This is a genomic window from Arthrobacter sp. AK01, from assembly GCF_021109375.1.
Lineage (GTDB): Bacteria > Actinomycetota > Actinomycetes > Actinomycetales > Micrococcaceae > Arthrobacter.
In genome coordinates this window covers 1-113,335 of record NZ_JAJOHP010000003.1, presented here as the reverse complement: position 1 = coordinate 113,335, position 113,335 = coordinate 1, and the positions used below count along the sequence as shown (strand labels likewise).

Below are 113,335 nucleotides of genomic sequence, written 5' to 3'. Positions count from 1 at the left end.
TGCGGTTCGTCCAGCGCCAGTCCTTCCATCAGTCCGCGCAATTGCTCCCCCGCCTTGCGTCCCAGCGGGGTTGCGGGCAGGTGCACGGTGGTGAGGCTGGGGTTGCTCGTGGCCGAATAGGGCAGGTCATCGAAGCCCGCCACGGCAAGCTCTTCAGGGATCCGGACACCCTCAACGCGGGCCTCCTGCAACACGCCGTAAGCGTGCGTGTCAGTGCCGCAGACGACGGCGGTCACCCCCTCACGCTGCCAGCCCGGCCAGGCGTCGGCGAACGCGGAAGCGGCAGCACCGACGTCGATCGGGGTGCTGATGACGTGCCCATCGGCCACCAAAAGACCGCATGCTGCCGCCTCCTCCAGGAATGCTTCCCTGCGCAATTGGAAGGTCGCGGTTCCGGTAACGCCGTCCACGTAGGCAGCCCGCGTATGACCGGACGACGCCAAATGACGGGCCAGCTCACGGGCTCCTTGGGCAACATCAAGGTTCACGGACGGCGCGTAGGACTCAAGCCCTGGCGCATCCAGCAGCACCAGCGGTCCGGCCGCGGACAAATCTTCCAGGAACTCTGCACTGGGGGCACCCACCAGCAGACCAGCGGGCCGGAGGGCAAGCAGTTTGCGGACGTCGTCAGCCTGCGGTGACTCACCGGCGTCGGTGACGGAGAGCAGCAGCTGGTACTGGGAGCCCAGCGACTCCCGCACGCCTGCAATGACGTTGGCAAAGAACGGGTTGGACACATCCGGCGTCACCAGAATGACGATGGAACTGACTCCGCGAGCCAACGAACTCCCGATGCTGTCCACGACGTACCCCAGCTCGGAGATGGCGGAACGGACGCGGGAGATGTTGTCGTCGGACACCCGACCCTGCGTCTTGTCGTTGGCCACCAAGGAAACCGTGGCCGTGGAAACGCCGGCGCGCGCCGCCACCATCGCAGCAGTGACGCGGGGCGCACGGGTGTTCCGCCGATCCAGGGATTCCATGCATCGATCGTAGCGTTGTTACACCGCCCTGAGCTGCGACAAAGCATCAAGCGCTTGACGCGATCCACGTTAAGCGTTTGACGTAACCGAAAACCGATGCCAGAATTCCCTTGAATGCTTAGCGCCCTGCCCCGGGCAAGTACCAGGCAGGCCCCAATGACGTGGAGAGAAACGTGGACCCCAAACCCATGACAGCACGCAAGAAGATCATTCTTGACTGCGACCCTGGCCATGACGACGCAGTAGCCCTGCTGCTGGCACACGGCAACCCGGACATCGAACTGCTGGCCGTGACCACCGTGGTGGGAAACCAGACCCTCGAGAAGGTCACCCGCAACGCCCTCTCGGTCGCCACGATCGCCGGCATCACCGGCGTCCCGTTTGCAGCCGGTTGCGACCGCCCCTTGGTCCGCACCATCGAAACGGCCCCCAGCATTCATGGCGATTCCGGCATGGACGGCCCGGAGCAGCCCGAGTCCGCCATCGAGCTGGACCCGCGCCACGCCGTCGACCTCATCATTGAAACCGTCATGGCACACGAGCCGGGCACCGTCACCCTGGTGCCCACCGCCGGCCTCACCAATATCGCCATGGCCGCCCGCAAGGAGCCCCGCATAGTGGAGCGGGTCAAGGAAGTTGTGCTCATGGGCGGCGGCTACCACGTGGGTAACTGGAGCGCCGTGGCGGAGTTCAACATCATCATCGATCCCGAAGCCGCGCACATCGTCTTCAACGAGAAGTGGCCCGTGGTGATGGTCGGCCTGGACCTCACGCACCAGGCGCTGGCCACGGACGAGGTGGTGAACCGCATAGCAAAAATCGGCACCAAGCCTGCCAGGTTCGTCATGGAACTCATGGACTTCTTCCAGAAGACCTACAAGGACGCGCAGGGCTTCGACTTCCCGCCGGTCCACGATCCGTGCGCCGTCGCCTACGTCATCGACCCCACCGTGATGACCACCCGCAAGGTCCCCGTGGACATCGAACTCCAGGGCAAACTCACCCTCGGCATGACCGTTGCCGACTTCCGTGCCCCTGCCCCCGAGGACTGCCACACGTCCGTCGCCGTGGACCTGGACCACCAGAAGTTCTGGGACCTGGTCACCGACGCGATCGAACGGATCGGCGAACCAACGCTCGACGGCGGCGCTGTCGCCACCGCTGAAGTCAACGCCACCGCAGAGGCCATCCTGGCGGGAGAAGCCAAGTAATGTCGGCCCTCGCAGAAACCAAGTCGTCCCGAGGCAACGTCACTGCCCTCATGGTCGCCCTGTTGGCCGCCTGTGTGGCCTTCCAGCTCAATGCCTCCATGCTCAGCCCCGCGCTGGTCACCATGGGCAACGAGCTCAACACGGACCAAGCAACCATCGGCCTGTCCCAGACCTGGTTCTTCACAGCCGCGGCCCTCTTCTCGCTCTTCCTCCCCCGGCTCAGCGACATCGTGGGCCGCAAGAAGATCCTTGTGGGCATGATGCTCCTGATGGCTGTCGGCTCGGTCATCGCCGCACTGGCTCCGGACGTCACGTGGCTCTTCGTAGGCCGCATCATCCAGGGCGTCAGCGGCCCAACGGTTCCGCTCTGCCTGATCATGCTTCGCTCCGCCGTCAGCAACCCCCGCAAGTACGGCACTCTCATGGGCCTCATCACGGCGGTCAACGGTGGCGTGGCCGGCGTCGACTCGTTCGTTGGCGGCTACTTCGCTGAGAACTTCGGCTTCCGCAGCATCTTCTGGCTCATGGTGGCACTGGCCCTGGTTGCCACCGTGTTGATCGCCGTCCTGGCCGGGGAGAGCAAGCCTGCCGCCGGCACCACCATGGACTGGCTGGGCGTATTCTTCATCGTGATCGCCGTGGGCGCACTCCTGACGGCACTGAACGAGGGCGCCAAGCTGGCCACGGCTTTCGACGCCGGCACCCTGACGCTCGCGATCGTGCTCACGGTGATTGCCGTCGTCGCGTTCTTTGCCTTCTGGACTGTTGAGAAGCGTGCCAAGCAGCCCATGGTGGAAACAGTGCACCTGCGCCAACGCTCCACCTGGGCACCGCTGCTGACCACCACCCTGACCATGACGGGCATCTTCGCTGTCATCAACGGCATCGTCCCGGCCTATGTGCAGGCAGCGGATCCGGGCTTCGGCGTTGGTCCCACGGAGATGTCGCTCATCATCCTGACTCCTTACGCACTGCTCGGTTGGCTGTTCGGCCCGATCAGTGGCCGCCTTGCACCGGTTCTTGGCTACACAAAAGTCCTGCGCATCGGCTTGGTCGGCAGCCTTGTTGCACTGGCCATCATCGCGTTCTTCGGGCTCAACAGCCTGCCCATGATGATCGTGGGCACGGCATTGCTGGGCATCATGTACGCCGGTACCGTCAACATCATGCTGAACGGACTGGGCGTTGTCCTCTCGCCGCAGGGCAACCCGGGCTTCCTCCCCGGGATGAACGCGGGCGCCTTCAACCTTGGCGCCGGGTTGAGCTTCCTGGTTCTTCCTGCCGTCCTCGTCGCGACAGCATCATTGAATGACGCCAAGGCCTCCTACCTGACCGTTGTAGTAGTGGGTCTCGCCATCACGTTGGCTGCCTTCGCAGCATCGCTCCTGATTCCGAAGCCTGTCGACGCAGAAGTGACCGACGCTGAAAAGGTGACCGCATGACCAGCACACCCAAGGCGGGAATCGTCGTCGTCGGCTCCCTCAACGCCGACCTCACCATCTACTGCGACCGACTCCCCCAGCCCGGGGAGACGGTTCACGGCAATGGATTTGCCGTGAACCCCGGCGGAAAGAGCGCCAACCAGGCCGTTGCCGCGAGCAAGCTCGGCGGCCAGGTCAGCCTGATCGGCGCCGTGGGAGATGACCCCAACGGCACCATGCTCTTGGACTCGACCGCCAGCGCCGGCGTGGACGTATCCCGCGTCCGACGCTCCGATAAGGCCACAGGTGTCGCGGTGATTTCCGTGGATGCGAGTGGCGAGAACAGCATCATCATTTCAGCCGGCGCCAATGGCACGCTCAGGCCCGCGGACGTTACGCCCGACGCCTTCCGGGATGCGGCCGTGGTGTGCCTCTGCCTGGAGGTGGGGATCGATACCGTGATTGCCGCCGCCCAAGCAGGGCACGACGCCGGAGCGACGGTTCTTCTGAACCTCTCGCCGTACGCTGAGGTGCCGGAGCTTTTGGCCGGGTTGAGCGACGTACTGCTGGTGAACGTGCACGAAGCTTCGCTGTTCCTTGGCACCGAAGCTGACATTCCCGACGTCGAGGCAGAAGCCGAAGCCTGGGAGCCGGTCCGGAGCCAGTTCGCCGACCGTGGATTGCAGCGTGTGCTGGTCACCCTCGGCGCGCGGGGATCTGTGGTTTTGGATTCGCTTGCCCGCGGCGCGGAGGATCACATCACCCGCATCGCCCCGACGCGCGTCAACGCCGTGGACACCACGGGCGCCGGCGACGCGTTCACGGGGGCAGTTGCAGCACGTCTTGCTGCCGGGGAATCCCTGGCCGATGCCGCAGCGTTTGCCTCGGTAGCCGCAGCATTGGCGGCCACGAAGAAGGGGACGCAAGCCGCGTACCCAAGCACTGCCGACGTCGAGCAGCTGCGGGACGCTTAGTCCCAGCCTCCCACCCAACTGGGTCGCAGTTACGGGCGTTCTGAGCTCTCGGAACGCCCGCAACTGCGACCTACTTGGGTTAAGCGGACTTCCGGGCGGCGCGTCGGGCGGCGCGCTCCACGGCCTTGCGGGATAGAGCGCCGTGGCCGGCCATGAGCCGCGGGACCACGACGTAGACCGCAGCCGGAACCACCACCGCGGTCAGCAGGAGTGCCCGCAGGACGGGGTGCCACGGCTCCATGATCGGGCCGAGCAGCAGCATGCCCAGGGACACAAGCGGGAAGATCGCCAACCAGGTGATGAGCGCCCGGGTGTGCACGGATGGCATGTGCGGGCGGGCTGCGGACGTCGTTGCTTCGGGGGCGGCTTGGGCAGTCATGGCATTCTCCAACCAGATAGTTGCAATTGGCTTGGAAACACCATAACCAAGCCCGCCAACAATTACAACTACTTAGTTGGAAACTGGTAATATGACCCTATGGCGTGGGACACAGAGCGAACAAAGGGACTGCTGCTCGAGGCAGCGACGTCGGAGTTTTGCGCGCGTGGACTGGCCGGTGCCCGCATCGACCGCATCGCGGCTGAGGCAGGCGTTAACAAGGAGCGGATCTACCAGTACTTCGGCAATAAGAACGCACTCTTCGACGCCGTGATCGTTGCCGCACTGAGCACCCTCATGGACGAAGTTCCCATCGAGGGCAGTGGGCCCGAGGCCATGGCGGACTACGCCGGACGCCTCTTCGACCACCACCAAACCGATGCCACGGCACCCCGCCTCCTCTTCTGGGAGGGCCTGGAACGGGGCACGGACGTTGTGGGCCTGCCCAAGCGGATGGCCAACTGTGCGTCAAAGGTCAACAGCACCATCGCCGCCCTGCCCGGCATCTCCAGGGAAGACGCCGGAGACCTGCTCATCACCATCGTGAGCCTCTGCGACGCCGCACCCGTACTGCCCGCGCTCGACGGACTGATGGCCGGCGACAGGCCAGGCCGGACCGAAAGGCGACGTGCCGCCGTCGTACGCACCGTTCACCTGGCCGCCGCAGCGCTGGCCGCCGAAGCCAACGCTCCAGCGACCACCGCTTAAGCTCTACTGAGCACCGGCCTCCTCAAACTGCGAGCGCGCGGCGAGGGATTTTTGCGACTGGATCTGCTTCGCCAGCATGAGCTGCGCTTCGTCGCGGATCAGCGTGGGATCGCTCGACGGCGGCACTAGCCCTGCCGCTGCGATCTGGGCACGCGCGTCGTCGTCCACGGTGAAGCCCCATTTGAGGAAGAAGTCGCTCAAGTCAGTGTTCGCGGCCTTGCTGGCCCACACCACAAAGTTGCGCAGACGGTAAACCTCATCCCAGTAGTCACCCTTGGGAGGTCGCTGCTCCCTGATGATCTTGTGCAGCGTCGGCCAGAAGTTCTTGAAGCCCAGGCGGAGCTGTTCGAACATGACCAAACGTTCCATGCCGTCGAACGTGGTCCCGTACACCACCCCATCGCTGCCGATCATGGGCACGGCCGATTCCCACGGCGTCAGGCCGGTGGTCCCATCGGGGACGTGAAGCCGAGGCTGCTGGCCGTACTTCCTGGCGAAGCTGGCATTCACGGCGAGGGAGTAGATGTTCACCGTGACCTCTGTCAGTGACGTTGGCTTGTAGGTCACCTGCTGGTGTTGATGACCCAGCTCGTGATAGATCCCCCAACCCCGCATGCGCAGGCCCTCCACCGTCAGGAGGCGGTCCTGAATGGGCGGCGGAAAGGACGTATGCCCATGCGTGGCGTAGGCGCCAACGTTGGCAATCGCCGAGGGATACCCCACCAGGTGATACGGGTGGGGTTGGCGGGCATGGACTGGACTTGAGCCGTCGTACCCGCTGGTCACGTCCTCGATGGAGATCAGGTCCTCGAACGTGAACATCAAGTCTGAATGGTTCTCTGAGCGATACCGCAGTGCCGACGCGCGCTCTACGGTGACTGTTGCATGCGCACTGACCAGTTCCACGAACGGGGTTGGACGCTCATCGAGCTGCCGCTGGAACTCAAGTTCACTGGTGCGGCCATACACGAAGTAGGGCATAGGCTGCGCGGCGGCGTCGAGCGTGGCGTTGACGTATCCGCCGTCGCCGATCACCTTGTAGTAGATCACTCCGCCGCCGGCATCAGTAATCACGTTCTTTCCCCGCTTAAGTGGGTACTCACGGGACTTCTTGAACTCAGGGCGGGCATCGGCGTCGGGGGCCCCAATCACCAGAACGGCATCCGCGGTCATCGCCTTCACAGAAACGATCAAGGACGCGTTTGCCGGGAGGTGGAACCCGGTGGATTGAAGGTTGGTGGTGCACAGGGAGATCTGCAGCCTATCCTCCTCCGAGCCATGTGAATCCGGCATTGCTGTGACGATTTGGCTGCGCGACTGGCTGGTTCGGGTATCAGCCGCAGCCGGACCGGCAGCCCACGGCACCATCAGGCCACCGGCAACCACCGCCATGGCGCCCAAGGCACCACGCCTGCTGATGGCGTGACGCCCCAGGGCCGCTGTTCCGGCATTATCGGCTTTATGGGAAACGGGGACGGGGCTATGGCTTTCAGTCATGGATCATCCTTTTGTCCGTGCCGATCACTATGACCGGCCTCACGGGTTAAAATGAAAGCGCTTACTATCGATTAAGGCAATAGTCTCAGCGAAATAGCAGAAAAGAATCGCTCACGCCACAAGAAATAGAAAGCGTTTACTAACCTCTTCCACCACTATGTGACAGATTCGACACATAAAATGACTTTCCTGTGGAGTGGCCCCCTAGCCAAGAAGGGGTGCCATGAATCATGCTTGCTGCATGTACTCAACGACGAGCCCATACCGCATCATCACGGTCTGCACTGGAAACATCTGCCGCTCACCCATGGCAGCGCTCATGCTCACCGAAGCCTTCGAAGCGGAAGGGCTCGGCCAGCTCGTTGCAGTGGACTCTGCGGGCACCACCGGGTACGAGGTCGGGCATCCCATCGATCCCCGCGCAGCCCGGGTCCTCACAGCCCAGCACATCGCGTCAGAGGATCATGTAGCCAGGGAATGGCGGCATGACTGGTTCGCCGAACGGGAGCTGATCCTCGCACTCGACGTGGACCACTTCGGCTGGCTGCAGCAAGGCGCCCCGGACCGCCCGTCACTGGAGAAGGTTCGAATGCTGCGCAGCTTCGATCCCCACATGGCAGGGCGCAGCTCCCTGGACCTGGGCATCGAGGACCCTTGGTACGGCGGCCACACTGACTTCGACAACACCTGGACGCTCGTCAAGGCGTCCATCCCCGGAATCGTGCAGTACGTCAAGACAGCGATCGCTGCGGTTGACGACGCCCAAGCCCACGAGCACCAGCAGGTAACCTCTATGTCATGACCCCTGCACCCGTGATCATCGCTGTTGACGGCAGGTCCGGCGCAGGAAAAACCACACTGGCCGTTGAACTGGCGGCCCGCCTTCGGCAGCACCACAAGGTTTCGCTTTTCCATCTGGAGGACATCTACCCCGGCTGGAACGGCCTCCGGACAGGCATTGAACGTTACATCGCCACAGTCCTGACGCCGCTGAGCTCCGGCCAGGCCGCCGAATGGACCAGCTGGGACTGGGAACGGCACTACGACGGCGGACTGAACGTCACACTGCCCGCCGAGATCGTGATTGTTGAAGGCGTTGGCGCTGCGGCAGCTGCTGCCCGTTCCATGCTGGACGCCGTGGTGTGGGTCGAATCCCCCGGTGATGACCGCCGTCGTCGTGCCTTGGCGCGGGACGGAAGCACCTACGAACCGTACTGGGACGCCTGGGCTGCCCAGGAGGATGAGTGGCTTGAAACGGATGCCGTGGCAGGCGCCGCCGACATCCGCGTGCAAAACCCTGCGGACGGAAGCGCTCCTGACAACGTATTGCAGGCCCTTATGTACTTGGCGCCGCTCGCGGCGATCCTCTCGCCCGAACTCAGTGGCCGCCGCGGACTGCAGCTGCGCTCCGAACGGCTGGACATGATGCCCGATGCGGCGCAGCTCTTCCAGTCGCTTTATGGCCGCTCCACGAACGCAGTATGGCTGGATTCCTCAAACGCCTCGGCGGTGGCCGGCAGGTCCCAGGCTGCTGCCCGCAGCCGCTTCAGCATCCTTGCCGACGACGGCGGCACCTACGGTCAGTCGGTCCTTCACCGGGCCGGGGCTACCGAAGTGACCGCCGGGTCCGCCACAGTGACCACGTCGGGACCGTTCTTCCGCTGGCTCGACTCCGTGTGGGGTCGGCGGGCTGTCCGTGCACCCCGCGGCTACGACGGCCAGTTCACGCTGGGCTGGCTGGGATACCTGGGCTACGAACTCAAACGGGAAACCGGCGGCAACGACGTCACCTCGCCCACTCCGGACGCAGCCTTGCTTTTCGCCGGCCGAGCCGTGGTGCTGGACCATCGGGAACAGACTGCCTGGCTGCTCGCCCTGGAAGCGCCCGACGCCGATGCGTGGTTGCGCGAGGCCCGCACCGCCGTCGGGGCTGCTGTGGTCCCGGCTGCCGCGGTCCCTGACTCCGGGACCGCTCCCTCTGGACTCGAGTTCCTCAGCCGCGACTCCGCCACGGACTACAAACGCAAGATCGCAGACTCCCAGCACGAAATCAGTGAAGGCAATTCCTACGAGATTTGCCTGACCACCACCCTTGAAGCCCCAGCCGGGAACCTGGATCCGTGGCGCAGTTACCTGAACCTTCGACGCCGGAACCCGGCACCGTTCGCCAGTTACCTGCGGTTCGGCGAACTGGTGGTCGCGAGTACGTCGCCCGAGCGGTTCCTTCGCATCCTGTCCGATGGGGGCATGCGCGCCGAGCCGATCAAGGGCACCCGACGCCGTTCCCCGGACGCAGCCGAAGACTCGGCGCTGCGGCACGAGCTGGAGACGTCGCCGAAGGACCGCGCCGAGAACATCATGATCGTGGACTTGCTGCGCAACGACCTGAGCCACTTCGCCATCCCCGGTTCGGTGACAGTGAGCCGACTGTGCGCCATTGAAAGCTACGCCACGGTCCACCAAATGGTCAGTACCATCGACGCCCACCTGAAGCCGGGCGCACCACGTGCCGAAGCCCTGGCCGCTGCCTTCCCGGCCGGCTCCATGACGGGTGCGCCGAAGATCAGCACCATGGACATCCTGGACCAGCTGGAGGCTGGGCCACGGGGCATCTACTCGGGCGCCATTGGGTACTTCTCGCTGAACGCTGCCACGGACCTCGCTGTCGTCATCCGCACGTTGGTGGTGAACCCCGACGGCGACGGCGGGCGCACGCTGTCCCTCGGGGTGGGCGGGGCCATCACCGCGGATTCCGTGGCCGATGACGAGTACGAAGAGATCCGCACCAAGGCGTTCGGTGTCCTGTCGACGTTGGGCGCCGAATTCCCGGGCTGAGTTTTTGTACAGCTAATGCCCCTAAGAGCACCCCTAAAGGGCATTAGCTGCACTAAAACTACTGGAGCGTCGCCGTCAATCGGGCCACGTTATCCACATACTTGGCCAACGGGGGTCTGTGCATCCAGTCATCCAACATAAGCTCACGGGACACCTCGCGATATGTGGATTCCACGGCCCGCATGAGGTCCACGGTTTCGGCGCCGAGGAGCATCACCGAGACCTCCATGTTCAGGGAGAAGGAGCGCATGTCCATGTTGCTGGAACCGAGAACGGCCACTTCGTCGTCGATGGTGAAGTGCTTGGCGTGGAGGACGTACGGCGCCCGGTACAGGTAGATACGGACACCGGCACCCAGCAGGGCTTCATAGTAGGAGCGTTGGGCATGGTGGACCAGGAACTGGTCGCCCTTTTCGGAGACGAAGAGCTCAACGTCCACTCCACGCTGCGCTGCGGTAGTGATGGCGTAGAGCAGGGAATCGTCCGGGACGAAGTAGGGGCTGCAGATGGAGATCCGGTGCTGCGCCGAGTAGATCAGGGTGTTGAACAAGCGCAGGTTGTTTTCGGTGGCGAATCCTGGACCGCTCGGCACTACCTGGGCAGTGACTCGGCCCGGAGGCGGCTGGGTTGGCAGGCGCAGCTGGTCCTCCAGTGATTCGTCCGTTTCGCTGAGCCAGTCCGTTGCGAACACCACGTTGAGCGTGGCCACGATCGGGCCCTCGAGCCGGGACATGAGCTCAACCCATTTGCGGCCCACTTTGTGGTGCTTGGGGTTGTTGTAGGAGGGTTCGATCAAATTCTGTGAGCCGGTGAACGCAACTTCGCCGTCGATGACCATGATCTTGCGGTGGTTCCTGAGGTCGGGCCGGCGCCATTGACCGTGGATGGGCAGCAGCGGCAGCATTCGCTTCCACTGGATCTTTCCTGCCTTGAGCCGCCTGATCAGGCGGCGGTACCCTTTGACGCGCAATGTTCCGATGTGGTCGAAGAGCAGCCTGACGGTGACACCGCGGTCAGCCGCGTTTTCCAGCTCGGTGAGCAGTTCGTCCGTCACGGAGTCGCTGCTCATGATGTAGAACTCGGCGTTGACGTAGCTCTTGGCGCCCTTGACTGCCTGGGCCATGGCTTTGATGGACTCTTCGTAGCCGGGAATCAACTCAACTTTGTTGCCGTCGACCATGGGCAATGAGCCGAGCCGGTGGTTCAGCTCTCCGGCCGACTTCACCCATTCCGGCCCGGAGTACACGCTCACGGGATCGGACAGATCGGAGGTCACCGCACGAACACGGCGATTGACCTCTTCCTGCTGCTCACGCCTGCGCCGGGACAACTTGAAGTTGCCGAAAAGCAGGAACAGGACGAACCCCACAGATGGGATGAGAAACACAGCCAAAAGCCAAGCCATGGCGGTGGTGGGACGGCGGTTGCCGGGGATGATGCCCAGCAACACGATGCGCATGACGACTTCCGCAATGGCCCACGCTCCAAGCAACCAGGTCCACTCCTGGCCAAACGGAAAAGGAAAGAGCACCCGACAAACCCCCACAGTTCATGAACAACAGTGAGCACAGCCTATCCGGCAAAGTCCCCTCCACCGGGTCCGCACTAAGCTGGGAGCATGACTTCACCTGCCCCGACGGTCCTTGTTTTCCTGGACCCGGCCTTCGAAAACGGACGCATCGCCGATTCCAGCCAGCCTCAGCTCATGGCAACGGACCTGGGTGCCACCCGCGGCGACGGCGTGTTCGAATCGCTCCTCGCTGTCCAAGGACGTGCCCGCAAAGTCCAGGCCCACCTGAACCGGCTGGGCAGTTCCGCGGCGGCCTTGGACTTGGCGGTCCCCGAGCAGGATGTGTGGCGCAAGGCGATCGAGACCGCCATCAACGAATTCCGCGACATCCACCCCGCACCCACGCCCGAAGAGGACGAAGTCGTCGTCAAGCTGATCGTGACACGCGGTGTTGAAGGTGCCGCCAGCCCCACATGCTGGGTACAGGCTTCGCCCTCGCCCGCGGGCAGTCGCCGGCAGCGCGAGACGGGCATCGACGTCGTACTTTTGGACCGTGGCTTCGATACCGAAGCCGGCGAACGCGCGCCATGGCTGCTCCTTGGCGCCAAGACGCTCTCCTACGCGGTCAATATGGCGGCGCTGCGCTACGCGCACAAACAGGGCGCTGACGATGCGATCTTCACATCCACTGATGGGCGTGTCCTGGAAGGCCCGACGTCCACTGTGCTGCTGGCGCATCTGGAAACGGTCGACGACGGCGAAGGTTCCGTCAGGACTGTTCGCCGCCTCATCACGCCCCAACATGACAGCGGCATTCTCCCGGGCACGTCGCAGGGTGCGCTGTTTGCCGCCGCGAAGGCTGCCGGCTGGGAGCTTGGCTACGGGCCGCTGGTACCCCAGGACCTGTTCGATGCTGATGCTGTGTGGCTCATCTCCAGCATCCGCCTGATCGCACCCGTGAACCACATCAACGGCAAGGAAATCGGCACCCCCTCCGTGCGGAAGCAGCTCACCGCCGAACTGAACGAATTGTTCGCGGGGATCGAATAGGCGCTCCGATCCACAGGCATTCGCCGACGGAGCTCCGCATGGAACCTAGCAGATAACAAGTAGAGTAATTGCTCGCGTGACTCAATGATTAGGAATTCTTGGTCTCAGCCAAGAGCAATTTGTGCGTCCAATCGCATTCCTTATCCTCCTTGAAATGGTCATTACGCATGTGATGAATCTTGTTGTCGTGTTAGTTGGATCACGTCCGGCTGGTACTACTTCAGACTTTGACGGCTAACTTCCCGGAGGGAATATGGGACTCAGCTCCCCCACAAAAGCCGAAGCATCGGCAACCGAGGCGCAGTCCCGGACTGATGCCTCAAACACAGGACTGCGCCGGTCCATGGAGGCCCGGCACCTGGTGATGATCGCCATGGGCGGCGTCATCGGCTCAGGCCTGTTCGTTAGTTCCGGATACACCATCGCCACGGCAGGGCCCCTTGGTGCGGTGCTGGCATTCCTCATCGGCGCCGTGGTGGTCTACCTGGTGATGGCCTGCCTCGGGGAGCTCGCTGTTGCGTTCCCCGTCTCAGGCGCCTTCCACATCTACGCAGCCCGGACGATCGGCCCGGCCACTGGATTCGCCACCGCCTGGCTCTATTGGCTCTGCTGGGCCGTCGCGCTAGGGTCTGAATTCACCGCAGCGGGGTTACTCATGCAGCGTTGGTTCCCTGGCGTCGACGTCTGGATCTGGTGTTTCGTGTTCGCCACCGTACTGTTTACGCTGAACGCCATTTCATCGCGTGTCTTTGGTGAATCGGAGTTCTGGTTCGCGCTCATCAAGGTCGCCGCCGTCGTCGGCCTGATCATCCTGGGTGGCGCCGCGTTGGCAGGCTTCCACCCCCTCGCTGCGGGCGACTACCCCTCCTTTGGCGAGAACTTCACCACGCCGGACGGGCTGTTCCCGAACGGCTTCACGGGAGTCTTTGTCACCTGCCTGGCAGTGTTCTATGCGTTCTCCGGCTCCGAACTGATCGGTGTCGCCGCAGGCGAAACGGCCAACCCCGGCGCGAACATCCCCAAAGCCATGCGGACCACGGTCATCCGGCTCATGATCTTCTTTGTTGGCGCGATCGTGGTTATCGCAGCCACCATTCCCTACGAGCAAGTCAGCGTGGACGAAAGCCCGTTCGTCACCGTCTTTTCCATGCTGGGTATCCCGTACGCCGCCGACATCATGAACTTCGTGATCATCACGGCTCTTCTCTCCGCGGGCAACTGCGGGCTCTTCTCGTGTGCCCGGATGCTGTTCTCGTTGGCCGACGAAGGCCACGCGCCCAAGGCGTTCCGCAAGTTGACCAAGCGCGGCATCCCGATGGTGGCCCTTTGCGTGAGCATGCTCGGCGGCCTGGCATCCCTGATCAGCAGCGTGGTCGCCCCGGCAACGGTCTACCTGGTTCTTGTCTCGGTGGCCGGTTTCGCGACGGTTGGTGTCTGGATGTCCATCGTCGCTTCACACTTCATCTACCGCCGGACCTTCGTCAAAAACGGTGGCGACCTCAGCACCCTCCCCTACAAGGCGCCGTTGTTCCCCCTGGTTCCGATCCTCGCGTTCGCACTGTGCGTGGTGTCGCTGATCGGTATCGCGTTCGATCCCAACCAAGTGGCGGCACTCTTGTTCGGTGTTCCCTTCGTGGGGGCCTGCTACGCCGTCTTCTACTTCAAATACGGGCGACGGCGGTCGCTCAAGAAAGCGGTGGACGCTTAGGGCTGCGGTGGCGCCTGCTTCTTGGCCGCCCGCACCGGGTGCTCGCTCAGAATGGACAGGCGGTTGAAGGCGTTGATTCCGATGGCAGCCATGCAGAGAACACTGATCTGCTCGTCGCTGTAGTGCTGTCGTGCCTGGTCGAATAGCTCGGGGCTGGGCCGCGAGGAGCTCATCCGGGTGATCTGCTCGGCGATTTCCATGGCCACCACTTCGGCGGGCTCGAAGAGCTGGACTTCCTTGTAGACAGCCACCAGGGACAGCCGCTGTTCAGTCTCGCCGTACTTCAGGGCCCGGCGATGGTGAAGGTCCAGGCAGAATGCGCAGCCGTTGATCTGTGAGCAGCGATAGTTGATGAGTTCAAGGGTCCGGCGCGAAATACCGAGCCGGTCGGCCTCTTCAACAAGTTGCTGTGAATAGTGGCTCAGGGTGGCGTAGAGATCCGGCTGCTGCTTGTCCAAATAGCCGGCAAGGCGCGGCTGTGTTTCCTGTTCGGGCATGTTTGGAGCCTAACGCAAAGGGGCCGAGCACCCTCAAGTGAGCGAGCGTCGGCCAAAACCCGACAGGAAGTGAGCGAGCGTCGGCCAAAACCCGACGGGAGGTGAGAGAGGATCCTACTCGCGGGCGGAGGGGGTGTCGGCGGCGAGGCGGATGCCGTGCTCCGCCAGCCACACCGGGTTGAAGGCTTTGCTCAGGTAGTTCGTACCGGCGTCGGGGGCTATGGCCACCACCACCGAGCCGTGGGGTGCGGCGCGCGCCACCCGCAGGGCCGCAGCCACTGCGAGCCCCGACGACGGACCCAGCGCAAGCCCTTCCTCATCGAGGAGCCGGTGCACGGTGGTGTAGACCTCATCGTTGGGGATCCGGAGGAACCGGTCCACAATGGCGCGGTCGAAGGCCTTGGGCCACTCCGGTTCCGGCCAGGAGTTGCCCACGCCGTCCACCAGGATTTCGCCGGGATGCCCGCCACTGTAGGCAGAGCCATAGGGATCAGCCCCGACGACTTCCAGATGTCCGCCAGGCCGCAGGGCAGCCACACGTTCCTTCAAGAACCGGCCATTCCCGCTGATGGTCCCACAAGTCCCGATGCCCGCAACGAAATGCGTCACCAAGCCGCCGGTCTGCTCCCAGATCTCCGGGCCAGTGGCTTCGTAGTGTGCAAGAGGATTGGCGGGGTTGTCGAACTGCATGGGCCGCCACGCACCGGGCGTCTCGGCCGTAATCCGCGCAGCCACTGCCCGGGCGTTCTCCGGCGACTCGGACGGCGCATTCCAGTCGGTCAGGATCACGCGGGCGCCGTAGTTGTGCAGCGCGGCGAGCTTCTCCTCGGAGATCGTGTCGCCCGTGACCACCACCACCGGATGCCCCGTCAGGTGGCCAATGAGCGCCAGGCCAATCCCGGTATTGCCGGACGTGCTCTCCACGATGGTGGCCCCGGGTTTCAGCTCGCCCGACCTTTCAGCCGCCCGCACCATGCTCAGCGCGGTCCGGTCCTTGATGGAGCCGCCGGGGTTTTCGGACTCGAGCTTGACGCGGATGGCGCTGCCCAGTCCGCGGCTGAGCGCCTCCAACGTCACCAGCGGAGTGTTTCCCACCTTGTCCAGAACCGAAGCATCCAGCCCGTCCGGAACAGTGGAAGCCGCATGTACACCATGTTTGCGAAACGCCGTGCTCACTGCGCATCCTCCCCGTCCGCTGCTGGGAAAACCTGGTCAATGACGTCGTGCAATTCAACCCGCGCCCGCTCCACGAGGTCCGGTGCCGACGGCCTGTCGGCCAGCACGTCCGCGAGCCGACCCACGACGGCGCCCGTCCCCTTCCCGAGAGGTTGCGCGGCTCCGGCTTCAAGCAGCAAATAGGACGCTGTCAGGGCCTCGATCGTCAGGAGCTTTTCCAGAACACCCAACGACTTTTCGAGTTGCTGCAAGGCGAGCGGGGCAAGGGTTGAATGGTCCTCGACGTCGGCGGACAGGGTTGGTGCGCCGAGGGTTGCCGGGGCGGCCAGGAACTTGAGTTCGGCCAGCAGTCCGGCTGCGGAGTACCACAGCAGCCCGGGCAGTTCCTCCTGGGCAAGGCCCGGCGCACCCGCCTCAGAGGACGCAGCCTCCAGATGCCTTGCCCGGATGGCCCGTTGGGGTGGATACAACTTGGCGATGCGCCGTTCACTGGAAATTCCCACATGCGCCAAGGCCAGCCGCAGGCTTTCGAACGCAAGAGCCAGTTGCATCGGTTGGAAGTTTCCGCCGGAGACCATGTAACCGGATTCAACGTCCACCAAGGGATTGTCGCCGCGGCCGTTGAGCTCGACTTCCAACGCAACACCGAGCTGTGTCACCAAGGACCGGAATGCCCCGTGCGTTTGCGGCGCAGCCCGGAAAGACAGCGCGTCCTGCACTGAGACCTCGGGACGGACGTCCTCCAGCCATCCACCCCTCAACAGGTGACGCACAGCAGCAGCCGAGTCCCGCTGCCCGTCCACCGCCTTGGCCCCCTGGATAGCCGGCGAAAACGGGCTGAGGTTCCCGCCGCCGTCGTACCTTGCGATGGTCTCCAGCGAGAGGGAAAGCGCGACGTCGGCCAGTTCGGCTATGCGTTGCAAACGCACCAGGGCGAGGGTTCCTACGCCCACGGAATACGCGTTGGCGCTAACCAGCGCGAGCGCTTCGCCCGGCGCGAGGACCAATGGTTGGAGGCCGGCGCCTGCGAGCGCTTTGGCCCCCGGCACCAAGGTTCCATCGGCATCGAAGGCTTCACCCTCACCTATTGCGACGGCAGCGACGGCGGCGAGCTGGGTCAGGTCGGACGAGCCCACCGAGCCTTCACGTGGGATGGCGGGAAGGACTCCGCGGTTGATCATCTCGACGTAGAAACCAGCTGTTTCCGGACGGACACCGGAGCCGCCCCGGCTGAAACCTATGAGCCGGGCAAGGATCACTGCCCGGGCAGAAGCACGGTCCAGATACGAGCCCACACCGCTGTTGTGATACCTGACGACTTGGATTTGGTACGCCAGGAGGGACTTCTCCTCCACAGCGGTGTCGCGGCCGGATCCGAGTAAGGTGTTGAGCCCGTAGACACGCTGCCCCGACGTGGCGGCACGTTCAAGCACATCCCGGGATCGGGCCAGCAAAGACAACGTATCTTGGTTGAGTTTCACGTGAAACGTCGGGTCTGCAGCAGCCACGGCCACACTCCACGCAGATACCGGCGCCGTTCCCAAGAGTAGGGTCCGCGGCTCAGCTGACGCCATCAGAAGTCCAGGAGATTCTGCCGGAAACCACCGTTGCCGTAAGTCTTCCTCAACAACCCGCGACGCCTCAGTTCGGGAGTGAGCTTGTCCAGCACACCATGCACCGTTACGGGATCAACGAAGCCCGAGAAGAGGAACCCGTCGCCACCCACCTCAGACCCTGTCGACTCGAGGTAGTCGGCAATTTCGCCGACCGTGCCGATGATCGAGTCTCCCGCTCCGCCACTGCGCGCCTGCAGGATCTGGCGCAGCGTGGACCCCGGAGGCGCCGCTTTGGCGAAGTGTTCCAGTGTCCCTTGGTTGCTGTTGGTGCTCAGTTCCGGAAGGGGTGCGTCGAGGTCGAACTGTTTGAAGTCGATCACGGACAGGTAGGAGATGGAGTTGAGCTGGCTGTCGATGTCGCGCTGGGTAAGCTCACGACGCCGGGCCCGCAATTCCCCGGCCTCGGCCGCAGAACCAACCACGGTGGGCTTCAGGACGAAAAGCACCTTGACGTCGTCGGGGTTCCTGCCGGCTTTGGCAGCCTCCGCACGGATCGAGTCACGGTAGGACTTCATCCCGTCAACGCCACGGGCCAGGGCAATGGCCACATCAGCGTGTCCGCCCGCGAACGCCTTGCCCCGGGGAGAGGCACCGGCCTGCACCAGCACGGGTTCCTCCGGCAGCGGCGCCGTGTTCAGCGGACCGCGGACTTTGAAGAAGTCGCCCTGGTGGTTGATCGGGTGAACTTTGCTGTGGTCCGCGAATACTCCGGCGTCCACATCCTCAAGAACAGCGCCAGGCTCCCAGCTCCGCCAAAGCCGCCTGACGACGTCAACGAACTCCTCCGCCTTTTCGTAGCGAAGATCGTGCTCGATCTGCTGGTCCAGCCCGTAATTCTGCGCGGCGAGGTCACTGCCCGAGGTAACGACGTTCCACCCCAGCTGCCCCTCGGAAAAATGCTGCAACGTCGCGAGGAGACGGGCGGCCGTGAAGGGCGGGTAGAAGGAAGCGCTGACCGTCGGCACGATGCCCAGGTGTTCGGTGGCGGCGAGAAGGTACGGGACCAATGCCAGCGGATCATGTTTGGGCGCGAAGGACGCGTGGGCCAAGGACACCTCGGCCGAACCGCCATACGTATCAGGAACCGTGAGCGAGTCCTCGATGATGAACAGGTCCAGGCCGGATCGTTCAAACGCCCGGACGGCCTCCTGGTACAGGGCGGGTTTTTCCAGTCGTAGCCCAGGCCGTAGCCGGGCGTACCCCAGCCCTGGACACCGAATCCGTGGCCCACAAACCATCCAAAGTGCAGCATGGGCTTGAGTGTAGAACTGCTCTGTCCGTTCACCACGACCTGATTTCATGCGAAGTTACAGGGGGTCGTACTGGGTCAATTATGCTCCCGGGACGTCACAATTGGACGTGCCCCGGCCCCTCCCGGTTTCCACATACAGCGGTCACCTTGTTCCGCAGACAGGAGGCGTCGGGAATGATCGCTGTATGAGTGCATCAACCGCCCGCCCTTCGGCCAAAGACAGGCTGTCCAGCGTCTGGGCCCTCAAGGGTTACAAGCGTGAATGGCTGCGGCATGACATCATCGCGGGCGCCGCGCTGTTTGCCCTGCTGGTGCCCGCCGGGATGGCTTATGCGCAGGCAGCCGGGCTTCCACCTGTTACCGGACTCTACGCGACCGTTGTGCCGTTGCTCGCCTACGCCGTCGTTGGGCCTTCCCGCATCCTTGTCCTGGGACCCGACTCGGCCCTGGCCCCGCTGATCGCCGCGGCGATTGTGCCGCTGGCGGCGGGAAGCAGCGGGAAGTCGGTGGCATTGGCAGGACTCTTGGCCGTCCTGGTGGGTGCCTTCATGCTCGCGGGCTCAGCCTTGAAGCTCGGGGCAGTCACGGGCCTGCTGTCCAAACCGATCCGGCTTGGGTACCTCAACGGGATCGCCCTTTTGGTAGCGCTCTCGCAGCTGCCGGCGTTCCTGGGGATTGAGGCCGACGGCGACATCTGGCACAAGCTCGCGAAGGTCACCACTGGGGTGCTGGGCGGCGAGGTCAACATCACCGCGCTGCTGCTGGGCGTGGCCTCGCTGGCATTGATCTGGGTCCCAAGGGTCCTGAAATGGAAGGTTCCGGGCGTCCTGCTGGCGGTGGTTGGCTCCTGCGTTGCGACGGCGGTCTGGGGCCTCAACGACGACGTCAAGGTCACCGGGGAATTGCCCCAGGGCCTGCCGATGCCCGCGCTTGGCGGCATTGGCTGGGCAGACGCGTTAACGTTGCTGCCCGCCGCTGCCGGCATTGCGCTCATGGTCTTCGCGGATACGGGAGTGCTGTCCCAAACCCTGGCCGCGAAGGAAGGCAAGCGGGTGTCCGGCAACCGGGAGATGGCAGCGCTCGGGGCGGCCAATGCTGCCACCGGCTTGCTGGGGGGATTCCCGATCTCCGGCAGCGCCTCCCGAACCCCTGTCGCCGTGGACGCTGGTGCCAAGTCCCAGATGACCGGCGTTGTGGGAGCGGTGCTGGTGCTGGCCTTCATGCTGTTGGCTCCGGGCGTGACCGCGTATCTGCCTTCGGCAACTCTGGCCGCCGTCGTGATTGCGGCGGCGATTGCCTTGGCCGATCCAGCAGGCGTCCGGCGGCTCCTGAGCATGAGCCGGAGTGAATCCGTAGTAATGCTCGCCGCGTTCCTGGGAGTTCTCACAGTGGGCGTTCTCCAGGGCATCGTCGTAGCCGTAGCCTTGGCGCTCCTGGATTTCGTACGCAGGGCGTGGGACCCGTATCGAACAGAGCTCGGCTCCGAGGAGGGCCTGCCCGGCTACCACGACCTCGAGAGGCACCCTGGTGCCGAACGCATCCCCGGCCTCCTGATTTTGCGCTTCGATGCGCCCCTGTTCTTCGGGAACGGACAGGTCCTGGCAACCTTCGTTCGCGAGCAACTGGACGAATCCCTTGACGAGGGCGAACATCCCATTACCCACGTCGTCCTCGCCGCTGAGCCCATCACCGGGATCGACACCACAGCCCTGGACGATCTGGTCACGCTGGACGAATGGCTCGCAAGCAAAGGCGTGGACTTGGTGTTCGCCGAGCTCAAAGGACCGGTGAAGGACAAGTTGATCCGCTTGGGCACAGCGGCCCGTTTCACACCCGCCCATTTCTTCCCCACTGTCGGGGCTGCGGTGCGCGCGCTCAGGCGCGAATAGCTCCAGCCTCTCCGATTACGCAACATGACGAGGGTGCAGGTACGTGCAAGTGCAGCCCGACGCCCGCGGATGTTACGTTTTTCTTGAGTAATGAGTACCAGCGCAAAGCCCTGACTTGCTGGTCGGCAACCCTCTCTCCGGCGGGGTGCCTCAGGTGACTACTCGGCGTATCGACAACTCGAACTGCAAGCGTGACTGAGGAGCACCAGCAATGCCTGAACCCACTGAAGAAAAACTCTCTTACCGCCTGATTACAGGCCCGGATACCCGTGATTTCTGCGAGCGTATCCACAACTCGCTGGCAGAAGGCTACGTACTCCACGGCAGCCCGGCCGCCACATTCAATGGCACCGACGTCATCGTTGCCCAGGCCGTCGTCCTTCCGGCCGCGATTGCCACTGCGGATGCCGCCGTCGCCAACGCCGTTGACCAGTTGGAGAACTACGACGACGAAGAAGCATTCGAGGGCCACGCATGAGCTACGCAGGTGACCTGACCCCGCAGGACGCGTGGGCCAAGCTTGAAGAAGGCGCCATCCTGGTGGATGTACGCACCGAGGGCGAGTGGGCCCACATCGGTATCCCGGACACCAAGGCAACCGAGAACGATCCCCTGTTCATCCAGTGGAACCTCGCTGGCGGCATCCCCAATTCCCGTTTCATCGAGGACCTGCAGCAGCAGGCGCCCGAGGACGACACCGTGGAGCTCGTCTTCATTTGCCGCTCGGGCCAGCGCTCAATCTCCGCCGCCATCGCTGCAACGCAGGCCGGTTTCACTGCCTATAACGTCCTTGAGGGCTTCGAAGGCGAACCGGACCGCTACGGGGAGCGCACGGTCAATGGTTGGAAGAACCGTGGCCTGCCGACGAATCTGGGGACCGAGTAAGTGACGTTCAATCCCGACGCCGCCGGCTGGAGCCCTGACACCCAGGCCGTCCGCGGCGGCCTTGACCGCACAAATTTCCAGGAAACGGCCGAACCCGTGTTCCTGAACTCCGGCTTCGTTTACGAATCCGCCGCAGCTGCCGAACGGGCCTTCACCGGTGAGGACGAACGTTTCGTCTACTCCCGCTATGGCAACCCTTCCGTGGCCACGTTCCAGGAGCGCTTGCGCCTGCTCGAAGGAACCGAGGCATGCTTCGCCACCGCGTCCGGTATGTCCGCAGTCTTCACCGCCTTGGGTGCGCTGTTGGCTGCCGGTGACCGCGTTGTTGCTGCCCGTTCCTTGTTCGGCTCCTGCTTCGTGATCCTGAACGAGATCCTCCCGCGGTGGGGCGTCGAGACCGTTTTTGTGGACGGCCCGGACCTGGACCAGTGGCGTGAGGCCCTCTCGGAACCGACCACCGCGGTCTTCTTCGAATCGCCGTCCAACCCCATGCAGGAGATCGTCGACATCGCTGCCGTCAGCGAACTGGCGCATGCCGCAGGGGCGACGGTCGTCGTCGACAATGTCTTTGCCACTCCCCTGCTGCAGCGCTGCGGTGAGCTGGGCGCGGACGTGATCGTCTATTCCGGCACCAAGCACATCGATGGCCAGGGACGTGTCCTCGGCGGCGCGATCCTGGGCACCAAGGAATTCATCGATGGCCCGGTCAAGCAGCTCATGCGACACACCGGTCCTTCGCTTTCCGCCTTCAACGCCTGGGTCCTCACCAAAGGCCTGGAGACCATCGGGCTGCGCGTAAACCACAGCTCGGCGTCCGCTTTGAAGATCGCGGAGTGGCTTGAGCAGCAGCCCGCCATCAGCTGGGTCAAGTACCCCCTGTTGAAGTCACACCCGCAATACGAGCTGGCCGCGAAGCAGATGAAGGCCGGCGGTACGGTGCTGACGTTCGAGCTGCTCCCTTCCGCGGGACGTTCTGCCAAGGATTCCGCGTTCGCGCTGCTCGATGGCCTCCGCGTCATCGACATCTCCAACAACCTTGGCGACTCCAAGTCCCTCATCACCCACCCGGCCACCACCACCCACCGGGCCATGGGTCCGGAGGGCCGCGCGGCCATCGGACTCAGCGACGGCGTTGTCCGTTTGTCTGTGGGCCTGGAGGACGTGGACGACCTCATCCTGGATCTGGAGAAGGCCCTCAAACAGGTCTAACCTTGCTGCCATGAGCGGGAACCATCCCTATCGCCGTGCCGGAGCGGTCATCGTTGCCGGCACGGTGGTGTGGTTCGTTGGAATCTCGCCGGTCTCCCGCGTCTACATCACCCCGGACAACGCCGCACGCCTGCGCATGCTGACAGCCAGCCAGCGCAGCTGGATTGCGGGGCAGCATCTGACCGCTGTGGGAACCGTCGCAGTCCCGGTGGGATTCGCCTACCGCCGGGGATCCAACACGCCGTTCCTCACGTACTCCGCGCTGCACGTTGTGGCGTTGGCAGCCCTCGGCGGGAGCCTTCTCTCCCTGCCCGTCCAACGGTGGATCGGTGTCACGGCCGCGGCCAGCGCACCTGTCTATGGCGCCATCTTGGTAGCTAAGAAGGACATCCCGCCGTTCTTCTTCTACTTGGTGGAGGGACTGACCGGCGCCTACCTGATGACATGGGAGGAATCCGAAGCCGACAAGCCTAGGGCCGCCTGACCCGGGTCAGCATGGGCGCCGGCTCCCTACGCGCGTCAGCGGCGCAGCCGCGCACCGTCACCTTCGCAGCATGCCCGACGACGGCGGCCAAGGCTTGGTTGGTGGGCGGACTGCCCGGCTGGCTTTGCCGATCCCGCTGCCTTTTGTTGTAACGCACCGCGGCTTCGCGTTGTTCATGGGCCCCGTTGCCTCGTTCAAGCAAGGCCGAGATCCCCGCTTTGACCAGCTCCAATTCGCTGTGGTCATCCAGGACCGGGCTCACGTAGTCCACCAGCGCCCACACAACCTCCGACGCCGGCCGGGGACGGAAATCACCGAAGTCCAGGAGATCTCCGCGCAGCCCTGAATTACTGGCTTGCCAGCTCGCCATCCGCAGGAGTGCCGTGGGCACCGCTGTGGGCTCAACGCCGTCGAGCATTTCCAAAGAATCCGTCTCCACCAAAGCCCGCACCAGCACGGCAATCAAGGCCGCGTCCTCGGCGCGGAGGCAGACATCGGCCACGCGGACCTCCACGGTGGGGTGGTTCATGGAAATGCGGGCGTCAAAGTAGATCATGCCCTCATCCAGGATGACGCCTGTTTCCAGGAGTCGTTTCACGATGCGTCGATAGGCGGTGAGCGAACCGAAAATGGCCGACGGTCCGGAAGTGGGCCACCGGTTCCATGCCTGCGTGCGGTAGCTGTCGAAACCCGTAGGAAGTCCGCGCCAGTACGGCGAGTTGGCGGTGAGGGCCGTGAGCACAGCGAGTTTGTCGCGGATGTGGTCCAGCACCACCACACCTTCCTCGGGTGACTCCACTGACGTGTGAACATGGAATCCGCACGTCAGTTGTTCCGTGGCAACGATCCCGAAGCGATCCAGCATCGCGGCATAGCGGGGATGAGGAGTGGTGTGCGTGTTCGAGGCCAAGGGAGACGTGGCGATCGCGGCCACCCGGGCTCCGTGCTGGCGGGCGGTCTCGTTGGCCATTGCCCTGCCACGGTGGATCTGCTGCAGGAGCTCGGTGTAGCTGTGGCAGGGACGGGTCTGGGTTTCGATTTGCTCCAGCTTGAGTTCGTGGCTGAGGCCCGTGGCGGTTGTGGGCTCTTCGTGGCCTGCCAGCAGCGCATCCGCGAGGGCCAAGGGCTCGCCCGTCACAGGATCGACGATGAGCAGCTCTTCCTCAACCCCGAAAGTCCGCATGCTCCATTCTGCGCCCGGCGGCCGGTGGAGGACAGGGCTTGCATGCCTCCACCGGGTGGAGCCTAGTCCTGGAAGTACTCGATCTTCGCGCCGATGGTGTTCAGTCGCTCGGCCAGGTCCTCATAGCCGCGCTCGATCACGTAGATGTTGCGAAGTTCGGAGGTTCCCCTGGCTGCCAGCATCGCCAAGAGCAAGCAGGCGGCAGGGCGCAGGGCCGGCGGGCAGCCGATTTCCGCGGCACGCCACTTGGTGGGCCCGTTGACGTAGATCCGGTGCGGATCGAGCAACTGAACCTGGGCGCCCAGCTTGTTGAGCTCCGTCAAATAAATGGCACGGTTCTCATAGACCCAGTCGTGGATCATGGTCTGGCCCTCGGCATTGCCCGCAATCACGGCGAAGAACGGCAGGTTGTCGATGTTCAGGCCCGGGAATGGCATGGGGTGGATCTTGTCCTGCGGTGCGCGGAGCTCGGAGGGCTTGGTTGTGACGTCCACCAAGCGTGTCCGGCCGTTGCGGGCCATGTACTCACCGGAGATTTCGAGGTTCTGGCCCATCTGCTCCAAAGTGGCGAGCTCGATTTCCATGAACTCGATGGGAACCCGGCGGATGGTGACCTCGGAGTTGGTGACGATGCCTGCGGTAATCAGGCTCATGGCCTCGATGGGGTCCTCGGACGGGAAGTACTCAATATCGACGTCAATGGCGGAGCGTCCGGTGATCTTCAGCGTCGTGGTTCCGACGCCGTCAATCGCCACTCCAAGCCCCTGCAGGTAGAAGCAGAGGTCCTGGACCATGTAGTTGGGGCTGGCGTTGCGGATCACGGTGGTACCTTCGCGGTGCGCGGCGGCCATGATGGCGTTCTCGGTAACGGTGTCACCGCGCTCGGTCAGGACGAAGGAACGGTCATGGGCGTCAGCCGGAGGCGCAGAAACAGAGTAGAAGCCGGACTTCGCTTCAACCTCAAGTCCGAACTGGCGAAGCGCCTGCATGTGGGGCTCCACGGTCCGCGTGCCGAGGTCGCAGCCACCGGCGTAGGGCAGCAGGTATTCGCTGGTCTCGTCCAGCAGCGGACCGAGCAGCATGATGACGCTGCGGGTGCGTCGGGCGGCATCGACGTCCATTGATCCAAGATCCAGGACCTCGGGGCGGCGGATACGGAGATCGCTGCCGTTGAGCCATGTACATTCCATGCCGATGGACGTCAGTACCTCGACGATCCTGTTGACTTCCTCGATGCGTGCCAAGCGGCGCAGCGTGGTGGTGCCACGGTTGATCAGGCTCGCGCACAACAGTGCGACGCCTGCATTCTTACTGCTGTTGACGTCCACTTCGCCCGAAAGGGTTCGGCCACCCTCGACGCGGAGGTGGGTCATCTGCGGCTTGCCTACTTTGACGATGGAACGCCCGAAAATGGCCTCGAGCCGTTCGATCATCCGGAGGCTCAGATTCTGTTTACCTTGCTCCATCCGGGCGATTGCGCTCTGGCTGGTTCCCAGCTCGGTAGCCAGCTGCCCCTGCGTCCACCCTTTTTCGCCACGGGCGTTGCGGAGCAGAAGGCCTACGTGTTCAGCGGTAGGTTGAGTCATATCCAAGAAATATCACAGGTGAGCTAGAACTCTCGAACAAAACGCCGTTTGAGCGGCTAACGTCACACCATACCCGTGCCGTGAGATATAGGGCTCGACGGCGGCCACTCATCGCAGGCGAACGCTTTCCCTCAGTCGCCATCGGGCAGTAGTACCCATTGCGGTCCGCGGAGCAATACCAAACCATGGAGGGAAAGCTCAGGGGGAAACATGCCTTTCTACGGCGCCGACGTCGACCAACTCAAAGCACTTTCGAAGGCTTTGGCCAACGGTGCGTCACTGCTGACCAGCCGGGCCCGGGAGCTCGACTCGTTGATCGCCCAAGGCATGACCGGCCAAGGCGGCGGTTGGCAGGGCCAGGATGCCAAGCGTTTTGCCGCAGATTGGCAGGGCCGCCTGAGGCCGTTGCTGCAGACAACCACGCGGGGCCTGGAAGAGGCGTCACAGTCCGTGCTCACCAACGCCGACCAGCAGTCCTCCGCATCCACGGAAGGTGCGGGCAGCGAGGCCACCACCAAGACCACCGCGGCCAATCCGAACCCTGGCCAGCCCACACCGCAGGAAATCCTGGACGAATACCAGGTCAGCGACGCGGAGACCACCAAGTGGCCCGGAGACTGGGATCCCCTGCGCTTCGTCGTTGACCAACGGGAGGTCACCGAGAAGGAAGCGGAACTCCTCAACGGCTTGGGTCCTTTCGAGATGAACGCCTTCAAAGACATTCATGATGACGCTTTCAGCACTGCCGATGACCGCTTCCCCAGCGCCGATCGCAACGATGACCAGAACGACGCCTTCCGCCACGCGTACTGGAACGCGCTCATGGTCAAGGAGTTCGGCGCGGACTGGGCGGAGGACTACGCCACGGCGCACGAGCAGCTCCCCGGCAATCCTGCGCCCCGCGAAGCCATGGATCTGTACAACAATGAGGTGGGCCGCAATGTGGCCATAGCCAACCCGGATGCCAGCGCTGAGGAGCTTGCGGATTTGATCGAGGAAGCCGTGAACAACGGCGACACCGTGGTGGTGGGACAGGACCTGCTGCCCCACCCGTCCAATGAGGTCCCCATGGACCAGACCGGCGACGCCAACAATGCCGAGCCCGCCCCGGGCGAGGATCCGGAGTTTAACGACGAGTCGAGGACCACCTCATGAGGTTCCCCCACCAAACACAGGCACGACGACGGCCGAGGGCTTCCGCCGGCCGCGCCACCCTGGCCGGCCTGCTCACCGTTATTCTGGCCTGCGCCCTGGCCGCCTGTTCACTGGCCGCCTGTTCACTAGGAGGATCCGTCATGCCCGAATCGAACGAGAAGCTTAACAGCCAGGTGCTTGAGTCCGCGAGGAACGGCACGGCCTTGAAACTGGCTGACGCCACGGACTTCGAGTGGGACCAGGCGGGTTTCGTGACGGAGGGAACGCCGGCCAAGGACATCGAAGCAGCCTTCGGCGAGCCGCTGACCAAGGAGAACCGCTACACGGCCTCGCCCACGTTGTTCGTCTTCCTGAAGGACGGGAAGGTGGCCAAGGCAATCCGCATCGTCCCGGATGCCTTTTTCGGCGCTGACGCACAGAAGAAGTACGGCCGGGACGTGGTCCTCACCCCACCGGAGGGGAAAAAGGGCTTCCTCAACTGGCGCGAGTAACGCCTGAAGGCCGCAGAAACGCTGCGATTCCTAGACGCGCCAGTACCCCAGGGCATCGATCCGGTGTTTGTCCACGCCCAGCGTCTTCCGCAGGTGTTTCACGATTGCCCGGGTGCTGGAGGCTTCGCAGGCAATCCAGAAGAAGTCGCTATCCACGGAAACAGTCTCCGCAGTGAGCGCACCACAGACCTCCTCCACCAAAGCGGCACCGTCGCGTTTGCGCGGAATCCAGGTGACGACGTCGGAATCCGACGTCCGCACTTCAAGCGAGGGGTCGGCGTCGTGCTGGTATTCAAGCCAGGCACTCACCGGAGCCCCGCCCGCCGCAGAAAGCTGCCGCTCGTCCAGCAACGAATTGATGGCCGGGATGGAGGCGGGGTCGCCCACCACCCAGATCCGGCGCGGAGACGGTTGCGGGAAGGTGAAGGAACTCCCCTGGACGGTGGCATCGATGGTGTCGCCGGCACTGGCGGAACGGGCCCAATCCGCCGCAACACCGTTATGCATCGCGAAGTCCATGCTGAACGTGCCTGCCGCCGGGGAGGCATTGACCAAGGTGTAAGCGCGCTGGTGTGCCTTGCCGGAATCGTCGAACCACAGCCGGATCCACATGGTGGGATGCAGGCCGCTGCGCTCCAGGAGGCCGCCGTCGCGGACGTGGACGCGGAGGAAATCCGGGGTGATCTCTTCCTTCCCTGTGACTTCCAAGGTGAAGTCCTTGGCGCCCATGACTTTGAGGACGACGCCTTCCCAATTGCGCTTCAAGCAACACTCCTTCACGAACGGCCACGATTTGTGAACGGGGCCAAAGCCATTTATCTTGAGCTTAAGTAAGCCTAACCTAAGCTCGAAAGCGGCCAGAGATTATGACGCCTGCCCCGACGCACAATTCCGCCCCGGCAGGCGGCCCCGGAATCTACCGAGACTCGTGGGGAATCCCGCACTTGTGGGCCGATTCCGCCGACGACCTTGCTTTCCTCCAGGGCATGAATGCGGCCACTGACCGCTCCTGGCAGATCGAACTGGAACGGTGGCGCTCCGAGGGACGCACCGCCGAGGTGCTGGGCCCGGATGCGGTGGTCTGGGACAGGTTCGCCCGCCAAGCCCGGCTTGACGACACCGCGCGGCGCTGCTTTGAAAACCTCGATGCCGCCACCCAGCGTTGGTGCGGACAGTATGTGGCCGGCGTCAACCAGGCCCTGGTGGACGGGCTCCGCGGCGGCCCCGAGTTCGACGAGTCCGCCAGTACCCCGGAGCCATGGAATCCGTGGACGCCGATGGGTGTCTTCCTGGTGCATCACATCCTCTTCTCAACGTTCCCCAACAAGCTCTTCAGGGCCCACGTCGCGCGAACACTTGGCGATGAAGCCGTGAGCCTGTTCAGCATCGAAGCCCCGGTCTGGTCCGGCAGCAACGCATGGGCCGCGCACGGCTCGACCACGGCCAGCGGCCTCCCCCTGATCGCAGGCGACCCCCACCGCCTCATGGAACTCCCCGGCGTGTACCAGCAAGTTCGGCTGGCCTGCCCGGAGTTCGACGCGATCGGCTTCGCATTCCCCGGCGTTCCCGGCCTCCCGCACTTCGCGCAGACCGGCCATACTGCTTGGGCAATCACCAATGCCATGGCCGACTACCAGGACCTCTTCGAGGAAGAACTGCGCCGGGTCACCGATGCGGGCGGCGAGCGCGTTGAGGCGCGTGGAGCGGAAGGCTGGGAAACCGCCGTCGTCAGCACCGAAACCATGAGCGTCCGCGATGGTGAGGCGGTGACCGTCGAGGTCATCGGGACGGGGCGCGGTTCGGTGATCTCTGAAGCGTCCGACGGCGACGCCCTGAGCCTGCGTTTCCCGGCCCGGGTTGAAGGGCGGCTGGGTTTCGAGGCCCTCCTGCCGCTTCTGCGGAGCCGGAGCGTCTCCGAAGTCGAGGTCGCCTTCGATGCCTGGGTGGAGCCGGTCAACAGCGTGGTGGCCGCGGACGATTCCGGGGCCGTACGGCATTTCGTTGCCGGGCTCGTTCCGCAACGGAATCCCGCAAACCGTCGCCTCCCGGCTCCGGCGTTCTCCGCACGCAATGAGTGGGACGGCCAGTATGTGATCCTGCCCCGCACCGAGGTCCAGCAGTTTGCGGTGAGCGCGAACGACCGCGCGGCGGGAGGCGGCGACGCCGTAGCCATGGAGTTCGCGCCGGCGCACCGGGCCTTGCGGATCCGCGATTTGCTGGAGGCCGCCCCGTCCGGGACCTTGACCGTGGATGACATGCAGGCTATCCACACGGACACCTTGCTGGGTCCGTGGCCATTCTTCCGGTCACTGCTTGAGGGGATCGATGCCGACGATTTGTCCCGTGAGGCCAAGGTGTTGCGTTCGCTGCTGTTCGAGTGGGATGGCCGCATGGATGCCGGGAGCCACCGCGCTGCCGTTTTCGCAGCGTGGCGGGGCGCGTTGGTACAGCGCCTCGCGCGGCACTCCGCCCTTGCTCCGCTGAACGAGCCCACCGGCTACTCCCCTTTGTTCGGGCCGTGGTTGTCCGTGGTATCCCGCGTTGGTTTTGCCCTGGAGACCCTCCTGCTCCGCGGCTCCGAGCTTGGCATCAACGTTGGCGTGGAAGCTGCGGCCGGGCTTGAAGACGTTGCGTTGGAGGAAGCCATGCTCAATGGCTCTACCTGGGGCGACCGGCACAAGCTCCTGCCCGTTCACGTCCTCCCCGGCGCCCTCGCGTCACCGGCACCAACGGCCGACCTGAGCGGAGACACCGGGTGCGTCCTCTGCACCGAAAGCCTCCCCGGAGTAGACGACCGAAGTTTCCGTGGGCCCGTGGCCCGTTACGTTTGGGACCTGTCCGATCGGCGAAACAGCCGATGGATTGTCCCCTTCGGCGCCTCGGGTACGCCGGACCACCAGCATTTTGCCGACCAACTCCCCCTGTGGACCGCCGGGCAACTCGCCCCTGTGGTCACTGACTGGTCGGCCCTGGCCACAGACATTCCCTAACCAACCCCGTTCACCGCATCAGCCCCCGAAGGAAATCATGACCACCACCACCGAGGACTACTCCGTCCGTACCACCGTCTACTCAGAAGACCTCGAAGGATGGGGTGAGCTGCGCCTGGTTCCGCTGGTTCCCGGCGAGGACATCGACCTCATCTTCGAGTGGGTTACCCAGCCCCGCGCCAAGTTCTGGGGAATGACCGAAAACTCCCGTGAGGAAGTCCTGGGGATCTACGAGTTCCTTGACTCGTTGGAGACCCACCACGCGTTCCTTGCCGTCCTTGACGGAGAGCCGTTGGCACTCTTCCAAACGTACGAGCCCCTGCACGATCCCGTCGGCGAGGCCTATCCCGCCCGGGAGGCCGACATCGGCATGCACTTGCTGCTCGCTCCGGCCACGCGGCCCATTCCGCACTTCACGCCAAAGCTCGGCACTGCCCTCATCCAGTACATGTTCACCTTGCCGGGCAAGGACCGGATCGTGGTGGAGCCGGACTCCCGCAACGCCAAAGCCCTGCGCCGTCTGGAAGCCACCTGCTTTGAGCTGGGACCTATCATCCAGCTTGCGGAGAAGGAGGCCCAGTTGGGGTTCCTGACACGGGCAGGCTTTGACGAGATCCAGGAACAGAAGGCTCCCTAGTCCCCCATCACACAAGGCGAAGTGCCGCCGGCGCCCCCAACAGGCCGGGGCCACGCTTGTGCCCAGCTCGTTAGCGCGTGAAAGCGCTAGCGCCAGACAAAACTCCAGGTTCCAGCGCCTACAGCCGTGAGCACTGCACCCGCTGCGATGATCACACCGCCAAGGACCACCCAGGCATCCAGCATCGAATACGTGGATTCGCGCGCCCACGTTCGCTGACCTCCGCCGAAGCCGCGCGCTTCCATGGTTACTGCCAGCCGCGAAGCCCTCCTTACGGCCTGGACCAAGAGCCCGAAGCTCTGGCCCAGCGTGGCCTTCAGCCGCTGGAGGGGGCTGCCCTGCGAACCCACGCCGCGGGCACGGCGGGCCATGCCGATGGTCTGCCACTCCTCCGCCATCAGGCCCACCAGCCGCATTGCTGCCAGGGAGCCCAGGACAAAGCGGTGCGGCAGCTTTGCTTTCTGCGCCAGCGCATCGGCCAGGTCAGTCGGATCCGTGCAGGTCATCAGCAGGATCGCCGGGAGGGCAATCGCCAAACCGCGCAGCATGAAACCCAGCCCCAGCTCCAGCGAACCTTCGCTGATGGACCAGAGTCCGACGTCGAGCAGTACAGCGCCGCTGTCCGCCGCCACAATCGCCGTGCTCCAGCCGCCGATCGCCGCCGCGATGATCAGGGGCCAAGCGCGCTGCCACAAGAGCCGCAGGGTAAGCCCGGCCAGCGGGAACAATGCCAGTTCCGCAACCAGCGCCGTGGACGCCGACACCCAGTCGATGGACAGGGCCAGTACCAGGGAAATCAGGAAAACCGATACGAACTTCGCCAAGGGGTTTGCACGCGTCAGCAGGGCATGATTTCCGCGGATGTTCAGTGCGTCCCTCATGCCGCACCCGCTTCCTGATGTGCAACATTGCCCTGTGCCACCGGTCCGAGCTGCAGCTCGGTTCCCCCGAGTACTGCGCTGAATTCCTGGTCGTGGGTCACCGAGACCACTGCCGTTCCGGCGTCCAACAACTCCGAAAGGAATGACGCCAGCTCAGCCCAGGTGTTGGCATCCTGGCCGAATGTGGGCTCATCCAGCACCAGGACCTTCGGATGCGCCGCCAGAACCGTGGCCACCGAAAGCCGCCGCTTTTCCCCACCGGACAACGTGTAGGGATTGGCGTCCACAAGGTGCGTCAGCCTCAGCCGCTCCAGCAGTTCATCCACGCGTTCCTCGCCATGGCCCAGATGCTTGGGGCCAAACATGAGCTCGTCCAGGACCTTGCCCGTGACAAACTGGTGCTCCGGTTCCTGGAACACCGTCCCGATGCGGGAAATCAACTGGTCAGCTTTCCACATGAACGGGTCAATACCCGCCCCCTCGGAAAGCTCGACGGCGGCACTCACCGCACCGTCCACCGGCGCCAAAAGGCCGGCCAACGTGAGAGCGAAAGTGGATTTGCCGGCACCGTTCGGTCCCGTGATGGTCAGGGCCTGGCCAGCCCTGACCTGTGCGCTGATGCCCGTTTGCACGGGAACAGGCGGGATGGTCTTGAAGCCTTTGCGCCGCGGTTTTTCCCGGGATACTGCGAGGTCCTGGGCTGCCAGGAGAAGCGTGGAAGTCTGGGGCCGGTTCTGCCGCGTCCGGGTTGCCGGAACGTATCCCGGCACCCACACGCCAGCCGCCATCAGCATGGTGCGTGCCTCGGACAGGACCTGCTCCGGAGGGCCGTCCAAGAGGACTCCGCCCGCGGCCTGCCCGGCGCCCGCAGCCGCGCTCGACCCCGCCACCCACCCTGGCTGCAGGACCACGATCCTGTCCACCAGGTCTTTCCACACAGAAACGCGGTGTTCCACCACAACCAGGGTGGCACCGGTCTTATCGAGGCAGCGCTTCACCGCATCACGGACCTCCAGCACACCCGCCGGATCCAAGTTGGCCGTCGGCTCGTCCAACAGGATCAGCCCGGGTCGCATCGCCAAAATGCCCGCAAGCGCAAGCCGTTGCTTCTGCCCTCCGGAGAGTGCCGCCGTTGGGTGATCCAGGGCCAAACCGCCGCCGGCAGCGGTGCGCAGCCCGACGTCGTCGAGCGCTTCATGGACGCGGGACCAGATCTCGTCCCGCGGCACGGCCAGGTTCTCGGCGCCGAAGGCGACGTCGTCACCCACGCGGGAGAGGACCACCTGGGTTTCGGGGTCTTGCTGCATCAGGCCGGCGCGGCCACGCTGTTCGCGGGGAGCAACGCCGTCGATCAGCAGGGAGCCGGTCTCGTCCGAGTCGTCTTCCTCATCACCCAGCACGCCGGCCAAGGCATGCAGGAGGGTCGACTTACCGGCGCCCGAAGGACCCAGCAGCAACACCCGTTCGCCGGGTTCGATCCGAAGGTCCAGACCCTCAATGGCAGGCTGGGCCCGGCCGGCATGCCGCCACCCCCAGCCCTCGGCTGAGATGGCGGCAGGCCTGACCGTGCCGCTTTGAGTCGCGGACATCAGCTGAAGACTGGCTCCGAAGCGGCCTTGCGCGACGCGAAGGAGCTCAGGACGCCGGTCTTCGCCAGGCCGCGGGTGGCGACCCAGGACAGTGCGCCTGCGATGATCGCGCCGGAAATGGTGGTGAAGGTGATGTAGGCAAGCTTGTCGATTGCCTCGTACGCGATGTTCCAGCCCCACGGAAGGAAGGAGTCGTTCAGGCCGCAGAAGAGGCCTGCGCCCGCGCCGGCGAGGAGGGCCGTGGGCAGGTTGAACTTCTTGTAGCGGAAAGCGGCGAAGATGAGCTCGGCGCCGAGTCCCTGCAGGACTCCGGAGATCAGCACTGTGGTGCCGTACTGCGAGCCCATGATGAGCTCACCGGTGGCAGCGACGGCTTCGCAGAACAACGCTGCGCCCGGCTTGCGGATAATGAGCATGCCCAGGACCGCGGGGATCATCCAGCCACCGGCGATCAGGCCTGTGAGGGGAGGGTACGTCGCGTTCAGGGGAATGGATACCAACGCAGCGCCCTGGGACCAGGCCCAGAAGATCACGCCGCCGGCGATGGCGATCAGAGCCGCCACAACGATGTCTACAACACGCCAGTTATAACTGGTCTTCTTCACGTTTACCGTGGTCATTTTCTGCCTCCTGAGGTACAGGAGGGGAAAGTGCTACCCGGATTCTCCAGCCGGCCTGCGCCGCCCGGATCCGGACACTCTGAGAAGCTCGACTCCCTTGCGCCGGTACTAACCGGATCAGGTTCGAGGGTCTGCGGCTGTCCGCACTCTCAGCGCCCTCGCGTCTCCTGCATCTCTGCAGGGTCCGACGGCGGCGCTCCCCTGTCGTTATCAAATCTGCCCTGATGGGCGGGTTCAGTTTACACCTGCGTCCATGGCGGGCGCTGGCCTGTTGCCCGCCTATGGTCACAATCGGATCAGCGCGCCCCGGGCCGGACGCGTTCCAGGCGTGCGTTGCGAGGCCCGCCCTACACCCCTCCCGCCGGTTTTGGCCTGCACACCAGGCCCCACAACGAGACCTGAGAGAATGATCCAGCAGACTCGACCGCGGCAAAGGGGCATATCTCATGACGGACCTACCCAAGCAGGATCACGCTGCAAGCGACACCACGGCGCCGGAACCTCGCCTTGCCGCCAGCGTCATCCTGCTCCGCAACGCCCCCGGCGGTCTCGAAGCCTTCGTCCAGCACAGGGTCAGCACCATGGACTTCGCTGCCGGAATGGTGGTGTTCCCGGGAGGCCGGGTGGATGCTGCGGACACGTCCGGCTGGGACTACCCCGCGGAGCTGCTTCAACACCACGCGGCCCAGTGGCGCCAAAGCTCCATCGGCGCTAATCCTGCGCAGGCGACCACGAGCGCGGGTACGGTCCTCACAGCCGCACTCCGGGAAGTCCAGGAGGAGGCGGGCCTGAGCATCCACTCCGCCGACCTCCGTCCATGGGCCAACTGGATCACCCCGACGGACATGCCCAAGCGCTTCGACACCTACTTCTACATCGCCAAGCCTGCGCCAGGGGCTGAGCCCCAGCACCAAACCACTGAGGCCTGGCAGTCTCTGTGGATGCCAGTGGACGGAATTCTGGCGGCAGAGGCGGCCGGAACACTGAAACTGATGCCGCCCACCTATTACCTGCTGAAGGAAATCGCAGGGTTCGGCTCAGTGGAAGCGGTGTGGTCCGCGGAGCACACCGTCGTTCCGGTGCTCGCCCCGGTGGGTTCCATGGCCGCGTTCCTCAAGGAACGGGAAAACCGCCGGTAACAGCGTCCGCCCGGCCTTTACGGCTAGGCTGGGGACATGAACCTCTTCTTCAAGCTGCTGGGTACCGGAGTGAGCCTCGGAGCAGGCTTCGTCGGAACCAAACTCGTCAATAAAGGGTGGGAAAAGGCCACTGGCAACAAGCCACCCACAGGCAACGATGACTTGGAGACGAGCCTGCGCTCGGCCCTGACATTCGCCTTGATCTCTGCGTTCGTGAGCACCCTCATCCAGGTACTCGCCAGCCGCGGGACGCAGCGTGCCATCGCCCGCTTCGCCAAATCCAAGGACATCGTCTAGGCACCACCCGGACAACATGCAAGCGGGGGGGGGGGGCCCCCGGGGCGGCCGCCGGGGGGGTGTGATAGTGGGTTTTTTGTCCCCGCCGACGACCGGGGGGGGCGGGGGTGGGGCCCGCCCGCCCGCGCCCCCCCCCCCCACCCCCAAAACCCCCCCCCCCTCCCCCCCCCCCCCCCCACCAACCCCCCCGGGGCCCCCCCCCCCCCCCCCCCCCCCGCGCTTTTTGCCTATCAGTCGTTCAGATGAGCAGCCGTTCAGCGGTCGTTGCCAGGCTCTTGCCCGGCGGCCGCCCGTTGAACCACTGCCTCGAGTTCATCTTTGGTGAGCATCTCGCGGTGACCGTGCTTGGTGCGGTAGGCGGAGCGACCCACCATGTGGGCAGAAACGGGCGCCGTCAGAAGCTGGAAGATCCATGCCACCAGCAGGACCGGCCACACCCACCAGGTGCGCATCTGCAGGCCGATGGCGGCAAGCATGAGGAACAAACCCAGTACCTGCGGCTTGGTGGCAGCGTGCATGCGGCTCATAAGGTCCGGAAAACGGAGCAAGCCGATAGCAGCACCCAGGGACATCAGGGCGCCCACCACCAGGAACACGGCGGTCACACCATCGATCACGACATCGACGCCGGTGGGATCAGGACTCATTGTTCTGTTCCCTCCGCTCCGCCACAAACCGGGCAACTGTCACCGATCCGATAAAACCAATCACGGCCAGGGCTACCAGCAGCATCAGGTTGTTGAGGTGCCTGTTCATCGCCATGTCGATCGCGAGTGCAGCACCCAGGATTGCGAGCAGGACGTCTGACGCCAGCACTCGGTCCAGCAAGGACGGGCCGATGGCTATGCGGACGATCGCACCTGCGGCAGCCAGGCTGAGGATTACAGCCGTGACCACGAGAATGGTTTCCTTCATCGCGTTGCCCCTTCCATTCCCGGACGTATTTCGGCCTTCAATGCTTCGACTTCTTCGCGCGTGCCCATGATCCTGATGAGCCGCGCTTCGATGGTTTGGACTTCGTCGCGAATTTTGTCGATGTCCGCTTCTTCATAGATGTTGAGCGCGTGCAGGTAGAGCGTGGATGTCGACCGGTCCACCTCCACCACAAGGGAGCCCGGTATCAGCGAGATGACGTGCCCGGTGGCCGTCACCATCAGGTCCGAATGGCTCCGCAACGGGACAGCGACGACGGCGCTGCGCACCTTGGGACCTTTTGCCACAGCCAGGAACAGGACCAGGAAGCTCGCTGCCACCACTTTGGCGAGGAACATCAGCGCGAAGGGAATGGCGCGCAGTATGTTGAACCGGCCGCTCAACTCCACGGGCGGGAGGTAGAACAGCTTGGCTACCAACACGGCGATCAGGGCACCGAACAGGAGGTTGCCAGGGCTGAAGTCCCGCCACAGCGCACCCCAGACGATGACCAACCAAATGAGCAGCGGCAGCTCGGTGCGGAACGAAATCGGTTTGCGGCTCATTTGGAACCACCCGTCTGCACTTCATCCGGTTGCGCAAGGGGCGGCACCTCAACGGAATCGCCCAGGACGGAGTGGATATAGGCCGAGCGGTCCAGCATGATTCCCGCGGAACCGTCCGCCACCCGGAAAAGCGGGCCGGCGAAGACCGTCAGGGCGACGCCGAACACCACAAGGCCTGCCGTCGAGCCGACCATGGTCCGCGGCAGAACCCCTACGTTGCCCGGGGTCTGAAGCACGGGATCCGGGTACTCAGCGTCCTCGGGCTTGCGCCAGAAGGCCCTGTTCCAGACACGGGCGATGGCCAGCAGCGTCAGAAGGCTGGTGACCACGCCACCCACCACCAGGGTGATGGCCAGGGGTGTTCCCAGCTCCACGCCGGCCTGCAGGAGGCCCAGCTTTCCCAGGAAGCCCGAGAACGGTGGAATGCCCGCGAGGTTCATCGCCGGAACAAAGAACAGCAGGGCAAGCAGCGGTGAGAGTTTGGCCAGTCCACCCAGGCGGTCAATGGAGGAGCTTCCGCCCCTGCGTTCTATGAGACCTGTGACCAGGAACAGGCTGGTCTGCACGGTGATGTGGTGGGCAACGTAGAAGACTGCAGCGCCCAACCCGGCAACCGAACTCATCGCCAGGCCAAACACCATGTATCCGATGTGGCTCACGAGGGTGAAGGACAGGAGACGTTTGATGTCGCTCTGGGCCAAGGCACCCAATATGCCCACCACCATGGTCAGTAATGCCACCACCATGAGCGGAACATTCAGGGTGTCCCCCGGGAACAAGAGTGTCTCCGTGCGGACCATGGCGTAGACACCTACTTTGGTCAGCAACCCGGCGAACACGGCAGTGACAGGAGCCGGCGCGGTGGGATAGGAGTCAGGGAGCCAGAAGGACAACGGGAACACAGCGGCCTTGATGCCGAAGGCCACCAGCAGCATCACGTGCAGGAGGTTTTGGGTGCCTTGGTCCAGTTCGGCCAGTTTGATGGCAAGGTCGGCCATGGTGATGGTCCCGGTGGCCCCGTAGATCATGGCGATGGCAATGAGGAACAGCACGGACGACACCACGGAAACCACAACGTAGGTGACCCCGGCGCGGATGCGTGGTCCTGTCCCACCCAAGGTCATCAGGACGTAGCTTGCCGTCAGCAGGATCTCGAAGCCTACGTAAAGGTTGAAGAGGTCGCCTGTAAGGAAGGCATTGGACACGCCGGCCACCAGGATCAGGTAGGTCGGGTGGAAGATCGAGACAGGTGCTTCCTGGTCGCCGTCGGCCATGCCCTGGCCGGTCGCATAGATCAACACCGCAAGGCTTACCACGGTGGAGACAACCAGCATGAGCGAGGAGAACTGGTCCACCACCAAGACCACACCCCACGGCGGCAGCCAGCCGCCAAGCGTGACTGACGTTGTGCCGCCATCCCACACTGACATCAGGAGCAGGCATTCGAGCAGAAGTGTTGCACTCAGGATCCCGATGCTCACCACGCGCTGCGCGGTGTGGTGCCGGATCAGCAGGAACGCCAGCGCGGCACCCAGAATCGGTAGGAGGACAGCTAGCGGCGACAGGTTTGCGAGATTCACGCGCTGCCTCCTTCCTGGCTTGGTGCCTTGCTGGGGGTCTCGGTGGCTTCGGGGTGAGTGTGGTCCGAGGTATTGGCAGGGGTGACGGCGAACTCCGAGGTTTCCAACGGCACAATGGCGTCGTCCTCGGCGTCGAAGCTCGGCGTCTCGGCAACGCGGCGGTCCTCAAGGTCGTCCTGGATCTCGTCTTGCCTTGCCAGGACCCAGGTCCGGTAGATGATGCCCAGCATGAAGGCCGTGACTGCGAAGGAAATGACGATCGAGGTAAGGATCAGCGCTTGGGGCAGAGGATCGCTATAGGCGTCCGGGCTGGTTTCCTTGGTGAACAAGGGCGCCAACCCGGCGTATCCGCCGGTGGTCAGGATCAGGATGTTGGTGGCGTTGGCCAACAGCATCAAACCCAACAGCACCCGGGTCAGGCTACGCTCCAGGATCAAGTAGATGCCGCAGGCGTAGAGGACGCCCATGACGATCAGCAGGGTCAGGTTGATGCTCATGCGGTACCTTTCCCGGACGCAGCGGATTCAGCGGCTTCTTCGGCAAGATCGGCGTGCCCGGCGGCATCTTCCTCTGCGAGGGGCGCCCCTTGGCCTTCAAAATGCTCATCGATTTCGGCACCGAGGCTGCGGAGGACGTCGAGCGCCAGGCCCACCACCACGATGTATACGCCGATGTCGAAGATGGTGGAGGTGACAAATTTGACGTCCCCGAAGACCGGCAGCCAGAACTCGATGATCGCGCTCTGGAACACCTGTCCGCCGAGGAAGAGCGGCACCAGGCCCGAGGCGGCCGCCGTCGCAAGTCCCGTCCCCAAGAGGGTTCCGGCACTGACTGTCGCTGCTTCGCTCAACTCGAACCGACCGCCCGCGAGGTAGCGGATTGTCAGGGCGAGGCCCGCGGTCAGGCCGCCTGCGAAGCCACCGCCTGGGAGGTTATGGCCAGCGAGGAGCAGGTAGATGGAGAAGACGATCATCGAGTGGAAGATCAGCCTTGTCACCACTTCGAAGATGATGGAGCGTCGTTCGGGCGCCAGCGTGCGACCTGCCACCAGCCACGCGTCGCGGCTGACGTCAGTGAACTTTTTGGCCACGGCCAGCGTGGCACCGTCCCGGGAGTCACGGTCGACGCCGGTGCGGCGCCCCACGCTGCCTTCCGGCACTGCCTCTGAGGTCTTGATGCGGTCGCCACGGCTGCGGACGAAAATCAAGCTGGCGACACCGGTGGCGGCGATCGCGAGGACTGAAATCTCCCCGAAGGTATCCCAGGCGCGGATGTCCACGAGGGTCACGTTGACCACGTTCAGGCCACCGCCGCCTTCGTAGGCCAGACGCGGGAAGTCCAGTGAGATCGGCGTGGCTACGCGGGCACCCATGGCGTAAATCGCCACGAAAATCATGGTGATGCCGAAGGCCGCGCCGATGATCACCCGGATGACCCGGAGCCTGCCGCCTGTCCTGTCCCTCAGCTCAGCGGGGAGGCTGCGCATGGCGAGGACGAACGCCACCAGCACGATGGTTTCCACCAGCATCTGGGTCAGCGCAAGGTCCGGAGCGCCCTGCAAAGCGAACATGAGGGCAATGCCGTAGCCGGTCACGGACACCATGAGCACAGCGAGGAAACGCTTGTTGGCTCGTACGGCGGCCAAGGCGCCCACCACAATTCCCGCCCCGGCAACCATCTGCAAAGGGGAGTTCGGGTCGATGAAGTAGATGCCTTCCGGCAGTGGCTTGTTGGCCGCGATCAATGCCGCCAGCGGCACCGCGAAGGCAACGGTCAGGATCACCGTGAGGTAGAAGTACAGCGAACCACGCTGCGTACGGCCCGTGACCCAGACCGCGATGTCGTCCAAGGCGCCGATGGTGTGTTGGTAGGCGCGGTCCCCATCCACCCAATCGGGTACCAGGCTCTGCGCCCGCGAAACCAGGTTCCGCCCGTAGAACATCGCAGCACCGGCCGCGAACGTCACCGCAGTCAGGCCCAACGCCGGGGTGATGCCGTGCCACAAAGCCAGGTGTCCGGCGTCGACGGCGTCCGGACGATCGGCGAACAACGCCGCGTAAGGCTGGATCCAGGTGTCCACCGGCGCGGGCCACACACCGTAAGCGATGGTGAGGACGCTCAAAACGGCCGGCGCGGCAAGGAAAGCGGGCTTAATGGGTTTGAACGGCGTGGGCTCCACGCCGGGTTTGGTGGCGAACGCGCCCCACATGAAGCGGGCGCTATAGGCGAAGGTCAGGATGGATCCGATCACCAGGCCTACCAGGATCCAGATGCCCCAGGCAGGTGCGTCATGGCCAGTGCCGTAGTGGACGAACGCTTCGAAGACTGATTCCTTGGCGACAAAGCCAGCCAAGGGAGGCACCCCGGCCATGGACGCTGCGGCGATCGCTGCAACTACTCCAAGGGCGCGAGATGAGCGGAAGACGCCGGAGAGCTTGCGGATATCGCGCGTTCCGGACTGGTGGTCAATGATGCCCACTACGAGGAACAGCGCGGCCTTGAACAAGCCGTGGGCAAGCAGCAGCCCCAGCCCGGCAAGGGCGGCATCCGGTCGGCCGAGGCCCACCACCATGGTGAGGAAACCGAGCTGGCTGACCGTTCCATAGGCAAGGATGAGCTTGATGTCAGTCTGTCGAAGAGCGCGGTAACCGCCCACGAGCATGGTGGCCAACCCGAGTCCCAGGACCACCGGCAACCAGAAGTCCGACTCGGAAAAGCCCGGCGCAAGGCGCGCGACGATGTAGATGCCGGCCTTCACCATGGCCGCAGCATGCAGGTAGGCGCTCACCGGCGTGGGAGCGGCCATCGCTCCGGGCAGCCAGAAATGGAACGGGACAAGCGCCGATTTGGTCACCGCACCTGCCAGGACAAGCACGACGGCGGCAGTCACCGCTCCCTGCATGGGTCCTGCCATGAGTGTCCCGGCTTGGTCCAGGATGGCCGAAATGCGGTAGGTCCCGGCTGCCTGGCCAAGGATGATGAGGCCAACAAGCATCGCGAGGCCACCGGCGGTGGTGACCATCAGCGCCTGCAGCGCCGAGCGGCGTGCGGCCAAACGGGTGCGGGCATAGCCGATCAGCAGGTAGGACAGGATAGTGGTGAGTTCCCAGAAGATGAACAGCATCATGAGGTCATCGGAAGTCACCAGGCCGAACATGGCTCCGGCAAAGGCGAGGAGTTGGGCACCGAAGCCGCCAAGGTCCGCGTCTGTGTTCTTGAAGTACCGGGCACAATAGACCAGCACCAGTGAGCCCACTCCGAGGATCAGGAGGGACATGACCCACGCCAACGGATCCATGCGGAAGGCCAGCTCCAGCTTCAGGCTGGGGATCCACGGCAGGACTTCTTCTATGCCGCCACCGGAATATACGGGTCCGTACTGGAAGAGGAGCCAAATGAATGCGCCCGCCGGGACTGCTGCCAGTGCGTAGAACGCGTTCCTGCCCAGTTTGCTGAAGATCAAGGGCGCCACAGTTGCCGCAACAAAGGTGATGGCGAGAACTGTGATCACTGTTATCTCCGCAAAGTCAGGAACGAATTGTCAAAAGTTGGAGCAGGCGGTCATACGTTGGGTTCGGTTTAGCTAGTTTATCAAGGGGGACGGACAGTTTTTGGCCAAAAGAAGCGGGCTGGAGGTTACGTTTCAATCCCTCTTCTACACAACGCGCTCCGTCATCTGCACGCCGTTCTCCCCGCCGCTATAGCATTCAAGCTATGAACGCGGCCGCAGTTCCCGAAGCCTCCCACCCGACGTCCGAGCTCGCCTCAGGACCTGTTGCCTCCAAGAAGGGCCAGATCCTTGCGTGGGCCTCCTGGGACTGGGGCTCGGCTGCGTTCAATGCGGTCATGACCACCTTCGTGTTCACGGTCTACCTCACCTCCAACGCATTTGGCGGAGAAGATGCCGCCTCGGCCGCACTCGGCGCCGCCCTGGCCATCGCAGGCCTGGCCATTGCGCTGCTTGCTCCGGTCACCGGGCAGCGTTCGGACGCCGGAGGCCGGCGCAAATTGTGGCTCGGGGTCAATACAGCCGCTACGGCCGTGCTCACGGCGCTCTGCTTCTTTGTCTTTCCCCAGCCCGAGTTCCTGTTGCTGGGTGTTTGCCTCATAGCGCTCGGCAATGTCTTCTTTGAGTTCGCCGGCGTCAACTACAACGCCATGCTGGCGCAGATCTCCACACCGAAGAACATCGGCAAGGTCAGCGGCTTTGGCTGGGCCATGGGATACCTGGGCGGAATAGTTGCCCTTCTGCTGGTTCTGCAACTGTTCGTCCAGCCTTCCTTCGACTGGTTTGGCGCCTCGACACAGGATTCCCTCAACATCAGGCTCGTGGCAGTCTTCTCTGCACTGTGGTTCTTCATTTTTGCCCTGCCAGTAATGTTCGCTGTCCCTGAGGTTCCGGCGAAGAAGGCCACCGCTTCCTTGGGGTTCCTGGCCTCCTACAAGTTACTGATCCGGCGTATCGGCGCCATCTACCGGACCAGCCCACACACCATCTACTTCCTGCTCTCCAGCGCCATCTTCCGTGACGGCCTCGCGGCTGTTTTCACTTTCGGCGGTGTCATCGCCGCAGGTACGTTCGGATTCGAGCTCAAGGAAGTCATCTTCTTCGCCATCTTCGGCAACGTGGTCGCTGCTGTCGGCGCAATCATCGGCGGATTCCTGGACGACAGGATCGGACCCAAGTCCGTCATCGTCCTCTCGCTGGTGGGCCTCCTCATCGCAGGCACCTTCATTCTGGTGCTGGGCAACGGTGACTATGTCTTCCTCGGTAATGAGTGGCCCGCGAGCAACACGTTCTGGATCTTCGGCCTGCTGCTCTGCTTGTTCGTAGGCCCTGCGCAATCGTCCTCGCGGGCCTACCTCGCCAGGCTCGCACCGGAAGGCGAGGCTGGCGAACTCTTCGGCTTGTACGCCACAACCGGTCGGGCCGTCAGTTTCCTTGCTCCCACCCTCTTCACCCTGTGCATCGCCATCGCCTCTCCCCTGGTTGCCGAGGGCGAAGCCCAGCGGTGGGGCATCCTCGGAATCATGGTGGTTCTCCTTGCAGGCCTCTTGGTGATCCTGCCCGTCAAGCCGCCGGCGAAAGTGGAAATAGCTGTGGTCCCCGAGCGTTAACTACTAAGGACCGGTTGAAGTGCGAGGGTCGTACCGGACCGGTTCAGGACAGTTTAGGGTGGAGCTATGAACGTGGATGAGACCGAACTCCCGGGCCTTGGGGTCCGCAAGGACTTCGTCACGGCCTCGGGCCGTCGCATCGGTGTAGTGGAGCTGCGGGAAGGCGAAACAGAGCTTTTCGTCTCAACGTGGGACGACCCCGATACCTGTCAGGCGTCCATTCCCTTGACTGCCGACGAAGCCTCGACGCTGGGCAACCTGCTGGGCGGGCAGCACATTGCCATGCGCCTGGCAGAAGAGCATCGCGAGATACCAGGCATTGTCACCCGCCAGTTCTCCATCACTCCTGATTCGCCCTTCGTCAACCAGCCCATGGGCAAGGCGCAGATCCGCACGCGAAGTGGCGTCTCCATCGTGGCCATCATGCGCGAAGGCGAGGTAGTCCCCTCGCCCGCACCCGACGTCGTACTTCACACCGGTGACTTGCTCGTAGCGGTCGGCACCCAGGAAGGTCTTGACTCGGCAGCCGACATCCTTCGCAACGGCTGAGCGGGATGGACCCGCTCGCTCTAGCCCTCGTTGAACTGGGGGCCGTCGTCTTCTGCCTCGGCCTCCTGGCTCGATTGGCGGGTCGAATTGGCATGTCCCCCATCCCTCTTTACCTGGTGGGTGGCTTGGCGTTCGGTGCCGGCGGCTTCGTCAAGTTGGACGGGATGCACGAGTTCGCCCATCTCTCCGGCGAAATCGGCGTCATTCTTCTGCTGCTTATGCTCGGATTGGAATATACGGCGTCGGAGCTGGTCACTGGCCTGCGGCGATCATGGCAGGCAGGTGTCATGGATTTCGTCCTCAACTTCCTCCCGGGCGCAGGGTTGGCAGTCCTTCTCGGTTGGGGACTTGTGGGGGCCATCGTCATGGGTGGCGTTACTTATATCTCGTCGTCAGGCATCGCAGCGAAAGTCATTACCGACCTCGGGCGTATCGGTAACCGCGAAACGCCTGTGGTGCTGTCCATCCTTGTTTTCGAAGATCTGGCCATGGCCATTTACCTGCCGATCCTCACGGCCATCCTGGCGGGCGTTGGCTTCCTTGGCGGTTTGCAGACGGTAGGAATTGCCCTTGCGGTGGTCACCGTGGTGCTGGTCATCGCCCTCAAGCACGGCCACCGGGTTTCGCAGGCTGTTCATAGCGAGAACTCCGAGGTCTTCCTGCTGAACGTGCTCGGGCTCGCCCTGCTGGTGGCCGGTATCGCTTCTGCCCTTCAGGTTTCCGCTGCCGTCGGTGCCTTCATGCTGGGCATCGCCATCTCCGGCGCGACGGCCCACAACGCGACGCGGATCCTTGAGCCATTGCGGGATCTCTTCGCCGCGATCTTCTTTGTGGCCTTCGGTCTCAACACCGACCCCACGTCCATCCCGCCCGTCCTGGGCTGGGCCCTTGTGCTGGCCGTCCTCACATCAGCTACCAAGATGATCACGGGGTTCTGGGCTGCAAAGCGGGCAGGCATCGCCGTGCCCGGACGCTTCCGCGCAGGAGCTGCACTTATTGCCCGCGGTGAATTTTCCATCGTCATCGCCGGCCTTGCTGTTGCTTCGGGCGCTGTTCCGGACGAGCTCGCCGCGCTTGCCACGGCCTACGTCCTCATCATGGCCATCCTTGGTCCCCTGGCCGCCCGGTTTGTGGAACCCGTGGTCAAGGCCCTCCGGAAGACCCCCGGCGCCCCACCGCGGACATCTGAGCGGGCCCCAGCCTAACCCTCGCCGAGGGGCGACATCCCAACCCAAAAGGGCCCACCGAAAAGGGTGAGACCTACCCCCTCGGCGAACAGAAGAAGCGCTAGATGGACGTCCGGTGGAAATTCTGGTGGCTACGGCTGGCCGTCGGACCGCGCTGGCCTTGGTAACGGTTGCCGTATTCACCGGAACCATAGGGGTGCTCGGCCGAGGACGTCAGCCGGAAGAAGCACAATTGGCCGATCTTCATGCCAGGCCACAGCTTGATGGGCAGGGTAGCTACGTTCGAGAGCTCCAACGTCACGTGGCCGGAGAACCCGGGGTCGATGAAACCCGCCGTGGAGTGGGTCAGCAAACCGAGACGTCCCAAGGACGATTTTCCTTCAAGACGCGCGGCAATATCGTCGGCAAGGCTGACAGTCTCGTACGTGGAGCCCAGGACGAACTCGCCCGGGTGCAGGATGAAGGGCTCGTCGCCTTCCACTTCCACCAACCGGGTCAGCTCAGGCTGTTCCTCGGCGGGGTCGATGTGGGCGTATTTGTGGTTGTCGAACAGCCGGAAGAACCGGTCGATCCGGACGTCCACGGAGGACGGCTGCACCATCGCGGGGTCGTACGGCTCAAGAACAATCCGTTGGGAGTCTATTTCGGCACGTATGTCGCGGTCAGAGATCAGCACAGCATCAAAAATACCCCATGCGTCCAACACCCCATGCATTGTCCGGGCCGCCCCGTGGGACTATAGTTCCCGGACATGTAGAACCGCGCCCGTACCTGGGGGCAACGAGCATTCGCGGGGTAATTGTGAAAAAACTGGCAGTGCCGGCCTCTATTGTGCTGGCCGGAGCGCTGGCCCTCTGTGTGGCCGCCTCCAGCCAGATCCTGCCGGCAAAGGAGGCAGGTCCGGGTGGCAACACCACTCCATCCGCCAGCGTCGAGTCTGGCCTGACCGCGCCTGAGTCAAGTACGACGCCGGACCCCTCACCTTCCGCGGGCGCCCCCGCGGCCGGCCAAGCGTCCGACCCCACCTCAGTGCCGGCCCTGGAACCGGGGACGGAAAGCGAAGCGCCGAGCAGACCCATCGCCGTGGACCCGGTCATCGAGACGCCGCCGCCCGTGCCGAATATCGGGCCGTCGTGGGGGCCTGACGATCCTTCCTCGGAAGACCCGGGCACCAGCAACCCGGCTGTTCCCGATCCCGTGGCCCCGGCGCCCTCGCAGACTGCGTCACCGTCCGCTATCCCGACGCCGTCAGCACCCGCCGTGGGACCACGCCCGTCAGGCACGTCGTCAGGCACACCCTCGGAGTCGCCGACCATCACGCCGACACCGTCGCCCACGGCGTCACCGACCCTCACGCCGTCAGCGGAGCCGGCCCTCACGCCCACGCCGTCGGCAACACCAACCGTCACCCCGAGCACAGCCCCCAGCCCGACAGCGAGCTCAACCCCCTTCCCCGGCAAAGCCCCGAGCGGCGACACCAACCCGGATAACGGCGCCCTCGCGCTCCTCCCGGACAGCAACACAGCGGCAATCCTGACGGTATTCAACGCGATCAACAGCTACCGTGCGTCCCTCGGCCTGGCACCGGTGAAGTACCACGCAACAGTCGCGGGCCTGGCCCAGGAGTGGTCCAACAACATAGCGACGCGCGAGGTGATCCAGCACCGCGCGAATTTCTGGACAGATCCGCGCGCGCTCAATCCGAACAACGGCGCGGGCGAAGTCATTGCCGTCCGCTGGGACCGTGACGCTGCCCAGCTCGTTGAGTGGTGGAAGGGGTCCCCGGGGCACGATGCCCTGCTGCGTGATCCCCGCTTCAACGTCATGGGCATCGGCATCACGTACACGGACGGTAACTGGCAGACCACGCCCAACCGGTACACGCTGTGGGGTGTGGTGAACTTCTTTGGCTACACCACCCTGCCGGCCGGAACCACCACGGCGCCGGGCGGAACGGTCACTCCTCCCACGGATCCTGTGGGAGCCTGCCAACCAGGCGATAAATTCCAACCGCCCACCGTCAACCTCAGCAGCGCCTCGATCAGGAGCGCGGCTGACCTCGTCTCCATCGGGGCGGATGGAACGGTGTATTCCTACCCATCACTGGGGAACGCGAAGTACGGCGCAGCGCGCAAGATCGGCATCGGTTTCACCGGGCTCAAGGAGCTGTTCGTTTCCGATTGGGATCGCGACGGCGTCTTCGATCTCATCGCCCAACGCACCGACGGGGCACTTCTGGTGTACCCGGGCAGGCAATCAGGCGGCTTCGGTTCACCTGGGGTGTTGGGCCACGGCTGGCAGTCCTTGAACATCGCCGTCGGCAACTGGTGTGCCAACAACCGCCTACCGCAGATTGTCGCGATGGATGCATCCGGCGGTCTTTGGTTATACAAGAACGCAGGGATGACGTACATCCGCTCGCAGGCCGCGATTGGTACCGGCAACAGGGCAGCCAGGCTCAGCATGGTGGACTACAACGCGGATGGTTTCCAGGATCTCCTGACCGTGGAGCCCAACGGATCCCTGCGGTTGTACCGTGGCAGCGGGCTGGCGACGCCGAAGCAGGAAGCCAGGCCGGTAGTGGGTGCGGCGTGGACGGACTATTCCGGGCTACGTTCCCTCCAGGGCGTGACGGGCGCGAGCACCACCGGCATCGCCGGCCTGGGCACCAATGGCGTACTGGAGTACTGGGACCTTACCTCTGGAAGGCTGACGACGCCTGTCGCTGTCGGCGGCGGGTGGAGCGGCTTCAAGCTCGCCCAATAACGGCTCACACCACCGAGCGCGACTCCATTACGGTCTTCAGCTGCTCCAGCTGTGCCACTTCGCTTTCCATGGTCTTCTGGATCATGCTGTTCATCAGCTTCTGCAGGCCCTTGGGATGGTATTCGAGGGCGAACCGGAGGCGGGTGGTTTGGCCTTCGGTGCTGAGGTAGTAACCACCGGTGGGCCGGGCCGGTCCTGCGACGACGGCGAAGCGTACTTCCGCGCCTGGCCGAGCTTCGGTGATCTGGAAATCGGCGGCGATGGGGCGGCCGCCAGGGCCGTTGATGGTCTGCTGGTACAGCGCGCCCTTATGCCCACGGATCCCGGACCGCAATGAGATGCTGCGGATTCCGGAGCGCCAGAGGGAGTTGTTCATGCCGTCCATGAGGAATCCGTAGACGGTCATGGCGTCCCTGCCTATCACCACTTCGTAGTCTGCAAATGCCACGGAAACCTCTTTCGGCGTACGGTTCGAATGTCGTAGCCCGGTTCCCCATACGCTGCAGCTAACACCTTCAGAATAGTCAGCGGGGGCGTTCGGGAACACATCGCGCACGAGCCTTGACCGAATGGTTATCTGGCTCTTCATAAAGTTACGGCTGACACAGTTCTGCCCGCGGGGTAGAGTTCCCGAGGCTGGCAAAAACCGAGTTGGGGGCGTTATGCGGGTTCTGGAACACCAAACTTTTGCAGGGAAAGCACGACGGCGGATGGCGGCGCGCGCTCTTTTCCTCGCCATGGCGGTGGCTGGCGGCGTCGTCGCTGCGGTGCCCGCTGCAGCTGCAGCGCCCATGGCGAATGCAGCTGCCACCCCGAAGGCAGCTATCCCGGCAACGGTGAATCCGCTGCCGGGCGTGGACCCGATCGGGGACCCGGCCAGCTTCTCCGTCCTGGTCAACAAGTCGCGACCGCTGAACCCGGCGGGCTACGCGCCGTCGGACCTTATCAATGCGCGCGGCTCGGGCCAGTACATGCGGGCTGAAGCCGCCGCATGGCTCAATGGACTGTTCCAGGGCGCGGCTGACGCCGGCACGGGCGGCCTGTCGATCGTGAGTGGCTACCGTTCCTATGACACCCAAAGCCAGGTCTATTGGGGCTACGTCAATGCCTACGGCCAGGCCTATGCCGACACCATCTCGGCCCGTCCCGGTTACAGCGAGCACCAGACCGGCCTCGCCATGGACATTGGCAACGCCGCGGGCTCGTGCGGACTCAGCACCTGCTTCGGCGACACCGTAGCGGGCAAGTGGGTGGCCGCGAATGCCCACAAATACGGTTTCATTGTCCGTTACCCCAACGGCTATACGGGCACCACGGGCTACAGCTACGAGCCATGGCACTTGCGCTATGTGGGCGTTGCCTTGGCCACCGATATGAACAGGCGCGGCTTCCCAACCCTGGAGCATTACTTCGCGGGCAACACGGCGGCCGCGGCCAGCATCAAGTCCGGCGCGGACCTGGTGGCTGCCGACGCCTCGGGCCGCCTGCTGCGCTACCCTGCGACGGCGGCCGGCGGCTATGCGGGTGCTGTCCAGATTGGTTCGGGCTGGTCCGGCTTGAAGCAGGGTTTCGTGGTGGACTGGGACATTGATGGGGTGTACGACATCCTTGCGCAGTGGAACAACGGCGTCCTCGGCGTGTACCGGGGCCTCCCGGGCGGCGGTTTCGCCAACCAGGTTGTGGTGGGCAACGGCGGCTGGGATCGCATGACCATCACCGTGGGTAAGTGGACGCACGCGCACGGCCGTCCCGGCGTCGTCGGATACTTCCCGGACGGTGTCCTGCGCTACTACCCCAACACCTTTGGTGGTGCGCTCAGTGCACCCCAGATTATTGGCAAGGGCTGGAACGGCATGGAGCTCACCATCGCCGACTGGGAAGGCGACGGCGCCAACGACATCCTTGCGAGGACGGGCTCCGGCTCGCTCATCAACTACCGCGGCGACGGTTGGGCCGGCTTCTACGGACCGGCCACCACCGTTGGCACTGGCTGGCAGTACATGCGTGTCCTGGCCCCGAGCTTTGGTCTGATGGGGGCCGGTACCTGCGGCATCACGGCACAGACAGCCGATGGCAACCTCTATAACTACGGCCTGGGCCGCGGTCAGTGGACAACGTACCGTCAGGTGGGCTCCGGCTGGAACAGCCTGCAACTGTTCAAGTAAGTGGCCGACGCGCCTGTCATGAGCACCCCCGCAACTGCGCTAAGCTAGGACTCGCTCGGGGCGAATTTTCCCGGGCAGCGCGGGCGTAGCTCAATGGTAGAGCGCTAGCTTCCCAAGCTCGATACGCGGGTTCGATTCCCGTCGCCCGCTCAAGGAAAACCCCGGATCCAAGGATCCGGGGTTTCTTTGCGTCCAAGGCATGAAACGTCCGACGGCGGTACTCGCCAAACAGGGCCGCGCACCCGTCGACCGGGAGGCTTCCCGAGCCTACACTCGTACGTACATCCACCTATCCGGGAGGTCCTCCAATGACTCTCACCGACGATGGTGAGGCGGGTCCACTCGCCGTCATCAACCGCCTGCTGGAAGCCACGAACAAACACGATCTGGAAAGCCTGGCGGCGTGCTTCGCGCCCGGCTACGTCAATGAAACACCGGCGCACCCCACCCGGGGATTCACTGGCCGGGACACCATCCGCAGCAACTGGGAACAACTGTTCACAGGCGTTCCGGACATCAAAGCGCATCTTCTCTCGCACAGCGTCAGCGGCGGCACGATCTGGACCGAACTGCACTTGAAGGGCGCCTGGCGCGACGGCACCCCGCACGAGATGACCGGCGTCATCATCTTCGGCGTGGGCGAGGGCATCATCAGCAGCGCCCGTTTCTACTTGGAGCCGGTGGAGAAGGTTGTGACGGTGGACGACACTGCCGATCGCGTGACTCACCGGGTGACGCATGGACGTCCGGCGGAAGAGCCTGCGAAATGAAGCCGGCCCGCTGACCCCGGCGCAGTGATCAAGGCCACTGCGCCTCGTTGCGAGGTGTATCGTCAGGAGTCAGGAGCCATTTCGGCTCCGCTCTAAGGGAGCCATCATGGGCGACAAATCACCGCGCCAAACCGCATCGAAGAAATCCAGTAAGTCCATCAAGGAAAAGCGAGCGGATAAGCGGGCTTCCGAGTCCTCCGCCACCGAGGCCGCAAAGCCCTCTACCGGCAACAAGAAGTGACCGCGCCAACTGGCCAGCTGAGCATAGGCGTCCTTGCTACCTCGCTGAAACCCAACGAGCGGCGTCTGCCGATCCACCCGCAACACTTGGAGCGGATCGCTCCGGACGTGCGCCAGCAACTACATTTTGAGTTCGGCTACGGCGAACGCTTCGGTGTTCCGGACAGCAAGCTCGAATCGTTGGTGGGCGGGCTTGGCACGCGCCAGGAGTTGATTGCCACCAACGACGTCATTCTGCTGCCCAAGCCGCAGGCCCAGGATCTTGCCGAGCTCCGTGACGGCCAAACACTGTGGGGCTGGCCGCACTGCGTCCAGGACCGGGCCATCACCCAGTTGGCCATCGACAAGAAGCTCACGCTCATCGCCTTCGAGGCCATGAACCACTGGGCCGGTGATGGTGGATTCGGCCTGCACGTTTTCCACAAGAACAATGAGCTCGCGGGGTACTGCTCCGTGCTGCACGCCTTGGCGTTGACTGGTTCCACCGGCGATTACGGCCGCCGCCTGAGCGCTGTGGTGATTGGTTTCGGGGCAACTGCCCGCGGTGCCGTCACGGCCTTGAACGCGCATGGCGTCCATGACGTCCAGGTCCTGACCAACCGGGGTGTGGCAGCAGTCGGGTCTCCGATCCATTCGGTACGGATCGTGCAGTTCGACCATGACAGCAAAGCGCCGTTCCTTAGCGAAGTCATCACGAACAACGGGCGCAAGCCGCTGGCGCCGTTCCTCGCGGCGGCAGACATCGTGGTCAATTGCACCCTGCAAGACCCGAACGCTCCGCTGACGTACCTGCGGACCGAGGACTTGGCTGAGTTCAAGCCGGACAGCCTGATCGTGGACGTTTCCTGTGACGAAGGAATGGGGTTCAGCTGGGCCCGGACCACCACGTTCGACGAGCCGATGTTCCGTGTGGGCGGGCACGTCAACTACTACGCCGTGGACCACAGCCCGTCATACCTGTGGAATTCAGCCAGCTGGGAGATCAGCGAAGCCCTGCTTCCGTTCCTGGACACCGTGGTGGCAGGACCGGCCGCGTGGGATGCCAACGAGACCGTATCCCGCGCCATCGAAATACGCGACGGCGTCATCCGAAACCCGGACGTCCTGGAATTCCAAGGCCGCTCAGCGGAGTACCCGCACCTGGCTACCGTTTAACGGACGCCATCGGCCTAACCAACCGCACATTGCAGCGCCCGCGGTGCCTCCGCGGGCGCTGTCTGTGTCTAGGCCGCCTGCGCCCGGTCCACGATCCGCAGTACCCGCCGCCTGTCACGCAGGTCCACCTTGAGGTGGAGGGAGGACTTCCGGGCCAGGACCACGGCGACCACCGCAGCTGCGATGGCCGGCACGCCACCGGAGATCAGGACAGCAAGGTGCGGACCAAAGTGCTCTGCCAACCAACCCATCATGGGACCACCAATGGCTTGGCCACCAATGAGCACTACGAGGTAAAGGCTCATGACACGGCCGCGGATGCTCATGTTGGAACTGGTCTGCACCATTTGGTTGGCCGCGGTGAGGAACATGAGGCACCAGAATCCGGCGAGGACCATGGTGACGCTGAACCACACCATGGACGGCATCAGAGACGACGCGCAGAGCATGAGCCCGTACAACCCCGCCGACGTCACCACCGAGCGCAACCGAAGCTGACGACGCCGGGTGGACGCAACTGCTCCCGCGAGTGCACCGAGCGCGACCATGGCGTTGAGGAGGCCGTAGCCTCCGGCGCCGGCGTCGTACACGTGGTCTGCAAAGGCGGCCAGCAGCACTGGCAGGCTCATCGCGAAAACTGCAACGAAGCCGGCCATGAGCCACGGCCAGTAGATAGTGGGCTTGCTGAGCGCATAATTGAGGCCCTCACGCAGCATCCCCTTCTTGCGGGGTGTCGGCTGGCTGAGGTGCAACTGGTCCTTGCGGAGGATCAGCAGCATGGCCACAGTGGAGCAGCATGCCACCGCGTTCGCGGCGAAAGCCCATCCGGCGCCCACAGCCGTCAGAAGTACGCCGGCAAGCGCCGGACCGATCAAGCCTCCCAGCTGGAAGGTTGTGGAGTTCACGCTGATGGCGTTCCGCAGGTACTTGGGGCCGACGAGTTCGTTGACGAAGACCTGGCGGGCCGGCTGGTCCAGGACCGTCACGAAGCCCAGGGCAAGTGCGATGACGTAGACGTGCCACACTTCGACGCGGCCGCTCAAGGAAAGCACTGCCAACAGGGCTGCCAGCACAGCTGCCGCCGATTGGCAGATGATGAGGATCTTGCGCTTGGCAAAACGGTCGGCAATCATGCCGCCCCACGGACCCAGGAACAGTGAAGGCATGAACTGCAGCGCCACGGTAATGCCGACGGCGGTGACGGAACCGGACAGCTGGAGCACCATCCAGTCCTGGGCGATGCGCTGCATCCAGATGGCGATCACGGCAATGAAGTGGCCGATCGCGAAAATCCTGAAGTTGGGGACCTTCAGCGAGATGAAAGTGTGACGCCAGGGCAGCTTTTCACTCACGACGGCGAGTGGCTGGGTGACGGTGTCCGGAGCCGGAGGGGCGGACAGGGAATCGATGACGGGCTGGCTGACGTTTGCCGCTGAAGGCGGTGGGGGTGCCAAAAGTAGTCCTCGGATCGAGAGTTTCGGTGGGATACGTTTAACGCTATGGTTGCCAGCAGCAATTATGGAAGCGTATTGCGCCTATAACTAGCATTGCGGAATGCAATGAGCCCTCTTCATCGGCGTAGTACTCCGGCCCGGCGCTGACCTGCGCTTTAGGAGTTCCGTGTTCGAACCTGTCCAGCTCCGTTCCTTTTTGGCCGTCGCGGAAACCCTGAGTTTCACCAAAGCTGCTGAGCGCCTTGGGCTGGCCCAGCCCACCGTCAGCCAGCACGTCCGCAAGCTGGAAGCCGCCGCCAAACGGGTGCTGGTGGCCCGTGATACCCGCGAAGTCAGGTTGACGGACAACGGTGATGCAATGGCCGGTTTTGCCCGCAGCATCCTTGCTGCCCACGATTCCGCTGCCCGGTATTTTTCCGGCTCGGCCATGCGCGGACGGCTCCGTTTTGGCACCGCAGACGACCTCGCCATCACGGGCCTCCCCCGGATTCTCCGCGAGTTCCGGCAGCTGTACCCGCAGATCAACCTTGAGCTCACTGTCAGCCAAAGCGATCAGCTGTATAAGCGGCTCAACGCCGGTCAACTGGACCTGGTGTTCGTGAAATGGGTGGCCGGCGCCAAGGAGGGCACGGTGGTCCGGCACGACAACTTCGCTTGGGTGGGCGTCGAGCAGACCGTGCTGGAACCGGGCGCGCCTGTGCCTCTGATTGCGTACCCGGCACCGAGTTTGAGCCGGAAGCTCGCCATCGATGCTCTGGAAGCGGAGGGCCGGACATGGCGGATCACCTGCAGCACCAAACAGATCAGTGGAGTGCTGGCGGCCGTCCGGGCCGGGATTGGAGTCGCCGTCATGCCGGCATCGCTGGTACCCGAGGACCTGAAGGTCATCACCCAGCGATTCGGGCTGCCGCCGGTGGGCGACGTGGACTTCACGCTGATCCGGAATCCGCTGGCCAACGCCGAGGTGATCGACGCCCTGACGCAGGCCATCATGGGCAGGACGCTCAGTAAGTCGAACTAGTGGACCGGGCGGCTTGACCGCCTGCGGTCCATGCGCCCGTTCCACCACCTCACTACCCGAAGATCGTCCGAAGCGAAGCGGCCTTCCGGTACGGCGGCCCGGATGCGTTCGTCGTCGAAAGGAAGACTGGGACGCAGCTCCGCGGGAAGCCACGGCGCATACGGTAAAGGCTCACTGACCCCCTCGGCGAGCATCTGCGCCTGGGCTTTGGCGACGAGGGGCACCGCCATGGTCCACTCTGTCAGCTGCGCCAGCGCGCGAATTGACCAGATGGGGGCTCGGACGTAAACAGGATGGCCACCCGCCATCCGGGCGATCCTGCGGACAGCCGCTCCAAGTTCGAGCTCTTCGGCTCCGACAACCGCGACGGTCGGGGTGGGCACGCGACCTTCGAGGGCGGCGATCAGGGTGTTGACGGCCTCTTCCACCGGTATGGGTCGAACAGTGCGCTCCCGATATCCGACCGTTGCGAAAACCGGGAAGCTGCGCACCGCGCGGGTCACATGGTCCACCATATGGTCTCCCTTGCCGTAGATCATCCCCGCCTTGAGAATCGTGTGCTCGATGCCCGACTGCCGCAGGAGTTCCTCGGCGGCCCATTTGGTCTCGTGATAGGCGGAGCCACAATCCGGACGGGCGCGAAGGAAGCTCAGCATGACGATTCTTTGGACGCCCGCCCGCCGGGCAGCTTCAATGACGGCGCGGGTGCCTTCAACGTGAACCCGCTGGAAGGTCTGGTCACCGATCTCCCGGTTGATCCCCGCGCAGTGAGCTACGGCGTCGCAACCTGCGAAGGCCTCCGTTAAGGCTTCGACGTCGGTGATTGCGGTCCCTGTCCGACGCGAAATGATGACGGTATCCGGCCTATTGAGTCGTTCCGCGAGGTGACGCCCTACAAAGCCGGTACCGCCGGTAATAGCCACACGCATGATCTAGCTCCTTCGCTTATTAGCAATTAAGCTAAACTGTATATAGCAATTGTGCTATATTGCAAACATGGCAGATGCAGCATCGGATATCTTCGCAGCGTTGGCGCACCCCACCAGGCGGCAAATACTCCAAGACCTCAAGGACGGCGAGTTGGCTGCGGGTGAGATAGCTGCGCGATTCAACGCCACCGGACCCACCATTTCCCGACACTTGAGCGTGCTGCGCCAGGCCGGCCTGGTCGCGGAACGGCGGGACGCCAACCGTATTCTCTACTCGCTCGTGGGTGAGCGCCTGGCCCTGTCGGTGGGAGACTTCCTTTCCACGGTGTGTCCCGAGCAGATCGTATTGCGGGAAGTCCGGAAGCGGAATCCATCCCGCCCCTCAACCAGGACGCCGAAAACGGCCAGGACATCTGAAGCCTGAACCGACGGCCCTAGTACGCTCGCCCAATATTTCAGTCCGGACCTGGGTATCGCTGAGCCGATCCGTCGCTACTGGATCAATCCGTAGATAGTGGCGTTCATTTCTGTTCAGCAGGCGATACGCACTTACCGGGTAAGCGCATTCCCAGTATCCTGTAAGCATGATCGACCTCACCACGCTGGCTGACCTCACGCCTGGCATCTGTTCCGTGACTCTCCGCTCCCACGGGATCGACGACGTCGTGCGAATTTCCTCCGACGCCGGCCTTGCCGGCATCGAGTGGGGCACCGATGTCCACGTCAGCGACGCGGAATCCGCCGGTCTTGCCAAGGCCGCTACGCATGCCGCGGGACTCACGGTCCTCTCCATGGGCTCGTACTACAGGTGCGGAGCCTTCGGGGATTTCGATCATGTCCTGGACCTGGCCACAGGCCTCGGTGCTCCGAGAATCCGGGTGTGGGCCGGGGAACTCGGGTCGGCGGGCGCCAGCCAGGAACACTGGGACGCAGTGGTGAGGGACACGCAGCGGATTGCGGATCTCGCAGCCGCCCGTGGCGTCTCCATCGCGTTTGAGTATCACGGCAACACCCTCACCGACTCCCCCGCCACCACCCTGGAGCTACTGACCCGGGTGAACCACGCCAACGTCGGCACCTACTGGCAGCCCGCCGTCGGACTTTCAGACCAGCAGGCGCTTGAGTCCCTCCACGAAGTACTCCCCCACGTGGTGGGCGTCCACTGCTTCTCCTGGGGGCCCGTTGCCGAACGCTTCCCGCTGCGGAACCGGAAATTGTTGTGGCAGACCGTCACGGACGTCCTGCGGGGCAACGGCAAGGACATGGACATCATGCTGGAGTTCGTCGAGGACGACCTTCCGGACAACGTCATCAACGACGCCTCCTTCCTCCACACCATCACCCTCGGCGAGGACTAAGCGGGACGAGGATTAAGCCCACATTCGGCTGAGCCAAGCGGCGCACAGTCCAGTCCACTGATCAGCGCCGGCCGTTCCCGAAGCCAGACCAATACCGTGGACGCCGTGCGGGAAGACGTGCAGTTCCACCGGGACCCCGGCCCGACTGAGCGCGCCGGCATAGGCGAGGCTGTGGCCGACCGGGACCGAGTGGTCGTCAGCAGTGTGCCAGAGGAAAGCGGGCGGCGTGGCAGGGGTAACGTGCAGATCCGTTGACAGCTCCCGCAGTACCTCCGGCCTGGCGCCTGCTCCGGCAAGATTGTCCACGGACCCCTGATGCACCGAGTCCACAAACGAAATCACGGGATAGCAGAGGACACTGAGGTTCGGCAGGGCCCCTGCAACGTCCAGTGAGGGGTCGCCGGTGGACACCCCGACGGACAACGTTGACGCCACGTGTCCGCCAGCCGAAAAGCCCAGGACGCCTACGCGCGATGGGTCAAGGTTCAGGCCATGGTCACCACGACGAATCCACAACATGGCCTGTTTCGCGGCGGCGAGCGGCGCCGGATGCCTGTCCGGAGCCACCGGATATCGCAGGACGAACGCATGGATCCCCAGTGAGGCAAGCCATTCAGCCACCGGCTCCGCTTCGTGGTCGGCCGTTTTGGCGTAGCCTCCGCCGGGAAGGACCAGGACGGCGGGCGCCGCTTCAGTGGAAGGCCCCGCCACACCGGAATGTCCGACGGCGGGAATCACCGTGAGCGCCCGGGGCGCCTGTCCGCGCCGTGGTGTCATACCTGCGATTCAACCGGAGTTTCAGTGCTGCGGCGGAGCTTGACCGCACCGCTGACGGGAGGAGTATCGGGATCGCCTGCAGCGAGCCGTCCAATGTCTTCAAGCGGCAGGTGCACGGTGGAGAGGGCCGGGCGGAAATCGCGCAGGGTTTCGATGTCATCAAAGCCGGCGATGGTGGCGTCGCGGGGAATCCACACGCCCTCCGGTCGAAGGGCGGCAGTGACTCCAATGGCCATGACGTCATTGACGGCGAAGATGCAGAGCCGCTCCTTTGATGCCTTGATCCGGTCCGCAAGCGCCAGGCCGGCCTCGTACCCTCCGGCACGGTTGAAGCCGGTGCGGATAACCTCAGCCTGCGGCCTGCCGGCATCCGCGAGCCCTCGTTGGAAGCCGCGGACCCGATCATCTGAGGTGTACAGGCCTTCAGGGCCGGCGACGATCAGGAACGCACCTTCGTGCGCGGCTGCCAATTCAGCGGCAAGGCCGGCAGAGAGTTCCTCGTTGGGGACTTTCACCACGTGGTAACCCTCCTCCGTGGAGACACCAACAACCGGGTGACCAACCACCCCCACGTGCCCACCATTGCGGCAGTAGCGGTCCAGCTCTGCGGCCAGCTCAGTATTTCCTTGCTTATCCTCGGTCCGTACCGAACGTGAACCGGCAATGACGATCGAGTCTGCGCGACGGGCGGCGAACGCTGCCACGGCCTCTTTTTCATCCGCCGGAGCACCGGACGTGCTGGCCAGGAGAACCATGCGGTTCTGCTGGCGGGCCGCTTCCTGGACGCCGCGGGCAATAGCGGAGAAGTAGGGATCGGCGATGTCGTGGACAATGAGGCCGATCAAGCCCGAACTCGACTTTGCGAGCGCCTGTGCCTGCGCATTGGGAACATAGCCCAGCTTGTCGGCGGCCTCGCGGACCCGCTCGGCAATGTCCTCCGCCGGCTTACGGGTGGAGCCGTTGAGTACCCGGGAGGCAGTGGCCAGGGAAACCCCGGCCAAACGGGCAACTTCACTCAGTGTGCTGGCGGCCACGTGGGCCCTCCTTTTCTGCAAGCGTCGGGACTGGCGCTAAGGAAATTATGTCAGTCTTCCGAGAGTTTTGGGAAAGCGCTTGCCAATCCGGCGCGCCATAGTGCATGATCGAATGCAACGGGAATGCGCTTTCCCACATGAAACGTCAAACACCGGTATCCGCAGAGCGACCGGCACACAAGGCACTGGAGAAAACATGGGCTTCGAAACAAAGACGATCCGCATCGCCATGAACGGCATCACCGGCCGTATGGGCTACCGCCAGCACCTGCTGCGGTCCATCCTCCCCATTCGCGACGCCGGCGGCTTCACTCTGGAAGACGGCACCAAGGTTCAGGTTGAGCCCATCCTCGTCGGCCGTAACGAAGCCAAGATCCGCGAGCTCGCCGAGCTCCACAAGGTCTCCGAATGGACCACCGACCTGGACGCAGTCATCGCCGATCCCACCGTGGACATCATCTTCGACGCTTCCATGACCAGCCTCCGTGCCGCCACGTTGAAGAAGGCCATGCGCGCCGGCAAGCACATCTTCACCGAGAAGCCCACGGCTGAGACCCTCGAAGAGGCAATCGAACTCGCGCAGATCGGCAAGGAAGCCGGCGTCACCGCAGGCGTCGTGCACGACAAGCTCTACCTCCCGGGCCTGGTCAAGCTCCGCCGCCTGGTGGACGAAGGCTTCTTCGGCCGCATCCTCTCCATCCGTGGCGAATTCGGCTACTGGGTCTTCGAAGGCGATGTCCAGGCTGCACAGCGTCCGTCCTGGAACTACCGCAAGGAAGACGGCGGTGGAATGACCACGGACATGTTCTGCCACTGGAACTACGTCCTCGAAGGCATCATCGGCAAGGTCAAGAGCGTCAACGCCAAGACCGCCACGCACATCCCCGCACGTTGGGACGAGGCCGGCAAGGAATACAAGGCCACCGCGGACGACGCTTCCTACGGCATCTTCGAGCTCGAAACCCCGGGCGGCGACGACGTCATCGGCCAGATCAACTCCTCCTGGGCCGTCCGCGTCTACCGCGACGAACTGGTTGAGTTCCAGATCGACGGCACGCACGGTTCCGCCGTCGCCGGCTTGAACAAGTGCGTTGCGCAGCAGCGCGCCCACACCCCGAAGCCCGTCTGGAACCCGGACCTGCCCGTCACGGAATCCTTCCGCAGCCAGTGGCAGGAAGTCCCCGCCAACGCTGAACTGGACAACGGCTTCAAGCTGCAGTGGGAAGAATTCCTGCGCGACGTCGTCGCCGGTCGCGAGCACCGCTTTGGCCTGCTCTCCGCCGCCCGCGGCGTGCAGCTGGCCGAGCTTGGCCTCCAGTCCTCGGCCGAGCGCCGCACCATCGACATCCCGGAGATCACCCTCTAATGACGTCACTCATTCTTCCCACCGACGACGGCGGCACCCGCGAGTACCGCCTTCAGCCCGCCACTGCGTGGGTCAAGCCGACCGCACCACTGACCGCCCGCCGCGCTTACGCCGCTGCGCACGTCATCCCTGAGGTCGCCGCCGACAACACACCCGGCGCTCCGGCGCAGCTCGACTGGGATGCCACCCTGGCGTACCGGCACGAGCTGTGGTCCTACGGTTTGGGCGTGGCCGATGCCATGGACACAGCACAGCGCGGTATGGGCCTTGACTGGGCAGCCACCCAGCAGCTCATCAAGCGCACGGGTGCCGAGGCCGCTTCCGTCGTGGCTGGCAGCAACGCGGCGACGGCAGGCAAATCCGTCCGCGACCTCGTATCCTGCGGCGCAGGCACTGATCAGTTGGACATCGCCACGCTTCCCGAGGGTGCGGCCGGTATCCAGGCCGTCATCGACGCCTACCGTGAGCAGATCGCCGTCGTCAGCGAAGCCGGCCCCAAGGTCATCCTCATGGCCTCCCGCGCGCTGGCCAAGGTTGCCAACGGCGCCGACGACTACCTGCACGTCTACTCGACGCTCCTGCAGGAAGTTGACCAGCCCGTCATCCTGCACTGGCTCGGCACCATGTTCGACCCCGCGCTGGCCGGCTATTGGGGTTCCGACGACGTCTCTGTCGCTACGGAAACGTTCCTCAGCCTCATCCGCGAGCACTCGGACAAGGTTGACGGCGTGAAGGTTTCGCTGTTGGACGCCTCGCATGAGGTCGCCCTCCGCGCCGCTTTGCCGTCGGGCGTCCGCCTCTACACAGGCGACGACTTCAATTACCCGGAGCTGATCGACGGCGACGAAACCCACCACTCGGACGCCCTGCTGGGCATCTTCGCGGCGATCTACCCGGCCGCTTCGGTGGCGTTGCAGAAGTACGACGCCGGCCAAGGCGCCGAAGGACGCGCCATCCTGGACTCCACCCGTGAGCTCGGAAAGCACATCTTCAGCGCTCCGACGTTCTACTACAAGACCGGTATCGCGTTCATGTCCTGGCTCAACGGCAAGCAGCCCGGTTTCCAGATGGTGGGTGGCCTGCACTCCGGCCGTTCCGTCCTGCACCTGGCCAAGACCTTCGAACTGGCCGATCAGGCCGGCCTGCTGAAGGATCCGTCGCTGGCAGCCTTCAGGATGTCGGACTTCCTGCGGATCAACGGGGTAGGCGCATGAGCGCGGACTTCTCCCGGCTTTCGCTGAACAGCGCCACCACCAAGAAGTGGACGCTTGCTGAAGCCGTGGATGGTTGTGCCCGTGCCGGTATCCCCGCAATCGGGCCTTGGCGTGACCGTGTTGCCGAGGCCGGCCTGGACAAGGCAGCCAAGCTGATCAAGGACGCCGGCCTTCGGGTTTCGTCCCTGTGCCGCGGTGGATTCCTTACGGCAGCCGACGCCGAGGGACAGGCCGCTGCGCTGGCCGACAACTTCGAGGCCGTCCGTGAAGCAGTAGCCCTGGACACGCAGGAACTGTTCCTGGTGGTCGGTGGACTCGCTCCCGGTGAGAAGGACGTCGTCGCTGCCCGCCAGCGCGTCGCCGACCGGCTCGAGGAACTGGTTCCGTTCGCTTCCGAGAACGGTGTGCGCCTGGTGCTGGAACCGCTGCACCCGATGTACGCAGCAGACCGCGCACTCATCTCCACCCTCGGCCAGGCACTCGATCTCGCCGCGCCGTACGACGCAAAGGCTGTTGGCGTCGCCGTCGACACTTTCCACGTCTGGTGGGATCCGGAACTGAAGGCCCAGATCGACCGCGCCGGTCGCGAAGACCGCATTGCCTCCTACCAGGTATGCGACTTCAACCTGCCGATCGCCGCGGACGCGCTGTTGTCCCGCGGCATGATGGGCGACGGCGTCATCGACTTCGCGACCATCGGCACCTGGGTCAGGGACGCCGGATACAAGGGCGACATCGAGGTTGAAATCTTCAACCAGGAAATCTGGGACGCAGATGGCGACACCGTTCTGGAGACCATGAAGCAGCGCTACGCGGAGCTCGTCCTCCCGTTCGCCTAACAACGTGATCCTCCCGCGGATGCCCTAAGCTCCGCGGGAGGATCACTCCAAAACCAGCGGGTCCCTGCCAAGGTCACGGCAGGGGCCCGCTTTTGTGTCCTGGTTGTATGTCCGTCTTGGCAGGGCGTACGGCTGACACCCACTTTGATTTCCGAACCGGCCTGACACGCCGCATTGTGGGTGTGTCGCAGGGGCCGTGGCTTCCAAAGTAGGTGGTGGCGGTACACCCTGTTTGCAGCATCGCTTAGCCGCGCCCTGTCTTCGGCCTCACCGCCGCTCAATGCCGATGACACCCGGATTTCCGTGGCTTGCTTCGGCTTCTGGGGCTCAACGGACTTGCGCGGTGCCGTCCCGTCCCGGCAGAGGGAACAGGCTCGACGACGGCGGCCCCCCCGTGCCGCCGGGGGGCGTTTCACAGGGCTGGCTGGCCTGGGCGTACGGCTGACACCCACTTTGATTTCCGAACCGGCCTGACACGCCGCATTGTGGGTGTGTCGCGGGGGCCGTGGCTTCCAAAGTAGGTGGTGGCGGTACACCCTGTTTGTGTCAGCTGTACGTCCTCGAATGCGCAGGTGAGATAAGTGGTACAAAGCTGAAACATTGCGTCGACGCGAGGAAACAATGGCCACTTACATTGGTTTTACCTGGACAAAGACGTCCACGAAACCATTGAAGGGACACCACTATGATGCTCTTGAAGACCCTGACCTTTTTCCTCGACGCCAGCGGCAGCCACAGCGGCCCCACCGGTGATTCCAGCCCCGAGCACGCCCCTGTTTTCGCCACCGAGCGCCTGACCTCCAGCGCTTGGGAGGGCTGGTGGGACGACGCCGACCAAGGCTTCCCAGCCGAAGCCTGAGCTGTCACGCGGCGACGAGTCCACCCCAGGACCACTTGGGAATCAGCAGTCCTGGAGGGACATCATCTGCTGAGCGTTCGTAGCGGGCCATGGTGTTGGTAGTGGCCCAGGCAAAGTAATCGTGAAGTATTCCGCGGAGTCGGGCATCCTCTGGGCCGACGTCCGCCAACGCCTGATCGAAGCACTCAATGGCCCGGAGGTTCATCTCTTCATGGGGACCGTTTCCACTGTGCATCCTCACCACGGATGTTTCGTCACCGTAGGCGCCCGAGTACAGCGGTGGGCCGCCCAGGGCCTCGCTCCAGTAGGCGGCCAGTCGCTGCGTGTGCTCGGGGTGAACGCCGTGCCGGAACGCGTGCCCCACCACCTCGTCCGCCACCACCCTGACATGCCATGCAGCGGCCAGCGCCAGGAAATAGTCGCTTCCACCGGACGCCTCATACACCGTCTCCATGCTGAAACGATGCCACGACGACGGCCGGGCGTGAAGTGCCGAGGGACGGGCCAGCGGGCTGAGGAAGTCCGCGCAGGCTCAGGAAGCTCGGGCAGCGAGCTGCACGCGGGCCTTCGGCAGACCAATAAAGGTGACTGACCCGCCGTCGTGCGCCTGAAGTTCCAGGCTGATGTTCCGCGAGCCGTCCTGTGGCAGCACGGCGCTGACCTGAAAGATTTCACCTTGGATCTGCACCGTGTCGCCGTTCTTGATGGACTTGAGCTTGGCCTTGCGGGTGATGCCACCCCTTGCTGGGATATCCATTCCGGCTACTTGCCCTTGCGCGGTTCGTCGCCGTGGGTCTCGCGGATTTCCTCGCCGTCCCGAATGACTTCGTCTTCTTTTTCCTGCATTTTGTCGCTCTTCTTGGTGTCTCGCGGGGGCAATTGGATGGTCTCTTCGGCCTCAATGCCGCCCTGCAATTGGCGTCCCCGCTCCATCTCGGCGTCGAATTCCGCGCCGAACAGCAAGGACATATTCAAGATCCAGAGCCACAGCAGCATGATGATGACGCCCGCGAGGGCACCGTATGTCTTGTTGTAATTGCTGAAGTTCGCCACATAGAAGCCGAAACCAAGCGATGCCAGGGCGAAAATTACCAGCGCAATGAGCGAACCCATGCTCATCCAGCGGAACTTGGGCTGTTTGACGTTGGGCGTGAAGTAGTAGAGCACAGCGATGATGGCCACCACGACGACAATGAGGACCGGCCACTTGGCGATGTTCCAGACAGTCATGAACGCCTCCGACAAGCCGATTGCGCCGCCAATCGCCTCCGCCACAGGGCCGCTCAAAACCAGCATGGCCGCTGCGAGCGCGGCACCGACGACGGCGACAACTGTTACGGCGAGCATCGTTCCACGGAGTTTGATGAAGCCGCGGCCCTCGTCCACTTCGTAGACACGGTTCATGGCGCGGCTGAATGCGGTGACATAGCCGGAGGCTGACCACAGCGCCACGATGATGCCGAAGACCAGCGCAAAGCCGGCCGCATTGGATTGGGTGAGTTCCTCGATGGGCTGCCGCAGCGTGTCAACGCCCGGGCCCGGCGCGAACTGCTGAGCCATGTCCAGGAGGGCCGACGTAGTCTTCCCCGCGTCCCCGAAGATTCCCAGCAGTGAAACCAACGCCAGGAGTGCCGGGAAGAGGGCAAGGACAGCGTAGTAGGTGAGGCCAGCCGCCGCGTCCGGACATTGATCCTTGATGAATTCGCGCAGGGTCCGCTTGGCGATGTACACCCAGGTGGGCTTCGCGAGGTCGTTTGGGCTGTCAGGTTTACGCGAATCTTCAGGGGACGGAGCGGTCTGCGATTTGGCCGTGCTGGTCTGGGCTGAGTCTTGTGTAGTCATGGGGCACTCGTTCGTGGGGATGGTTTGCGCGAACAACTGATCCATCAATAGTAAGCATACTGATGAATTAATCGAAAGGCCCACACCGATTTATAGCCTGCGACCCCGGAACACTATCGCGGAACCCACCCATCCAGCGAAACCGGGGCCAAGGCACCACGCTGCAGCGAGCCACCCGGAAGCTCCTGCATCCCCGCCCAGCAGGAAAGCCCGCAACGCCTCGGTGACCGGCGTGAATGGCTGGTGCTCAGCGAAGCCCCGCAACCAGGACGGCATGGTTTCCGGCCGCACGAAGGCGCTGCTGACGTAAGGAAGGAAAATCGTGATGCTGGCCAACCTGGTCCGTTCGAGCACCCGAATGGAGCTCGATGTGGCCGACAACGATTCCCCGGCCGCTTTCGAAGCCTATGTGGGCCTGCTGTTCCAACTCCTTGACCCCGAAACGCACAAAGAGGTCCTCGGGCTGTTCAGCGACCCCGAACTCGCCGTCATGGAAGAAGCGGGAGATGAACTCGGATTCGCCCTGGAGCGGTACTTGGATGGCATGGAGGCGCTGATGGTCCACCGGGATTCCAGCGCCGGCCGCGGCTGAGCGCTGACGGCACTAGGCCAGTTTGCTCGCCAACAGAAACTCAAAAGGCGACTCAATGACGGAACGAATCACCTGGCCGGCAGCGCCGAGGAGCGTGCCCGAATGCTCGAGGCCGGACACTGTCAGGTTGCCCGGCTCCAACAACCCCGGCGCATAACGCTCCAGGCTTGCCAGCAACGCCGGCCTGAGCCACTCCGCCAGCAGGGCGAAATGCCCACCGAGGACCACTGCTTCAATATCCATCAACCGGGCAGAAGAGGCGAGCGCGACACCCAAGTACCGTCCGGCGTCGTGAACTGCCTTGGTAGCCCCCGGATCCTGCACGGCCAAGGCCGCAAGCAGTAGTTCCGTGCGCTCGCCCAGCGAACCTTCCGGGATTCCGGCCGCTTCGAAAATGGCTTCCTGGCCGGCAAAAGTCTCCAGGCACCCGGCCCCACCGCAGGAACAGGCCGGGCCCTCCGGGTGCACCACGATGTGGCCCAGTTCGCCAGCCGAGCCTCCTGGTCCCGTGTAAAGCTCGGAGCCGATGATGACTCCACCACCAACGCCCACTTCGCCCGAGACGTAGAGGAAGTCAGGCCTCCCGCCTCCGTACCAAAGTTCGCCCAAGGCTGCACTGTTGGCCTCGTTGGACAGCCGGACGCCGAGCGGAGCGCCTTCCAGCAGTGACCGTGGATGCAGTTGCACATTCTCCCAATGGAGGTTCGGGGCGGAGAGCACCAGATTGCGCTGCCCGTCCACCAGTCCCGGCACCGCCAGTCCGCCACCCATGATGGCGATTTTTTCGGCCGCCGCAGCGGCCTTCGCTTCGGCAGCCAAGCCCCCCAGGCGTTGCATGACCTTTTCGGGCGCCAATCCCCGGTTTCGAGACTCCACCGATGAATGGAACCGAAGGTTGCCTCCAAGGTCCACCAGCCCTACAGCCAGGTAGTCGACGTTGATCTCCATGCCAATGACACCCCGGCGTGAGCTGAGTTCGAGCCCTTGGCCAGGCCGCCCCCGCTCCCCGTCGCGGTAAAGGCCCACCTCCGAAACCAGCCCCGACTCTACGAGGTCGGCCACCAGGCTGGACACTGCCGCCTTGGTCAGTCCCGTACCGGCGGCAAGTTGCGCGCGGCTGGGCTTGGCATCGCCGGTCCGGGCAATGGAGTCCAGGACCAGCGAAAGATTTCGACGGCGGACATCGCCGACGCGGCCGGGCGCTGTTGACTCGTTCACTGGCGTGGGACTCCCTGCGGATTCGAAGAATTATTGCTGGCTTCCATTGACCATGATCCATCATCCACCATATAGTTCAGATTGAAAACTAATTGGAGGGTTTTTCTTGGCCTTCCTCCCCCAGTGCTTTGCAAAGGAGCAAAATGACCCCGCAGCCCACCCCACAGGACCGCTTCACCTTTGGCCTTTGGACCGTCGGCTGGACCGGCGCCGACCCCTTCGGTGTTGCCACCCGCCCGGCCCTGGACCCGGTTGAGGCCGTGCACAAGCTCAGCGAGCTCGGCGCCTATGGCATCACGTTCCACGACAATGACCTGATTCCTTTTGACGCCACCGCATCCGAGCGCGACCTCATCCTCAAGAACTTCAAGGCGGCTTTGGCTGAGACCGGCCTGAAGACCCCGATGGTCACCACCAACCTGTTCAGCCACCCGGTGTTCAAGGACGGCGGATTCACGTCAAACGACCGCTCGATCCGTCGCTTCGCCCTGAGCAAGATCCTGCGCAACATCGACCTCGCAGCCGAACTTGGCGCAGAGACCTTCGTAATGTGGGGCGGCCGTGAAGGCAGCGAATACGACGGCTCCAAGGATTTGTCGGCCGCGCTGGACCGCATGAAGGAAGGCGTGGACACCGCAGCCGGTTACATCAAGGAAAAGGGCTATGACCTCCGGATCGCCCTTGAACCCAAGCCGAACGAACCCCGCGGCGACATCTTCCTCCCCACCGTCGGCCACGGCCTGGCGTTCATCGCCCAGCTGGAACACGGCGACATCGTGGGCCTCAACCCGGAGACCGGCCACGAGCAGATGGCCGGGCTGAACTTCACCCACGGCATCGCACAGGCGCTGTGGGCCGGCAAGCTCTTCCACATCGACCTCAACGGCCAGCGTGGAATCAAGTACGACCAGGACCTGGTCTTCGGCCACGGCGACCTCACCAGTGCCTTCTTCACGGTAGACCTGCTGGAGAACGGCTTCCCCAACGGTGGACCCAGGTACGACGGCCCGCGCCACTTCGACTACAAGCCGTCCCGCACCGATGGCTACGACGGCGTCTGGGAATCAGCCAAGTCCAACATGTCCATGTACCTGTTGCTGAAGGAACGCGCCCTCGCTTTCCGGGCGGATCCGGAAGTCCAGGAAGCCCTCGCCACGTCGGGTGTCTTCGAATTGGGCGAGTCCACCTTGAACGCCGGTGAGACCACTGCGGACCTGCTGGCTGACGCCAGCGCGTTCGAAACGTTCGACGCCGACAAGGCCGCCGAGCGTTCATTCGCCTTCGTCCGCCTCAACCAGCTGGCCATCGAGCACCTGCTCGGCTCCCGCTAACTCACTCCCACCCACCACAGTCCCATCGCCGGGCTCTGCGAGGTTCGCCCTGCAGGGCCCGGCCACGGTTCGCCAAAGGAACAAAACGCATGCCTCTCGTAGCCGGGATCGACAGCTCCACCCAGTCGTGCAAAGTGGTTATCCGGGACTCAGTCACGGGCGCCTTGGTGCGTCAGGGCAGGGCACCCCATCCAGAAGGGACGGAAGTACACCCTGATCACTGGTGGACGGCCCTCCAGGAAGCGATCCAAAAGGCAGGCGGGCTGGACGACGTCGATGCCGTTTCCATTGGTGGCCAACAGCACGGCATGGTGTGCCTGGACGAGTCCGGGAATGTTGTACGCCCAGCCCTGCTCTGGAACGACACCCGCTCCGCGCCGAACGCCGAGGAATTGATTCTTGAAGCCGGTGACGGCGATGCCCTGGCCGGAGCCGCGTACTGGGCAACCAGCACCGGCACCGTACCGGTGGCATCGTTGACTGCCACAAAACTCCACTGGCTGGCCCGGAACGAACCGGAGAATGCTCGACTCACTGCCGCGGTTTGCCTGCCCCACGACTGGCTTTCCTGGCGGCTTGCCGGTCATGGGCCCGGAAGCGGGCCGGCATCGTTGGAGCTCCTCCGCACCGACAGGTCGGACGCGTCAGGGACGGGCTACTTCTCGGCGAGCAGTGGCAACTACTTGCCGGAGGTGCTCGAAAGCACCCTCGGGCATATTCCGGTCCTGCCTGTCGTCGTGGGACCTTTGGAAGCTGCCGGCAAGACGCCCGGCGGTGCCCTTATCGGCCCCGGTGCCGGCGACAACGCCGCAGCAGGCCTGGGCGTCAGCGCCGCCGTCGGGGATGTTGTCATTTCCATCGGAACGTCCGGGACCGTGTTTGCGGTGTCGGACGTGCCGGCACGGGATGCCAGTGGTCTGGTAGCCGGCTTCGCAGATGCCACCGGCAACTTCCTTCCCCTTGCCTGCACGCTCAACGCGACACGGATCTTCGATGCCACGGCCGCGTTGCTGGGAGTGGATTTGGGGGAAATGGGTGCCCTGGCGTTATCCGCTCCCGAGGGGGCGGAGGGGCTGACCCTGGTCCCGTATTTCGACGGCGAACGGACACCCAACCTCCCTGATGCCACTGGATCGCTCCACGGCATCACGGTCTCCAACTACACGCCGGCCAACCTGGCGCGGGCCGCGGTGGAGGGCGTGCTGGGTTCGCTCGCGGACGGTCTCTCCGCGCTGCAAGCCCAAGGCGTGGCTGCCCGGCGCATCATCTTGGTGGGCGGGGGTGCACAATCGGAGGCCGTCCAGCAGGTTGCTGCTTCGGTCTTTGGACTACCGGTGTTCGTACCCCACCCCGGGGAATATGTTGCTGACGGCGCTGCACGACAGGCTGCCGGCGTGCTGACTGGGCAACTGCCTGAGTGGTCATTGGAAGGCGTGGATGTGACGCCCGGGGACGTCGCCGGGCCCGCGCCGTTCCTGACGAGATACCGTCAGTACGCCGCCAAGGTGGCTATGGGCTGATCATGGCCGCGGGTGCTCTATCGTGACAGGGTGAGCTCTGATCAATCTGCACCAGCCCGTCCTCCTGTCATGGAGGACGTCGCCCGCGTGGCAGGGGTCTCCCACCAGACTGTTTCCCGGGTCCTGAACAACCACCCCAACGTGAGTTCCAAAACCCGCGAGCGTGTGGAACAAGCCATCACCGAGCTGGGTTATCGGCGAAACACCGCTGCACGCAGCCTGGTGACCCGACGCTCCCAAACCATCGGAGTGCTCGGCAGCGAAATGGCGCAGTACGGGCCGTCCCACACGCTTCTGGGCGTCCAGCAGGCGGCACGGGATGCGGGCTACTTCGTCAGCGTGGCAGGCCTGCGGGAAGTTACCCCGGAGACCATCAAGGACGCTATCGCGCACTTCATGGATCAGGGGGTGGACGGCATCGTCGTCACGGTTCCCCATCCTGGGACATTTGATGTCCTCAAAGACATCACCGCCCAAGTGCCATTGGTTGCTGTCGGGTCCATTGGCGATGAGCACCTCACAGGTGCCACCGTGGACCAGAAGCAGGGCGCCAAGCTCGCCGTCGAACACCTCTTGAGTCTCGGCCACCAGCGGATCGGCCACCTGTCCGGGCCGGCCGATTGGATTGACGCCGCTGCCCGCATTGATGGCTGGCAGGAGGCATTGGCCGAGGCCGGACTTGAACCGGGGACCTTGATCGAGGGCGACTGGAGTGCCGAATGCGGCTACCGCGAAGGCCTTAAAATCGCAGCGGACCGTTCCCTGACGGCCCTGTTCGTAGCCAATGACCAGATGGCCCTTGGCGTCCTGCGCGCGTTCAACGAGACAGGCGTGCAGGTGCCGGCAGACGTCAGCGTTGTGGGCTTTGATGACCAGCCGGAGTCGGCCTACTTCATTCCTCCGCTGACTACGGTGGCGCAAGACTTTGAAGAGCTCGGCCAGCGCTGTATCGGTTTGCTCCTGGATCGTTTGGAGAGCGGCAGCACCGTCTCAGCTGCCACGGTCACGCCGGGCCTTGTCATCCGCTCCACCACGGCGCCCCTCGCCGACTAAGTAGCAGCAGATGCCGTTTTGAGTGCTCAGAACGGCATCTATTGCGACCTACTTGGGAGCGTTCGGGGCCCGCTTCCTTCGTAAGTGCCCATTCCACGCGAACAGCTCTTGACATCAAAGTTGTGAGCGCTAACAATTACAGCAGACCTTCTTTACTTTTCCACCCCGACCCCCGGCAATGAGGCCCTGGCCAGCCGGATGGAGACCCCATGAATACCTCTGAAAACCTCCCGCTCGATGAGCAGTTCGTCATCGGCGTGGACTATGGCACTTTGTCCGGGCGCGCCGTCGTCGTGCGTGTTTCGGACGGTGCCGAAATCGGCAGCGGGGTGTTCGATTATCCCCACGCAGTCGTGACGGAAAAGCTCCCCGGCACCGGCCAACGCCTGCCGGCCGACTGGGCGCTTCAGGTCCCCAACGACTACCGCGATGTCCTGCGCAATGCTGTACCGGCCGCCGTCGCCGACGCCGGCATCGACCCGGAGAACGTGGTGGGCATCGCCACCGACTTCACGGCCTGCACCATGGTTCCGACGACGGCAGACGGCACGCCGCTGAACGAACTGGATCGGTTCGCGGACCGGCCGCACGCCTTCGTGAAACTCTGGCGACACCACGCGGCCCAGCCCCAGGCTGACCGCATCAACCAACTCGCCGAGCAACGCGGCGAGTCCTGGCTTCCCCGCTACGGCGGCCTGATTTCCTCGGAATGGGAATTCGCCAAGGGGCTGCAGCTCCTGGAGGAGGACCCTGAGGTCTACGGCGCCATGGACCACTGGGTCGAGGCAGCCGACTGGATCGTCTGGCAGCTCTGCGGAAACTACATCCGCAATGCGTGCACCGCCGGCTACAAAGGCATCTACCAGGACGGAAAGTACCCGTCCGAGGACTTCCTGGCAGCACTGAACTCCGGGTTCAAGGGCTTCGTGTCAGAGAAGCTGGACCATACCATCGGGCGATTGGGCGACGCCGCGGGCTACCTCACTGAAGAAGCTGCCTCCTGGACGGGACTCCCAGCTGGGATCGCCGTGGCAGTGGGCAATGTGGACGCCCACGTTACCGCTCCGGCGGCCAACGCCGTCGAACCCGGCCAACTGGTCGCGATCATGGGTACGTCCACCTGCCATGTCATGAACGGCGACGTCCTCCGCGAAGTGCCCGGCATGTGCGGCGTTGTCGACGGCGGCATCGTGGACGGCCTTTGGGGTTATGAGGCCGGACAGTCCGGGGTGGGCGATATCTTCGGTTGGTTCACCAAGAACGGCGTTCCGCCGGAGTACCACCAAGCCGCCAAGGACCAAGGCCTGGGCATCCACGAGTACCTCACCGAGCTCGCCGGGAAGCAAACCATTGGTGAGCACGGCCTTATCGCGCTGGACTGGCACTCCGGCAACCGCTCAGTGCTGGTGGACCACGAACTTTCCGGAGTGGTGGTGGGCCAGACCTTGGCCACCAAGCCCGAGGACACGTACCGGGCGTTGCTGGAAGCGACGGCGTTCGGCACGCGCACCATCGTGGACGCCTTCCGCGATTCCGGAGTCCCGGTCAAGGAATTCATCGTGGCCGGAGGATTGCTGAAGAACAAGTTCCTCATGCAGGTCTATGCCGACATCACGGGCCTGCAGCTCTCCACGATCGGATCCGAACAAGGTCCGGCGCTTGGCTCGGCGATCCACGCAGCAGTCGCAGCCGGGAAGTACAAAGACATCCGGGAAGCCGCCGCGTCCATGGCAGCCGCTCCCGGCGCGGTCTACACGCCAATCCCGGAAAACGTCGCCGCCTACGAGGTCCTCTTCCAGGAATACCGCACCTTGCACGACTACTTCGGCCGCGGCACGAACAACCTCATGCACCGCCTCAAGGCGATCCAACGTGCAGCTATCCAGGGATCGGCGAAGCAGGCCACCATCCTCGAAGGAGCCTCCGCATGAGCACCCTCCTGGAATCCATCGCGAGGGTCCGCACGGAAGTCTGCGAACTGCACGCCGAACTGACCCGCTACGAACTGGTGGTCTGGACGGCGGGCAACGTCTCGGGCCGCATCCCCGGGCACGATCTCATGGTCATCAAGCCATCGGGCGTCTCGTATGACGACCTGACCCCGGACCTCATGGTGGTCACGGACCTTTACGGCACACCCGTCAGGGGCACCAACACCGGCAGCGCAGGCACCGTGGACTGGGGCAACCCGGACCTCTCACCATCCTCGGACACCGCCGCGCACGCCTACGTCTACCGGCACATGCCCGAGGTGGGCGGCGTAGTCCACACGCACTCCACCTACGCCACTGCCTGGGCTGCCCGCGGCGAAGAGATCCCTTGTGTCCTGACCATGATGGGTGACGAGTTCGGCGGATCCATCCCTGTTGGGCCGTTCGCGCTGATTGGGGACGACTCGATCGGCCAGGGAATTGTGGAGACGCTGAAGAACTCCAATTCCCCCGCCGTCCTCATGCAGAACCACGGCCCGTTCACCATCGGCAAGTCCCCCCGCGAAGCCGTCAAAGCAGCCGTGATGTGCGAGGAAGTGGCCAGGACGGTCCACATCTCGCGCCAACTTGGCAATCCGCTGCCCATTGATCAAGCCAAGATCGAGTCGCTCTACGACCGATACCAAAACGTCTACGGCCGCTGACGCGGACCGCCTCAACCCGCCAGCGTCCCAACCCCGGATCACACCCAGGAGCCATGAAAATGCCCAGCGCCACCAACACATCCGCCAGCAGCACATCCCTTGATCAGTACGAGGTCTGGTTCCTCACCGGTAGCCAGCACCTCTACGGCGAGGATGTCCTCAAGCAGGTCGCAGCGCAGTCGCAGGAGATTGCCAATGCCCTTAACGCCACCAGCGACGTCCCGGTCAAGCTCGTCTGGAAGCCGGTCCTCACCGATTCCGACGCCATCCGCCGCACCGCACTGGAGGCCAACTCGGATGACTCCGTGATCGGCGTGACCGCCTGGATGCACACGTTCAGCCCTGCCAAGATGTGGATCCAGGGCCTCGACACGCTCCGCAAGCCGTTGCTGCACCTGCACACGCAGGCCAACCGGGACCTGCCTTGGGCTGACATCGACTTCGACTTCATGAACCTGAACCAGGCAGCCCACGGCGACCGCGAATTCGGGTACATCCAGTCGCGCCTCGGCGTGCCGCGGAAGACCGTCGTCGGGCATGTCAGCAATCCTGAGGTCGCCCGCCAGGTGGGCGCCTGGCAGCGCGCATCGGCCGGTTGGGCCGCCGTCCGCACGCTGAAGCTGACCCGTTTCGGCGACAACATGCGCAACGTCGCCGTCACAGAAGGCGACAAGACCGAAGCCGAGCTGCGCTTCGGCGTCTCAGTAAATACCTGGTCCGTCAACGAACTCGCCGCCGCCGTCCACGCGGCCAGCGAGTCCGACGTCGACACCTTGGTTGCCGAGTACGAGCGCCTTTACGAGGTGGCCGAGGAGCTAAGAGCAGCCGGCGCCCGCCACGAATCACTGCGCTACAGCGCCAAGATCGAGCTGGGGCTCCGCAGTTTCCTGGAAGCCAACGGTTCTGCAGCGTTCACCACTTCCTTCGAGGACTTGGGCGAGCTGCGCCAGCTCCCCGGCATGGCCGTCCAGCGCCTGATGGCCGACGGTTACGGCTTCGGCGCCGAGGGTGACTGGAAGACTGCCATCCTGGTGCGCGCAGCCAAGGTCATGGGCGGAGACCTTCCTGGCGGCGCCTCACTCATGGAGGACTACACCTATCACCTGGAGCCGGGCTCGGAGAAGATCCTGGGTGCGCACATGCTGGAGGTCTGCCCATCGCTGACCGCCACAAAGCCGCGCGTTGAGATCCACCCGTTGGGCATCGGCGGAAAGGAAGACCCCGTCCGCATGGTGTTCGACACCGACGCCGGCCCTGGCGTCGTCGTCGCTCTGTCCGATATGCGCGATCGGTTCCGCCTGGTCGCGAACGTGGTGGACGTCGTCGACCTCGACCAGCCGCTCCCCAATCTGCCGGTTGCCCGCGCGCTCTGGGAGCCAAAGCCCAACTTCGCTACCTCGGCCGCCGCGTGGCTCACTGCCGGCGCCGCACACCACACGGTATTGTCCACGCAGGTGGGCCTGGACGTGTTCGAGGACTTCGCCGAAATCGCCAAGACCGAACTCCTCACCATCGACGAAGGCACCACCATCAAACAGTTCAAGAAGGAACTCAACTGGAACGCCGCCTACTACAAGCTGGCCGGCGGCCTGTGAGCACTGAATACACGCTGAGCGCGGGCGGTTACACGGCCGTTGTCACCGCCCAGGCCGCCGCCTTGCGCGTACTGCAGTTCGACGACCGGGACCTTATTGTCCCCTTCGCTGCCGGCGGTCCGATCCCGGATTACCGTGGCATCATCGCCGCTCCGTGGCCGAACAGGATCGCCGACGGCGGGTACACCTTCGACGGCGCTGCGTACCACTTGCCGATCAACGAACCTGAGCGGGCCACTGCGTTGCATGGGCTCGCCTTCCCGCTCGACTGGACGCTGAAGGAGTCCGACGCCGGTTCGCTCACCTTGACGTGCACCGTGGGCCCGACGCCGGGCTACCCCTTCGTCCTGGAACTTGAGGCGCGGTACACGCTGGACGACACCGGACTGCACACCTCCGTCACGGCCCGGAACGCTGCCGACGTCGCCGCCCCCTATGGCGTGTGCCCCCACCCCTACCTGGTCGCAGGGCCCTCGCCGCTGGACGAGTGGGTCCTCGAGTTTTCCGCGGAGTCGTTCCTTGAAGTCACGCCCGACAGGTTGCTGCCCGTCGGCACCGTGCCAGTGGAAGGTCACGCTTTCGACTTCCGCCCAGCGCGGGCCATTGGCAGCACCGAAATCGACCATGCCTTCACGGACATTGCGTTCGACGGCGGGCTGGCGCGGCTTTCCGTGCGGGACCCGGCGGGCACCGGCGTCGGAGGCTCCGGCGTCGGGATGTCCTGGGACGAAAGCTGCCCGTGGCTTCAGATCCATACGGCGGACAAGCCGGCGCCGATCCCAGGCCGCATCGGCCTTGCCGTGGAGCCCATGACCTGTCCGCCGGATGCCTTCAACAGCGGCACGGACCTCATCCGTTTGGAACCCGGGGCAGAGCACACTGCGTCCTGGAGCATCTACGCCCTGTAGCTACCCAACTAAGTAACAGCACATGTCGCTATGGGCGTCCATTGGGACATGTGCTGTTACTCAGTTGGGTGCGCGGGGACTTAACTGCCAGCGCCCGCAGTGCTTTGGCGGACCACCAGCTCGGGAGTGAACACCACAGACCGGTGCTTGGTTCCGCCGCTCTCCTGCTCCTCCGCGAGCAACTCGATGGCCGTCCGGCCAAGAGCCTCGGTGGGCTGGCGAATGGAGGACAACGGCACCACGGCGGAGACAGCGAAGTCGATGTCGTCATAGCCAATCAGGGCGATGTCCTCGGGAATCCGGACGGTCCGCAGCATGGTCAGCGACTGCATGACTCCGAGGGCCAGGAGGTCGTTGGAGCAGAAGACGGCTTCGGGCCGTTCGTCGGGAGTGCGCTCCACCAGGCCGTTACCCACTTGCCGGCCTGCAAGGACCGTCTGCCCGGCGGAGTCCAGAACCTCGACACTCGCCCCCGGCACCTCGGCCACGGCACGCTGCGCGCCCTTGAGTCGGCTGGCCACCTGGCGGATGGACGGCGTTCCAACAAAAGCCAGACGACGGCGGCCCGTGTCCAGCAGGTGCTTGGCGGCCAAATAGCCGCCTTCCTGGTCATCCACGGAGACTGAGCTGCAACGCTCGGTGTCTGCAAGTTCGTCCACCAGGACCGTGGGCACGCCGCGTTCGCGGAGGGTGTCGATCCGTTCCCCCACATCACCCACCGGAGAGATCAGCAGGCCTTGGACCCGCTGCTCCTGGAACAGGTCCATGTAATGGGCTTCGCGGGAAGCGTCCTGGCCGCTGTCCCCTACCAGCACGGCACTTCCCAGGGCGGTGGCAGCATCCTCGGCGGCACGCGCTACTGAGGAGAAGAAGGGGTTCCCGACGTCCAACACGATCAGGCCGATCGTCCTGCTTTGGCCGGCGCGGAGCTGGCGGGCGGCGTCGTTGCGCACGAAGCCGAGTTCGGCGATGGATTTCAGGACGCGTTCCTTGGTCCTCTGCGAGACCCGATCCGGATAGTTCAGCACGTTGGAAACAGTTCCCACTGCTACTTGGGCGTGGGTGGCAACGTCTTTGATGCTGGCTGTCTGGGACATGCTTTCCGATCTCCGCTGGCTGACGTCAATGTGTTGGAAACGCCTTGACACCCTCCCGTTTACGAGGGTAATTTGAATCGTAACAAATGAAACGATTCAAAGACGAGTAACCCTGGAGATCCGCACATGAGGGTTTGTTTCCGCTCTTCAGTCCAGCCGGAACTGATGGCCGAGTACAAGCAGCGCCACGCCGCCGTATGGCCGGAGATGCTGTCCGCGCTGAAGAACGCCGGGTGGAACAACTATTCCCTGTTCCTCGCTCCCGACGGCCAATTGATCGGTTACCTGGAGTGCGAAGACTACGAGGCAGCCCAGGCCCGCATGGCAGTCACAGAGGTCAACGCACGCTGGCAGGCCGACATGGCCGCCCTCTTCGCGAACAGCGACGTCCCCCCGGACCAAGGCTTTGAGATCGTCGAGGAAGTTTTCAACCTTGAAGACCAGCTCGCAGCTGCCGGCCTCGTCACAGACGCCACCGGCCCCACACACATAGACAAAGACTCCGCCCACGAATACCAGAAGGAACAAGCATGAACACCACAGAATCGGCCCTGGGCCGTCTAGGGGAACTGGCCATTGAAGTGCCGTCCTGGGCCTACGGGAATTCCGGGACCCGGTTCAAGGTCTTCGGCACTCCGGGTACGCCGCGCACCGTTCAGGAAAAGATCGCCGACGCCGCCAAGGTCCACGAACTCACGGGGCTGGCTCCCACCGTTGCCCTGCACATTCCGTGGGACAAGGTGGAGGACTATGCCGCGCTTCGCGAGTACGCCGCAGGACTGGGCGTTGGGCTGGGCACCATCAACTCCAACACTTTCCAGGACGACGAGTACAAGTTCGGTTCCCTCACCTCGTCCAACGAGTCTGTGCGCCGCCGCGCGATCGATCACCACCTGGAATGCATCGGGATTATGCACGCCACCGGTTCCAAGGACCTGAAGATCTGGCTGGCTGATGGCACCAACTACCCGGGCCAGGATGATATCCGCGGCCGCCAGGACCGCCTGGCCGAGTCCCTGCAGGAGATCTACGCGGGCCTCGGCGACGAGCAGCGCCTGGTGCTGGAGTACAAGTTCTTCGAGCCGGCTTTCTATCACACCGATGTTCCGGACTGGGGTACCTCCTACGCCCAGACCCTTGCCCTCGGCGAGAAGGCCTTCGTCTGCCTGGACACCGGCCACCACGCCCCGGGCACCAACATCGAGTTCATCGTCATGCAGCTCCTGCGGCTGGGCAAGCTGGGTTCCTTCGACTTCAACTCCCGCTTCTACGCCGATGACGACCTCATTGTTGGCGCAGCTGATCCGTTCCAGCTGTTCCGCATCATGCACGAAGTCATCCGCGGCGGCGGTTTCGGCAAGGATTCCGGCGTCGCGCTGATGCTGGACCAGTGCCACAACCTGGAAGAGAAGATCCCAGGCCAGATCCGCTCGGTCCTCAACGTCCAGGAAATGACGGCCCGCGCCCTGCTCATCGACACCGCGGCGCTCTCCGAAGCCCAGGGTGCAGGGGATGTCCTGGCCGCCAACGGCATCTTCAACGATGCCTTCTACACCGACGTCCGCCCGGTCCTGGCCGAGTGGCGCGAATCCCGCGGGCTGCCCGCCGACCCGATGGCCGCCTACAAGGCCAGCGGCTACCAGAAGAAGATCAACGAGGACCGCGCAGGCGGCCAGCAAGCCGGATGGGGCGCGTAAAAGATGACCAGCAAGACTGTTGAAGAGCTCATTTCCCGTTCCAACCGCCTCGGTGCGGACAAGCGGAACACCAACTTCGCCGGCGGCAACACCTCCGCCAAGGGCACCGAGAAGGACCCGGTTACCGGCCAGGACGTCGAGCTCCTCTGGGTCAAAGGCTCCGGCGGCGACCTCGGCACGCTGAAAGCTGAGAACCTCGCAGTACTCCGGCTGGACCGGCTGCAGGCACTCAAGTCCGTTTACCCCGGCGTCGAGCGTGAAGACGAAATGGTGGCCGCGTTCGATTACTGCCTCCACGGCAAAGGCGGCGCCGCGCCGTCGATCGATACCGCCATGCACGGCTTGGTGGACGCTGCGCACGTTGACCACCTGCACCCGGACTCGGGCATCGCGATCGCGACGGCGGTTGACGGCGAAGCGCTGACCTCAAAGGTCTTCGGCGACAAGGTTGTCTGGGTTCCGTGGCGTCGGCCCGGTTTCCAGCTCGGCTTGGACATCGCGGCGATCAAGGAAGCCAACCCGCAGGCCATCGGCACCATCCTGGGCGGCCACGGCATCACGGCGTGGGGTGCCACCAGCGAAGAGGCCGAGGCCAACTCGCTCTGGATCATTGACCAGGCCGAGAACTACATCAAGGACAACGGCAAGACCGAGCCCTTCGGCGCGCAGCTCCCCGGCTACGCCGCGCTTCCCGAGGCTGAGCGCAAAGCCAAAGCTGCTGCCCTCGCACCGGTGATCCGAGGCTTGGCCTCCACGGACAAACCGCAGCTGGGGCATTTCAGTGATGACGCCGTCGTTCTTGAATTTCTCGCCGCGGAAGAGCACCCCCGCCTCGGCGCACTGGGTACGTCCTGCCCGGACCACTTCCTGCGCACCAAGGTCAAGCCGCTGGTCCTGGACCTGCCGGCTGACGCTCCTCTGGAACAAGCAGTGGAACGGTTGAAGGAACTGCACGCCGCCTACCGCGAGGACTACCAGGCGTACTACGACCGCCATGCAGACGAGAACAGCCCGGCCCTGCGCGGCGCGGACCCTGCCATCGTGCTGATCCCGGGCGTGGGCATGTTCTCCTTCGGCAAGGACAAGCAGACCGCACGCGTGGCCGGCGAGTTCTACCTCAACGCCATCAACGTGATGCGCGGCGCCGAGGCCATCTCCACCTACGCCCCCATCGAGGAATCCGAGAAGTTCCGCATCGAGTACTGGGCATTGGAGGAGGCCAAGCTCGCCCGGATGCCCAAGCCCAAGTCCCACGCCACCCGTATCGCACTGGTGACCGGAGCGGCGTCGGGCATTGGCAAGGCAATCGCCACCCGTTTGGCGTCCGACGGCGCGTGCGTCGTCATTGCCGACCTGAACCTTGAGAACGCGCAGAAGGTCGCCGAGGAACTGGGCGGATCCGACGTCGCCATCGGCGTGCAGGCGGACGTGACCGACGAAGCCCAGATCGCCTCCGCCATACAGGAAGCCGTGCTCGCGTTCGGCGGCCTGGACCTGGTGGTCAACAACGCCGGCCTGTCCATCTCCAAGCCTCTGCTGGAGACCACGGAAAAGGACTGGGACCTCCAGCACAACGTCATGGCCAAGGGCTCGTTCCTCGTGTCCAAGGCCGCGGCCAAGGTCATGATCGATCAGGGCCTGGGCGGGGACATCATCTACATCTCCTCCAAGAACTCTGTGTTCGCCGGCCCGAACAACATCGCGTACTCCGCCACCAAAGCCGACCAGGCCCACCAGGTCCGCCTGCTCGCAGCTGAACTGGGCGAGTACGGTGTCCGCGTCAACGGCATCAACCCCGACGGCGTGGTCCGCGGCTCCGGCATCTTCGCCGGCGGCTGGGGCGCCAAGCGTGCCGCGGTGTATGGCGTGGACGAGCAGGAACTGGGCAAGTACTACGCCCAGCGCACGCTCCTCAAGCGCGAAGTCCTCCCGGAACACGTGGCCAACGCCGCCGCCGTGCTCACCAGCAACGAGCTATCGCACACCACTGGCCTCCACATCCCCGTGGACGCCGGCGTCGCGGCAGCATTCCTCCGCTAGGACCGACAGTGACCAACGGAACCATCGCGAGCACCGTCCCGGCACACGCCGGGGCGGTGTCCGCTCCCGCGGGCCGCAACGCCGTGTTCGCCGCCATCGACATCGGGGCCTCCTCCGGCCGCGTCATGCTGGGCCGCGTCTCCTCGGTATCCGGTGTGTCGCTCGAGACGACCCACCGCTTCCCCAACGGGGTGGTGGAGCTCGACGGCGGCCTCCGCTGGGACTTCGACGCCCTCTTCGCCGAGGTGCTCAAGGGCTTGGCGGCTGCCGCTTCCGTGGCGGCCACGAACGGCGAGCGCATCGCCAGCATCGGCATCGACACCTGGGCCGTGGACTACGGATTGGTGAACGACGCCGGCGACCTCACCTCGGTTCCGTTCAGCTACCGGGACGAGCGCAGCCGGGCGACGGTGCAGCGCGTGCATGCAGCAATTCCCCCGGAGAGGCTGTATGCCACCACCGGCCTGCAGTTTTTGCAGTTCAACACCCTCTACCAGCTCGCAGCGGAGCCCACCCTGGACGGGCTGCAGGCTCTCCTGATCCCGGACCTGATCGCGTTCCTGCTGACGGGTGAACGCCGGACCGAGGCCACGAACGCCTCCACTACCGGGCTGTTCGACGCTGTTGCCGGTGAATGGGCCGTCGAGTTCCTTGATGCCCTCGGCTTGCCCCGGAACCTCTTCCCGCCGCTCATCCAGCCCGGCGAAACCGTCGGAACGCTGCTGCCGGGAATCCTTGAACTGACGGGCCTCCCGGCGGACACCACCGTGGTTGCCGTGGGTTCGCACGACACCGCATCAGCCGTTGCCGCAGTCCCCGCAGAGGACCAGGATTTCGCGTATATCTCCTCCGGCACCTGGTCCTTGGTAGGCGTGGAGCTCTCCCGCCCGGTGCTCAGCGAAGCGAGCCGACAGGCCAACTTCACCAACGAACGCGGCGTGGACGGAACCGTCCGGTACCTCCGCAATGTCGGTGGCCTCTGGTTGCTCAGCGAGTGCCAACGTGCGTGGGCCGCTGAAGGCTACACGCAAGCACTCACGGCACTGCTCGACTCGGCGGCAGCACTTCCTGCCGGCGGACCTCAGATCAACGCCGACGACCCCAGCTTCACGGCACCGGACAACATGCCGGACCGGATCCGCTCAGCCGTGCGCAACACTGGCGCGGTGCTCCCGGACCGGCCCGCCGCCGTCGTGCGTTGCATCATGGACAGCCTCGCGGCCGGGTATGCACGGACCTTGGCCGATGCCGAGCGGCTCACCGGCCGCGCTACCGGCGTAGTGCACATTGTCGGTGGCGGTTCGCAGAACCGGCTCCTGTGCCAGCTCACCGCCGATGCCACTGGCAAACCCGTGATCGCCGGACCCGTTGAGGCGACAGCCCAGGGCAATGTCCTGGTCCAGGCACGGGCCGCTGGAGTGGTGACCGGAGGGCTGGTTGAGCTGCGCGAACTCGTGGCTGCAGGAACGGATCTGGTGCGGTACCAGAGCTCCAGGGAACTGGTGCCACAGGAGTCCGGCATGTCCTAGGGAACAGGAGGCCGATGGAAGTACGCTGAGGAATCATGGCCTGATGCCGACAGTCCGGGAGGGCCACACGAAGGGGGACAGATTCGTTGCAGGAGAAAACACTGCCTGAAGGTGGCCAGCACGGCACATTCCACCCAATCGCCTCTGGGTCGGCATAAGACTCCGGGCGCCTGATGTTGCTCAGGAAAGTGCCGGTATGGGTGTGGTTGGCTGTCGCCGCCCTGGTCAACGTGCTCCTGGTACTAATGGTGCGCGTCCCGTCGTGGTTTAACCGGGAACCGAGCAGGCAGTCACTTCCGCAACTGTGGCTGCTTGACCCGCTGATAGTCATGTCGGCAGTAGTACTTCTGTTCTTGCTTGTTCGTGCGGTGACGAAGAAGCTGCCGAAGAAGAGGTCCAGCGAACCACCTCGAAACGCTTCCGAACCAGGCTCCCGGACCATGATGGTGACCAGCAAGGAGTGGCTCTGGGCGGTGGATACAGCGGGCATCATCACCCACTCGAGTCCAATGTGCCAACAACTGACTGGATATACCCCGGAAGAACTCACGGGAAGCCCCATCAGCCTCGTCCTGGATCCTCTGGACCTTGCCTCGGTGTGGCGTCCCGACGCCGATAACGGTGCCGAATCGTACTTCGACGGCGTGACGTTGGCTTGCAGGCACCGGGACGGCACCCGGGTTGTCATGGACGTCAGCGGGCACACGGTCTATGACGCTTCGGGCTTGGCGATCGGATTCGAAGGCCTGGCCCGTCCGAGCACCGCAACCGGCGGCACAGCTCTGGACGCTGAACGCTCCCTTGTCCTGGGCGTCATATCCTCGCAGGCCCTTGTCACCGCTTTTCAACCACTTCTGTGCATCAAGACCGGGCGGACCTTGGGGGTCGAGGCACTATCCCGCTTTCCTGATGCGGCCACGACGTCCCCCGAAGCCTGGTTCACCAGAGCTGAAACCGTGGGGCTGGGAATAGACCTGGAGCTGTTGGCCCTGAGAACAGCTCTTCACACCGCCACCAAATTGCCCGGCGAGTTCAGCTTGGCCGTTAATTTGTCTCCCGGCGCCTGCCTCGACCAGCGGATCCAGGACGCACTTGCTGGCGCAGCGATCAACCCGGACAGGCTCAGTTTGGAGCTCACTGAGCGGCAGGAAGTGCTCGACTACGAGCAACTGGCCGCAGCCGTGGCACCACTGCGCGCCAGGGGCGTCCACCTGGTGGTCGATGATGCCGGCGCCGGGTTCGCCTCCATGAGGCACATCATGAAGCTTGACCCGGAAGTGATCAAAGTGGACCGCAGCATCATCAAAGGGATTGATCGCCAAGCATCCAACCGTGCCCTCGCTGCTTCCATGGTCAGCTTTGCCACGGAGATCGGCGCATCGGTGACAGCCGAAGGCGTGGAGACAGCGGCGGAGCTTCAGGTCATTACGGAATTGGGCATGTCGGCGGCTCAAGGCTACTTTCTGGGCAAACCTTCCACGCAACCGACGGATTGGATCAAATGGGCGGGGCTGCCTGGAAGCTGACTCCGCCAAGGCGAGCGACGCCCCGCAGACGTCCCGCGAACGTCTTGTACGTCACAGCGCTGGATGAGGCTGCCGCGCTAAACTGATCGCATTATGATCCGCACAATGTTCAAGTCCAAGATCCACCGCGCAACGGTGACCCACGCCGACCTCCACTACGTCGGTTCGGTCACTGTCGACCTGGACCTCCTGGACGCGGCCGATATCCTTCCCGGTGAACTCGTCTCCATTGTGGACGTCACCAACGGCGCCCGGCTGGAGACCTACACCATCGCCGGCGAGCGCGGTTCCGGCGTGATAGGGATCAACGGAGCGGCCGCCCACATGGTCCATGTTGGCGACACCGTCATCCTCATCACCTACGCGGAGATGACCACCGAGGAGGCCCGGAGCTACGAGCCCAGGGTGGTCCACGTGGGCAAGGACAACAAGATCCTGCAGCTCGGCAACGACCCCGCCGAGGGCCATACCCCCGGGCTCATGCGCCCGCCGCACGCGCTGAGTAACGCAGCGCACCTCAGCTAAGTCTCCACAGCAACGAACGCGTTTTTGTACAGTTAATGCCGCTAAGACGGCCCTATAAGGTCATTAGCTGTACAAAAACTCCAGTGTCCGCATGCCGGAACTCTGGCGAGAAAACGCTTACTCGCGTGGCAGCGTTGGCTAGGCTGGTGTTCGTGATCCTACGAGACCCCACCCGCACGCTGTCATGATTGGCGTCCTGTCGGGGTTCTTCGTTGTCTGGGCCATCATCCTGGTGGGCATGTTCGTGGGGCGTCGGGAGATCCTCGGCGAGAACGCCCGATCCGTCCTGAGCTCTCTAACCTTTTTCGTAGCAAGCCCGGCGCTCCTGTTCGAGACGTTGAGCAAGGCCAAGCTGCACGATGTCTTCGCAGCGCCTCTCTTGGTCACCGCGGTGGGCGCCATCATCACCGGCCTTTTGTTCTTCCTGATCGTGAAGTTTTGGCTGAAGCGCGCCATGCCGGAAGCCCTCATGTCGTCCATGAGCTCGTCCCTGGCCAACTCCGCGAACCTCGGTATCCCCATTGCCGTGTTTGTGCTGGGCGATGCGAGCTATGTGGCGCCGCTGCTGATCTTCCAACTGGCCTTCTTCACACCCATGTACCTGATGGCCCTCGATGCCAGCACCAGCACACACCGCACCACTCCACTGCGCTTCCTGCTGATGATCGTGAAGAATCCCATGATCGTGGGCTCGGCACTCGGCCTGCTGGTGGCCGGTACCGGATTCCAGGTCCCAACGCTGATCCTGGAGCCCATCCACCTGATCGGCGGAGCGGCGATTCCGGCCATGCTGATGGCTTTCGGCATGAGCCTCAATGGATCCAAGCCGCTGCAGAAATCCGCTGGACGCAGGGTGGATACGTTGCTGGCGAGCGGCTTCAAACTGGTTGTGCACCCGTTGATCGCCTACCTGATCGCCCGTTTTGCCTTGGGCATGGACGGGCATGCGCTGTTCGCCGTGGTGGTCACGTCCGCGCTGCCGACGGCCCAGAATGTGTTCGTCGCTGCCAACCGGTACCAGGCAGGAATCACCGTGGCCAAGGACACCGTGCTGATAACCACTATCGTGGCCGTGCCCGCGATGATCGCCGTGGCGCTGCTGCTCGCGTAGCGCTGCCTTACCCAAGGAGGGGTTTACTCCACGTCTGCGCTGGCCAGGTAATGGTCCAGGAGTTGCGCACAGCGTATGAAGCCCAGGTGCGAGTAAGCCTGCGGATGGTTGCCCAGGTGCGTTTCCGTTCCGGGATCGTACTCTTCCGGCAGGAGGCCTGTGGGGCCAAACAGTGCCACCAACTGGTTGAACAGCTCCAGGGCATCGTCCAGGCGGCCAACAGCGAGGTATGCCTCGATCAGCCAGGTGGTGCAGATGTGGAAGCCGCCCTCCAAACCCGGCAGGCCGTCGTCGTACCTGTAACGGAAAACCGTGGGCCCCACACGCAACTCGCGCTCAACGGCAGTAACGGTGTCCAGGAACCGCTGGTCCTGGGCGTCCAACAGGCCGGACAAACCGATGTGCAGGACCGCGGCGTCAAGGTCCGGGCTGTCGTAGGCAACGCTGTAGGAAGCGGCGGACTCGTCCCACCCCTCCCGGAGAACTTCCTCCCGGATGGTTTGGGCATTGGGCGCCCAGTCAGCATGCGCCACCCGCCCATGCAGGGCCGCAGTCCGGAGGGCACGATCCAGCGTCACCCAACACATGACCTTGGTGTACACGTGGTGCCGCGGCGGTCGGCGGGCTTCCCAGATCCCGTGGTCCGGCTCATGCCAGCGGGCAAGCACGGCGTGAGCCATCTGCTCCATGAGGTACCAGTGTTCGTCCGGCAAAAAGCCGCGCCGCTCCGCAAGATCGTGAATGAGCTCGGCGATTGGCCCAAACACGTCCAACTGCACCTGGTGGTCCGCGGCGTTGCCGATCCGCACCGGGCGCGATCCTGCATAACCTGGCAGGCTCTCCACGATGGCTTCAGTGGACAGCGGTGACCCTGTTACCGAATACAAGGGGTGCAGCCATTCGGGCCCGGGAGCGTTCTCCAGGATGCGCCCCAGCCAGCTGAGGAAACCGTCAGCTTCTTCCGTGGATCCCAAAGACACCAACGAGTTCACCGTCATGGACCCGTCCCGGAGCCAGCAATACCGGTAGTCCCAGTTCCTTGTCCCGCCGATGCCCTCGGGCAGGGACGTGGTGGGCGCGGCCAGTACCGCGCCCGTGGGCTCGTGGACGAGCGACTTGAGCACCAGCGCCGAGCGCCGCACCAGCGACGTTTTGATGGTTGGCAGTTGCAGGGCCTTGACCCACTCCCGCGATACCTGCCCGACGGCGGCACGCCGCTGGGGTTCGCCGGTCGGGTCCGGGGGTGGCGGTTCAGTGTCACCGCAGCGCAGATTCAGGACCACGGGCCCGGACTGAAGGGCGACCTGGGCTGTCGCCGTCGCATACTTTCCGTCGCTGGTGATGGTGAAATCAACGCCCGGCGCCGAAAGAATGATCGGATCCGAGGTGCCGATGATGTGGACCTCATCGCCGCGGATCTCCATATTGAAAGGAGCATTGGCGTAGTCGGGCCGTGGTGCGAACACGACGCGCGCATCACCCGTCCCGGACAGGACGCGAACCAGGCTGGTGATGCCCTCCGGTGCGGGCTCCAGATAATCGGTCACCGTGACATCGGCCCAGCGGGTTTCGACGATCATGGTGTTATCCACGTAGCGCTGCGCCAGCACCTGCGAGGGCTTCACCGGCTCAATACTGAAGTGGCCGGCGGGGTCGCCGCCCAGGATGTGCGCAAACAGGGATCCGGAATCGGGCAAAGGGTGGCTCATCCAGCAGACCTTGGCATCCGGAGTGAGCAGCGCCGTGGAACTTCCGTTGCCGATCATCGAATGTCGTTCCAGGCCTACTGCGTCCTCGCCGAACAGCCACGCCCGCCGTAGTTCGAACAACAAAGCCAGCACACGCGCAAAGGACTCCGGGTCCGGAATGGTGTGTGCCGCCGTCGTATCCCCCGCGCCGACATGCAACCCAAGGTCCGGGCCGCGCAGGGTGGCGAGCGCCTTTTCATCACTCTCGGCGTCTCCCGCGTACAGCGCAGCGCTGACCCCAAGCCTTGACCGGAGCTGTTCCAGGGCTTGTCCCTTGGCTGGTTCTTCGACGGTCAGGTCCAGGACCGTTCCGTCAATGATGAAGTACAGACCAAACTCGATGGCGATCTTCTGCGAAGCGAAAATCACCCGGTCCACTACTTCAGGGGTCGCCGGCCGGGTGTGCACCGCGACGCCCACTGGTTTGCGGACAATGCTGATGCCTTTTTCGAACCCGACGGCTTCCGTCAGTGCGGTGGCCGCCTGCTGGAGCAGTTGTTCCGTGGCAAGCGAGAGCGTGTAGGCGTAGCCCATGTCGAACTCAACCCCGTGGGAGCCCACCAAGTGCACCTCGGCCGGCAGCCGCGACACTGCGGCCAGATCCCTGAGGGACCGCCCGGAAATAATGGCGGTGTGGGTGTTGGGTAGGGCGGCGAGCGCCCGAAGGGCAACGGCGGCACTGTCCAGGGGCAAGGTCTCTGTGGAAACGCCCTCCGCCGAACACAGGGTGCCCCCATAGTTGCAGGCCACCAACAAACCAGGGACCCGGGCGAGGACCCTGAGCTCCGCGAACAACTGCGGGGTGATGCCATTCTCCGCGTCGGACTGGAGCACTGTCCGGAGCAGGCCAAGCGGGAGCGATTTCATCAGCAGCGCGGAATCGGCGACTGATTGGTTCAAATGCGTAGGCATGGCGAATCCTTCCGAAGCGGATAGCTACAGTCTCCGCCCGGACGGTTTCGCTTGACTACCTAGTAGATTGCAAATGCGTAAAGCTATTCCTTGGATTTATGCAGGGTTACGCAGGAACCAGTCCTGCGACCTCGGCCACGAGCTCCACGGACCGCAGGCGTTCTTCGGTTCCGATGCTCTGGTGCGCCACGATCAGCTCGTCGGCATCGGCGAACGCCGCGAACTCATCAAGGTAGTCACGCACCACGTCCTTGGTTCCTACAGCGGAGAACTTCATCATCTGGGCGATGTGCTGGCCTTGCGGCGAGTCGAGAACCATGTCGGCCTCGTCATCGGTGAACTCGCGTCCGCCGCCGAAGAACAGGGACACCCGGGCGCGCTTCACGGCGAGGTGGATGGCTTGTGCCTCGGCATTGGAGTCCGCCGCTGTGACGTTCACGCCCGCGATGACGTGCGGCTGGGACAACTGCTCGGACGGCTTGAATTCGCGTCGGTAGACCGCAACAGCGTCCTGCAGGGCAGCAGGAGCGAAGTGTGAAGCAAACGCGTAGGGAAGGCCCAACTGGGCGGCCAGCTGGGCACCGAACAGCGAGGAGCCCAGGATGTAGAGCGGCACGTTGGTGCCCTTGCCCGGCGTCGCTTCAACGCCTTGGATGCGCGTGGGTCCAGTGAGGTATCCCTGAAGTTCCAGGACGTCCTGCGGGAACCTGTCCGAGGACGTGTGGTCGCGACGCAAGGCGCGCATGGTGTTCTGGTCACTGCCGGGCGCGCGTCCCAGCCCGAGGTCGATTCGTCCCGGGTGCAGGGTCTCGAGTGTGCCGAATTGCTCCGCGATGGTCAGCGGCGAGTGGTTGGGCAGCATGACGCCACCTGCCCCGAGGCGGATGGTGTTGGTGTGCGCGGCGACGTGCGCAATCAGCACGCTGGTAGCCGAGGAGGCAATGGCGGACATGTTGTGGTGCTCCGCATACCAAACGCGACGGTAGCCCAGCTCTTCAGCCTTCTGCGCCATCGCGACGCTGCCCGCGAGGCTTTCCGCTACCGTCTGGCCCTTGCCGATTGTTGCCAGGTCGAGGATGGAAAGAGGAACAGTCACGGGGAGGCCTTTCGGTACGTTTGCGGTGCCCGCACTGTTGGTTGCCGGGCACTCTAGCGACAACGACGGCGGCACCCGGCTTATTTCTGTGAGTTGCGTCGCGCTCGGTTTTCCGAAGGTCCCGGGGCAGTTTTGTGACCCCGTTGTACGCCCGATTAACCGCCGTGAACCCCTGTATCCCAGCGTTTCAGGGGGCTTTGACCTGTATCAGCGGGCTGCCGGATAGTTGCAGCCACAAGTACGCATCAGACTTCCCGATTCGGGCAATCCAAGGAGAACAAATGGCACGTTTCGCAGCCAAATCCGGCGTGACCGCGGCGCTGGCCGCTACCGCCCTGTTGGGGCTCGCGGCCTGCTCCGATCCTGGGGCGACAGCGGCAAGCAACGCGTCCGCTCCACAAGGGTCGGCAAGCGCGAACGCCTCATCAAGCACCAAGGAATTCAACCTGACCCCGCAGCAGGACCGCATCAAGGTGAGCGTGGACTCCGCGGCGGCCGCACTGGTTCCGGACGCCATCAAGGCCGACGGCAAGCTCACAGTGGTCACCACCGGCGGCACTCCCCCGCTGAGCACCTTCGCTACGGATAACAAGACCCTCATCGGCAGCGAAGTGGATATTGCCTATGCTGTGGGCGAGAGCCTGGGACTGCAGGTCGAGGTGCTGCCGGTGGCGTGGGCTGACTGGCCGTTGGGCGTCGAATCAGGCAAGTACGAGGCCGTCCTGTCCAACGTGACAGTCACCGAAGCACGCAAGGAGAAGTTCGACTTCGCCACGTACCGCAACGACCTCCTGGGTTTCTACGCCAAGACGGACTCGGACATTTCAAGCATCAAGGAAGCGAAGGACGTGGCCGGCAAACGCATCATCGTCGGCTCGGGCACCAACCAGGAAGCCATCCTGGTGCGCTGGGACGAGGAGAACAAGAAGAACGGCTTGAAGCCGGTTGAGTTCCAGTATTACGACGACGACTCCGCCTCCCAGCTCGCCCTCCAGTCAGGCCGCGCGGACCTCACGTTCGGGCCAAACGCTTCGGCCGCTTACAAGGCGGCCAAGGACGGCAAGACCAAGGAGGTGGGCACGCTGGAAGGTGGCTGGCCGCTGAAGGCCGAGATCGCGTTCACCACCCAGAAGGGCAACGGCTTGGCCGTGGCCGCCCAGGCTGCGCTCAATACCCTGATCAAGGACGGCAACTACGGAAAGATCCTGGACCGTTGGGGTCTCTCTTCCGAGGCCATCCCCGCGTCCGAACTGAACCCGGCAGGCCTGCCCAAAAAGTAGGAACCGCTGACCCGACTGAGTAGCAGCAGATGCCCTTTTGAAACCTCAGGAGGGCATCTGCTGCGACCTACTTGGGTGCGGTTAGAAGTGGGCGGGGTCCGTGTTGGCCCCGCAGAGGATCACTGCCACGGTTTCGCCCGCCCGTGGAGTGTAGGCGCCGGACAGCAACGCCGCGTACGCTGCGGCAGCACCGTGTTCCACGACGATCCGGTGCTTCTCCCAGAGGGCACGGCGTGCCTGGACGATGTCCTCATCCGTGACCAGCACGCTCTGGACACCCGTGCGGCTGGCGACTCCGAAGCCAATCTCGCCGATCCGGCGGGCGCCGAGGGAATCGGCCGCGATCCCGGAGACCGCCACATCCACTGGTTCGCCTTGGGCCAGCGCGGTGTGCAGGGTGGGAACCGTTTCCGGTTCGACGCCCACAACACGCGCCCTGCCCTCTGCCGCCGCCGCGATGCCGCCCATCAGGCCGCCGCCGCCAACAGCAACGAGGATGGTGTCGACGTCGGGCAGTTCATCCAGCAGCTCAAGCCCTACCCCGCCGGCGCCCGCCACGATCTCCGGCTGGTCGTAGGCGTGGCAGTAGACCGCGCCCTTCTCCTCGGCGAACCGTACTGCGGCCGCGTAGGCCTCGGCGTACTCGGCGCCACCCTGGACCACGGTGGCACCAATGGCGTAGAGCTTATGGACCTTGTTTGCCGGGGCAGACTCGGGAACAAAGACGGTGGCGGGGACTCCCAGCTTGGCTGCGGCATAGGCGTTGGCCAGGCCCGCGTTGCCACCGGAAGCCACCACGACGCCGACTGCCGGGTCCAGCTCGCCGTTTTCCTTCGCTGTGAGCAGGCGGTTGAACGCGCCACGGGCTTTGAAAGAGCCTGTGTGCTGCATGTATTCGCATTTGAACCACAGGTGGTAGGGCTCCTGGTCGCCGCTCTCGGCAAGGGGCGTATGGCGGACCCAACCCGCTGTCCGTGAGTACGCTGCTTCTACTTCTTCGCGTGTGACCATCGTGGCTGCACCTTTCCGTCCGTTTCATCCTATGGTTTGCGAAGACGTCCTGACCGACTGTGCAGCATAGGCTGGATCCATGCCTGCCGATTTTGCCCTCCGCCCTGCCGTTGCCTCCGACGCTGCCTGGATCGCGGAACTCAGGGCCGTGGTGATGCGCCCTGACCTGGAACGGTTGCAGCGGTTCGATCCCGTCCGTGTCCGCGAGCGCTTCCTGAACGGTTTCCAGCCGGAGTACACGTACATCATCCATACCGACGGCGTGGATGCCGGTGTCATTGCCGTTCGTCCCGAGCCGGACGCGCGGTGGATTGAGCACTTCTACGTTGCCCCGACCCATCAAGGCAGGGGCCTGGGCGGTGCCGTGCTCCGACACGTCTTGGCGGGTTCCGTTGACGAACGCCCGTTCCGTTTGAACGTGCTTCAAGGCAGCGCCGCCCGCCACTTGTATGAGCGGCATGGCTTTGTGCTGGAGTCCGAGGGCCCGATCGATGTGTTCATGGTGGCCCCAAACCCCAGCGCCTCCTGACTGCCAGCCGCCTGTGCGGTAACGTCAGCACAAACATCAATGCCGGCTTCCGGGGGGGAACATCATGGGGAACGTTCGAGCGCGCACCAAGCGGTTTTCAACGCTTTCAGCAATGGCCCTGGCGGCCGGGCTCTTGGCTACCGGCGCACCGCCAGCCACTGCGGACAACCAACCAACGCCCATCATCGACGGCGCCGCGTACGTGGGTGCCGAACTGCGCCGACAGTACGACTACAGCTATTGGGGCTGCAGGGATGCGGACGGCTCGGGCGACGCCATTACTTTGGAGTGGTTGCGCGACGGCGAGGCGCTCCCTGAGGAACGGCAAGGGGAAACCTTGCGGATCCTCCCGGAGGACCAGGGCAGCCGCATTTCGATGCGGGTGCACCCTCTGACACCGGGGAGCCAGGGCTGCCCCACCGGCACGCAACTGAGCGCGGAGTCCCTGCCCATCAAGGCATCCAGCCGGGCGATGGGCTGGACCGGACGGGGCAATTTTGAACCGCTCGCCCGGACCAACGACGGCCGGCTCATCCTGTACCCGCGGACATATACCTATTACAAGGGCGCCTGCGAGGGACCCTGTCCTGCGTACTGGGGTTCGTGGGACGAGCCCCAGCAGGTAGGCCAAGGGTGGAACGTCTTCAATATCGTCTTCTCCCCCGGAGACTTCGACGGGGACGGCTTCAATGATCTCCTCGGCAGGGACGCGGCGGGCAACCTGTTCCTCTACCCCGGCGACGGCGAGGGCGGCTGGCTCGAGCGGCAGCAAGTTGGCCAGGGCTGGAACATCTTCAACACCATTGTCGGTCCGGGCGACTTCAACGGCGACGGCACCAACGATGTGCTGGCACGCGACGCCGCGGGCGGACTTTTCCTTTACCCCGGCGACGGCGAGGGCGGCTGGCTCGACCCGGAGCAGGTGGGCTGGGGCTGGCAGGTCATGAACAAGATCATCACCGGCGGCGACATGAATGCCGATGGTGCCGTGGACATCTTCGGACGCGACCAGGACGGCTACCTGCACCAGTACCCCACTGACGGCGAGGGCGGCTGGGAGGAACCTGCGTCCCTCGGCCCGGGGTGGGAGACGTTTTCCGAGGTGGCCGGGCTCGGCAGTTCCGGCCACTCGAAATACAACGAGCTCTCTGCCGTTGACGCCGACGGCAACCTTCTCAGTTACATTACGGGCGCATCAAACACAGGGCTGTATGGCCCGTACGGGCCTATCGGCCGGGGTTGGAACGTCTTCAAGGAACTGCTCTAGAGCGGTTGCCCCAACACCGTCAGCTGCAGGCTGACGGTCCCGCGCGAACCGTCGACGACGGCGGCACCCGGCCCGCCGCCGTCGGGCGCTCCGCCGTGCTGGTCCGGCGTGAAGCCAAACCAGCGCCGGCAGAGCTGCACCAGGCGGCCCGTGCTCATGAGACCCGCACCGACTCAGCGGAGCGCACCGGGGTCTCCAGCCCAAGGTTTTCGCGGAGGGTGGTGCCCCGGTATTCCGTGGGATAAACGCCGCGTTCCTGGAGCTCGGGCACCAGGTGGTTCACGATGTCATCCAGGCCAGTGGGGATGAGCCACGGCGAGATGTTGAACCCGTCCACGGCACCAACCCGTGCGTATTCCGCGAGGTGGTCGGCCACGGCGGTGTAGGAGCCGGTGAACGTGGCGTCGACGCGTGCCGTCTTGGACGTGACGAACTGGCGGATGGACAGGCCCTTGTCCTTGGCCTCGGCCCTCCACTGATCGGCGAGCTGCCGGGCCTTGGCGCCGTGGAACCCGCTGCCCCGGGTCTCGGAGGTTTCTTCCACGACGGGATCGATCTCCGGAAGGGGACCATCGGGATCATAGGAGGTGAGCTCGCGGCCCCAGAACTGCTCCAGGTAGGCAATGGCCTGCTGCGGGCCGATCTGCAGGCTGCGGACCCATGCTTTCTTGTCCTGTGCTTCCTGGTCTGTGGCTGCGAGGATGAATTCGCTGGCCGGCATGATCTGCACGGCGTTGGCACCGCGGCCGGCTGCGATGGAGCGGGCAACGATGTCGCGGCGGAATTCCACGGCGTTGTCGAACTTGGGGTGCGCGGAGAAGATCACGTCTGCCTGGCGGGCCGCGAAGTCACGGCCGTCCGGGGAGTCGCCGGCTTGGAAAAGCACGGGGCGGTACTGGGCGCTGCGGGGCAACAACGGGGTGACGTCCACGGTGTAGTGCTGACCCTCGTGAAGAACGCGTCGTGCCGGGCCCGAAGGTGTTTCCCACGAATCCCAGATTCGCTTGGCGGTCTCAACGAAGGCTTCAGCATGCTTGTAACGGTCGGCATGGTCCAGGTAGCCGCCGCGGCGGAAGTTTGCCCCTGTCCAGGCGTTGTCCGTGGTGACGATGTTCCAAGCAGCCCTGCCGCCGGAGATCAGGTCCAGCGACGCCAAACGGTGCGCGAGGTCTGCGGGATCGTTGTACGTGGTGTTCTGGGTGGCCACCAAGCCGATGTTGGAGGTCACGGCAGCCAAGGCGGCCAGCATGGTTTGCGCGTCCGGACGGCCCACCACGTCCAGGGCGTGGGGCCGGCCAAGGTGCTCGCGGAGCCGGAGTCCTTCGCCCAGGAAGAACGCGGCGAACTTGCCGCGCTCCGCGGTCTGGACGATCCGGCGGAACGACTCAAAGTCGGTCTGCGAACCGGATTCGGCGGCTTTCCAAATAGTGCCGGAGTTCACGCCCTGGAAGAAGATACCGAACTGGATGTGGCCGCTGGGCTGGAAAATGTCGCGTGTCATGATGTTCCCTTACTTTCCTGCGCCGGAAGCGGTGGTTGCATAGCGGTTCTCCGCCGGTCCGAGGCCCAGCAGGTCGCGGAACGTACTGTCCTGGATAGGCGGCCGCAAGGAACCGCGGCGACGAAGTTCCGGCAGGACCACCCGTGACAGTTCGTCCAACCCGGCATCCAGAACATCCGGGTGGAGGCGAACGCCGTCGGCCTCCTGGAGCAGTGCATCGAGAAGGTCGGTGAGACGCTCGGCAGAGCCGACAAACCGCGCCCGTCCGGTTTCCGCATCGGACAAGGATCGCGAGGCCGCAGCTTCGCCGCGCGAGTCCAGGACGACGTCGAGCTCCGCAACAACTGCCACGGAAGCACCCAGGCGGGCACGCACGTCACGAACTTCGGCAGCGAGCAGTTCGGGCGTGGGCGCGGACACCATGACAGCATCCACGGCGTCGGCCGGAACCAAACCTTCGCCTACCAAGGATGCAGCAGCGATCACCGGCAACTGTCCCTGCAGGGGCCTCGGAATGATGGAGGGGCCCTTCACGGAATACCCGGCACCTGCAAAATCAGACGGCGTTTCGAAATCCGCGTAGTGCAGCTTGTCCACGTCGATGTACCGGCCGGTGGCGACGTCGCGGATCACGGCGTCGTCCTCCCAGGAGTCCCACAAACGGCGCCCGACCTCGATGGACGCGGCAGCCTCCTGGGCCAGCGCGGCACCTTCAACCGAAGAACGTCCGACGGCGGCAGCGGCCTCGGGCGACTCGGCCGCAGTCACGATCCACCCGGCCCGGCCACCGGATACGTAGTCCAGGCTGGCGAGCTGCGTGGAGACGTGGAACGGTTCCGTGTAGACGGTGTCCACCTCGGGGACCACGGCGATGGTACGGGTGACGGGGCCGGCAAAGGCTGCGCGCTGCAGGGCGTTGGTCCGTCCGGCTTCCGGAGTGTCCGTGAAGGTTGCCGCGTGGAAACCGGCGGACTCGGCTGCGAGGACAGCGCGGGCAAGGTTCTGATACCCGGCACCATCGAGTTCAATGGCCAGAAACCCGGCCTTGTTGTCTTGAGGGGAACTCACTTCTGGTCCTGACGTTCGTAGGGGATCTTTTCGCCGGCTTCGATAGCCACGGTCAGCCGATTTTCGGCCGGCGGGAGTGGGCAGGTAGCGAGGTCGGTATAGGCGCAGGGCAGGTTGACGGCCCGGTTGAAGTCGAGCTCAACCGAGCCATCAGCGGCCGGGACCACGGACAGGGAGCGGTTGGCGGCGTACGTGGTCTTGCCGGAGGTCTGGTCCGTGAACAGCACCGACAGGGAACCAGGAGCGTGGCCGTTGAACGCGGTCAGCGCCAGTTCCTCGCCGGCCAGCTTGAAGCGGATCTCACCGGGAGCTTCGTACACGTGCTGGATACCCTCGACGGCGGCACCCACGGTGGTGGGGCGGGGCGCCTCGAAAGGTACGAAAGTCCCGGCCACGGCAAACGCCGCGTTGGGTGTGTAGGCGGGCGTGCCCTGGTACTCCTGCAACAAGGCATTCGACGGGTTCCGTGGCCGAACGATGTACTCGCCGCCGCGCTTGGCAACCTCGATCACGGTGTCGCCCGAGACCAGGCTGATCCCGCCACGTTCCTCGATCGGCCCAAGCTCCACAGGAGTGCCGTTGTTCAGTTCCACCCCGTCCTGCTGCAGGCTTTCGCCCGGTTCCAGGACAACACGCACGACGTCGGCATCCGCGCTCCAGGTGCCCGGCGCGCCTTCCAGCCGAGTTGCGTCGCTGCTGAGCCAGTGCAGGTGGGTCACGGCGAGGAAGCCATGCGGGTGGGCACGGTGCCGCTCGTGGGCGTCGTGCCACTCCTGCCATTCCTCGTCGAAGGATTCGAGTGCTGTTTCAGTGTGCGTAGACATGTGCGGTATCACTCCTGTTGAAGGCATGGTCGGCTGTGACGGTTGCTGCAGCGTCGGCTTCGGTTGCCCCGGCGAATTCGGGTCGGCCCGCGAAGGGATCCCCGGCGGCCCACAGCGTGCTGGGTGCCGCCGCCCGGATGGCCGGGATAACTTCCAGCGCGAAGCGTTCCAGGATCTCGAGCTGCTGTTCGAACGGCAGCGTTGTAGGCAGGGAGATTGACTGAAGATCGTGGCCGTACAACGAGTGGTAGCTGAGGATCTTGTCGATGACCTGCTCCGGGCTGCCTACCAAGGCCGGTCCCTCGGCCACTGCGTGCTGGATGTCCCTGAACGGCGAGTTGTTGCCGGGAACGTTGCGACCGGCAGTCAGGCCTTCGTAGACCGGACCGTACTGGCGGATAGCTTCCTGCGTGGTGTCCGCGATGAACACTCCACCGGCACCGCTGCCCGAGCCGAGGTACTGGTGCCGGGGATCATGTCCGTGGCGCTCGTACTCTTCGCGGTAGTGGTCGATCAGGACCTTGTAGTTCTCCCGCGGCTGGATGGCATTGGCCGTGAACAGCGGATCTCCCCACTTGGCGGCGAGCGCAGCGGAGGTCAGGGTTGTAGCCGAGCCGTGCCAAATCCGCGGCGACCCCGCGAAGGGGCGTGGCGTCGTCGTGGTCGGCTCCGTGAGGGCGGGCCTGAAGCGGCCGGACCAGGTGACGCTTTCCTTGCGCCACAGCGTGCGCAGCAGTGCGTACTTTTCGGCGAGCAGTTCCCATTGCTCGTCCAGGGACAGGCCAAACAAGGGGTACTGGAGCACCTCGTTGCCCTTGCCGATCACGAGTTCCAGTCGGCCACGGCTCAGTTGGTCGATGGTGGCGTAGTCCTCGGCCACGCGCACGGGATCCAGCACGGAGAGCACGGTGACACCGGTCTGCAGGCGGATGCGGCTGGTGACGGCGGCAATCGCGGCGAGGACCGTCGTCGGAGAGGACGACACGAACTCGCCCGCGTGGCGTTCCCCCACGGAGAAGCTGTCATAGCCAAGCTCCTCCGCCCGCCGGGCTGTCTCCACCACCTGGTTCAGGCGGTCAGCGGTGGAGACAATTTTCCCCGTGACCGGGTTCTTCACATGGGGAATGATGTCCAGGACCTGGAACTTCATTTGCCGGCACCAAAGGTCGCTTCAGTGACAGTCTTCGATTCCGTCAAGGCTTCCTCGGAAAGGCCCCAGCGTTCCAGGACCTTGCCGTACGAGCCGTCCTTGATGGTGGAGTTCAGCGCGTCGGTAATGGCCGGAGCCAATCCGTTGCCCTTGAGAGTGGTGGCGGCGACCAGCGTCTCAGCCGGCCAGCCGGCATTGACCTTGCCCACGACTTTGAGGTCGTCACGGGTGTTCTCGCGGTAGGTGACGGACGGGTACGGCGCCAGGTTCAGGTCGGTCCGGCCGGAGGACAAAGCCAGGATGGTGTCGGCGTCCGCGGAGTAGTACTGCAGCGTCGCCGGCGCCTTGCCCTTTTCTTCGAGTTCCTTGTTCCACGCCAGCAGGATCTTCTCCTGGTTGGTGCCCGAGCCCACGGAAATCTTCAGGCCGGAAATATCGTCCGAGCCCTTGATGTCGTAGTTGGAGCTCTTCTTCGCTTCGAAACCCATGTAGGCGGCGCGGTAGGTGGAGAAGTCGAACAGCTTCACGCGGGCCGCGTTGATACCCACGTTGGAGAACACCGCTTCGAAGTCGCCGGACTGGGTCTTGAGCGGCCAGTTCTCCCACGACGTCACTTGGAGGTCCAGTTCCAACCCCAGTTTGTCGGCCACGAGCTGGGCAATGTCCACCTCCACACCAATGGGAGTCTTGTCGTCCGTGGCGTGGAAGGACAGCGGGATGGAACCGGCAGTGGTAGCAACCGTCAGTTTCCCGTCCTTGGCGATGGCTGCCGGAACGGCCCCCGCTGCGGCAGCGTCTTTCTCGCCACGGATCCGGTTCTGGTCGACAGAGGTGTTGTAGACGATGCCATTCCTGGCAGCCTCCGACTCGGGCTTGGCGGCCGATGCCCCGGGATCGGAGCACCCGGCCAGCACGGGAAGCACGACGGCGGGAAGTACAGCGAGTGCCAAAAGCTTGGTTTTGGAAGTGGCGGCGAAAGCGCGGGTAGTGCGAAGCATGGGGTTCCCTAGATGTTGAAAGCTGGTTCGATGACTTTGGAGAAGAAGCTGCGGGTGCGTTCCTCGCGGGGGTTGGCGAAGATGTCCTGGGGTGTGCCGGACTCGACGATCTGGCCTTGGTCCATGAAGACCACGGTGTCCGCAACGTCCCGGGCAAAGCCCATCTCGTGGGTCACGATGATCAGCGTTGTGCCGGACTTGGCGAGCTCCCGGATGACGTCCAGGACCTCGTTGACGAGCTCAGGGTCCAGCGCGGAGGTGGGCTCGTCGAAGAGCAGGATCTTGGGATCAAGTGCCAGCGCCCGGGCTATCGCCACCCGCTGCTGCTGGCCTCCGGAGAGCTGGCGGGGGTAAGCATCGGCGCGGTCCTTCAGGCCCACCCGGTCCAGCAGTTCCAGCCCACGCTTCCGGGCCTCCGCCTTGGAACGTTTTTGGGCCACGATGGGCGCTTCAATGACGTTCTCCAAGGCGGTGAGGTGCGGGAACAAGTTGAAGCTTTGGAACACCATGCCGATGTTGGTGCGCTGCTTGAGGATGTCTTTCTCACGCAGTTCGTGGAGCTTGATCCCGCGGACCTCGTAACCCACCAGTTCGCCATCGATGGTGATGTAACCGCCGTCGACTTTTTCCAAGTGGTTGATGGTGCGCAGGAGCGTGGATTTACCGGAACCGGAAGGCCCGACGATCACGGCAACGCCGCCCGGCCGGACGGACAAGGAGACGCCCTTGAGCACCTCGGTGGCGCCGAAGGACTTCCGGACGTTGGTGATGTCCACCTGGCCGCGGGTGACTTTCGTGTCCGCAGCGGCGGGTCGGGCCGTCGTCGTGCGTTCCCGCTGGGGAGCACCACCTTGGGGAGCTGACGGTTCCTCGGCCAGTTTGGCCTCTGCGAGGTGGGCGGCGGCAGCCGCTTCGGAGGAAGAGAAGACGGTGGTCATCGGGTTTCCTTCGTGGGGGTGGCGGCAACGTGGGTGGTGAAGAACTTGCGGGCCTTCTGCAACGGGGTGAGCGGCAGTGTCCTGAGGGCGCCCTTGGAGAAGTGGCGTTCGATGTAGTACTGGAAGACGCTCAGCACGGAGGTGATCACCACGTACCAGAGCGTGGCGACGAGCAGGAGCGGCAGCACCTGCTGGGTCCGGTTATAGATGACTTGGACCGTGTAGAACAGCTCGGAGTAGGCCAGGACGTAGACGATCGAGGTGCCCTTGACCAAGCCGATGATCTCGTTGAACGCATTGGGCAAAATGGCGCGCATCGCTTGGGGCAGCACGATCCTGGTGGAACGCTTCCACGCCGGAATGCCCAGGGCCGAGGCAGCTTCCAGCTGGCCCTGGTCCACGGAGAGGATGCCGCCGCGGATGATTTCTGCGGAGTAGGCTGCCTGGTTCAGGGTGAGGCCCAGGACGGCTGCAGCGAACTGACTGATGAGCGTGGTGGTCTGGGCCTCGAAGAAGCGGACGTCCGTGAACGGGATGCCGAGGCTGATCTTTTCGTACAGGTAGCCCAGGTTGTACCAAAGCAGGAGCTGGACCAGCAGCGGCGTGGAGCGGAAGATCCAGGAGAACGTCCAGGAAACCGAGACCAGCAGTGGCGAAGCGGACAGCCGCATGAGGGCAAGGATGAATCCGAGGACGAACCCCAGGACACCGGAGATGGCCGTGAGCTTGAGGGTCTCGATGAGTCCGTTGACTACCGACTGGGCGGTGAACCACTCGGCCACCACGCCCCACTCCCAGCGGGGGTTGGTGACCAGGGACCAGGCAATGGCGGCGACGCCGGCGGCAACCAGCACGGTGCCCACCCATCGCCAGGGATGCCGGGCCGGAACCAGCTTGTACTCGGAGTAATCCGGGGTGGGCGGTGCAGTGTCCGCCGTGGCAGGCGGTGCGATTGCACTCATGCGCCACCTCATTTCATATCGGTTGTTGCCTATCGGATGGCTGCCAATCTAGGGCCGCGCGAAACCCGGCAGCAAGGCAGGAATTTGCACTTCTTCACTGGACTTCGCGGGGCTTCGCAGGAGTTCGCACAGCGTCACAATCACGTTCATGAGCCGCCATATGAGTCGGGATCTTGCGCGGCTTAACGCTCCATGACGCGTGGTGAACGGCCGTTACCACCGCCTCGACCGGCGGCCTGCTTCGTCCTTAGATTGGGCATCACCAACCACTGCCGTTTCAGGAGATCCCATGCCGTCACGAGTTCCCGCCATCGCCTTCATTGGCGGCGGCCCGCGCACGGCCGGCGTCCTTGAACGGCTTGCTGCCAACCGCCCGGCATTGTTTCAGGGCCCCCTGCACATCCACGTCATCGAGCCTCATGAGCCCGGCTCCGGGAGGATCTGGCGATATGACCAGGATCCCGGCCTGCTGCTCAACTCCACCGCCGCCGATGTCACCATGTTCACTGACGCCTCGGTGGCCTGCGATGGGCCCTCTGTTGAAGGCCCAGGCCTCTCCACCTGGGCCGCCGGCGTGTTGGACGGCACCATCCGGGACGTCCCTGCCCTGGAGCCGCACCTTCTCGCGCAACTTCGCTCCCTGACGCCCGAGTCCTTTCCCACCCGGCAACTCCAGAGCAAGTACCTTGAGTGGTTCTTCGGCCGGGCCGTCAACACCCTCGGCCCTGAGGTCACGGTGACGGTGCATCGCGAAACGGCCACCGCGGTCTCAGCTGCGTCCGGCGGCGGGCACGACGACGGTCCGCACCGCGTGCGGCTCGCTTCCGGCATTGAGGTTCCAGCCGACGTCGTGGTGTACGCAGTGGGCCACACCGATTCCCTGCCGGACCCCGAATCTGCCCGCCTCAGTGAGTTCGCCGCCCGGCACGGCGGGTTCCACGCGCCGCCGTCGTACACCACGGACGTTGACTACTCCGGCCTCCAGGCCGGCCAGGACGTGATTGTCTCCGGCATGGGCCTGGCATTTGTGGACCTGCTGGTGCTGCTGTTCGAGGGCCGCGGCGGCCGTTTCGAAGAAAGGCCCGACGGCGAACTGGACTATGTGCCCTCCGGCGCCGAACCCCGGGTCTGGGCCGGTTCACGGCGCGGCGTGCCCTTCCACTCCAAAATCTCCTCCGTTCTCCGCGGCGAGCCGATCGCCCGCCCGCGATACTTCACCGCAGAGGCCGTTGATGCGCTCCTCACCAAGCACCAGGAACTCGACTTCCGCACGCACCTGTGGCCGCTGATCGCCAAGGATGCCGGCTACGCCTACTATCGGGAACTGTTCACCGGATACCCGTCGCGGGTTCTGGGAACATGGACCAGCTTCGAGTCGCGTTTTGACGCCGTCGATTGGTACAGCACTGCCCGGGAAGAACTGGCGGCCTTCTCCATACCGGATCCTGCCTTGCGCCTGGACCTCGAGAAACTGGACCACCCGCTCAGTGGTTGCGCGTTCGCCGACCATGACACGGTGCAGCGCTCCGTTGCCGCGTACATCCAGAACGACCTCAACCTCCGCACAAGCCCGGACCATTCCGAGACCCTCGCCCTCTTTACGGCTTTGTTGTTCGTCTACATGGACCTCGGCCGGCTGGTCCCGCAGGAGCGACTCAACGCACGCTCCCAGCAGGCGATCCACGGATGGTGGCACGGCTTCTTCAGCTTTGTGGACTCCGGACCGCCGTCGCACCGCCTCCGCGAGATGCTGGCGCTGCACAGGGCCGGGCTCCTGAAGTTCCTGGGTCCTGGCATGTGGGTCCGTGCCGATGATTCCCTCGGTCGGTTCGTAGCCGGCTCATTCCAGTCCCCCGTGATGGTGGACGCCGCCGCGTACATTGAGGCGCGGCTGCCGTCCGCTTCCGTGGAGCGTTCCGCCAATCCCGCACTGGCCGACCTGCACGACGCCGGATGGGGCACCGAACAACGGCTCCTCACCTCCGAAGGCGCACACTCCACCGGGAAACTCCTGGTCTCCGGGAATCACGAGGTACTCTCCCCTGTTGGTACTCCTCAGAAGGGTTTGTTCGCGGTGGGTCCGTGGACGTCCGGCTGGGGCGCAGGGGCGTTTGCCCGTCCCAACACCAACGCAGCACCCTTCCGGGAGAACGACGCCCTGGCGCGCCGGATCCTGTCCACCGTTGCTGCCGCCCGCCCAACTGAGTCGCAGTTGATGCCGTTTTGAGCCCTCACAACGGCATTAACTGCTACCTACTTGGGTTCCACCTACGAAAGGCCTGACATGACCACCACCCCAACCCTGCCGACGTCGGGCCTTACCGTCCTCAGCCTGCCCATGCGCGATCCCCGCGTCCGTCCGCTCCTGGACGAGCTCGCCGTCGAATACGAAACCCGCTACGGGAACCTGTTCGGCACCGGGGGCGCAGCCGAGGAACTGAACAGGTACCCGGCAGAGGAATTCGAAGCCCCGCACGGCGCGCTGGTCATCATCCAGGAGAACGGCGAGTCCGTGGCCGGCGGCGCGTTCCGCCGCTATGACGACCACACAGCCGAGCTCAAAAGGATCTGGACCCACTCGGCCCACCGACGCCGTGGGCTGGCCCGCTTGGTCCTGACGGAACTGGAGAATGAGGCCCGACGGCGGGGCTACCGGAAGCTCTACCTCACCACTGGCCCGCGCCAGCCGGAGGCCAGGAACCTGTATCTGGCCACAGGCTACAAAGCGCTGTTCGACCTCGCCGCAGACCCCGAGGAAATCAAGCATTTGGCGTTCAGCAAGGATCTTGCCGTGCACAGCTAAGCTATGCGCATGGCCAACAAATCCACTGCCGAAAAAATCGCCACCATCCAGCAGGGGTACGCCCTGGAAGGTGCCACCATCGAACTCGGCGCCGCGATCGTTGACGGCGAGATCCACAAGGAAGCGCAGGTCAGGCTTCCACTGGCCATGATGAACCGGCACGGACTGGTGGCCGGGGCCACGGGTACCGGCAAGACGGTCACGCTGCATATGATCGCCGAACAGCTTTCGACGGCGGGTGTTCCGGTTTTCCTTGCGGACATCAAGGGTGATCTGTCCGGACTGGCGACGCCGGCCACTGGCAGTGAGAAGTTGACTGCCCGCACGTCGGCGCTGGGGCAGGACTGGCAGGCCAAAAACTTCCCCGTCGAGTTCCTGAGCCTCGGCGGCGACGGCCACGGAATCCCGGTCCGCGCCACCATTACCTCCTTTGGACCCATCCTGCTCTCACGCATCATGGACCTCAACGACACCCAGGAGTCCAGCCTCCAGCTGATCTTCCACTTCGCGGACAAGAACAACCTGGAGCTCATCGACCTCAAGGACCTTCGAGCTGTCATCCAGTTCCTCACCTCGGACGAAGGCAAGGCCGAACTCGCCGACCTCGGTGGGCTGTCCAAAGCCACCGCAGGGGTGATCCTGCGTGAGCTGGTCACCCTTGAAGCCCAGGGCATGGAGAAGTTCTTCGGTGAGCCCGAGTTCGATACCGCAGAGCTCCTCCGCACAGCCCCGGATGGCCGCGGTGTGATCAGCTGCCTGGAGCTCCCCACCCTGCAGACCAAGCCGCTGCTGTTCTCCACGTTCCTCATGTGGCTCCTCGCGGATCTCTTCGAGGAACTCCCCGAAGCCGGCGACCTGGACAAACCCAAACTCGTGTTTTTCCTGGACGAGGCACACCTGCTGTTCAACGGCGCGTCCAAGGCCTTCCTCGAAGCAATCACCACCACGGTGCGGCTCATCCGTTCCAAGGGTGTGGGCATATTCTTCGTCACCCAGACCCCCAAGGATGTTCCCGCCGATGTCCTCGGCCAACTCGCCAACCGAGTGCAGCACGCCTTGCGCGCTTTCACCCCCGAGGATGCCAAGGCGCTGAAGGCCACCGTCTCCACGTTCCCGGTCAGCGACTACGACCTCGAGGAGACGCTCACCTCGGCCGGCATCGGCGAGGCCGTCATCACCGTCATGAACGAGAAAGGCGCGCCCACGCCCGTTGCTCTGACCCGGCTCCGCGCACCCGAGTCCGTGATGGGTCCCAGCACCGACGAGCTGGTTCTCAGCACCGTAGCCGCGTCCTCTTTGTTGGTGAAATACGGAACCGCAGTGGACAACCTTTCCGCCTACGAGAAGTTGAACGGCCAGGCAGCCGTCCCTACGGGCGATGCTGCACCGGGGCAGCCACCAGTGCCCGCTTCGGGCGGCTCCTCCCAGGCCGACATCGACGCCGAAGCCCGCCGCATCGAGGAGGAAATCCTCGGCCGCCCCAGTTCGCGGCCAGCCTCCACACCTGAGTCCTACCCGGCGCCGCCGGCGCCAACTCCCGCTCCGCAATCGTCCCAGCAACAGGACGGCATGTTCGGTGACATCGCCGGCGCCCTTGGTGGGGCGCTGGGCGGAGGGCTCAAGAGCATGGTCCGGTCCATGGGCACGCAGCTGGGCCGCGACCTGCTGCGCGGCGTCTTCGGCACCTCCTCACGGCGGCGCCGCTAGTCCTGGTTGGCTGTCCAAAGCACGACGCCGGGTGGCGGCAAGGCCTGCTGCCACCCGCCGTCGAGCCTTCTCCAATCGGTGGACATACGTCATAACGCGGCCTTCATGCACGGTGATCGCTGCCGCGACAGGTAACGTAAAGGGCGTGCAGTTGAGTCAAGCGTTCGTCAAGACCGCAGCCGGGTGGCTGCTCGGTCTGATGCTTGCTGCCGCCGGGGCGATCGTCTGCATCAACCTGGTGAGCTCTTCCGTGGCCAGTCCCCAACAGCCCGTCAAGGAGTATTTGGCGGCGCTGCAGAAGGGTGAGGGCGAAGAGGCGCTGGGCCTGCTCCGCGCCAAAGTGCCCAGCTCAAACGCATCCATGCTCGATGGCACAGCCCTGCAGACCGCCGCTTCCAAGATGACCGACGTCAAGGTGGGAAACCCTGAATCACGCGGCAGCAACCGCGTCGCAGTGCCCGTTGACTACACCTTGGACGGCAGTAAGCTCCACACCGAGTTCCTGATGGAACGGACCGGGACGCAGTGGTTGTTCTTCGCGAAGTGGGCGTTCGTGCCCACCACCCTGCCCACCATTGAAGTCACCGTGGTCAACGCCAGCGAAGCCACCCTCAATGGCGTCCCAGTGAACATGCCCAACGGCCGCAACACCTTCGCCGTGTTCTTCCCCGGCAAGTACGAAGCAAGCCTCAACGGGACATTCTTCGAAGCCCCTGCCGCCTCAGCCCTTGTGTCAACGCGCGACGGCGGCCAAGCACCCTTGAACCTGCAGACCCGCTCCACGAAGTCCATGAACGAGGCGGTCGCAGGGAAGGTCCGGGAGTTCCTGGACAACTGCGCCGCCCAGGCCACCGAGCAGCAGCGGCTCCAGCCGGATTGCCCGTTCTACCACGCCAGCAATGCCCGTGTCGTTGACGGGACCATCAAATGGGCCATCACCGAGTACCCCAAAATCACCATCGAACCCTTTGGCGGCAAGTGGGTGGTAGCTCCCCTCAACGGCAAGGCCACGCTGACCGCCAGGGAGATCAACCTGTTCAGCGGGTTCGTCAACGACCTCAACGTGGAGCACGACTTCAGCTTCACCACCCAGTTGGACGTGGGCAGCGACACCGTGACGGTTACTCCCCTGCTGACCTTCTGAGCTTTCCGCCGACACGGCTGGGCCACACGGGCGGGCTGGGCCGCACGGGGTCGACACGGAAATGGCCCGGGCCGTCCCCCGAAGGAGCAACCCGGGCCATCCCTGTCAATCTGATTTAGTCCATGCCACGCAGGTCCAGCACCAGCTCGGACTCACCGTCCGCTTGCAGGACCACCGGAATGCCCCAATCCTGCTGGTAGAGGTGGCAGGCTGCATGGTCCGGGATTTCGCCGTCTTCAGTCTCAGGTCCATCGCATGCGGCCGCGCGGGCGGTGATGTGCAGGATTCCCTCGGGCACATCAGCGGACAGCTCCAGGGTGCGCAGCAGCCCCACAGACGTTCCGCCTCCGGAGACCAGCAGTTCCGGCGGGGTGGAGGAGATCTTCAACTGCGTGGGGTCGCCCCAGCGGTCATCCAGCTTCTGGCCGGTCGGCGCCTTGAAACGGACGGCGAGTTCCAACGCGCCGGGGGTCACCGGACTCTTGGGGCGGTGCGTCTGCGACGCACCTTCATCCACTTGCTGGGCTTCTTTGGGAATCGGTACCAGGACCAGCTGGTGCTTGTTCGACTCCACCACTACAAGCAGCGGCTCGCTGCCTTCAACCTGGACCACGACGACGTCACTCGGCTCCGCGAGGCCCCTCGCCAACGTGGACACGGACTTGGTGGCGGGGTCGTACCGGCGAACGGCACCGTTGTAGGTGTCGGCGATGGCTACGGAACCATCCGGCAGGACAGTAACGCCGAGTGGGTGCTGCAGGCGGGCTTCAGCGGCGTCGCCGTCACGGAACCCGAAATCGAACAGGCCCTTGCCCACGGCGGTTTCGAGGGTCACGCCGGAATCGGTGACCACCAGGCGACGCAGCGACGATGTCTCCGAGTCAGCGACCCAGATGTTGCCGTCGGCGTCGATTGCCAACCCTGAGGACTGGGCGAACCAGGCTTCCTCGGCTTTGCCGTCCAACAAGCCTTCAAGCCCGGAACCGGCCAGGATGGAGACCTCATTGCTGAGGGGGTCAAAGGCGAAGATCTGGTGGGTACCAGCCATGGCGATGACAACACGCTGCAGCTTCCCGCTCCACACAACATCCCACGGCGAGGACAAGGACACCCCGGTGCCGAGGCCAAGCGCCCCAACATCGATCGCGTCGGCGGCGAAGTCAGCCGGACCGGCGTCGTGGTGTTCAGACCACGTACCGGCGCCGGTGTCCGTCACGCGGGCTGGACCGGCGTCGAGCAGTCGCTGCACGCCATTGCCCGCAACCGTCTGCACATAACCCGAGCTCAGCGTCACACCGCGGAGTCGGTGGTTGACGGTGTCGGCTACAACAGCGTCGTAGCCAAGCTTCCACGCCAGCTCCGAGGGGAGCAGCGCGACGCCCTGCGGTTCGTTGAACTGTGCGATCTCGGCTTGCCCGTCCAAGTACCCCTTGGTGCCGGAGCCGATGACGCGCTCTACGGTTTCAAGGTCGGGGCGGAGTTCCACGAGCCTGTGGTGGCCGGAGTCCACTACAAGGTAATTGCCGTTGGCCAGCTGCGTGGCTTTACCCGGGAACCGCAAAGTGCCCGACGTCGGCACGGGAGCCACGTACGGGCCGTTACCGCGGTGGAGGGTTCCCTTGGCCTCATGCTCGGCAACGAGTTCTTCCAGCAGGACAGCTAGGCCGTCGGCATGGCCCTCGCCCGAAAGGTGGGCCACGATGTAGCCCTCGGGGTCGACGACCACCAGGGTGGGCCAGGCACGGGCCGTGTACGCCTTCCAGGTGGCCAGCTCCGGGTCGTCCAGGACCGGGTGATGGATTTCGTAGCGCTCAACGGCGGATGCCAGGGCGACGGGATCTGCCTCGTGCTCAAACTTGGGCGAGTGCACGCCGACCGTCACCAGGACGTCCGAGTACTTTTCCTCGAGCGGGCGCAACTCGTCCAGGACGTGCAGGCAGTTGATGCAGCAGAAGGTCCAGAAGTCGAGCAGCACGATCTTGCCCCGCAAGGACTCGAGGTCCAAGGATTTGCCGCCCGTGTTGAGCCAGCCGCGGCCCTCCAGTTCGGAGGCCCGGACCCGGAGTTGGGTGCGTACGGTTTCGCTCATCAGCGTCCTTCCAGCTTGGTATTTGTTTCAGTCTGCCCGGCAGGGTCTGTGGTGGGGCGTTCGGCGTTGGTGCGTTCGGCCTGGGCCGTCCTGGATGGCTGGGCAGTGCGGTTCGCCATCTTGGCGTCGCGGTCGGCGAGCCGGGCAAACATATCGTTGTAAGCGCTGAGGTCGGCGTCGTTATTCCTGTCAGCGGCACGATCAACGCGGCGGGTTTCCCGCTCGTCCGACCTGGACCACATCACGGCCACCCCGATCGCCACCAGCAGCGTGGGAACCTCGCCGATCCCCCATGCCACGGCGCCGCCCAATTGCTGGTCTCCAATCGCCGACGGCCCCCAGGCCCGGCCCAGGTTCCCGAAGTAGTCAGCAGCGAGCAGCCCGGTTCCACCCATGATGGCGACGCCGAAGAAGGCATGGAAGCCCATGGTGGCCAGCAGCAGGAGCAGGCGCATCGGGTACGGAGCACGGCGCGGCAGAGGATCGCTTCCGATCATGCTCAGCACGAAGATGTAGCCCGTCAGGAGGAAGTGGACGTTCATGAGCTCGTGGCCCACGTGCTCGCGCATTGCCAGGCCGAAGAGGTCAGAGTAGTAGAAGAGAACGATCGATCCCGCGAAATTCGCTGCGGCGAACAGCGGGTGCGTCACGATCTGCGAGAACCTCGAGTGCACGAACAGCAGCAACCATTCGCGGAGGCCCCGTGAGCCGTGGGCGCCTTCGCCCCTGGACGGCAGAGCCCGCAGCGCCAGCGTCACGGGTGCGCCCAGGACCAGGAAGATCGGTGCCACCATGGTCAGTGCCATGTGGTCCACCATGTGCGCAGAGAACAGCACACGGCCGTACACAGCGGGCGGGCCCGAGGTGATGTACGTCAGCACCACCAGGCCGATCAGCCAGTTTACGGCCCGGAACCATGACCATTTGTCTCCACGCTTGCGGACCTTGATGATGCCCATGATGTAGGTAACCGCGCCGAACAACGCCACTCCCACCCACAGCCAGTCAAAGCGCCATTCGGTCAGCCAGCGTTCCGGAGTGAGCTCCGGTGGGAGCTCGTAGCCGGAGAGGATGAACGACGGCGATGCATCAGGTGCGTAAGTGGTGGGCTGCGGCGGAGCCGAGCGTCCGAGCGCCACGGCAAGTCCCGACGTCGCGCCCATGACCAGCAGCTCAACCAGAACCAGCTGCCACAGCACGCGGCGGGCAGACATGGAACCGTTTTTGCCAAGCTGCGGGATGACCCACTGCCGATGCATGAAGCCGATGCCACCCAGCACCAGCGTGGCCAGCGACTTCGCGACGATGAGCTGACCATACGGGGAGCCGAACAGGTCGGCAGGGTTGGTCACCCGGATGGCGGCGTTGATAACACCCGAGGCAAACACCAGGACAAAGGCGAAGCCGGCAAGGGACGAGAAACGCCGGAGGGTTTGCTCAGTGATGTCAGGGGTTCCTTTACTCCGGGACCCCGTAAGGATGCCGGAGAGGACCGCGAGCATGATGATTCCACCCACCCATGTGGAGACCCCCACCAAGTGGAGTCCCAAGGAGTTGATTGCACCTTCGTGGTCGCTTGAGCTTGAAGAGTGCCCGATCAACGCTGTGGGAACAAGGCCAATCAATGCCAGCAGGAGAGTGAAGGCAAGACCGGTCAGGGATCGGACGCCGAACAGGGCCGTAGTCACCACCGCGGCGATGATGGTAACGGCGAGCCAGGCCTTGCCGGTCTCGATGTCCGTCATGAAGTACACCAGCGAACGGGTGAACTCGGCGTCGCCGGAGAGCCCCTGTCCCGCGACGTCTGCGTAGGTGAGGACGAGGACGGCCACAGCGGATAGGGTCCACGCCGCACCCGCTGCGGCGGCAACGGCGAGGGCCCGGGCGAAGGCGGGATGTTCGGGTGCGTCGAGGTCCTTCTCGCGGGAACGCGACCCACCGAGGTTCTTGGGCAGGATGCCGACGGCGAAGATCAAGCCGCCCACCACCGTGGCCACCGAGACGTTGTGGATGGCCTTGGCGAACGGAAGGCCCCACCGGACCAAGGCGCCTGGGTCCGAAACCTGTCGGGCTGCGGAAGCACCGGAGAAAATGAGTGCCGCTGCCAGCGCGAGGAACAGCGCCGCCAGGCCAGCTAGTTGCCAAGGCAGGGAAATCCCCGCGACTGTAGTGCCTCCCCGCGCTCCCGGCTTGGGAACAGGCGAAGGGGCAGTTGCGGAACTTCTTGCTGATGGCACTTATCCATTGTCCGCTACCTGTCGCCGGGCTGCGAATCGGGACGGCGCTATGTGGATTATCCCAAAGCAAAAGGGACGGCAACCATCAGGTTGCCGTCCCTTCAAGGCATTCGCCGAAGAGTTATTACTTCTTCTTGGCGACAGCAGCCTTCAGCTTGGAGCCAGCGGTCAGCTTGACGCTGTGGCCGGCTGCGATCTGGATGGTTTCGCCGGTCTGCGGGTTACGGCCGGTGCGGGCTGCACGGTCGGTGCGCTCAACTGCGAGCCAGCCCGGGATGGTGATCTTTTCGCCGGCGGCGACAGAAGTCTCGAAAACTTCGAACAGTGCATCGAGCACGGAGTTGACTGCTGCCTGGCTGGTGCCAGCCTTGCCTGCTACCTCTGCAACGAGTTCACTACGGTTCTTAGCCATTTACGTCCTCCTGGACTCATACGTTTTTGAGCTTTCAAGCGGAATGCGAGCAAGCCACTGTTCGAAAACTTACCAGCTTGGACTGGCATGGCCAGCAAATTCCGCGTGTTTCCGCGCCTTTTTGACCAAAATCACCGGATTTTCGGGGTTTTTTGGGGTGCTTTACGCCCTTGGCGTACCCTTCGGCGGTGATCCCGACCTGCGGCCGGGCCCGGGTGGGAACAGAATCCGCAGGACAGTATGTGTGCCTGCCACTCTTTCGGGGACCATTCTTACGGAGCCGCAGTTCATTCCGCCGACCCAACCGGCACACGTTGCGACAATTGCGTAGAGGGTCAGCGGGGTGATACTTTTCCGGTGATCGTGAACTTTTGGCAGGAGGTGAGACCCATGAACGCAGTATCCACAGTGGGCGCTCCCCTGCAGTCCACGATCTCGCGACTGACCTAGTCGCCATTGGGAGCGCCCGTCACGCACTTCGCGAAAGGCGACTCCCATGAACTCATCATCTTCTTCACCTCTGCACAGCACACCGACGACGGTCACTGAGGGGCCGGGCTCAGACGAGCCTTCGCCTGGAGTCGACGCTTCCACCCGGCTCCACCCCACGGGGCAGCGGGCATTGGTCCTCGGCGGCGGCGGTTCCACAGGCAACGCATGGCTGATCGGCGTGATCGCAGGACTGTTCGACGCCGGGCTGGATGCAACCACGGCCGACCTCACCATAGGAACATCAGCTGGCGCGACGGCCGCCGCCCAGCTGGCCGGTGCGACGCCGGCGGAACTATTTGCTGCCGCCCTTGCACCTGTCCCGCAGCGGGCCGGAGCTCCAGCTGTCACCAACCCACGGAATCCGGCCAAGCCCGTGGTGGACCACTTGGACAGAACGGCCAGGATCATCGATGCTTCCGAGGATATGCCTGATATGCGCCGCAGAATGGGAGCGGCGGCTATCGACATGGCTGAGGCGATGGACGGTGCCAGTGCCCGGTGGCGGGCCACCGTCGCAACCCGGCTGCCCCAACAGTCGTGGCCGGAACGAGCAGTGCTTCTCACCGCAGTTGACGCCCAAACAGGTGAACCGGTGGTATTCGACCGTCACAGCGGCGTGGAGTTGGTGGACGCCGTGGCCGCCAGCTGTGCCAGTGGCTTCGCTTACAGCATTGGCAATGGCCGCTACATCGATGGTGGATACCGAACCAACGCTGAGAATGCCGACCTGGCCGCCGGGCACGCACGGGTGCTGGTGCTGTCACCCTTTGGTGGCCAAACACGGACACCTACAAAATGGCATATGCACCTCGCAGCCCAGATAGACACTCTAAGGGGCAACGGCAGCCGCGTGGAAACGGTGTTCCCGGAAGGGGAGTCGGAGCACATGTTCGGCATCAATGCCATGGATCTGTCCCTGCGACCGGCCGCAGCCCGAGCCGGGTTCGACCAAGGCAGAGCCCTCGCCGGTCAGCTGCGCGAGTTCTGGCAATAACGGCACCAAGGCGGCCGTGGTGGGTGGTTAAATGTGAAGAGGGGCCCCCCCCCGGGGGGGGGGGGGGGGGGTTTTTTTTTTTGGGGGGGGGGGGGCGGACCCCCCCCCCCCCCCGCGGGGGGGGGGCCTCTTCTTAATGGTTGTCCGGCGGTGTCCTACTCTCCCACACCCTCCCGGGTGCAGTACCATCGGCGCTGTGGGTCTTAGCTTCCGGGTTCGGAATGGGACCGGGCGTTTCCCCCA

General features: G+C 64.2%; 103 protein-coding genes, 1 tRNA gene, 1 rRNA gene and 2 riboswitches (1 of these 107 cut by a window edge). Of the genes, 58 read left to right on the top strand and 47 right to left on the bottom strand.

Annotated features, from left to right (window positions below):
* A protein-coding gene (locus tag LN996_RS02045) for a LacI family DNA-binding transcriptional regulator (RefSeq protein WP_231338530.1) crosses the window boundary here: on the bottom strand, nt 1-983 show its 5' portion. The gene continues 52 nt to the left of window position 1, outside the view; only the first 983 of its 1,035 coding nucleotides appear in the window; its start codon is at nt 981-983; its stop codon lies off the left edge, out of view.
* Nucleotides 984-1,171: 188 nt separating this feature from the next.
* Here LN996_RS02045 and LN996_RS02040 point away from each other — a divergent pair, with 188 nt between their 5' ends.
* The 3 genes from LN996_RS02040 to LN996_RS02030 are packed head-to-tail and all read left to right on the top strand — an operon-like array spanning nt 1,172 to nt 4,589.
* Entirely contained in the window at nt 1,172-2,194 is a 1,023-nt protein-coding gene (locus tag LN996_RS02040; protein ID WP_231338571.1) for a nucleoside hydrolase, read from the top strand.
* On the top strand, nt 2,194-3,636 hold the full coding sequence (locus tag LN996_RS02035; protein ID WP_231338529.1) for an MFS transporter: 1,443 nt from the start codon (nt 2,194-2,196) through the stop codon (nt 3,634-3,636). Before LN996_RS02040 ends, LN996_RS02035 begins: the two co-directional genes overlap by 1 nt.
* A complete protein-coding gene (locus LN996_RS02030) occupies nt 3,633-4,589 on the top strand; it encodes a ribokinase (protein ID WP_231338528.1) in 957 nt (318 codons plus the stop codon). Before LN996_RS02035 ends, LN996_RS02030 begins: the two co-directional genes overlap by 4 nt.
* Nucleotides 4,590-4,668: 79 nt before the next feature.
* Here LN996_RS02030 and LN996_RS02025 read toward each other — a convergent pair whose 3' ends face one another.
* A complete protein-coding gene (locus LN996_RS02025) occupies nt 4,669-4,968 on the bottom strand; it encodes a hypothetical protein (protein ID WP_231338527.1) in 300 nt (99 codons plus the stop codon).
* 99 nt (nt 4,969-5,067) lie between these two features.
* Between LN996_RS02025 and LN996_RS02020 the strand changes: the two genes are divergently transcribed.
* Nucleotides 5,068-5,676, top strand: coding sequence for a TetR/AcrR family transcriptional regulator (locus LN996_RS02020; protein WP_231338526.1), 609 nt, complete (start codon nt 5,068-5,070; stop codon nt 5,674-5,676).
* A gap of 3 nt (nt 5,677-5,679) precedes the next feature.
* On the opposite strand, the gene LN996_RS02015 is transcribed toward LN996_RS02020, so the two are convergent.
* Nucleotides 5,680-7,173, bottom strand: coding sequence for a M60 family metallopeptidase (locus tag LN996_RS02015; protein WP_231338525.1), 1,494 nt, complete (start codon nt 7,171-7,173; stop codon nt 5,680-5,682).
* Nucleotides 7,174-7,414: 241 nt separating this feature from the next.
* Between LN996_RS02015 and LN996_RS02010 the strand changes: the two genes are divergently transcribed.
* Complete coding sequence (locus LN996_RS02010) at nt 7,415-7,975, top strand: low molecular weight protein-tyrosine-phosphatase (protein WP_231338524.1); 561 nt, start codon at nt 7,415-7,417, stop codon at nt 7,973-7,975.
* A complete protein-coding gene (gene pabB, locus LN996_RS02005; RefSeq protein WP_231338523.1) occupies nt 7,972-10,008 on the top strand; it encodes an aminodeoxychorismate synthase component I in 2,037 nt (678 codons plus the stop codon). The genes LN996_RS02010 and pabB overlap by 4 nt, the downstream gene beginning before the upstream one ends.
* A 58-nt stretch (nt 10,009-10,066) precedes the next feature.
* Here pabB and cls read toward each other — a convergent pair whose 3' ends face one another.
* The gene (gene cls, locus LN996_RS02000; RefSeq protein ID WP_231338522.1) at nt 10,067-11,539 is read right to left on the bottom strand and encodes a cardiolipin synthase; all 1,473 of its coding nucleotides are present in this window, start codon (nt 11,537-11,539) and stop codon (nt 10,067-10,069) included.
* 87 nt (nt 11,540-11,626) lie between these two features.
* Here cls and LN996_RS01995 point away from each other — a divergent pair, with 87 nt between their 5' ends.
* Both LN996_RS01995 and LN996_RS01990 read left to right on the top strand, forming a co-directional pair.
* On the top strand, nt 11,627-12,568 hold the full coding sequence (locus tag LN996_RS01995; protein ID WP_231338521.1) for an aminodeoxychorismate lyase: 942 nt from the start codon (nt 11,627-11,629) through the stop codon (nt 12,566-12,568).
* Nucleotides 12,569-12,821: 253 nt separating this feature from the next.
* Nucleotides 12,822-14,276, top strand: a complete 1,455-nt coding sequence (locus LN996_RS01990) for an amino acid permease (RefSeq protein WP_231338520.1) — start codon at nt 12,822-12,824, stop codon at nt 14,274-14,276.
* On the opposite strand, the gene LN996_RS01985 is transcribed toward LN996_RS01990, so the two are convergent.
* From LN996_RS01985 to LN996_RS01970, 4 genes are all read right to left on the bottom strand, one after another.
* Nucleotides 14,273-14,773 (bottom strand): carboxymuconolactone decarboxylase family protein, encoded by a 501-nt coding sequence (locus LN996_RS01985; RefSeq protein ID WP_231338519.1) that lies wholly within the window; start codon nt 14,771-14,773, stop codon nt 14,273-14,275. The two genes, LN996_RS01990 and LN996_RS01985, sit on opposite strands and share 4 nt — an antisense overlap.
* A 114-nt stretch (nt 14,774-14,887) precedes the next feature.
* A complete protein-coding gene (locus tag LN996_RS01980; protein ID WP_231338518.1) occupies nt 14,888-15,949 on the bottom strand; it encodes a PLP-dependent cysteine synthase family protein in 1,062 nt (353 codons plus the stop codon).
* A complete protein-coding gene (locus LN996_RS01975; RefSeq protein ID WP_231338517.1) occupies nt 15,946-17,523 on the bottom strand; it encodes an aromatic amino acid ammonia-lyase in 1,578 nt (525 codons plus the stop codon). Before LN996_RS01975 ends, LN996_RS01980 begins: the two co-directional genes overlap by 4 nt.
* Nucleotides 17,523-18,866 carry an NtaA/DmoA family FMN-dependent monooxygenase gene (locus tag LN996_RS01970; protein ID WP_231338516.1) on the bottom strand — a complete coding sequence of 448 codons (1,344 nt, stop codon included), beginning with the start codon at nt 18,864-18,866 and terminating at the stop codon, nt 17,523-17,525. Before LN996_RS01970 ends, LN996_RS01975 begins: the two co-directional genes overlap by 1 nt.
* A 136-nt stretch (nt 18,867-19,002) precedes the next feature.
* On the opposite strand from LN996_RS01970, the gene LN996_RS01965 reads away from it, so the two are divergent.
* From LN996_RS01965 to LN996_RS01945, 5 genes are all read left to right on the top strand, one after another.
* On the top strand, nt 19,003-20,706 hold the full coding sequence (locus tag LN996_RS01965; protein WP_231338515.1) for a SulP family inorganic anion transporter: 1,704 nt from the start codon (nt 19,003-19,005) through the stop codon (nt 20,704-20,706).
* An 86-nt stretch (nt 20,707-20,792) separates the two neighbouring features.
* A riboswitch (SAM riboswitch) is annotated at nt 20,793-20,904 on the top strand.
* A gap of 13 nt (nt 20,905-20,917) precedes the next feature.
* Nucleotides 20,918-21,184 (top strand): DUF1737 domain-containing protein, encoded by a 267-nt coding sequence (locus LN996_RS01960; RefSeq protein ID WP_159708156.1) that lies wholly within the window; start codon nt 20,918-20,920, stop codon nt 21,182-21,184.
* Nucleotides 21,181-21,591 carry a rhodanese-like domain-containing protein gene (locus tag LN996_RS01955; RefSeq protein ID WP_231338514.1) on the top strand — a complete coding sequence of 137 codons (411 nt, stop codon included), beginning with the start codon at nt 21,181-21,183 and terminating at the stop codon, nt 21,589-21,591. The genes LN996_RS01960 and LN996_RS01955 overlap by 4 nt, the downstream gene beginning before the upstream one ends.
* Complete coding sequence (locus LN996_RS01950; RefSeq protein WP_231338513.1) at nt 21,592-22,800, top strand: O-succinylhomoserine sulfhydrylase; 1,209 nt, start codon at nt 21,592-21,594, stop codon at nt 22,798-22,800.
* Between the two features lie 10 nt (nt 22,801-22,810).
* On the top strand, nt 22,811-23,284 hold the full coding sequence (locus LN996_RS01945; RefSeq protein WP_231338512.1) for a hypothetical protein: 474 nt from the start codon (nt 22,811-22,813) through the stop codon (nt 23,282-23,284).
* On the opposite strand, the gene LN996_RS01940 is transcribed toward LN996_RS01945, so the two are convergent.
* Together LN996_RS01940 and LN996_RS01935 are read right to left on the bottom strand one after the other, a co-directional pair.
* Nucleotides 23,271-24,467, bottom strand: a complete 1,197-nt coding sequence (locus LN996_RS01940; protein ID WP_231338511.1) for a glutamate--cysteine ligase — start codon at nt 24,465-24,467, stop codon at nt 23,271-23,273. The genes LN996_RS01945 and LN996_RS01940 overlap by 14 nt on opposite strands.
* A gap of 62 nt (nt 24,468-24,529) precedes the next feature.
* Nucleotides 24,530-26,053: a UDP-N-acetylglucosamine 1-carboxyvinyltransferase gene (locus tag LN996_RS01935; RefSeq protein ID WP_231338510.1), complete on the bottom strand. Its 1,524-nt coding sequence runs from the start codon at nt 26,051-26,053 to the stop codon at nt 24,530-24,532.
* A 210-nt stretch (nt 26,054-26,263) separates the two neighbouring features.
* On the opposite strand from LN996_RS01935, the gene LN996_RS01930 reads away from it, so the two are divergent.
* Both LN996_RS01930 and LN996_RS01925 read left to right on the top strand, forming a co-directional pair.
* Complete coding sequence (locus LN996_RS01930; protein ID WP_231338509.1) at nt 26,264-27,208, top strand: WXG100 family type VII secretion target; 945 nt, start codon at nt 26,264-26,266, stop codon at nt 27,206-27,208.
* Between the two features lie 140 nt (nt 27,209-27,348).
* Complete coding sequence (locus LN996_RS01925; RefSeq protein WP_231338508.1) at nt 27,349-27,699, top strand: hypothetical protein; 351 nt, start codon at nt 27,349-27,351, stop codon at nt 27,697-27,699.
* 30 nt (nt 27,700-27,729) lie between these two features.
* Here the strand turns inward: LN996_RS01925 and LN996_RS01920 are convergent, their stop codons facing one another.
* A complete protein-coding gene (locus tag LN996_RS01920; protein ID WP_231338507.1) occupies nt 27,730-28,464 on the bottom strand; it encodes a siderophore-interacting protein in 735 nt (244 codons plus the stop codon).
* 101 nt (nt 28,465-28,565) lie between these two features.
* Between LN996_RS01920 and LN996_RS01915 the strand changes: the two genes are divergently transcribed.
* Nucleotides 28,566-30,689 (top strand): penicillin acylase family protein, encoded by a 2,124-nt coding sequence (locus LN996_RS01915; RefSeq protein ID WP_253464728.1) that lies wholly within the window; start codon nt 28,566-28,568, stop codon nt 30,687-30,689.
* A 37-nt stretch (nt 30,690-30,726) separates the two neighbouring features.
* Nucleotides 30,727-31,326, top strand: a complete 600-nt coding sequence (locus tag LN996_RS01910) for a GNAT family N-acetyltransferase (protein WP_231338505.1) — start codon at nt 30,727-30,729, stop codon at nt 31,324-31,326.
* Between the two features lie 86 nt (nt 31,327-31,412).
* Here the strand turns inward: LN996_RS01910 and LN996_RS01905 are convergent, their stop codons facing one another.
* The 3 genes from LN996_RS01905 to LN996_RS01895 are packed head-to-tail and all read right to left on the bottom strand — an operon-like array spanning nt 31,413 to nt 34,416.
* A complete protein-coding gene (locus tag LN996_RS01905) occupies nt 31,413-32,207 on the bottom strand; it encodes an energy-coupling factor transporter transmembrane protein EcfT (RefSeq protein ID WP_231338504.1) in 795 nt (264 codons plus the stop codon).
* Nucleotides 32,204-33,796, bottom strand: a complete 1,593-nt coding sequence (locus LN996_RS01900; RefSeq protein WP_231338503.1) for an ABC transporter ATP-binding protein — start codon at nt 33,794-33,796, stop codon at nt 32,204-32,206. Before LN996_RS01900 ends, LN996_RS01905 begins: the two co-directional genes overlap by 4 nt.
* Complete coding sequence (locus tag LN996_RS01895; protein WP_231338502.1) at nt 33,796-34,416, bottom strand: ECF transporter S component; 621 nt, start codon at nt 34,414-34,416, stop codon at nt 33,796-33,798. Before LN996_RS01895 ends, LN996_RS01900 begins: the two co-directional genes overlap by 1 nt.
* A 76-nt stretch (nt 34,417-34,492) precedes the next feature.
* A riboswitch (TPP riboswitch) is annotated at nt 34,493-34,629 on the bottom strand.
* A 233-nt stretch (nt 34,630-34,862) separates the two neighbouring features.
* Here LN996_RS01895 and LN996_RS01890 point away from each other — a divergent pair.
* Both LN996_RS01890 and LN996_RS01885 read left to right on the top strand, forming a co-directional pair.
* Nucleotides 34,863-35,555: an NUDIX hydrolase gene (locus tag LN996_RS01890; RefSeq protein WP_231338501.1), complete on the top strand. Its 693-nt coding sequence runs from the start codon at nt 34,863-34,865 to the stop codon at nt 35,553-35,555.
* Nucleotides 35,556-35,591: 36 nt separating this feature from the next.
* Nucleotides 35,592-35,852: a DUF4235 domain-containing protein gene (locus tag LN996_RS01885; RefSeq protein WP_231338500.1), complete on the top strand. Its 261-nt coding sequence runs from the start codon at nt 35,592-35,594 to the stop codon at nt 35,850-35,852.
* Between the two features lie 254 nt (nt 35,853-36,106).
* Here LN996_RS01885 and mnhG read toward each other — a convergent pair whose 3' ends face one another.
* Genes mnhG through LN996_RS01855 form a run of 6 tightly spaced genes read right to left on the bottom strand, consistent with a single transcriptional unit; the run spans nt 36,107 to nt 42,421 of the window.
* A complete protein-coding gene (mnhG, locus tag LN996_RS01880; RefSeq protein ID WP_231338499.1) occupies nt 36,107-36,499 on the bottom strand; it encodes a monovalent cation/H(+) antiporter subunit G in 393 nt (130 codons plus the stop codon).
* On the bottom strand, nt 36,489-36,767 hold the full coding sequence (locus LN996_RS01875) for a monovalent cation/H+ antiporter complex subunit F (RefSeq protein ID WP_159708190.1): 279 nt from the start codon (nt 36,765-36,767) through the stop codon (nt 36,489-36,491). Before LN996_RS01875 ends, mnhG begins: the two co-directional genes overlap by 11 nt.
* Nucleotides 36,764-37,330: a Na+/H+ antiporter subunit E gene (locus tag LN996_RS01870; protein ID WP_231338498.1), complete on the bottom strand. Its 567-nt coding sequence runs from the start codon at nt 37,328-37,330 to the stop codon at nt 36,764-36,766. Before LN996_RS01870 ends, LN996_RS01875 begins: the two co-directional genes overlap by 4 nt.
* Complete coding sequence (locus LN996_RS01865) at nt 37,327-38,910, bottom strand: Na+/H+ antiporter subunit D (RefSeq protein WP_231338497.1); 1,584 nt, start codon at nt 38,908-38,910, stop codon at nt 37,327-37,329. Before LN996_RS01865 ends, LN996_RS01870 begins: the two co-directional genes overlap by 4 nt.
* On the bottom strand, nt 38,907-39,407 hold the full coding sequence (locus LN996_RS01860; RefSeq protein WP_231338496.1) for a Na(+)/H(+) antiporter subunit C: 501 nt from the start codon (nt 39,405-39,407) through the stop codon (nt 38,907-38,909). Before LN996_RS01860 ends, LN996_RS01865 begins: the two co-directional genes overlap by 4 nt.
* The gene (locus tag LN996_RS01855) at nt 39,404-42,421 is read right to left on the bottom strand and encodes a Na+/H+ antiporter subunit A (RefSeq protein WP_231338495.1); all 3,018 of its coding nucleotides are present in this window, start codon (nt 42,419-42,421) and stop codon (nt 39,404-39,406) included. Before LN996_RS01855 ends, LN996_RS01860 begins: the two co-directional genes overlap by 4 nt.
* A gap of 203 nt (nt 42,422-42,624) precedes the next feature.
* Between LN996_RS01855 and LN996_RS01850 the strand changes: the two genes are divergently transcribed.
* The 3 genes from LN996_RS01850 (at nt 42,625) to LN996_RS01840 (ending at nt 45,782) form a co-directional block, all read left to right on the top strand.
* Nucleotides 42,625-44,028 (top strand): MFS transporter, encoded by a 1,404-nt coding sequence (locus LN996_RS01850; protein WP_231338494.1) that lies wholly within the window; start codon nt 42,625-42,627, stop codon nt 44,026-44,028.
* A gap of 66 nt (nt 44,029-44,094) precedes the next feature.
* A complete protein-coding gene (locus LN996_RS01845; protein WP_089596429.1) occupies nt 44,095-44,577 on the top strand; it encodes a cation:proton antiporter regulatory subunit in 483 nt (160 codons plus the stop codon).
* Nucleotides 44,578-44,582: 5 nt separating this feature from the next.
* Nucleotides 44,583-45,782 (top strand): cation:proton antiporter, encoded by a 1,200-nt coding sequence (locus tag LN996_RS01840; protein ID WP_231338493.1) that lies wholly within the window; start codon nt 44,583-44,585, stop codon nt 45,780-45,782.
* Between the two features lie 82 nt (nt 45,783-45,864).
* On the opposite strand, the gene dcd is transcribed toward LN996_RS01840, so the two are convergent.
* Nucleotides 45,865-46,440 carry a dCTP deaminase gene (gene dcd / locus LN996_RS01835; protein WP_011776299.1) on the bottom strand — a complete coding sequence of 192 codons (576 nt, stop codon included), beginning with the start codon at nt 46,438-46,440 and terminating at the stop codon, nt 45,865-45,867.
* Nucleotides 46,441-46,580: 140 nt separating this feature from the next.
* On the opposite strand from dcd, the gene LN996_RS01830 reads away from it, so the two are divergent.
* Nucleotides 46,581-48,530, top strand: a complete 1,950-nt coding sequence (locus tag LN996_RS01830) for a CAP domain-containing protein (RefSeq protein WP_231338492.1) — start codon at nt 46,581-46,583, stop codon at nt 48,528-48,530.
* A 4-nt stretch (nt 48,531-48,534) separates the two neighbouring features.
* On the opposite strand, the gene LN996_RS01825 is transcribed toward LN996_RS01830, so the two are convergent.
* The gene (locus LN996_RS01825; RefSeq protein WP_231338491.1) at nt 48,535-48,978 is read right to left on the bottom strand and encodes a hypothetical protein; all 444 of its coding nucleotides are present in this window, start codon (nt 48,976-48,978) and stop codon (nt 48,535-48,537) included.
* Nucleotides 48,979-49,240: 262 nt separating this feature from the next.
* Here LN996_RS01825 and LN996_RS01820 point away from each other — a divergent pair, with 262 nt between their 5' ends.
* The 5 genes from LN996_RS01820 to LN996_RS01805 all read left to right on the top strand — a co-directional run bounded on the left by LN996_RS01820 (nt 49,241) and on the right by LN996_RS01805 (nt 52,860).
* Nucleotides 49,241-50,695 carry a D-alanyl-D-alanine carboxypeptidase family protein gene (locus LN996_RS01820; RefSeq protein ID WP_231338490.1) on the top strand — a complete coding sequence of 485 codons (1,455 nt, stop codon included), beginning with the start codon at nt 49,241-49,243 and terminating at the stop codon, nt 50,693-50,695.
* A 79-nt stretch (nt 50,696-50,774) separates the two neighbouring features.
* Nucleotides 50,775-50,845, top strand: a tRNA-Gly gene (locus tag LN996_RS01815).
* Nucleotides 50,846-51,003: 158 nt separating this feature from the next.
* Nucleotides 51,004-51,465 (top strand): nuclear transport factor 2 family protein, encoded by a 462-nt coding sequence (locus LN996_RS01810; protein ID WP_231338489.1) that lies wholly within the window; start codon nt 51,004-51,006, stop codon nt 51,463-51,465.
* 106 nt (nt 51,466-51,571) lie between these two features.
* Nucleotides 51,572-51,706, top strand: a complete 135-nt coding sequence (locus LN996_RS23600) for a hypothetical protein (protein WP_011776304.1) — start codon at nt 51,572-51,574, stop codon at nt 51,704-51,706.
* Entirely contained in the window at nt 51,703-52,860 is a 1,158-nt protein-coding gene (locus tag LN996_RS01805; protein WP_231338488.1) for a N(5)-(carboxyethyl)ornithine synthase, read from the top strand. The genes LN996_RS23600 and LN996_RS01805 overlap by 4 nt, the downstream gene beginning before the upstream one ends.
* 68 nt (nt 52,861-52,928) lie before the next feature.
* Here LN996_RS01805 and LN996_RS01800 read toward each other — a convergent pair whose 3' ends face one another.
* On the bottom strand, nt 52,929-54,314 hold the full coding sequence (locus tag LN996_RS01800; protein ID WP_231338487.1) for an MFS transporter: 1,386 nt from the start codon (nt 54,312-54,314) through the stop codon (nt 52,929-52,931).
* Between the two features lie 166 nt (nt 54,315-54,480).
* Here LN996_RS01800 and LN996_RS01795 point away from each other — a divergent pair, with 166 nt between their 5' ends.
* Nucleotides 54,481-55,335, top strand: a complete 855-nt coding sequence (locus LN996_RS01795) for a LysR substrate-binding domain-containing protein (protein WP_024818365.1) — start codon at nt 54,481-54,483, stop codon at nt 55,333-55,335.
* Here the strand turns inward: LN996_RS01795 and LN996_RS01790 are convergent.
* The gene (locus LN996_RS01790) at nt 55,332-56,264 is read right to left on the bottom strand and encodes an SDR family oxidoreductase (RefSeq protein WP_231338486.1); all 933 of its coding nucleotides are present in this window, start codon (nt 56,262-56,264) and stop codon (nt 55,332-55,334) included. The genes LN996_RS01795 and LN996_RS01790 overlap by 4 nt on opposite strands.
* Nucleotides 56,265-56,331: 67 nt before the next feature.
* Here LN996_RS01790 and LN996_RS01785 point away from each other — a divergent pair, with 67 nt between their 5' ends.
* Together LN996_RS01785 and LN996_RS01780 are read left to right on the top strand one after the other, a co-directional pair.
* A complete protein-coding gene (locus LN996_RS01785; protein WP_231338485.1) occupies nt 56,332-56,688 on the top strand; it encodes a metalloregulator ArsR/SmtB family transcription factor in 357 nt (118 codons plus the stop codon).
* A gap of 160 nt (nt 56,689-56,848) precedes the next feature.
* Nucleotides 56,849-57,622, top strand: a complete 774-nt coding sequence (locus LN996_RS01780) for a sugar phosphate isomerase/epimerase (RefSeq protein WP_231338484.1) — start codon at nt 56,849-56,851, stop codon at nt 57,620-57,622.
* 12 nt (nt 57,623-57,634) lie between these two features.
* On the opposite strand, the gene LN996_RS01775 is transcribed toward LN996_RS01780, so the two are convergent.
* Both LN996_RS01775 and LN996_RS01770 read right to left on the bottom strand, forming a co-directional pair.
* The gene (locus LN996_RS01775; protein ID WP_231338483.1) at nt 57,635-58,399 is read right to left on the bottom strand and encodes an alpha/beta hydrolase; all 765 of its coding nucleotides are present in this window, start codon (nt 58,397-58,399) and stop codon (nt 57,635-57,637) included.
* Nucleotides 58,396-59,433 (bottom strand): LacI family DNA-binding transcriptional regulator, encoded by a 1,038-nt coding sequence (locus LN996_RS01770; protein WP_231338482.1) that lies wholly within the window; start codon nt 59,431-59,433, stop codon nt 58,396-58,398. Before LN996_RS01770 ends, LN996_RS01775 begins: the two co-directional genes overlap by 4 nt.
* A 196-nt stretch (nt 59,434-59,629) precedes the next feature.
* Between LN996_RS01770 and LN996_RS01765 the strand changes: the two genes are divergently transcribed.
* The 4 genes from LN996_RS01765 (at nt 59,630) to LN996_RS01750 (ending at nt 63,711) form a co-directional block, all read left to right on the top strand.
* A complete protein-coding gene (locus tag LN996_RS01765) occupies nt 59,630-60,799 on the top strand; it encodes a Gfo/Idh/MocA family protein (RefSeq protein ID WP_166842176.1) in 1,170 nt (389 codons plus the stop codon).
* Nucleotides 60,799-62,013: a dihydrodipicolinate synthase family protein gene (locus LN996_RS01760; RefSeq protein ID WP_231338481.1), complete on the top strand. Its 1,215-nt coding sequence runs from the start codon at nt 60,799-60,801 to the stop codon at nt 62,011-62,013. The genes LN996_RS01765 and LN996_RS01760 overlap by 1 nt, the downstream gene beginning before the upstream one ends.
* Nucleotides 62,010-62,852 carry a sugar phosphate isomerase/epimerase gene (locus LN996_RS01755; RefSeq protein WP_231338480.1) on the top strand — a complete coding sequence of 281 codons (843 nt, stop codon included), beginning with the start codon at nt 62,010-62,012 and terminating at the stop codon, nt 62,850-62,852. The genes LN996_RS01760 and LN996_RS01755 overlap by 4 nt, the downstream gene beginning before the upstream one ends.
* Nucleotides 62,853-63,537: 685 nt before the next feature.
* Entirely contained in the window at nt 63,538-63,711 is a 174-nt protein-coding gene (locus LN996_RS01750) for a hypothetical protein (protein ID WP_231338479.1), read from the top strand.
* A gap of 4 nt (nt 63,712-63,715) precedes the next feature.
* Here LN996_RS01750 and LN996_RS01745 read toward each other — a convergent pair whose 3' ends face one another.
* From LN996_RS01745 to LN996_RS01730, 4 genes are all read right to left on the bottom strand, one after another.
* Nucleotides 63,716-64,165, bottom strand: a complete 450-nt coding sequence (locus LN996_RS01745; RefSeq protein ID WP_231338478.1) for a group II truncated hemoglobin — start codon at nt 64,163-64,165, stop codon at nt 63,716-63,718.
* Between the two features lie 78 nt (nt 64,166-64,243).
* Complete coding sequence (locus LN996_RS01740) at nt 64,244-64,468, bottom strand: hypothetical protein (protein ID WP_231338477.1); 225 nt, start codon at nt 64,466-64,468, stop codon at nt 64,244-64,246.
* A gap of 5 nt (nt 64,469-64,473) precedes the next feature.
* Complete coding sequence (locus LN996_RS01735) at nt 64,474-65,553, bottom strand: YihY/virulence factor BrkB family protein (RefSeq protein WP_231338476.1); 1,080 nt, start codon at nt 65,551-65,553, stop codon at nt 64,474-64,476.
* Nucleotides 65,554-65,643: 90 nt separating this feature from the next.
* Nucleotides 65,644-65,889, bottom strand: a complete 246-nt coding sequence (locus tag LN996_RS01730) for a hypothetical protein (protein ID WP_231338475.1) — start codon at nt 65,887-65,889, stop codon at nt 65,644-65,646.
* On the opposite strand from LN996_RS01730, the gene LN996_RS01725 reads away from it, so the two are divergent.
* On the top strand, nt 65,879-66,145 hold the full coding sequence (locus LN996_RS01725; protein ID WP_231338474.1) for a hypothetical protein: 267 nt from the start codon (nt 65,879-65,881) through the stop codon (nt 66,143-66,145). The genes LN996_RS01730 and LN996_RS01725 overlap by 11 nt on opposite strands.
* 12 nt (nt 66,146-66,157) lie before the next feature.
* Here LN996_RS01725 and LN996_RS01720 read toward each other — a convergent pair whose 3' ends face one another.
* Entirely contained in the window at nt 66,158-67,363 is a 1,206-nt protein-coding gene (locus LN996_RS01720; protein ID WP_231338473.1) for an ROK family transcriptional regulator, read from the bottom strand.
* Between the two features lie 143 nt (nt 67,364-67,506).
* Between LN996_RS01720 and xylA the strand changes: the two genes are divergently transcribed.
* The 7 genes from xylA to LN996_RS01685 all read left to right on the top strand — a co-directional run bounded on the left by xylA (nt 67,507) and on the right by LN996_RS01685 (nt 76,405).
* Nucleotides 67,507-68,694, top strand: coding sequence for a xylose isomerase (gene xylA / locus LN996_RS01715; RefSeq protein WP_231338472.1), 1,188 nt, complete (start codon nt 67,507-67,509; stop codon nt 68,692-68,694).
* Nucleotides 68,695-68,783: 89 nt separating this feature from the next.
* Nucleotides 68,784-70,214, top strand: coding sequence for a xylulokinase (locus LN996_RS01710; RefSeq protein ID WP_231338471.1), 1,431 nt, complete (start codon nt 68,784-68,786; stop codon nt 70,212-70,214).
* Between the two features lie 69 nt (nt 70,215-70,283).
* Complete coding sequence (locus LN996_RS01705; RefSeq protein WP_231338570.1) at nt 70,284-71,267, top strand: LacI family DNA-binding transcriptional regulator; 984 nt, start codon at nt 70,284-70,286, stop codon at nt 71,265-71,267.
* Between the two features lie 209 nt (nt 71,268-71,476).
* Nucleotides 71,477-73,198 (top strand): ribulokinase, encoded by a 1,722-nt coding sequence (gene araB / locus LN996_RS01700; protein WP_231338470.1) that lies wholly within the window; start codon nt 71,477-71,479, stop codon nt 73,196-73,198.
* Entirely contained in the window at nt 73,195-73,902 is a 708-nt protein-coding gene (locus tag LN996_RS01695) for an L-ribulose-5-phosphate 4-epimerase (protein ID WP_231338469.1), read from the top strand. The genes araB and LN996_RS01695 overlap by 4 nt, the downstream gene beginning before the upstream one ends.
* A gap of 59 nt (nt 73,903-73,961) precedes the next feature.
* Nucleotides 73,962-75,497: an L-arabinose isomerase gene (gene araA / locus LN996_RS01690; protein WP_231338569.1), complete on the top strand. Its 1,536-nt coding sequence runs from the start codon at nt 73,962-73,964 to the stop codon at nt 75,495-75,497.
* Nucleotides 75,494-76,405 (top strand): aldose 1-epimerase family protein, encoded by a 912-nt coding sequence (locus tag LN996_RS01685; RefSeq protein WP_231338468.1) that lies wholly within the window; start codon nt 75,494-75,496, stop codon nt 76,403-76,405. The genes araA and LN996_RS01685 overlap by 4 nt, the downstream gene beginning before the upstream one ends.
* Nucleotides 76,406-76,485: 80 nt before the next feature.
* Here the strand turns inward: LN996_RS01685 and LN996_RS01680 are convergent, their stop codons facing one another.
* A complete protein-coding gene (locus LN996_RS01680) occupies nt 76,486-77,502 on the bottom strand; it encodes a LacI family DNA-binding transcriptional regulator (protein WP_231338467.1) in 1,017 nt (338 codons plus the stop codon).
* Nucleotides 77,503-77,628: 126 nt separating this feature from the next.
* Here LN996_RS01680 and LN996_RS01675 point away from each other — a divergent pair, with 126 nt between their 5' ends.
* The 7 genes from LN996_RS01675 (at nt 77,629) to LN996_RS01645 (ending at nt 85,930) form a co-directional block, all read left to right on the top strand.
* On the top strand, nt 77,629-78,036 hold the full coding sequence (locus tag LN996_RS01675) for an L-rhamnose mutarotase (RefSeq protein ID WP_231338466.1): 408 nt from the start codon (nt 77,629-77,631) through the stop codon (nt 78,034-78,036).
* Complete coding sequence (gene rhaI, locus LN996_RS01670) at nt 78,033-79,199, top strand: L-rhamnose isomerase (protein WP_231338465.1); 1,167 nt, start codon at nt 78,033-78,035, stop codon at nt 79,197-79,199. The genes LN996_RS01675 and rhaI overlap by 4 nt, the downstream gene beginning before the upstream one ends.
* A gap of 3 nt (nt 79,200-79,202) precedes the next feature.
* Nucleotides 79,203-81,239, top strand: coding sequence for a bifunctional aldolase/short-chain dehydrogenase (locus LN996_RS01665; protein ID WP_231338464.1), 2,037 nt, complete (start codon nt 79,203-79,205; stop codon nt 81,237-81,239).
* 8 nt (nt 81,240-81,247) lie between these two features.
* Entirely contained in the window at nt 81,248-82,768 is a 1,521-nt protein-coding gene (locus LN996_RS01660) for a rhamnulokinase family protein (RefSeq protein ID WP_231338463.1), read from the top strand.
* A 173-nt stretch (nt 82,769-82,941) separates the two neighbouring features.
* Complete coding sequence (locus LN996_RS01655) at nt 82,942-84,294, top strand: EAL domain-containing protein (protein WP_231338462.1); 1,353 nt, start codon at nt 82,942-82,944, stop codon at nt 84,292-84,294.
* 93 nt (nt 84,295-84,387) lie between these two features.
* On the top strand, nt 84,388-84,819 hold the full coding sequence (gene panD, locus LN996_RS01650; RefSeq protein WP_024818390.1) for an aspartate 1-decarboxylase: 432 nt from the start codon (nt 84,388-84,390) through the stop codon (nt 84,817-84,819).
* A 184-nt stretch (nt 84,820-85,003) separates the two neighbouring features.
* Nucleotides 85,004-85,930 (top strand): AEC family transporter, encoded by a 927-nt coding sequence (locus LN996_RS01645; protein WP_231338461.1) that lies wholly within the window; start codon nt 85,004-85,006, stop codon nt 85,928-85,930.
* Nucleotides 85,931-85,953: 23 nt separating this feature from the next.
* Here LN996_RS01645 and LN996_RS01640 read toward each other — a convergent pair whose 3' ends face one another.
* On the bottom strand, nt 85,954-88,590 hold the full coding sequence (locus LN996_RS01640; RefSeq protein ID WP_231338460.1) for a trehalase-like domain-containing protein: 2,637 nt from the start codon (nt 88,588-88,590) through the stop codon (nt 85,954-85,956).
* A gap of 106 nt (nt 88,591-88,696) precedes the next feature.
* Nucleotides 88,697-89,686: an LLM class flavin-dependent oxidoreductase gene (locus LN996_RS01635; RefSeq protein ID WP_231338459.1), complete on the bottom strand. Its 990-nt coding sequence runs from the start codon at nt 89,684-89,686 to the stop codon at nt 88,697-88,699.
* 281 nt (nt 89,687-89,967) lie between these two features.
* Between LN996_RS01635 and LN996_RS01630 the strand changes: the two genes are divergently transcribed.
* Nucleotides 89,968-90,966: an ABC transporter substrate-binding protein gene (locus tag LN996_RS01630; RefSeq protein WP_231338458.1), complete on the top strand. Its 999-nt coding sequence runs from the start codon at nt 89,968-89,970 to the stop codon at nt 90,964-90,966.
* An 81-nt stretch (nt 90,967-91,047) separates the two neighbouring features.
* Here the strand turns inward: LN996_RS01630 and LN996_RS01625 are convergent, their stop codons facing one another.
* The gene (locus LN996_RS01625; RefSeq protein ID WP_231338457.1) at nt 91,048-91,977 is read right to left on the bottom strand and encodes a threonine/serine dehydratase; all 930 of its coding nucleotides are present in this window, start codon (nt 91,975-91,977) and stop codon (nt 91,048-91,050) included.
* A 79-nt stretch (nt 91,978-92,056) separates the two neighbouring features.
* Between LN996_RS01625 and LN996_RS01620 the strand changes: the two genes are divergently transcribed.
* Entirely contained in the window at nt 92,057-92,506 is a 450-nt protein-coding gene (locus LN996_RS01620) for a GNAT family N-acetyltransferase (protein ID WP_231338456.1), read from the top strand.
* A 64-nt stretch (nt 92,507-92,570) separates the two neighbouring features.
* Nucleotides 92,571-93,773, top strand: coding sequence for a VCBS repeat-containing protein (locus LN996_RS01615; RefSeq protein ID WP_231338455.1), 1,203 nt, complete (start codon nt 92,571-92,573; stop codon nt 93,771-93,773).
* Here LN996_RS01615 and LN996_RS01610 read toward each other — a convergent pair.
* Genes LN996_RS01610 through LN996_RS01575 form a run of 8 tightly spaced genes read right to left on the bottom strand, consistent with a single transcriptional unit; the run spans nt 93,770 to nt 101,214 of the window.
* On the bottom strand, nt 93,770-93,913 hold the full coding sequence (locus tag LN996_RS01610) for a hypothetical protein (RefSeq protein WP_231338454.1): 144 nt from the start codon (nt 93,911-93,913) through the stop codon (nt 93,770-93,772). The genes LN996_RS01615 and LN996_RS01610 overlap by 4 nt on opposite strands.
* 14 nt (nt 93,914-93,927) lie before the next feature.
* Nucleotides 93,928-95,274 carry an NtaA/DmoA family FMN-dependent monooxygenase gene (locus tag LN996_RS01605; RefSeq protein WP_231338453.1) on the bottom strand — a complete coding sequence of 449 codons (1,347 nt, stop codon included), beginning with the start codon at nt 95,272-95,274 and terminating at the stop codon, nt 93,928-93,930.
* Nucleotides 95,275-95,283: 9 nt separating this feature from the next.
* On the bottom strand, nt 95,284-96,342 hold the full coding sequence (locus LN996_RS01600; protein ID WP_231338452.1) for an LLM class flavin-dependent oxidoreductase: 1,059 nt from the start codon (nt 96,340-96,342) through the stop codon (nt 95,284-95,286).
* The gene (locus LN996_RS01595) at nt 96,339-97,166 is read right to left on the bottom strand and encodes a DUF1684 domain-containing protein (RefSeq protein ID WP_231338451.1); all 828 of its coding nucleotides are present in this window, start codon (nt 97,164-97,166) and stop codon (nt 96,339-96,341) included. Before LN996_RS01595 ends, LN996_RS01600 begins: the two co-directional genes overlap by 4 nt.
* Nucleotides 97,150-98,316: an LLM class flavin-dependent oxidoreductase gene (locus LN996_RS01590; protein ID WP_231338450.1), complete on the bottom strand. Its 1,167-nt coding sequence runs from the start codon at nt 98,314-98,316 to the stop codon at nt 97,150-97,152. The genes LN996_RS01595 and LN996_RS01590 overlap by 17 nt, the downstream gene beginning before the upstream one ends.
* Nucleotides 98,313-99,314 (bottom strand): ABC transporter substrate-binding protein, encoded by a 1,002-nt coding sequence (locus tag LN996_RS01585; protein ID WP_231338449.1) that lies wholly within the window; start codon nt 99,312-99,314, stop codon nt 98,313-98,315. Before LN996_RS01585 ends, LN996_RS01590 begins: the two co-directional genes overlap by 4 nt.
* Before the next feature lie 8 nt (nt 99,315-99,322).
* A complete protein-coding gene (locus LN996_RS01580; protein WP_231338448.1) occupies nt 99,323-100,252 on the bottom strand; it encodes an amino acid ABC transporter ATP-binding protein in 930 nt (309 codons plus the stop codon).
* Entirely contained in the window at nt 100,249-101,214 is a 966-nt protein-coding gene (locus tag LN996_RS01575; protein WP_200846924.1) for an amino acid ABC transporter permease, read from the bottom strand. Before LN996_RS01575 ends, LN996_RS01580 begins: the two co-directional genes overlap by 4 nt.
* 289 nt (nt 101,215-101,503) lie before the next feature.
* Here LN996_RS01575 and LN996_RS01570 point away from each other — a divergent pair, with 289 nt between their 5' ends.
* The 4 genes from LN996_RS01570 to LN996_RS01555 all read left to right on the top strand — a co-directional run bounded on the left by LN996_RS01570 (nt 101,504) and on the right by LN996_RS01555 (nt 106,868).
* Nucleotides 101,504-103,441 (top strand): FAD/NAD(P)-binding domain-containing protein, encoded by a 1,938-nt coding sequence (locus tag LN996_RS01570; RefSeq protein WP_231338447.1) that lies wholly within the window; start codon nt 101,504-101,506, stop codon nt 103,439-103,441.
* Between the two features lie 57 nt (nt 103,442-103,498).
* Entirely contained in the window at nt 103,499-104,017 is a 519-nt protein-coding gene (locus tag LN996_RS01565) for a GNAT family N-acetyltransferase (RefSeq protein WP_231338446.1), read from the top strand.
* A gap of 9 nt (nt 104,018-104,026) precedes the next feature.
* Nucleotides 104,027-105,724, top strand: a complete 1,698-nt coding sequence (locus LN996_RS01560) for a helicase HerA-like domain-containing protein (RefSeq protein WP_231338445.1) — start codon at nt 104,027-104,029, stop codon at nt 105,722-105,724.
* Nucleotides 105,725-105,839: 115 nt separating this feature from the next.
* Nucleotides 105,840-106,868, top strand: coding sequence for a hypothetical protein (locus LN996_RS01555; RefSeq protein WP_231338568.1), 1,029 nt, complete (start codon nt 105,840-105,842; stop codon nt 106,866-106,868).
* 115 nt (nt 106,869-106,983) lie between these two features.
* Here the strand turns inward: LN996_RS01555 and LN996_RS01550 are convergent, their stop codons facing one another.
* The 3 genes from LN996_RS01550 to LN996_RS01540 all read right to left on the bottom strand — a co-directional run bounded on the left by LN996_RS01550 (nt 106,984) and on the right by LN996_RS01540 (nt 111,606).
* On the bottom strand, nt 106,984-108,957 hold the full coding sequence (locus LN996_RS01550; protein ID WP_231338444.1) for an NHL domain-containing thioredoxin family protein: 1,974 nt from the start codon (nt 108,955-108,957) through the stop codon (nt 106,984-106,986).
* A complete protein-coding gene (locus LN996_RS01545; protein ID WP_374110758.1) occupies nt 108,957-111,194 on the bottom strand; it encodes a cytochrome c oxidase assembly protein in 2,238 nt (745 codons plus the stop codon). The genes LN996_RS01550 and LN996_RS01545 overlap by 1 nt, the downstream gene beginning before the upstream one ends.
* A 124-nt stretch (nt 111,195-111,318) precedes the next feature.
* Nucleotides 111,319-111,606 (bottom strand): HU family DNA-binding protein, encoded by a 288-nt coding sequence (locus LN996_RS01540; protein ID WP_011776355.1) that lies wholly within the window; start codon nt 111,604-111,606, stop codon nt 111,319-111,321.
* A gap of 496 nt (nt 111,607-112,102) precedes the next feature.
* Here LN996_RS01540 and LN996_RS01535 point away from each other — a divergent pair, with 496 nt between their 5' ends.
* A complete protein-coding gene (locus tag LN996_RS01535) occupies nt 112,103-113,092 on the top strand; it encodes a patatin-like phospholipase family protein (RefSeq protein WP_231338443.1) in 990 nt (329 codons plus the stop codon).
* 142 nt (nt 113,093-113,234) lie between these two features.
* Here the strand turns inward: LN996_RS01535 and rrf are convergent.
* Nucleotides 113,235-113,335 (bottom strand): 5S ribosomal RNA (gene rrf, locus LN996_RS01530); the annotation flags it as partial.

Excerpts from the sequence above, each read along its gene's own strand:
- LN996_RS02040 (WP_231338571.1), top strand. The coding sequence starts at position 1,172 with ATGACAGCACGCAAGAAGATCATTCTTGACTGCGACCCTGGCCATGAC.
- LN996_RS02035 (WP_231338529.1), top strand. The coding sequence starts at position 2,194 with ATGTCGGCCCTCGCAGAAACCAAGTCGTCCCGAGGCAACGTCACTGCC.
- LN996_RS02030 (WP_231338528.1), top strand. The coding sequence starts at position 3,633 with ATGACCAGCACACCCAAGGCGGGAATCGTCGTCGTCGGCTCCCTCAAC.
- LN996_RS02025 (WP_231338527.1), bottom strand. The coding sequence starts at position 4,968 with ATGACTGCCCAAGCCGCCCCCGAAGCAACGACGTCCGCAGCCCGCCCG.
- LN996_RS02020 (WP_231338526.1), top strand. The coding sequence starts at position 5,068 with ATGGCGTGGGACACAGAGCGAACAAAGGGACTGCTGCTCGAGGCAGCG.
- LN996_RS02015 (WP_231338525.1), bottom strand. The coding sequence starts at position 7,173 with ATGACTGAAAGCCATAGCCCCGTCCCCGTTTCCCATAAAGCCGATAAT.
- LN996_RS02010 (WP_231338524.1), top strand. The coding sequence starts at position 7,415 with ATGTACTCAACGACGAGCCCATACCGCATCATCACGGTCTGCACTGGA.
- pabB (WP_231338523.1), top strand. The coding sequence starts at position 7,972 with ATGACCCCTGCACCCGTGATCATCGCTGTTGACGGCAGGTCCGGCGCA.
- LN996_RS01995 (WP_231338521.1), top strand. The coding sequence starts at position 11,627 with ATGACTTCACCTGCCCCGACGGTCCTTGTTTTCCTGGACCCGGCCTTC.
- LN996_RS01990 (WP_231338520.1), top strand. The coding sequence starts at position 12,822 with ATGGGACTCAGCTCCCCCACAAAAGCCGAAGCATCGGCAACCGAGGCG.
- LN996_RS01985 (WP_231338519.1), bottom strand. The coding sequence starts at position 14,773 with ATGCCCGAACAGGAAACACAGCCGCGCCTTGCCGGCTATTTGGACAAG.
- LN996_RS01975 (WP_231338517.1), bottom strand. The coding sequence starts at position 17,523 with ATGGCGTCAGCTGAGCCGCGGACCCTACTCTTGGGAACGGCGCCGGTA.
- LN996_RS01970 (WP_231338516.1), bottom strand. The coding sequence starts at position 18,866 with ATGAAATCAGGTCGTGGTGAACGGACAGAGCAGTTCTACACTCAAGCC.
- LN996_RS01965 (WP_231338515.1), top strand. The coding sequence starts at position 19,003 with ATGAGTGCATCAACCGCCCGCCCTTCGGCCAAAGACAGGCTGTCCAGC.
- LN996_RS01960 (WP_159708156.1), top strand. The coding sequence starts at position 20,918 with ATGCCTGAACCCACTGAAGAAAAACTCTCTTACCGCCTGATTACAGGC.
- LN996_RS01955 (WP_231338514.1), top strand. The coding sequence starts at position 21,181 with ATGAGCTACGCAGGTGACCTGACCCCGCAGGACGCGTGGGCCAAGCTT.
- LN996_RS01945 (WP_231338512.1), top strand. The coding sequence starts at position 22,811 with ATGAGCGGGAACCATCCCTATCGCCGTGCCGGAGCGGTCATCGTTGCC.
- LN996_RS01940 (WP_231338511.1), bottom strand. The coding sequence starts at position 24,467 with ATGCGGACTTTCGGGGTTGAGGAAGAGCTGCTCATCGTCGATCCTGTG.
- LN996_RS01935 (WP_231338510.1), bottom strand. The coding sequence starts at position 26,053 with ATGACTCAACCTACCGCTGAACACGTAGGCCTTCTGCTCCGCAACGCC.
- LN996_RS01930 (WP_231338509.1), top strand. The coding sequence starts at position 26,264 with ATGCCTTTCTACGGCGCCGACGTCGACCAACTCAAAGCACTTTCGAAG.
- LN996_RS01925 (WP_231338508.1), top strand. The coding sequence starts at position 27,349 with ATGCCCGAATCGAACGAGAAGCTTAACAGCCAGGTGCTTGAGTCCGCG.
- LN996_RS01915 (WP_253464728.1), top strand. The coding sequence starts at position 28,566 with ATGACGCCTGCCCCGACGCACAATTCCGCCCCGGCAGGCGGCCCCGGA.
- LN996_RS01910 (WP_231338505.1), top strand. The coding sequence starts at position 30,727 with ATGACCACCACCACCGAGGACTACTCCGTCCGTACCACCGTCTACTCA.
- LN996_RS01905 (WP_231338504.1), bottom strand. The coding sequence starts at position 32,207 with ATGAGGGACGCACTGAACATCCGCGGAAATCATGCCCTGCTGACGCGT.
- LN996_RS01900 (WP_231338503.1), bottom strand. The coding sequence starts at position 33,796 with ATGTCCGCGACTCAAAGCGGCACGGTCAGGCCTGCCGCCATCTCAGCC.
- LN996_RS01895 (WP_231338502.1), bottom strand. The coding sequence starts at position 34,416 with ATGACCACGGTAAACGTGAAGAAGACCAGTTATAACTGGCGTGTTGTA.
- LN996_RS01890 (WP_231338501.1), top strand. The coding sequence starts at position 34,863 with ATGACGGACCTACCCAAGCAGGATCACGCTGCAAGCGACACCACGGCG.
- LN996_RS01885 (WP_231338500.1), top strand. The coding sequence starts at position 35,592 with ATGAACCTCTTCTTCAAGCTGCTGGGTACCGGAGTGAGCCTCGGAGCA.
- mnhG (WP_231338499.1), bottom strand. The coding sequence starts at position 36,499 with ATGAGTCCTGATCCCACCGGCGTCGATGTCGTGATCGATGGTGTGACC.
- LN996_RS01875 (WP_159708190.1), bottom strand. The coding sequence starts at position 36,767 with ATGAAGGAAACCATTCTCGTGGTCACGGCTGTAATCCTCAGCCTGGCT.
- LN996_RS01870 (WP_231338498.1), bottom strand. The coding sequence starts at position 37,330 with ATGAGCCGCAAACCGATTTCGTTCCGCACCGAGCTGCCGCTGCTCATT.
- LN996_RS01860 (WP_231338496.1), bottom strand. The coding sequence starts at position 39,407 with ATGAGCATCAACCTGACCCTGCTGATCGTCATGGGCGTCCTCTACGCC.
- LN996_RS01850 (WP_231338494.1), top strand. The coding sequence starts at position 42,625 with ATGAACGCGGCCGCAGTTCCCGAAGCCTCCCACCCGACGTCCGAGCTC.
- LN996_RS01845 (WP_089596429.1), top strand. The coding sequence starts at position 44,095 with ATGAACGTGGATGAGACCGAACTCCCGGGCCTTGGGGTCCGCAAGGAC.
- LN996_RS01840 (WP_231338493.1), top strand. The coding sequence starts at position 44,583 with ATGGACCCGCTCGCTCTAGCCCTCGTTGAACTGGGGGCCGTCGTCTTC.
- LN996_RS01820 (WP_231338490.1), top strand. The coding sequence starts at position 49,241 with ATGGCGGCGCGCGCTCTTTTCCTCGCCATGGCGGTGGCTGGCGGCGTC.
- LN996_RS01810 (WP_231338489.1), top strand. The coding sequence starts at position 51,004 with ATGACTCTCACCGACGATGGTGAGGCGGGTCCACTCGCCGTCATCAAC.
- LN996_RS23600 (WP_011776304.1), top strand. The coding sequence starts at position 51,572 with ATGGGCGACAAATCACCGCGCCAAACCGCATCGAAGAAATCCAGTAAG.
- LN996_RS01790 (WP_231338486.1), bottom strand. The coding sequence starts at position 56,264 with ATGCGTGTGGCTATTACCGGCGGTACCGGCTTTGTAGGGCGTCACCTC.
- LN996_RS01785 (WP_231338485.1), top strand. The coding sequence starts at position 56,332 with ATGGCAGATGCAGCATCGGATATCTTCGCAGCGTTGGCGCACCCCACC.
- LN996_RS01780 (WP_231338484.1), top strand. The coding sequence starts at position 56,849 with ATGATCGACCTCACCACGCTGGCTGACCTCACGCCTGGCATCTGTTCC.
- LN996_RS01775 (WP_231338483.1), bottom strand. The coding sequence starts at position 58,399 with ATGACACCACGGCGCGGACAGGCGCCCCGGGCGCTCACGGTGATTCCC.
- LN996_RS01765 (WP_166842176.1), top strand. The coding sequence starts at position 59,630 with ATGGGCTTCGAAACAAAGACGATCCGCATCGCCATGAACGGCATCACC.
- LN996_RS01760 (WP_231338481.1), top strand. The coding sequence starts at position 60,799 with ATGACGTCACTCATTCTTCCCACCGACGACGGCGGCACCCGCGAGTAC.
- LN996_RS01755 (WP_231338480.1), top strand. The coding sequence starts at position 62,010 with ATGAGCGCGGACTTCTCCCGGCTTTCGCTGAACAGCGCCACCACCAAG.
- LN996_RS01750 (WP_231338479.1), top strand. The coding sequence starts at position 63,538 with ATGATGCTCTTGAAGACCCTGACCTTTTTCCTCGACGCCAGCGGCAGC.
- LN996_RS01745 (WP_231338478.1), bottom strand. The coding sequence starts at position 64,165 with ATGGAGACGGTGTATGAGGCGTCCGGTGGAAGCGACTATTTCCTGGCG.
- LN996_RS01740 (WP_231338477.1), bottom strand. The coding sequence starts at position 64,468 with ATGGATATCCCAGCAAGGGGTGGCATCACCCGCAAGGCCAAGCTCAAG.
- LN996_RS01735 (WP_231338476.1), bottom strand. The coding sequence starts at position 65,553 with ATGACTACACAAGACTCAGCCCAGACCAGCACGGCCAAATCGCAGACC.
- LN996_RS01725 (WP_231338474.1), top strand. The coding sequence starts at position 65,879 with ATGCTGGCCAACCTGGTCCGTTCGAGCACCCGAATGGAGCTCGATGTG.
- xylA (WP_231338472.1), top strand. The coding sequence starts at position 67,507 with ATGACCCCGCAGCCCACCCCACAGGACCGCTTCACCTTTGGCCTTTGG.
- LN996_RS01710 (WP_231338471.1), top strand. The coding sequence starts at position 68,784 with ATGCCTCTCGTAGCCGGGATCGACAGCTCCACCCAGTCGTGCAAAGTG.
- LN996_RS01705 (WP_231338570.1), top strand. The coding sequence starts at position 70,284 with ATGGAGGACGTCGCCCGCGTGGCAGGGGTCTCCCACCAGACTGTTTCC.
- araB (WP_231338470.1), top strand. The coding sequence starts at position 71,477 with ATGAATACCTCTGAAAACCTCCCGCTCGATGAGCAGTTCGTCATCGGC.
- LN996_RS01695 (WP_231338469.1), top strand. The coding sequence starts at position 73,195 with ATGAGCACCCTCCTGGAATCCATCGCGAGGGTCCGCACGGAAGTCTGC.
- araA (WP_231338569.1), top strand. The coding sequence starts at position 73,962 with ATGCCCAGCGCCACCAACACATCCGCCAGCAGCACATCCCTTGATCAG.
- LN996_RS01680 (WP_231338467.1), bottom strand. The coding sequence starts at position 77,502 with ATGTCCCAGACAGCCAGCATCAAAGACGTTGCCACCCACGCCCAAGTA.
- LN996_RS01675 (WP_231338466.1), top strand. The coding sequence starts at position 77,629 with ATGAGGGTTTGTTTCCGCTCTTCAGTCCAGCCGGAACTGATGGCCGAG.
- rhaI (WP_231338465.1), top strand. The coding sequence starts at position 78,033 with ATGAACACCACAGAATCGGCCCTGGGCCGTCTAGGGGAACTGGCCATT.
- LN996_RS01665 (WP_231338464.1), top strand. The coding sequence starts at position 79,203 with ATGACCAGCAAGACTGTTGAAGAGCTCATTTCCCGTTCCAACCGCCTC.
- LN996_RS01655 (WP_231338462.1), top strand. The coding sequence starts at position 82,942 with ATGTTGCTCAGGAAAGTGCCGGTATGGGTGTGGTTGGCTGTCGCCGCC.
- panD (WP_024818390.1), top strand. The coding sequence starts at position 84,388 with ATGATCCGCACAATGTTCAAGTCCAAGATCCACCGCGCAACGGTGACC.
- LN996_RS01645 (WP_231338461.1), top strand. The coding sequence starts at position 85,004 with ATGATTGGCGTCCTGTCGGGGTTCTTCGTTGTCTGGGCCATCATCCTG.
- LN996_RS01640 (WP_231338460.1), bottom strand. The coding sequence starts at position 88,590 with ATGCCTACGCATTTGAACCAATCAGTCGCCGATTCCGCGCTGCTGATG.
- LN996_RS01630 (WP_231338458.1), top strand. The coding sequence starts at position 89,968 with ATGGCACGTTTCGCAGCCAAATCCGGCGTGACCGCGGCGCTGGCCGCT.
- LN996_RS01625 (WP_231338457.1), bottom strand. The coding sequence starts at position 91,977 with ATGGTCACACGCGAAGAAGTAGAAGCAGCGTACTCACGGACAGCGGGT.
- LN996_RS01620 (WP_231338456.1), top strand. The coding sequence starts at position 92,057 with ATGCCTGCCGATTTTGCCCTCCGCCCTGCCGTTGCCTCCGACGCTGCC.
- LN996_RS01615 (WP_231338455.1), top strand. The coding sequence starts at position 92,571 with ATGGGGAACGTTCGAGCGCGCACCAAGCGGTTTTCAACGCTTTCAGCA.
- LN996_RS01605 (WP_231338453.1), bottom strand. The coding sequence starts at position 95,274 with ATGACACGCGACATTTTCCAGCCCAGCGGCCACATCCAGTTCGGTATC.
- LN996_RS01595 (WP_231338451.1), bottom strand. The coding sequence starts at position 97,166 with ATGTCTACGCACACTGAAACAGCACTCGAATCCTTCGACGAGGAATGG.
- LN996_RS01590 (WP_231338450.1), bottom strand. The coding sequence starts at position 98,316 with ATGAAGTTCCAGGTCCTGGACATCATTCCCCATGTGAAGAACCCGGTC.
- LN996_RS01585 (WP_231338449.1), bottom strand. The coding sequence starts at position 99,314 with ATGCTTCGCACTACCCGCGCTTTCGCCGCCACTTCCAAAACCAAGCTT.
- LN996_RS01580 (WP_231338448.1), bottom strand. The coding sequence starts at position 100,252 with ATGACCACCGTCTTCTCTTCCTCCGAAGCGGCTGCCGCCGCCCACCTC.
- LN996_RS01575 (WP_200846924.1), bottom strand. The coding sequence starts at position 101,214 with ATGAGTGCAATCGCACCGCCTGCCACGGCGGACACTGCACCGCCCACC.
- LN996_RS01570 (WP_231338447.1), top strand. The coding sequence starts at position 101,504 with ATGCCGTCACGAGTTCCCGCCATCGCCTTCATTGGCGGCGGCCCGCGC.
- LN996_RS01565 (WP_231338446.1), top strand. The coding sequence starts at position 103,499 with ATGACCACCACCCCAACCCTGCCGACGTCGGGCCTTACCGTCCTCAGC.
- LN996_RS01560 (WP_231338445.1), top strand. The coding sequence starts at position 104,027 with ATGGCCAACAAATCCACTGCCGAAAAAATCGCCACCATCCAGCAGGGG.
- LN996_RS01550 (WP_231338444.1), bottom strand. The coding sequence starts at position 108,957 with ATGAGCGAAACCGTACGCACCCAACTCCGGGTCCGGGCCTCCGAACTG.
- LN996_RS01540 (WP_011776355.1), bottom strand. The coding sequence starts at position 111,606 with ATGGCTAAGAACCGTAGTGAACTCGTTGCAGAGGTAGCAGGCAAGGCT.
- LN996_RS01535 (WP_231338443.1), top strand. The coding sequence starts at position 112,103 with ATGAACTCATCATCTTCTTCACCTCTGCACAGCACACCGACGACGGTC.